The following is a 114,055-nucleotide window of genomic DNA, read 5'->3' as shown; positions in this document are numbered from 1 at the left end:
TGTGGCCTGCCCTGCGGCGGCTGGCAGACGACGGGGAAGAGCTCACCTCCCGGGTCGAACAGGAGCACCAGGAGATCAACAACCTGGTCGCCGACATCGAGCGCACCAGGCCGGCCGACCCCCGCCACGTCGAGCTGGTCGGCCGGGCCTTCGCCCTCATACGGCAGGACATCCAGGACGAGGAGGATCTGCTCCTGCCACGCCTGCAGGAAGCGCTCCATCATGACCCCGCGCGCTTGCGTCGGCTGGGCACCACGTGGGAGACCGTGCGACGTACCGCCCCCACGCATCCCCATCCGTCAGTGCCCCGGCGCCCGCCCCGCAACGCCGTGGCCGGAGTCCCGCTGAGTGCGTTCGACCGGGCCCGCGACCTGTTCAGGGCCGGTACCCCGACCGGAGGCGGCCGAAGGATCGCGGTGATGACGGCTGCGCTCATCACCGCTTGGTTCGCAGCCAGGCGGGCACGGGCGAATCGCCGCCACGTCGCTGCATTCGAGCAGCGGCGATCCAGCTCGCCCTCCCCGCACGCCGGCCGCTCAGCCGTGGCCCGGGCACTGGCCGGAAGTGCGTGCGGGGTGAGGAGTCTGCGGGGCGAGCGGCGTCGATGGCGCCCTGCGGCCCGCGGCCGCCTGATGCGGCTGCGGAGAACCGTAACCCTCCCCGGTTGACCGGCTGCTCCGACAGACGTTCCATGGACATAAAGGACACATAAGCTGCTGACAGGAGGCGGCCCACCGTGACCACACACGCAGACATCGGGCAACACCCGGACCTTGCCGAGATGCGTTCCCGCTTCGAGCGGGCGACCATCACGCCGCGTGCCCAGGCCGTCGAGACCTTGGCCGTTCTCACTGGCCTCTACCTGGCCGCCTCGCCATGGATCGTCGGGTTCAGCGGGCTGACCAACCTGGCCGTGTGCAATCTGATCACAGGAATCGCCTTTGTCCTGTGCATGGGCGGATTCGGATCCGCATACGAGCGCACCCACGCCATGGCCTGGGCGGCGTGCGCCATCGGCGCTTGGACGATCATTTCCCCATGGGTCGTGTCCGGCGACATGGCCACGACCCGTAGCGTCGTCAGCAACATCATCGTGGGCGTGGTCGCGCTGCTCTGCGGCCTGGCGATGGCCGCTGCGGCCGGCCCGCGAGCCGGAGGCGGCGGCTCCAGTCGGGCAACCAGGCGCGGACCGATCAGCTGACCACCCTTGATCGAAGAACCGGCCCCGGCGACAGGAGCGCGCCGGGGCCTTCTCCTTACGCGGGGCGCGAGGGGGCCGGGCCGCGCGCATGCGTCGTACGTCGCACCGGCCCCTCTTGCCTCCGACGGGACGGCACCCGTACGCTCCCCTCATACCGACTAGCCGGTATGCCGGGCGGGCGCGTCGGTACGCAACGACGCCGGCCCGCCGCCTGCACCGGCCGCCGATCCCACGCGACCGTCGAAGGAGCCGCACAGATGAGCAGAATCAACCACCAGGTGCGTCTGGCTGCACGCCCCGTGGGAGAGCCGCGGCCCACCGACTGGGAGCACGTCGAGGAGCCGGCCGGGGAGCCGGGCGACGGGGAATTCCTGGTGCAGGTGCTCTGTCTGTCGATCGACCCGGCGATGCGCGGCTGGATGAACGCGGGCAGGTCCTACATCCGCCCGGTGGAGATCGGCGAGGTGATGCGCGCCGGCGCGGTGGGAAGGGTGATCGCCTCCCGGCACTCCGGGTTTGCGGTCGGCGACCATGTGTCGGGCTCGTTCGGGGTGCAGGAGTACTGCGTGTCGGACGGGCGCGGCGTGACCAAGGTCGACCCGGCCGCCGCCCCCTTGCCCACGTATCTCGGCACTCTCGGCATGTCGGGCCTGACGGCCTACTTCGGCCTGATCGACATCGGACGTCCCGAGCCCGGCCAGACCGTCGTCGTCTCCGGAGCGGCGGGAGCGGTCGGCAGCGTCGTCGGGCAGATCGCCAAGATCCTGGGCTGCCGGGTCATCGGCATCGCCGGCGGCGAGGCCAAGTGCCGGCTGGTGGTCGACGAGTTCGGGTTCGACGCCGCGATCGACTACCAGAAGGAGGACGTGCGCAAGGCGCTGCGCGAGCACGCCCCCGACGGCGTCGACGTGTACTTCGACAACGTCGGCGGTGACATTCTGGACGCCGTGCTGCTGCGGCTGGCGCACGGTGCCCGCATCGTCGTCTGCGGCGCGATCTCCCAGTACAACAGCACCGAGCCGAAAGGCCCCGCCAACTACCTCTCGCTGCTGGTGAACCGCGCCTCCATGACGGGCATGGTCGTGTTCGACTACGCCGACCGCTACTCCGAGGGCATCGCCCAGATGGCCGCGTGGCGCGCGGAGGGCCGGCTGAAGTCTCTCGAGGACGTGGTGTCCGGCGGAGTGGCGGCGTTCCCCGAAACCCTGATGCGGCTCTTCCGTGGTGAGAACCACGGCAAGCTGGTGCTGAAGATCGCGGACTGACCGGCAGAGGGGAGGGAGAAATCCGGTGAAAGCACTGAGCTACCACGGCCGTCACGACATCCGCTACGGGGATGTCCCCGACCCGGCCGTCACCCGCCCGACCGACGCGGTCGTCCAGGTCACCACGGCGGGCATCTGCGGCAGCGACCTGCACATCTACGATGGCAACGGGTTCAGCCCGGAACTGGGCTACACACCGGGACACGAGTGCGTCGGCGTGGTTGCGGACACCGGCAGCCAGGTCACCCGCTTCAAGCCCGGCGACCGGGTTCTGGTGCCCGCCTCGGTCGGCTGTGCCCTGTGCCGGTCCTGCGCGGCCGGGTTCACGGCCCGATGCGAGCGCGCCAAGTCCAGTACCGAGCTCTGTTACGGAGTCAGCCCGCAGCTTCCGGGCAGCCAGGCCCAGGCCCTCGCGGTGCCGTACGCCGATGTCAATCTGGTACGCCTGCCCGAGGGCATCTCCGACGAGGCCGCCGTCGTCCTGACGGACAATGCCCCCACGGCCTGGTACGGCTGCCGCCGTGCCCGCATCCAGCCCGGTGAGACCGTCCTGGTCATCGGCCTCGGTCCGGTCGGCCTCATGGCCGCCCAGTCCGCCTTCGCGATGGGCGCCGCGCGGGTCCTGGGCGCGGACCTGGTCCCGGAGCGCCGCGCCTTCGCCGCCACCCTGGGTGTCGAGCCGGTCGAGGGCGAGGACACGCGGACGGCCGTACGGGACATGACCGCCGGACGCGGGCCGGACGCCGTGGTGGAGGCCGTGGGCTCGGACGCCACCATCGAACTCGCCCTGAAGGCAGTCCGGCAGGCCGGCCGGGTCAGCGTCATCGGAGTCAACCAGAGCAAGGCGTTCCCCTTCCACATGGGACTGGCACAGGTCAAGGAACTCGAGTTCGCCATCGGACTCTGCTCGGTGCACTACGAGCTCCCTCCCCTGATCGCCCTCGCGCGCGCCGGCCGGATCAAGCCGGAGGTCGTGGTCTCCCACCGCTTCCCCCTCTCCGAAGGCCCGGCGGCGTACGAACTGTTCGCCGGCCGCTCCGACGGCGTCCGCAAGATACTTCTCGACCCCACGCGCTGACCTTCATCGGCCCGCCTCGTCCGATCCTCAGCACCTGACCCGCCCTCAGACCCCGGACCGAGCCGGTCCGGGGTCGGCTGTTTCGGCGGCACTGTGCCCGGCGCATCGCGTCCGCGCGCCCTCACGGCTGCCCCGGCGACGGCGTCGCCGAATGCGCTCAGCGCGGCGGCGGGGGACGCGGCTGAGGCAGCTCAGCCGAGCAGTTCCGCGCTGCCGGCCGGCTCGCGCCGCGGTTGCCCATTGATGCGGTGCCGCTCAATGGAGGAGCGCCGGTACACCTCCTGTCGCACCCGCTGGATCTCCCCGATGGGCCGGTGCTCCTCGCGGGATCGCCACGGGGTGATCGATGTGGCGTCGGCGGCCGTCAGGTTGTCGTCCCCGCCGACGTCCTGGCGCGGAAGGTCCACACGGGCGACGGTCACCCAGGGGGACAGCTCCTCGGGCCACTTCACGGAGGTGTTGTCCACCGGCATGCGGACCGGATCGGTGTTGAGCTGCACCTGGAGCTCGAAGGAGTGGTCCCTCTCCACGGCCTCCGCCACCAGGGTGCGGCGGAACGCCTCGTGGTCCGCGCGCACGTCCACGATCTGGTGCGAGAGGGAGGCCAGGGACTCGGCCGTCGGCACGGTACGGATCTTGGCGATGTGGTCGCCGTACCGGAAGGCGCCCATGCTGTTGTAGGTGTACGACAGCAGGTTCCTGCGCGGGACGGTGGTGAACGACAGCATGGCGAACAGTTCGTCCCACAGCCAGCTGTCGGGGTCGGTGAGGGTGCCCCGGCGCGTCAGGAACTCCGCCATCCAGCTCTTGCGGCGGGCGGGGTTCACCAGGGCCTCGGGCAGTTCGGCGAACAGCTCCTCGATGACCATGTAGTCGTAGGCGGTGTTCGCGAAGAAGACCTCGTTGTTGATCAGGTTGAGGTCGAACGTACCGCTGTCCGGCTCGTCGTCCAGCAGCGAGGGGCCGGGGACGCCGAACATCTTGATGCCCATCCCGCACGCCGCGCCCAGCTGGTGGTCGGGGCGCTGGTGGCCGAGGCCGTTCGAGTAGCGGACGACGGCCTCGTACACGGCGGGCCTGGCGAAGACGCCCTGGCCGTAGAAGCCCGGGTTGTCACCGACCGTGACGGTTGCCTTGAGGAGGCCGTAGGTCTTTCCGTGGGCGGTGCGGACGGCGCGGCCGACGGCCTCGCGCTCGACCGAGGCGCGGGTGCGCTGCGCCACCTGGGCGACCACTGCGTCCAACTCCTCTTGGTAGGTGGGACGTTCGGCGGGGCGGTAGTCCTCGTAGCGGACGGGATCCATGATGGCGCCTCCCTGGCGTGGTGGTGTTCCCTCCAGACGCTAGCGAGCAATTAAATTGTGCACAACATAACTTGCTGTGATGAATCGCACGCCGGACGGTGTCAACCACGCCGGGCAATCGCGCCCGTGGGATCGACACGTGCGAGGCCACGGCCGTCCCGCGGAGCCGCTCCGCTTCCGGTCAATTCTCTGCAGCCATGTGGACACGCCTCCCTCTGAATGGAACGCTCGCTACAGACGCGGACCTGTTCTCCCGCTCAGCCGGTTCGACTTCTGCTCCTCGGTCGGCGTCACCGCTCCAGTGCAGCCCCGTCGCGCTCTCCGCACGAGCCGCGCCTCCCGCACCAGCGCGAAGTTCTCGCAGCAAACCCAGTCCTCGTACGCCCAGATTCCTCGCCGAGAGGAGTTCACCGCATGAGGGTCCACGTCACCCTTGCGGCACTCGCCGTCATCGTCCTGACCGTCACGGAGCCCCTTGCCGCCCCCACCGCCGCGGCCCGGGCCGCCGGCCCTGCGCAGTTCACCGTGGACACCACCGCTGACGCGGTGGACGCCGACCCGTCGGACGGCCGGTGCCGTACCGCGTCGGGCGCGTGCAGCCTGCGCGCCGCCGTGATGGCGGCCAACGCCCGGCCGGGCAGCACCATCACGCTGCCTCCCGGCCACTACCGGCTGACGATCCCGCCGGATCCGCGGCTGATCCTCGGTTCCCATCCCGATCCCACCACAGGCGACCTGAACGTCGACGCTCCCACCATCGTTCGAGGCGCCGGCGCACGCAGCACCGTCATCGACGCCAACCGCCTGGACCGGGTCTTCCGCCTGCGGGCGGACACCCACATGTCCGATGTGACGATCACCGGGGGAAGGGCCAGGCAGCGCGAACTGCCCTTCACCGACACCGGTGGCGGCGGCATCGCCAACGAACGGCACCTGACACTGCGACGGGTCGCCGTGACCGGGAACTCCGCCGGCTACGGCGGCGGCGTCTTCAACATCCCGGACTCCCACCTGGATCTCGTGGACAGCACGGTCAGCCGGAACGCCGCGGGAGAGGCCGGGGGCATCAGATTCGACGACAGCGGCACCGTGACGAACTCGACGGTCGCCGACAACCGGGTGACGGACCCCGGCGACCGTCCCGGCAGCCTCGGCGGGTACGGCGGAGGCATCGACATCCGCGGCCTGGGAACCGTGCGGATCCTCAACTCGACCATCACGAGGAACAGTTCCAGCGACGGCGGGGGCGGAATCAACATCGCGCCGGCCTACCTGGACAGCCTGCCCGCGCCCATCCCCGACATCGTCGATCTGCCGCTGGGGCGTATGACCCTGCGCAACTCCGTCGTCGCGGGCAACACCGTCGACGGCGCGGCCGGCGACTGCGAGAAGGCCTTCGCCACCATCACGTCGCTGGGCCACAACCTCGACGGCGACGGCAGCTGCCGGCTCACCGCCGTGGGTGATCTGCCCAGCCGGGACCCGCTCTTGGGACCGGTCGCGGACCACGGCGGCTCCACGGACACGGCCGCACTGCTGCCGGGCAGCCCCGCCCTGGACGCGGCCGACGGCTGCCCGGCCACCGACCAGCGCGGTGTCACCCGCCCGCAGGGCGCCGCCTGCGACATCGGCGCCTACGAGCACGCCACGACCCCTCGCACCCGCACCCGAACCCGGAGCGACGGATGAGAGCCCCGAGCCTGCGCCACGCCCTGGCCCGCGCCACAGTCGCCGCCGCGGCCCTGCTCCTGTCACTGACCGTTCCCCCGCCCGCTGCCCGCGCCGATTCCGGCACCGGTTCCCTGGTCGTACGCACCGACCGGGGCTGGGTGCGGGGCGCGGCCGACCGCGACGGCGGGCGGGTCTTCCAGGGAATCCCGTTCGCCGCCCCGCCGACCGGTGAACTGCGCTGGCGTCCGCCGCGCCCCGCAGCGGGGTGGTCCGGCGTACGGGACGCCACCCAACCGGCCGACCCCTGCCCCCAATTACCGCTGACGCTGCTCCCCGACGGGGGCCCTGTCCTGCCCGGCGAGTCCAACCGCACCGGCAGCACCACCGAGGACTGCCTGCACCTCAATGTGTGGACGCCCGCCCGCACCGGCGGCCGCCCCCTCCCGGTGCTGGTGTGGCTGCACGGCGGAGGCAACGTCTACGGCGCGGGCAGCGACTACGACGGCGCCGCGCTGGCCGCACGGGGCGTGGTCGTGGTGACGGTCAACTACCGCCTCGGAGCACTGGGGTTCCTCGCCCATCCCGCCCTGTCCGCCGAGAGCGCGGACCACGCCTCGGGCGACTACGGCCTCATGGACCAGCAGGCCGCGCTGCGCTGGGTGCGGCGCAACATCGGTGCCTTCGGCGGCGACCGGAACCGGGTGACGTTGGGCGGCCAGTCCGCCGGATCGGCGGACACCTGTTTCCACATCGCCTCGCCGACCGCGAAAGGGCTGTTCCACCGGGCGATCCAGCAGAGCGGAAGCTGCGCCGCGGTCGGTGGTCTGACGCCCCTCACGCTCGCCGCGGCCGAGCGGAAGGGAAGCGACTTCGCGGCCTCGGTCGGCTGCACCGACCCGACGACCGCGGAGGCCTGTCTGCGCGCCGTGCCCACCACCCGGCTCATCCGCGCCACCGGGACCGGAGCCTCGTCCCTGTGGGGTCCGAACACCGGGCCACGCGTCCTCCCGCGCCCTCCGCACGCGGCGTGGGCCGAGGGACGGGTGAACGCTGTGCCGACGCTGAGCGGCAACACGCATGACGAATACCGCTACTTCACCGCTCTGTACGTGGACCTGCTGGGCGGCGGCCCGCTGACCCCCGCCTCGTATGCCGCCCTGATCAGGCTGCAGCACGCAGACCGCGCGGCCGCGGTCCTCGACGCGTACCCTGCCTCGGCGTATCCGTCCCCCAACCTGGCGTACTCCGCCGTCGGCACCGACCAGCGGTTCGCCTGCCCGGCACGGGCCGACAGCCGGCTGTACAGCACCCGGGCGGCCGTCTACGCCTACGAGTTCCACGACACGCAGGCACCGCCGTTCATCCCGGCACCACACACGCCACAGGGTGCCTTCCACGCCTCCGAACTGGCCTATCTCTTCCCCACGCACGCGCTACCGCCCCTGGAGCCCGCCCAGCGCCGGTTGTCCGCCACCATGACCGCCTACTGGGCCCGCTTCACGGCCACCGGCGATCCCAACGCGCCCGGGACTCCGCGCTGGCCGCGCTACACCGCCGACGGGGACCGCGTCCAGGTGCTGGCGCCGGACCGGGTCGGCCCCACCACCGGGTTCGCGGCCGACCACCACTGCGCGTTCTGGCAGTCCTCCCCCGTTCACCGAGGAGCGGTGCGATGACCTCGACATTCGCCCTGGTCCGGGACGGGCGCCGGACACTGCGGCAGGGCCCGGACGCCCTGGCGCACCGGCAGCGGGAGCGGCTGGCCGCGATGGTCGACTTCGCCCGCGCCCGCTCGCCGTACTACCGCGAGCTGTACCGGACCCTGCCCGAACGCGTCGAGGACCCCGCCCTGCTGCCGGTGACGCGCAAGCAGACCCTGATGGCGCGCTTCGACGACTGGGTCACCGATCCCGAGGTGACCATCGACCGCGTACGGGCCTTCGTCGCGGATCCCGGACGGGTGGGCGAACGCTTCCTGGGCCGGTACCTGGCCACCACCACATCCGGAACCACCGGCCACCGCGGCCTCTTCCTGCTGGATGACCGCGCTGCGGCGGTGGTCAGAGCCCTGTCGCTGCGGGCGGCCCTGCGTACCCTCACCCCCTCGGTGACGGCCCGGTTGCTCGCCCGCCGCGTGCGGTCGGCGCACATCGTGGCCACCAGCGGCCATCTGGCCGCGTACGCCGTCATCGCCCGCTCCCGCGCGGCCGGCCGGCTGCCCGCCCGGGGCAGCCTGGTGCTGTCGGCGCACAGCCCGCTGCCGGAGCTGGTGGACCGGCTCAACCGGTACCGCCCGGTGTTCCTGACCGGCTACGCCACGATGATCGCGCTGCTCGCCGGCGAGCAGCTGGCCGGCCGGCTGCGCATCGCCCCGGCTGTGGTGTCGCTGCTGGCCGAGGGCGTCAGTGACCGCGACCACCAAAGGATCCGCTCCGCCTTCGGGGCGCACCTGGTCAACACCTACGGCTGCAACGAGAGTCTCGCCCTGGCCTACGGCTGCCCGTTCGGATGGCTCCACGCCCACAGCGACTGGCTGATCCTGGAGCCCGTCGACGCCGACCACCGCCCCACCCCGCCGGGCCGGGAGTCCTTCACGGTGCTCCTGACCAGCTTGTGCCGATGGGCGCAGCCGATCCTGCGCTACGACCTCGGCGACAGCGTCCTGCTGCGCCCGGATGCCTGCGAGTGCGGAGACCCGCTCCCCGCGATCAAGGTCCGCGGCCGCGCGGCCGAGTTGCTGTCCTTCCCGCGCCGGGACGGCGGCACCGTCCGTATCGTGCCCATGGCCTTCGAGACCCTCCTGGAGAGCATCCCGGGCATCGATCTGTTCCAGATCGTCCAGACGGCGCCCGCCTGTGTCCGGGTACGGATCCGGCCCGCCGCCGGAGCCGATCGGGAGCGGCTGTGGACGGCGGTGCGAAAGGAGATGGTCGCCCTGCTCACCGACCACGGGGCAGGCCAGGTGAGCGTCGAACGCGCCCATGAGCCGCCCGAGCAGTCTCCGGGCGGCAAGTACCGGGTCGTCATTCCACGGTCGTGACGCCGCGGTGCGGGGCGTCCTCGCCCGGGACGCCCCGCACCGGAACGCCGTGGTGGGCCGCCAGCGCCAGCAACGCCACGCGCAGCGGTCCGGTCTCCAGCAGGGTGTCCGGCTCGAACCAACGGGCCACGGCGGTTCCGCTCGCCATCCTCAGCGTGAAGCGCGCCAACTCGTCCGCAACCTCGGGGCGGTCACGCAAGGAGAAGACGGAGCCCACCGAATCCCGGGCCCAGGCCACCAGCGCGTCGCGGTACTGACGCACCTCGGCCACGGCCGCCGCACTGGCGTCCTGCCGCACCGTGCCCAGCCCCAACAGCAGCTTCACACCGTGCGGGTGACGCCGGAATGCGTCCTCGACCTCCACGAGAAAGGTGTCCAGACGCTGCGCCACGTCGGTGCCCGGGACCTCGGCCGGGGGCAGGGCCGCCAGCAGCGCGGTCCTGGCCCGCTCCAGCACCGCGACGTAGATCCCGTCCTTGCTGCCGAAGTGCCAGTAGATCGAACTGACCGGCAGACCGCAGGCGGCGGAGATCATCGAGATGGACGTGGCGGCGTAGCCGCAGCGCGCCATCAGTTCGCCGGCGGAGTCCAGTATCGCGTCACGGGACCGCGCGCCGCGGTCCTGGGCCGATGCCTCCGTCATAGGGCCGACTCTAGAGGAAACACAGGCCGACAGGGCCTCCGAGGCTTCCTGGGCCTCGGTTCGGGGGTGCCCGCCCGCCCTGCGGCTGCGCGGGGCGCGTCGTCGGCCGCCCGCGCAGAGGCGGGGCTGCTCCCACAGGTGTCATGAACACAAGCCCTGAGCACGACAAGTCCGGCCCCAAGTGGATCTCATGGCGGCTGTTCGGGGGAATCGCCGGTGTGGTCAACGGGATGCGAGGGGCACCGCTCCTACGGTCGGCTGATATGACGCATTTTCCGAAGGGCCCCGCCGACCCCACCCGGCGGACGGCACTGACTGGGCTCGTCGTCGGCGCCGGGGCGGTGCTGGCGGCCGGCTGTACGCCCCTGGGCACTACCTCCGCGCAAGGGACCACCCCGAGTCCCACAAGGCCGGCCACCGGTTCCGCGGACGGTGCCACGCCCGGGGTGATGACCCTCTTCAAGGACCCGGGGTTCAACTTCAACGCGCTTCTCGCCCTGGGTGGATCCGGTCAGGGTTCCGCCGAAGTCGGCGAGGTGCTCACCGCGGTGAACGCGATCAACGAGGCCGGGCTCTCCGCGCAGACGTATGTGGAGACCTTCGGGAAGCTGGCCGACCGGCTGTCGAAAGGGCCCGAGGGCGACAAGCCCGGCAGCGAGACCACGCGCTTCCGTGCGCTGCGGGCATCGCAGTACTACAGCCAGGCGCTGTTCTTCGTCCTCGGCTCCGACGACCCCGGCAACGAGGAGCAGCTGTACAAGTCCACGCGCGGCGCCTGGGACACGTTCTGCAAACTGTCCGACCCGGCCCCGGTGACGGCGAACGTTCCGTACGGGAACACGCCGCTTCCGGTCTGGTTCTTCCGACCGGACGACGCCGCCGGGCGACGCCCCACCGTGATCCTCACCAACGGCAGCGACGGACAGAACGTCGACATGTGGACCTACGGTGTGTCGGCCGCCCTGGAGCGCGGCTGGAACGCCCTCGTGTACGACGGACCGGGCCAGGGCCAGATGCTCTTCGTGGACCGCGTGGTCTTCACGCCGCGCTGGGAGACGGTGGTGACTCCCCTCGTCGACTGGCTGGCCGCCCGTTCCGACGTGGACACCGACCGGATCGCCCTGACCGGACTGAGCATGGGAGGCGAGCTGGCTCCCCGGGCCGCGGCCTACGAGCGCAGGATCGCCGCTCTGGTGGCGATGCCCGGGGTACTGAGGCCCTGGCTGGGTTTCCCGGCGGAGATCCGGGAGATCCTCACCCCGGACAAGGAGGAGACGAACAACATCTGGAACAAGGAGGTCGTCCCCGAGCTGTCGCCGGCCGAGGCCGCGACGCTGAGAAAGCGGTTCGAACCGTTCTCCGTGCCGGCGATGCTCGCCGCCCGCCAGGGGAAGATGTTCACCGACTTCCACACCCCGGCCAAGCTCGTCGAGTCGCTCGACATCACGAACGTCGTGGGGCGCATCAAGACGCCCACACTGGTCCTGGACTACGACGACGAGCAGTTCTATCCCGGGCAGCCGCGCGAGTTGTTCGACAAGCTGACGTCCCCCAAGGACTACATGAAGCTCAGCGCCGCCACCGGCGCGCAACTGCACTGCTCTCCGATGGCCCCGCAGGAGCACTGCGAGGTCGTCTTCGACTGGCTGCAGGAGACGTTGCCGGGACGCTGAGCAGCGGGACGAGGCCGGGGCAGGGGTGTCGTCAGCGCGCGGTCGCCGAGGAGACCGCCGCGCGGGCCGCGCGTTCCACCAGCGAGACGCCGTCCTTCATCGATGTGCTGCCGTCCGAGAGGACGGCGACGAGGTAGCGGTGTCCACTCGTCGTGACCTGTCCGACGCTGTTGACGTCCCACAGCCCGGTCCTGCTGCGCTGCAGCCAGCCGTTCTTCAAGGCCCATCCGGAGCCGGCGGCCGCCGACACGCCCCATGCCTGCTCGCCGACGACGTGGGCCATCAGGGTGCGGATGTAGGTTCGGGAGGACTCATTGAGCGCCGTGGGGGTCGCGCGGGGAGCCGGGGCAGTGTCGAACACCGCGCGCAGCAGCCGTATCTGGTCGCTCGCCGTCGTCCGCGTCAGCCCCCACCTGACGCCGGGGCCGCCCTTCGTCGAGGTCAGCCCCAGCTGCTTGTTCGCCGCCTCCAGGCCCGGCGCCAGGCCGATGCGCCGCCACAGCGCGTTCGCCGCCGCGTTGTCGCTGCGCTCGATCATCGCCGCCGCCCAGGCGCGCTCCCGCGCGGTCAGGTCGTGTCCGGCGTTCTGCGCCTGGAGCAGCGCGACGGCAAGAATGTCGACCTTGACGATGCTCGCGGTGTCGTACGGCGAGTCGTCGCCGTACACCACGGGCTCCCGGTCCATGCCGTCCAGGTCGAGCACCGCGGCCGTCACCCGCTCCTTCCCCTCCGGCCGCACCAGCGCCCGGAAGTGGGTCGTGGCGTCGTCGGGCCCCGTCGGCGCGGTGGCCGCCAGTGCCGGGGCGAGCGTGCCGGCCGAGAGGAGCATCGCCACAAAAGCCGCGAGAACGCCGACGCGGCCCGCGGCGCGCCTGGCGCGGGGCCTGCGCCTCCGTGCGCTCTGCGGGTGCGACAGGGGGGACGGTCGGTGCGGCATGGTGCAGGGCCTCGCGGTTCGTGTGGGAGGGCACGGAACTGCGAACGTAGACAGAACGCCCGTCCTGCGATGTGACCAATGCCACGAAAAGGTCCATTTAGCCTGAATTGTGGGGAGAACCACAGGCTCAGGCCGAGGAATCTCAGTAAGGCGCGCCAGTCCGCTCAAGAGCGTCCGCAGGACGGGTGAGCGCTGCGCACGCTCGGTCAGGCCGGCGGTCAGGGCGCCTCGGGCAGGAGCCGATGCGCGCACGTTCCGGCGGGGGGCGGGAGCGGTCCGCAGGTGTCGGGCACCGACTCGGACCGCCCCCGCCGGCTCAGTTCGCCGGGGAACCGAACTCCTTGCGGGTGTCCACCGGCTTGCCGAACAGCTGCCACCGCTCGCCCTTGAACCGCATCAGCTGCATCGTCTCGATCGGGAACGCGTCGTCGGGCCCGGTGGAGAGGGCGACACCGGGCAGCAGCATGTCCACCTCGACGTCCTTCAGGTTGCGCACCGCGTCGCGCAGTCCCTCCCTGGTCGGGCACTTCATCGTGTCCAGGGCCTTGTGCAGGCTGGAGGCGGCGGTCCAGCCGTAGGCGTTGAACTGGTTGGCCGGGTCGGAGCCTGGCGCGTACTTGCGCAGCGCGTCCCGGTACGTCTTCATCTCCGCGTCATCGGCCCACTGCGGGTCGGCGGGGTCCTTGAAGTAGGTCGCCGAGACCACGCCCTGGACGTTCTTGAACCCGACGGGCTTGAGCACAGTGGCGGACGAGGAGACGTTGTTCACGATGTGCAGCGGGTTCCACTTGGTGTTCCTGGCATCGGCGGCGAGGGCCTGGCTGCCGAACTTGGGCGTGGTGATGTTCAGCAGCACATCCGCCTCGGAGCGGGCGAGGCCGGACATCTGGGCCGAGACGGAGGGGTCGGTGACCTCGTAGCTCTCCTCGGCGACGACCTTGATGCCGCTGCCGGCGAGGGCCTCCTTGAACCCGCCGAGCAGATCCTTGCCGAAGTCGTCGTTCTGGTAGAGGACTGCGACCTCGGCCTTCGGCCTCTCCTCCTTGAGGTACTTGGCGTACACCCGTGACTCGGCAACGTAGTTGGGCTGCCAGCCGGTGGTCCACGGGTGCTTGTCGTCCGTGCCCCAGACGGAGGCGCCGGTGGCGACGAAGGGCTGCGGCACCTTCCGCTTGTTGAGGTAGTCCCACACGGCTGCCGTGGACGGGGTGCCCAGCGTCTGGAACACGGCGAAGACCTTCTCCTGCTCGACCAGTCTGCGGGCCTCCTCGACCGCCTTGGGCGGCTGGTAACCGTCGTCGCGGACGGTGAACTCCACCGTGCGGCCGTCGATGCCACCCTTGTCGTTGACGTGCTTGAAGTAGGCGCCCACGCCCTTGCTGATCGTGCCGTAGGCGGAAGCCGGTCCCGACAGCGGGTAGATGCCGCCCAGCTTGATGGTCTTGTCGGTGATGCCGGTGGTCTGCTGACCCTGGCACGCGCCGTCGGCGGCGGCGTTCTTGTCGTCCTGCGCTCGCTGGCTGTTGCAGGCGGTTGCGAGGAGCAGGGCGGCGGACGCGGCCGCGGCCGCCCGCAGAGAGGTCGTCTTGCGCATGTGAGTCATTCCTTTTCCGTGCGGGGCGCAGCGCCCACGGGTTCGGCGTCGGCAGGTGAGGGATCCGCCGGGGTGGGGTGCGCGGAGGGTTCGGGGTCGGGCGTCCTGTCGGTGGTGGGGGTACGGGTGAGGCGGCGGGCGGCGGCGCCACGGACGCGTGCCGCCAGGCCGGCCAGTCCCGTCGGCGCCACGAACATCACCGCGATGATCAGCAGGCCGAACACCACACCGGGCGCCGCCTCGCTGATGTCCTGGGCCACGCTCGGCACGTACATCACGAACGCCGCCCCGAGCAGCGGTCCGTACAGCGAGGCGAGCCCCCCGACCACCAGGCCGGCCAGCAGCGTGATGGACAGGACGAAGCTGAACGAATCGGGCGAGACGAAGCCGATCACCCAGGTGTACACACACCCCGAGACACCCGCGAACATCGCGCTCCACGCGAAGGCGAGGGTCTTGTGCAGCGACAGTCGCACGCCCATGACCTCCGCGGCGCTCTCGTTGTCCCGCACGGCGAGCAGTGCCCGGCCGACCCGGGACCGCAGCAGGTTGCGGGCGAGCAGCAGGGCCACCGCGGCGACGGCGAGGACGACGAAGTACGTCCACTGGTCCTCGGCCAGCCCGCTCCACGCGGGCGGCTGCACCTTGTCCACGGTCAGGCCCATCGAGCCGCCCGTGACCGGTTCGAGCCGCTTGAGCAGCGGCGGCAGGAACACCGCGAACGCGAGCGTGACCAGGGCCAGGTACAACCCGCGCAGCCGCAGAGCGGGCACCCCGAAACCGAGGCCCAGCAGGAAACATCCGGCGGCCGCGACCGGCAGCGTGGCCAGGTGGCCGGTGTCGTACCGGTCGAGCATGACCGCCGCCGTGTACGCCCCTGCCGCGAAGAACGCGCCGTGTCCGAGGGAGATCTGCCCGCCGAATCCGACCAGCAGGTTCAGTCCGGCCAGCGCCACGGCGTACAGCAGCACCATGGTCAACTGGAAGACCTGGAAGGGGGCGAAGTAGAACGGTGCGCCGACGGCGACTGCCGCTGCGAGCAGCGCGGTGACCGTGGCCCGCAGGCGCCGGGCGCGTTCGGTGCCGAGTGTTGCGACGATCGTGCTCATGCGCGTTCCACCGCCGCCCGTCCGAACAGGCCCTGGGGCCGCACCAGTAGCACCACCAGGATGATCAACAGGGGTACTCCCACCTTCAGATCGGCACCGATCGCGTCCACGTACGCCCCGGCCAGCGTCTCGGCGACACCCACGAACAGGCCTCCGACGACCGCGCCGACCGGGCTGTCGAAGCCTCCGAGGGTGGCCGCGGCGAACGCGTAGATGAGCACCCCGCCCATCATGTTGGGCTCCAGGAACAGCACCGGGGCGACGAGTACGCCCGACACGGCGCCGACCGTCGCGGCCAGCCCCCAGCCGAGCATCAGCACCCGTCCCACCCGGATGCCCGACAGCCGGGCGGAGGCGGGGTTGCAGGCGACCGCCCGCATCACCAGGCCGATGGAGGTGTGCTGGAACAGCAGGTACAGGAGCCCCATCACGGCGGCGACGACCGCGATGATCCCGAGGGTCGACCAGTCCACGCGCACTCCGGCCAGGTCGATCCCGCCGCCGGGGAACGGCTGCGGGAAGTCCTTCACGGTGAACGACCAGATCAGACCGGCCATCGCGTTGACGAAGATGAACAGGCCGACCGTGACGATGACCATCGTCAGCTCGGGCGCGTGCTGCACGGGCCGGATGACGATCCGCTCGACCAGCATGCCGCCGATGAAGGACACCGCCAGGGTGACCGGCAGCGCCAGCCAGAACGACATCCCGGACGCCACGAGCTGCCACGCCACATACGTGGAGATCATGGCGAGCTCACCCTGAGCGAAGTTGACGATGCCGGTGAACCGGTGGATCAGCACCAGAGCCAGCGCCAGACTGGCGTAGACCGCGCCGGAGCCGACCCCTTCCACCACTTGCTGGAGCAGTTCGGTCACGGCCCTCACCCGTCCTTTCCGGAGCGGACGGAGACACCCAGGTACACCTCGGCGACCTGCCCGTCCTCGCGGATCCGGTCGGCCGGTCCGGACAGCACCAGACGGCCGGCCTCCAGTACGTGGGCCCGGTGCGCGACATCCAGCGCGAGTTGGGCGTTCTGTTCGACGACCACCACGGTGGTGCGTTCCTCCTCGTTCACGGCACGGACGATCTCGAACAGCTCACGCGTGACCAGCGGCGCGAGCCCCAGCGACGGCTCGTCCAGGAGCAGCAGCGAAGGCCGCAGCATCAATGCCCTGCCGATGGCGAGCATCTGCTGCTCGCCGCCGCTGAGACTGCCGGCGGCCTGGCGGGACCGCTGGCGCAGCTTGGGGAAGTAGCCGTAGATCCGTTCCAGGTCGGCCACCACGGCCGCGCGCTCGGCGCGGCCCCGCCGCCACCGGCCGGTGCGCAGGTGGGCGCCGATGCGCAGGTTCTCCTCGACGGTCAGGTCGTTGAAGGTGCCCCGGCCCTCGGGCACGTGCGCCACACCGAGCCGGGCCGCCTGCTCCGGGGAACGGCCCAGCAGCTCCGCACCGTTCAGGGTCACCGAGCCTCGGCCGCGGACCATGCCGCACAGGGCGCGCAGGGTTGTCGTCTTGCCCGCGCCGTTGGGGCCGAGGATCGCGCACACCTCGCCGCGGGCGACGGAGAAGTCGAGACCCTGGAGCACGCGGGCCTGGCCGTATCCGGCGTGCAGGCCGGACACCTTCAGGAAGTCCGGCTCCGCACTCGGCCCGGCCTCGGTGCGGTCGGTGGTCGGCTCGCTCATGCCGCCACCCCCAGGTACGCCTCGATGACCGCCGGATCGCGCTGGATCTCCTCCGGCGAGCCCTCGGCGATCTTGCGCCCGAAGTCGAGACACACCACCTTGTCGCACAGGCCCATCACGAATCCCATGTGGTGTTCGACCACCACGAGCGTCAGGTCGAACGCCTGGCGCACCGTGCGGACCAGATCCCCGAATTCGTCGACCTCGCCGTGGCTGAGACCGTTGACGGGTTCGTCGAGCAGCAGCAACCGGGGTCGTACCGCGAGCGCCCGGGCGAGTTCGACGCGTTTGAGGGTGCCGAACGGCAACCCGGAGGCGGGGTGGTCGGCGACGTCCGCCAGGCCGAGCCTCCGTAGCAGGTCGTCCGCCTGGTCACGCAGTTCCGCCTCCTCGCGCCGGACGCGGGGCAGCCGGAGCGCCGCGGCGAGGTGTCCGGTGCGCCCCCGGCTGTGGGCGCCGATCATGACGTTCTCCCGGACCGTGAGCCGCGGGAACAGTCCCAGGTTCTGGAAGGTGCGGGCGATGCCGCGCCCGGCCACGGCGTGCGGCGGGAGGGCGAGCAGGTCCTCGTCCTCGAACCGCACCGTCCCCGCGTCAGGGGTGCAGCGCCTGGTGAGGCAGTTGAACAAGGTGGTCTTACCGGCTCCGTTCGGTCCGATGAGCCCCACGGCGGTGCCCGGCTCGACGGTGAACGCGACACCGTCAAGTGCCGTTATCCCGCCGAAACGCACGCTGATACCGTCGACCGCGAGCATGAATGACGCCCCTTCCGAGGTGCTTGGGGGTGGGCGAGCGTCACAGTAGGTGGGGGCCTTCCGGGCGCACATTGGGTGCGAGCACCCAACTTCGCGGTCGCCGACTTGTGCGCCGCGCCCAGTCGCCCCGGCATCTCGCCCGCCGAGCCTGTTGACGGGACACGAGTCGGGCAGCGACGATCGGCGCCATGTCTCGCGGACCCGCCCTGGGCGTCCCCGCACTCTCCGAACCCCTCAGCCGGGAGCGGCACCGCATCCTGCACGCCGTCCAGCACCGGCTCGAGGAGGTGGCGAAGACGGCCGTTGCGGTGATGCGTACGGAGATCCCGTCGTACGCGCTGCAGGACGAGCGGTTCTTCGACGACGTACGGAACCAGGTCCTCACGCACTACCGGATACAGCTGGCGGCGCTGGCCGGCGGCCAGGACATCGCCCCCGAGGACCTGCTCTTCAGCCGCGCGGCAGCCATGCGCCGAGCCCGCGCGGGGTTCGCCCTCGAGGACTGGATCAGCGCCTTCAGGGTCGGCCGGCAGGTGTTGTGGGACGCGCTGCTGGACTGCGCGGGCACGTCCGCCGAGGCACAACAGGCCGCGCTGTCCCTCGTCACACCGCTGATGCGGTACGTCGACTACGCCAGCACTCACGCCGCGCAGGCCTACGTCGAGTACCAGCAGCACGTCGTCGCGGACGCGGACCGGGAGCGCCGGGATCTCCTGGACCAGCTCCTGGCCGGCGCGGCGCCTGCGCGCGGTCCCTTGCTGGCCACGGCGCAGGCGTACGGCATCGGGCCGCACTCGCCGATGATGGCGGTCGTGGCCGTGTGCATCGGCGACACCCACACCGGCGACCTCACCTCGGCCGAGAGCGGCTACGCCACCAGCGCGTCCCTCAGCGTCGCCGGGCCCTGGGCCGGCCGGACCCTGGTCGTCGTACGCCACGGCGAAGTGGTGGCCGTGCCCGTGGTGCGCACCGGCATGGACGCGGAGGACATCTGTGCCCACTTCGAGGCGGTGCAGCGGCGGCTCGCGCGGGAGGGAACTCTGCTCTCCATGGGCATCAGCACCGTCGCACGGGGCGCCTGCGAACTGCCACGCGCCTACGAGGAGGCGCGGGCCGCCCTCGACCTGGTGCCGGGCGGGGGCGGGGTGGCGGCGCTGCCGCGCCTGTCCCCCTTCGACTACCTGGCGCTGCGCGCCGACGACCTCGCCCGCCAGCTGGTCGATCCCCGCGTGCGTGCGCTGCTGGAGGAGGACCGCGGACGTGGCGACATGCTGGCGGCGACCATACGGGCCTTCGCGGAGGCGGACCTGAACCTGCGGCTGGCCGCCGACCGGCTGCGGGTGCACCACAACACGGCGCACTACCGGTTGCGCCGGATCGAGGAACGCACCGGGCGCAATCCGCGCCGCATCGCCGACCTCCTGGAACTGCTGGTCGCCCTCGCCATCCGCGACGGGGCCGGGGAAGGTGGGAATGATCAGTGAGCGGCATCGTGGAGCCGACCGGGACGCAGGCGGCACGTCAGCGGCCGGACGGGCAGGCAGACGGACGCCTGCCGGAAGGGCACCCCGAGCGGTACGGCTCCGTTCGGCACGCCCTGCTGCACGCCGCGCTGGAGGTGTTCACCGAGCGCGGCTACGCCGAAGCCGGTCTCGCCGAGATCGCGGTACGCGCCGGCATCCCGGTGGGCAGCCTCTTCCAGCACTACGGCGGAAAACGAGGGCTCTACCTCGCCCTCTGGGAGGAGTTCCGGGAGGAGCAGGAGCGCCGGACCGCGGCGACGCTGGCCGGCGAGCGGAGCCGTGGCGTGGACGATCCCGTCGCCCTCTTCGTGGCGGGAGCCAGGGCGTACCTGGAGGGTGCCTGGGGCAACCGGCGCCTCGGCTTCCTCCTCTGGGAGGACGACGGCCCCGCGGGCTTCGACGCGCTGCGCCGCCGGTGGGACCGCGCGTGGGTACGGCGCAACGCCCGGCTCCTGGAGGTGGACGAGAGGCGACGCGCCGGCCGGGTTCGCGTGAGAGTGCTGACCACCGTCATCGGCGGGGCGGCACGCGAGCTGGGCGACTGCGCGGACCAGAGTGAGGCCCGGGAGATCGTGGACGAGGTGTGCGGCATCCTCGTCCACCTGACGGCTCGGCCCGGCTGACCGAGCGGGCGCCGGCCGCTGTCACGGGCTAGCGCTCCTGGGCCCCGGGGTGCCGGCAGCGTACGGCGAGGGCCGCGATGTCGTCGTCGAGCCTTCCGCCGCCGTAGCGGAGCAGGTCTCCGTGCAGCCGGTCCAGCAGCTCACGGGGCGGTGCCGCGCTGTGCCGCCGCATCCAGTCCGGCAGCGGGAAGAACTCGCCGGCGCGGTCCCGGGTCTCCGTTACGCCGTCGGTGTAGAGCAGCATCTGATCGCCCGGGACGAAGGCGACGGTGTCCACGTAGTAGTGGTCTCCGAGGAGCGCCGCGAGATTGAGGGGTGTTGAGGCGAGGGCGGGATCAAGAACGTGGACCTCCCCGCTCCGCACGAACACCGGTGGTGGATGCCCGCAGTTGAGAATTCTGACGTGCCCGCCGCCGCGCGGGATCTCGGCGATCAGGGCGGTGGCGAAGTGCTCCGACTGGTCATCAGCGGGGACCGCGGCGCCGTAACGACCGATGGTGATCTGCAGGCGATGGATGATGCCCCTCAGGTCGGGCTGGTCGTACGCGTTCTCCCTGAAGCAGTTGATCACCGCCGCGGCCGCCCCCACCGCCGACAGGCCCTTGCCGCGCACGTCTCCGATGAGCAGCCGGACTCCGTACGGCGTGTCGGCCACCTCGTAGAAGTCGCCTCCGATCCGGGCCTGCTCCTGGGCCGCCAGATACAGCGACTCGATCTCGACGTCCTGGATACGGTGCGGCAGCGGACGCAGCAGCACCTTCTGGGCTGCGTCGGCGACGAGCCGTACCTGGAAGAGCGTCTCCTCTCGCTGGAGTCGCAGATGGCTCGCATATGCGGCCGCCAAGGTGACCGCGACGATCGCGGCGGCCGTGTACGGCGTCCCCAGATCGGAGTAGACGAAGCTGAGGCCGATCATGAGCATCAGGCAGAACGCCCCCAGCAGGACCGTCGGGAGCATGGGCCACAACGCGGCGGCAAGGGCGGGCGCCGCGGGCAGCAGGCGGCTGAAGGCGATCTCCCTCGGGGTGGAGAACGCCAGACCGGCGATGACAACGGTGACGATCACCGGTGACAGCAGTACGGCGTCCCGCTGGCCACCGTAGGGACGGTGGCGGCGCCGGAACCGCGTTGACCTGATCACGAAATAGATCATATCGGGATGAATCGAGCATCGATCCGCGACAGCGCAGAACCCACGTCCGGCGGTCGGAGCGGTTCCGGGGGCTGGCTGCTTTGAGGCCCGGAGGCTGACGGAGTCGATTGCGCACCTACGTTCGACGAGCCGGCCTGCCGGTATCCGCCCCAGAGCTGGGCCGATGATGAGGCCGCCGGTGGCGACGGCGATGGCGGTATCCACCATGCCCTGGGCCTCGGCACGGGTGGCCGACGCCCTGCAGGCGCGACTCAAGGGCGCCGCAGCGACAATCCGCCGCGGTGTGCGTGGTGGAGGCCGTCAGGGAGTGCGGAGCCCCCAGAAGGTCACGTGCTTGCGGACCTTGAAGCCGAGCCGCTCGTAGAGTGCGATCGCGCCGGTGTTCGCCTCGGCCACGTGGAGGAACGGACGCTCGTTGCGAGCCACGATACGCGCGCCGAGCGCACTGACCAGGCGGGCGGCGTGGCCTCGCCCGCGTGCCTCGGGAGCGGTGCAGACGGCGCTGATCTCGGTCCAGCCCGGAGGCCGCAGCCGTTCACCCGCCATCGCCACCAACGTGCCCTTGTCACGGATGCCGAGATAGGTACCGAGTTCATGGGTACGCGGCCAGAACGGCCCTGGCCGGGTCCGCGCGACGAGGTCGAGCATCTCGGGCACGCTGTCCGCGCCCAGTTCGACGACACCCGTGTCGGTCGCGGCATGAGGGTGATCGGGGCGGCCACTGCCGGGCCAGATCATCTGGCGGCCCTCGAGGCTGAAGACCGGCTCCCAGCCCGACGGCGGAGCGGCCGGGCAGCTGAACATGTCGGCGAGTTCCCCTGGGCCGAGCAGCCGGGCCAGGTCCGCCCATTCCGCCGCGTCCGGGTCGGCGGACACCGCGGAGAAGGTCGCGACTCCCGGCAGGTAGGTGGCAGTCCGACCGAGTCGCCGGGCGAAATGTGCGTGGTGGCCGCGGAGTGACTGGCCCACCGGGTCGTCGAGTGCCAGGGCATCGCGGTTCACCATCGTGCTGTACCTCTCATGTCGTGCGCGGAAGCAAGGCGCCCAGGCCGCTCGACGCCGAAGGGCGTACCCGACTCCGCAAGCGCTGCGAGCTCAAGCCGACCCGACCATCTCTGTTGAGCCCGGTAAGGGTTGCGATCATAGACATGCGCCTCGAGGCATACGCGACGCGGGCGGAGCCTGTGGTGGCCCAGGAGGCGAGGATCCGCAGGCCGTTGTGGGAGCGTGCCGGGTTCCGCGGTCCAGACGACAAGCCGCTGGTCGGGATCGTGCGCGCAGGCGAGAGCGTCCCAGTCGAGTGCGAGGTCGCCGGTGACGGGGTGGCGCAGTACCTTGCTGCCCCGACTGCGGGTGGATACGTCGCGTTCGCCCCGCCGGCGGCGGAAGTCGTCATCTCGCATGGAGAGTTCGCCGACGAGAGCCGCCATGCGCTGGTCGTGGGGGTTGCGGCCCGCTTCCATGCGGAGCATCGCCACGCACGCACGTGCCGTTCCCTCCCAGTCCACACGGATCGCTTTCCGTGTCGTCATCGCCGCGACGCGATCTTCTGAATCCCCACGTGCGGCTGCGACAAGGACATGCCGGACGGCGGCCGACGGCTACTCCATGTCCGGTGATCGGCGTCGACCGTCCGCGAGGGGGCGGGGTGGGCCGGCGTCGGCGTCGGCCGCGTCGGCGAGGGCCTCGGCGGCGGCTTCCGCGGCCTGCGCCGCATCGTCGGCGGCCTGGGCGGCCGCCCTGTCCTCCGAGGACGTCTCACGGGTGGCCGGCGACTGAGGCAGCACCTCGCTGAAGGCGCGGGACACACCCTGCAGCGCGGCAGTTACCTCGCCGGGGATCACCCAGAAGGTGCTGCCCGCCCCCTGGGCGAGCTGAGGCAGCATCTGCATGTACTGGTAGGCGAGCAGCTTGGGGTCGGGATCGTTGCGGTGCACGGCCTGGAACACCTCGTCGATGGCCCGGGACTGGCCCTCGGCCTTGAGGATCTCAGCGGTACGGTTGCCCTCCGCCCGGAGGACAGCTGACTGCTTGTCGCCTTCGGCGGTGAGAATCTGCGACTGCCGTTGCCCCTCGGCCCCCAGAATCGCCGCCCGCTTGTCGCGCTCGGCACGCATCTGCTTCTCCATCGCGTCCTTGATGGACTGCGGAGGGTCGATGGCCTTGATCTCCACCCGGTTGACTCTCAGCCCCCACTTGCCGGTGGCCTCGTCCAACACGCCACGGAGCTGATTGTTGATGGTGTCGCGCGAGGTGAGGGTCTTCTCCAAGTCCATGGAACCTACGACGTTGCGCAACGTGGTGACGGTGAGCTGTTCGACACCCTGCAAGAAGTCGGCGATCTCGTAGGCGGCCGCTCGTGGATCCGTGACCTGGAAGTACAGGACGGTGTCGATCTCGACGACGAGATTGTCCTCGGTGATGACCGGTTGCGGCTTGAACGAGACGACCTGTTCCCGCAGGTCGATCACCGGATAGACCCGGTCGATATAAGGGATGACAAGGTTGAGGCCCGGCCTCAGTGTGCGGCGGTAGCGGCCGAGGCGTTCGACATTGCGAGCGCGCGCTTGAGGCACGATGCGTACCGCCCGCACCACCGTGAATACCGCGATGAGCGCGACGATCACGCCGGCTATGAGCAGCGCCGAGACTTCCATGGCTCACTCCCGGGGGTAGACCACGGCGGTGGCGCCACTGATCTCTATGACGTCGACGGTCGTTCCCGGAGGAATGACCAGCGTCTCGTCATAGGCACGAGCCGTCCATTCCTCGCCCCCGATGCGCACCCTGCCGCCCAGGCCCGACACCTCCGAGACGACATAGGCTGCCTTGCCGACCAGTGCGTCCACGCCGAACCGCTCGGCCTGAGGCTTGAGCAGGTGGCGCACCGCGATGGGGCGCACGAAGAACAAGCTGACCGCAGCGAGGACGGTGAACACCAAGAACTGCAAGGGCACCGGAAGTCCCACCGCGGCGAACCCTGCTGTGACCAGTGCAGCCGCACCCAGCATCCCGAGCGCAGCAGTGAGAGTGAAGATCTCCGCTACCGCCAGCACCCCTGCGGCGATCAACCAGATCAGCCATAGATCCATTGCGCCCTCCTGGCCGCTACGGCTTCCGGGCACCTCAGGCGACTGATTCACCCTTTACGCCAATTTACCCCTTTACTGAAACCCGGGCCTTTTCCACGTATGCACAGGTGAGGAGGCCGGGACAAGCTCGTCATCAGCACCCGGCCGCCTTCGCGACCGCAAGACATCTTCGGCCCCACTCGCCGCACGCCTTCGGCGGTCGGGGCTCCAGGCCCACGGTCGGCGAGCACGAACTGACGACGTCAGATGGGAGTTGAGCGGCACGGGCGCCGGGCGTCGAGATCGAGGCCGGCCGGCGCCCGGCCGCGATCAGGTGGTCTTGGTGGTCTCCTCGGGGTGCAGGCGCCCCAGTAGCTCGTAGAGACTGCGGCGCCCCTCCTCGTCCAGACGCGCAAAGGCTGCCGAGGTGGCCCGCATGTCGGCGCGGATGAGGCGGACTGCCTCCCGTCCCTCGTCGGTGGCGACCACGTTCTTGATCCGCCGGTCGGCCGCGTCGAGGTGTCTGGAGACCAGCCCTCGTGCCTCCAGCCGGTCGACAAGCCCGGTGATGTTGGAGGCGTCGCAGGAGAGCAGTCCCGCGAGCGCGCGCATGGGCAGCGGCTGCCGGAGCAGGATCAGCATCTTGGCCTGCGTCATGGTGAGCCCGTGCATGGCGGCCGCCGCTGTCAGATCCCGGTAGTAACCGGCAGCAGCGCGCGCCAAGCGCTCCACGAGTGCGTCGTGGGCAGGGTCGCCGCCCTGCGCAGCGAAGTGGTCGGCGGGCGGAGCGGGGGTGTGGGCCATGCCTCAAGTGTAGGCGAACATCAATGTTTGACTTCCTCAACCATTGAGGTTTACCGTCTCAGGCATTGCTTGGGTTCATCAAGCATCTAGTCGTTCGACCAGTCCCACCGTCGAGTGCCCGCCACGACGCCCCCGCACCGGAGAAACCACCCGTGTCACAACCCCTTGCTCAGGCGCATGGCCGACGCCGAGCCGAGACCACAGTCGTCCTTGCCCTGAGCCTCGCCGCGATGATCGTGTCGATGATGCAGACACTGGTGGTGCCGATCCTCGGCCTGATCCAGAGCAGCCTCGGCGCCAGCTCCGCCGAGGTCAGCTGGGTCACCACCGCGACCCTGCTCTCGGCAGCCGTCTTCACCCCGCTACTCGGCCGCTTCGGGGACCAGCACGGCAAGAAGCCGACCCTCATCGGCGTGCTGGCGGTGATGATCGTCGGATCCGTCCTGGCCGCCACCACCGACTCGCTGCTCTGGCTGATCGTCGGCCGCGTGTTGCAGGGCGCCGCCACCGCGATCTTCCCGCTCGCTCTGTCGGTGCTCCGCGAGGAGCTCCCTGCCCGCCGTCTGCCCGGAGCGATGGCGCTGGTCAGCGGCACCCTGGCGTTCGGCAGCGGTTTCGCACTGGTCACCACCGGCCTGCTGACCCGCGGCGAGGACGCCGATTACCACCGCGTCTTCTGGCTGGCCACCGGCCTCGCAGTGGTCACCCTGCTCGCCGTCGCCCTCCTGGTACCGGCGAGCCGCAGCAAGACCGGCGGACGCACCGACATACTCGGCGCCCTCACCCTCGGCATCTTCCTGGTTCTCCTGCTGCTGCCGATCTCCCAGGGTCACGAGTGGGGCTGGACCTCCGCACGTACGCTCGGCAGCTTCACCGGAGCGGTCCTCATGGCCGGCGTCTGGAGCTTCACCGAGAGCCGCGTCCGCGAACCCATGGTCGACATGAGGATGTTGCTCCACCGCCCGGTGCTCCTGAGCAACCTCGCGGGCCTCTTCGTGGGATTCGGGATGTTCGCCCAGTTCCTCGGCGTCTCCTACCTGGCGCAGGTGCCGAGGGACGTCGCAGGCTACGGCTTCGGCGCCTCCGTTCTCCGCGCCTCCGTCGAGTACCTGCTGCCCAGCACGATCGCGTCCCTCGTCGCCTCCCAGTTCGGTGGCCTGCTGATCCGCAGGATCGGACCACGCCTCACCCTCGCCCTCAGCGCGATGATCGGCATCGCCGGCTTCGCGTGGCTGGCCGCCGCACACTCCTCGACCCCCTCGGTCATCGGCGCCGGAATGGCCGTCGGAACAGCCATCAGCCTCGGCTACGCCGCGATGCCCGCCCTCATCGTCGCGGGGGTACCGCCCCACCAGACCGGCATCGCCAACGGCATCAATTCCATCTCCCGGTCCGTCGGCAGCTCGATCGGCAGCGCGCTGATCACCTCGCTGCTCGCCTCCAGAACCATCGAGAACCTTCCGGCCGGAGTGCCCCCGCTGCCCGCCGAGAGCCAGTTCACCCTGAGCTTCACCCTGGCCGGTGCCGCCTTCGCCTTCGTCCTGGCCCTCTCGCTGGTCGGCCTCAAGCGGGGACAGCAGGCACCCCGTACGGAACACCTGCCCGCCACGGAGCCGGCGGCTGTCACCACCGCTGCCTGACGATCCCCACCCGTATCCGCACCACTGCACCACTCCCCCACACCAAGGAGTCACCACCATGAAGGCCATCACCTACCGCACCTACGGCGGCCCGGAGGTCCTGGAGTACGGCGATGTGCCGAACCCGAAGCTCGGCGTGGACGCCGTACTGATCCGCGTCAAGGCCGCCTCCGTCAACCCGGTCGACTGGAAGATCCAGGCCGGGTACCTGGACGCCGTCATGGACGCCGTCTTCCCCGTCATCCCCGGCTGGGACGTGGCGGGCGTCGTCGAGGAGACCGGCGTCGGGGTCACCGAGTTCGCTCCGGGTGACGAAGTGATCGGCTACGTCCGTGAGGACTTCGTCTCCCGCGGGACCTTCGCCGAGTACGTCGCCGCCCCGGTCCGTACGCTCGCCCGCAAGCCTGCCAACCTCTCCTTCGAGGAGGCCGCCGGCCTCCCGCTGGCCGGCCTCACCGCATACCAGGCACTGACGCGATCCCTGCAGGTGCGGGCCGGCGACACCGTGCTGGTGCACGCCGCGGCGGGTGGCGTCGGCTCCCTGGCCGTACAGATCGCCGGATCTCTCGGCGCCCGGGTCATCGGCACCGCCGGTGACCACAACCACGCCTACCTGCGCGGGCTGGGAGCGGAGCCGGTCGCCTACGGCGAGGGCCTCGCCGACCGTGTGCGTGCCCTCGCGCCGCAGGGCGTGGACGCCGTCCTCGACCTCGTCGGCGCAGACGCCCTGAAGATCTCGCCAGGGCTGCTTGCCGAGGGCGGCCGCCTGGCCTCGGCTGTGGACGGCGCCGTGCTCGGCCTCGGTGGCGGGTACGTCTTCGTGCGACCCGACGCCCGGGACCTGGAGGCTCTCACCGAGCTCGCCGAGCGCGGGGAGCTGCGGGTGGACGTGGCCGCCACGTTCCCCCTCGCACAGGCCGCCGACGCCCAGCGCCTCAATCGCGAGGGCCACACCCGCGGCAAGATCATCATCACCGTCGCCTGAGCCACCGCTCGCCGCCGCTCCACTTCCTGAACCGCGGCTGATCCCCTGTCGACGCCGGCGCCCGGGCGGCCCCGCAGCGCGGCGACAACGCCCCCGTCCACGTACCGCACCTGTGAGGGAACCATGAACACTCCAGCGCCCGAGCAGCCCGCCGAGCTCGTCGCCCGGCTGCGCACCACCTTCCGCGCCGGCAGGACCAAGCCCGTGGCGTGGCGCACCGAGCAGCTGCGCCGGATGCGTACCCTGCTCACCGAGCAGGGGGAGACATTCGCCGCGGCGCTCCACGCCGACTTGGGAAAGAGCACCACCGAGGCCTACCGCACGGAGATCGACTTCGTCATACGCGAGATCGACCACACCCTGGAGCATCTCGACGGGTGGCTGCGCCCCGAACCGGCCCCCGTTCCCGCGTTCCTCGGCGAGGCGAGCGCCTGGACGCAGTACGACCCCCTGGGCGTCGTGCTGGTCATCGCCCCCTGGAACTACCCGGCGCAGCTCCTGCTGGCCCCGGTGGCCGGTGCCCTGGCCGCGGGCAACGCGGTGGTCGCCAAGCCCAGCGAACTGGCCCCGGCCACCTCCGCCGCCCTGGCCCGCCTGCTGCCGCAGTACCTCGACACCGACGCGGTCGCCGTGGTCGAGGGCGGCGTCCCGGAGACCACCGCCCTGCTCGAGCAGCGCTTCGACCACATCCTCTACACCGGCAACGGCACGGTCGGTCGCGTCGTGATGGCCGCGGCCGCCCGGCACCTCACGCCCGTCACCCTCGAACTCGGCGGCAAGTCCCCCGCATTCGTGGACCGGGGCACCGACCTGGACGCCGTCGCCGCCCGCCTCGTGGCCGGAAAGTTCCTCAACGCCGGTCAGACCTGCGTCGCCCCGGACTACGTGCTGACCGACCCCGAGACCGCACGCACTCTGGAGGGCGCGCTGGCCAAGGCTGTGGAGAGCCTGTACGGACCGGACGCCTCCGCCTCCCCGGAGTACGGCCGTATCGTCAACGAACGCCACTTCGACCGGCTGACCGCCCTCCTCGGTTCCGGCCGCCAGGTCACCGGCGGGGCGTACGACCGGGACTCCAAGTACATCGCGCCGACCGTCCTGGCCGAGGTGTCACCGGACGCGCCCGTCATGCAGGAGGAGATCTTCGGCCCGATCCTCCCGATCGTCGAGGTGGCCGGACTCGACGAGGCCATCGACTTCGTCAACGACCGCGACAAGCCGCTGGCTCTGTATGCGTTCACCGAATCGGACACCACCCGGGAACGGCTCGCCGCCGAAACCTCCTCGGGCGGCCTCGGGTTCGGCCTGCCGCTGGCCCACCTCACCGTCTCCGACCTGCCGTTCGGGGGCGTCGGGGAAAGCGGCATGGGCAGCTACCACGGCCGCTACTCCATCGAGACCTTCAGCCACCGCAAAGCCGTCCTCGCCAAGCCGCTCAGCTGATCCACGCCCAGTCGGCAAGCGCCTGACCTTGCGCGGTCCCTCAGCGCGTGGGCCCGGCGCTCCTGCTAGCCGGCCCTGGCCTGCGCGTGCCGGCTCCGCACGGCGCGGCGGCCCGGCTGTGACTCCTCCTGGAGGAGTCACAGCCGGGCCGCCGCATGATCGCCGGGCCCCGCACCTGCGGTGGTGGCGTCAGTTGAATGTGCCACCCTCGTCGGCCAGCCGCATCAGCAACGGCGAGGGCTCCCAGCCGTCATCTCCGTGGAACCGCCGGAGTCCGGAGAGGACCTGTGCGGCACCCATGGTGCCGGCGTGGAACATCGGTCCGCCGCGGTACCTCGGGAAGCCGTACCCCGCGATGTAGACGACGTCGATGTCCGAGGCGCGCAGGGCTATGCCTTCGTCGAGGATGCGTGCGCCCTCGTCGACGAGTGCGAAGACGAGGCGCTGCACGATCTCGTCCGCCTCGAAGGTGCGGAGCTCGGTGCCGTGCTCGGCGTGGAACGAAGCCAGCAGCTCTTCGACGACAGGGCTCGGGATCGCCTCCCGGCTGCCGGGCGCGTAGTCGTACCATCCGGCGCCGGTCTTCTGCCCGAACCGTCCCATTTCGCACAGGGCATCGGAGATCTCATCCCGGGGCGTGCCGGGGTCCTCCGCGTAGCGCCTTTTACGGATCGCCCATCCGATGTCGTTGCCGGCCAGGTCGGCCGTCCGGAACGGGCCCATGGCGAAGCCGAAGTGCTCTGCGGCGGAATCGATCTCGGCCGGTGTCGCGCCCGCGCGGAGGAGTGTCATCGCCGCATCCCGGTACTTGGCGAGCATCCGGTTGCCGATGAAGCCGTCGCACACCCCGGCCACCACGCCGGTCTTGCCGATCCGCTGTCCCACCGCCATGGCCGTGACCAGTACGTCGTCCGAGGTCTTGGCCCCGCGCACGATCTCCAGCAGTTTCATGACATTCGCGGGGCTGAAGAAGTGCATGCCGAGGACGTCCTCGGGGCGCCCGGTCATGGCGGCGATCGCATCGATGTCGAGGGTCGAGGTGTTCGACGCCAGAATCGCGCCGGGTTTCGCCACCTCATCGAGCCGGGTGAACACCGAACGCTTGACGTCCATGTCCTCGAATGCCGCCTCGACGACCAGGTCGCTGTCCGACACGTCCGCATAGTCCAGCGTCGGCGTCAGGAGCGCCATGCGCTGCTCCAGCCCGTCGGCCGTCAACTTCCCTCTCGCGACTTGACGTTGGTAGTTGCGGCGCATGACGTCCAGGCCGCGGTCGAGCGCCTCCTGGCTGCTCTCCACGATGGTGACCGGAATCCCCACGCCCAGAAACGTCATCGCGATGCCGCCGCCCATCGTTCCGGCACCGATGACGGCCACCTTGTCCACCGTCCGTGCCGGCGTCTCGGGCCGGACGTCGGGGACCTTGCGGGCGGCCCGCTCGGCGAAGAAGGCATGGCGCAGTGCGGCCGACTGCTCGCCGTTCATCAGCTCCAGGAATGTTCTGCGCTCCTCGGCCAGGCCTTCCTCGAACGGTGTGGTTGCCGCCTTCTCGACGAGTGCCAGAGCCTGCGCGGGTGCCACGAATCCGCGGCTGCGCCGGCGCAGGCGCTCGCGTATCGCGCGTGCCGCGGCCGCGTCGTCGCGACCGGCGCTCAGGTCCCGGACCCGAGGGAGCGGCCGTACCGCGGCGACCTCGACCGCGAGTTCCGTCGCCGCCGCCATCACGTCACCGTCCACGATCCGATCGAACAGCCGTTGGCCCGGGAGGTCTCCGAGCTCCCGCGCCGTACGAGGCGCCCCGCCACTGATCATGTCCGCCGCGACGCCGGCTCCCACGACACGGGGCAGCCGCTGCGTGCCGCCGGCGCCGGGGACCAGACCGAGGTGCACCTCGGGGAGGCCGATCCTGCTGCTCGATGTCGCGACCCGATAGTGGGCGCCCAGCGCGAGTTCCAGTCCGCCGCCCAGACAGGTGCCGTCGATCGCCGCCACGACCGGCTTGCCGGCGTCCTCCAGGGCCGCGATGACATCGCCGAGGCCCGGTGCGGCGGTGGTCCCGGGCGTCCCGAACTCCGAGATGTCGGCCCCGGCCGAGAAGGCTCCCTCGCGGCCGGTGAGCACGACCGCATCGACATCGGTGGAGTCCAGGGCACGCTGCAGACCCTGCACGATGCCCTTGCGCGTTGCGTGCCCGAGCCCGTTGACCGGAGGGTTGTCGATGCGGAGGATCGCTGTGCGTCCGGTGACGCTGTAGTGGGTGGACATGCCTGGCACCACTTCCTGAATTCTTTGACAGACGGATTTCGGCGAAGGTCGGGGACGGGGGGATCACGGAACGCTCGCCGAGGCGTGCGCACCACGCGTCCCTTCTTCTGTGTCGCGGCCCGCCATCGACCGGGGCCGTTCGAAGCGCATGAGTCCCTCCTGCGCGACGGCGGCCACCAGACGCCCGCCCGTGTCGAACAGCCTTCCGCGGGTGAGCGCCCGGCCGTGCTCGGCCGAAGGGGAGACCTGGTCGTACAGCAGCCACTCGTCCGCACGGAAGGGACGCAGGAACCACAGCGAGTGGTCCAACGAGGCACCCTGTACGGCGGTTCGGGGATGTGGCAGCCGCGCGGATCCCAGCAGCGCGATGTCGCTGAGATAGGTCAGTGCGCAGGCATGGACGGCACCGTCATCCGGCAGCGGACGCCCGTACCGGATCCACACCCGCTGGCAGGCCGGCGCCTCCGGAACGTGGACGACCTCCCCCGGGGGCACCCATCGCATCTCCCAGTGGCGCCACTCCGCGGGCCGCGGCATCCCCCAGCCGTTGATGCTGTCGGACTCCGGGATGTCGTCAGGTGCCGGCACCGCCGGCATGTCCACCTGGTGGGAGAACCCTTCGTCCCCGCGATGGAACGACGCCGTCATCGTGAAGATCGCCTCCCCCGCCTGGACCGCGGTCACCCGGCGGGCGCAGAAGCTGCCACCGTCGCGGATCCGCTCGACCGAAAAGTCCGTCGGCTCGTGCGGACGGCCGGGCAGCAGAAAGTAGCCGTGCAGCGAGTGAGCCGAGTACGACCGGTCGAGGGTGCGCGCCGCGGCCATCAGCGACTGGGCGGCGATCTGGCCACCGAACGTCCGCGCCCACTCGCTGGGGATCGGGCCGGACCGGAACCGGTCCGGCGCGATCTCGTCGAGGGCCAGGACCTCTCGCAGGCCGGCCATCCTCTCGCTCCTCTCGCTCGTCACGCGGACGTCGCCCCGCGCAGTTCGCGGCGCGCGATCTTGCCGCCGGTGGTCTTGGACAACCGTCCCGGACGCTGACGGCCCGAGGGGCCTTGCAGGCGGCCAGGTGCTCGCGGCAGCAGGCGGCCGGCTCGTCGGGCTCGGCAGATCCGCCGGTCCTCAGGTTGATGAGTGTGGGGGCTCCCGTGTGGGCGCGCTGACCTTCACATGCGGCCGGTCAGCGCGTCCCGGAGATCCCGCCGTCCACGGGGATCACCGTGCCGGTCAGGTATGCGCCCGCGCGGGAGGCGAGGAAGATCGCCGCACTCGCGATGTCCTCGGGGGTGCCGACGCGGCCGAGGGGCACCCGTTCGACCACGTCGTCCCGCAGCTCGGGGTCCTCCAGGACGTGCGCCATCATCCTGGTCGGGAACGGGCCGGGGGCGAGGGCGTTGACGGTGATGTGATCACTCGCGAGCGTGGCGGCCGTCTTGCGGGTCAGCATGTGCACCGCCGCCTTGCTCGCGACGTAGGAGAAGTTGTCGGAGGCGGAGACGACGAGCCCGTCGATCGACCCGATGTTGATCACTCGCGCGGGGTCCTCGGCGGTGGCTGCCGCCCGCAACTGCGGAAGCAGCCGTTGTGTCAGCGAGAAGACGGCCTTGACGTTGACGTTCATCACCTTGTCGAAGCCCGAGTCGGGGAACTCGCCGAACGGCGCACCCCACGCGGCTCCCGCATTGTTGACCAGGACGTTCAGCCGCGGCGCGACCTCCGCGACCCGCTCGGCCAGGCTCTCGAGGCCCTCGGCGGTGGACAGGTCCGCCGGGTGCGCCAGACAGGTTCCGGCGCCGGCGGACGTCAGGGCGGACAACTCCGCTGCCGCCTTCTCGCACGCCTCGGCCTTGCGGGAAGAGATGATCACCGTGGCCCCGGCCGCCACAAAACCGTGCGCGATCATCAGCCCGATTCCGCGTGAGCCGCCGGTCACCACCACGGTCTTTCCGCTGACGTCGAACAGTGCGGCGGGGTTCACGACACCACCTCGAACAGCCCCGCCGCGCCGGTCGCGTGCGCCGCCGGCTCCTGTCCCTCGGTGTTGTCGAACGCGCCCCGGTGGGCGTTCACGATCGGCGTACGCGCCGCCGATACGAGGACTGCTTGCCTCATCACCGCTCCTTTCGTGTATGCGTGAGTGTCAAAGTCCCGTGGGCATGCGATCGGGTCAGATGCCTGCCGTGTCCGCGACTTCGTGGGCCTTCGCCACCAGCGCGTCGATGCGCTCCGCGGTCGGGGTCCCGGACGCGGCCTTGTTCCGCGGTTCGTCCATCGCGCGGCGCATGACGCCTTCCGCGATGATCGCGACCTTCCACAGTCCCATCGCGTGCCAGTAGCCCAGCGCCGTCAGGTCGCGTCCCGACGCCGCCGAGTAGACGGCCACGAGTTCCTCTCGGGTCGGGAAGCCGTCGAGAGAGGCAGCGCCGAAGTCGCCCGAGGTGTTCTCACCCTTGGCAGGCCAGTAGGCCAGCAGGCTGCCCATGTCCGCCAACGGATCACCCAATGTCGACAACTCCCAGTCGAGCACCCCGGTCACCTCCCCGCTGTCGTAGGAGGTGATGACGTTGCGCAGATGGAAGTCGCCGTGCACAAGCGTCACTTCGCGCTGCTCCGGGACGGCCGCGACGAGGCGCCGGGTGAGATCCCCGAGGGCGGGCAGCTCGCGGGTCCTGGACCTCTCCCACTGGCCCGACCACCGCTTGAGCTGGCGCTGCGCGTACGGCTTGTGGCCGGCCAGACCGGTCAGCCCGGTCGCCTCGAGACCGACCGCGTGGATCTTCGCCAGCGTCCGCGGCAACGACATCCCGATCGCCCGGCGGTGCTCGGGCGTCAACGACTGTGCGATCGACATCGTGTCGACGACCTGGCCGTCCACGAACTCCATGAGCAGCAGTGGGGCATCGGTCACGGCAGGATCACCGGTCAGCCCGAGCACCCGCGGGGTGGGGACGGCGGTGCCCTCCAGCGCGGTCAGAATCCGTGCCTCGCGGGCCACGTCGTGCGCCGATGCCAGCAGGCGACCCAGTGGCGGGCGCCGCAGCACCCACCTGCGGCCGCCCTGGTCCCGTACGAGATAGGTCAGATTCGACTGGCCGAGGCCGATGCGTTCGAAGGCCAAGGGCCCGGCGAAGTCGACGCCGAGGGTCTGGAACCAGCGGCTCACCGCCCCGGCGTCGATTCCGACGACGTCCACGCTAGACACCGATGCCGGCTCCTTGCCTGAACGGGAGCGCGTCACCGAGCAGTTGCCCGCCGTCGATCACCATGGTCTCGCCGGTGATCCAACTGGCGGCGTCCGAGACGAGGTAGGCGACCGCCGAGGCGATGTCGGCAGGCTCTCCTATCCGCCCGAGCGCCGTCGACGCCGACACGGCCTGCTCGTGCTCCTTCCACAGAGCCTCGGCCAGCTTCGTGCGCACGACACCCGGCGCCACCGCGTTGACGCGAACCTTCGGCGAGAGTTCCAGGGCCAGTTGCTTCGTGAGATGGATGAGTGCGGCCTTCGACGCGTTGTACAACCCGATGTTCGCCTCGAAGGCCATGCCGCCGACCGACGCGGTGTTGACGACCGCCCCGCCGTGCTCGCCCATCCAGGCCCGCGTGGCCAGACCCGTCCACAGGACGGGAGCCCACAGGTTCACGTCGAAGGTCTTGGCGAACCGCCCGTGGTCCTGGTCGATAACGGGCCCGAAGGCCGGGTTGGTCCCCGCGTTGTTGACGAGGATGTCCAGGCTTCCGAAGCGCTCGAGCGTCAGGTCCACACAGCGCTGGGCCGCCTCTTCGTCGACCGCGTGCGCACCGACCCCCAGCGCTGACCGGCCCACCCGGGCCGCGGCGGCGTCCGCCGCCTCCTGGGACCGGGAGGTGAGGACGACGTTTCCGCCGGCCGCGGCGATGGCCTGGGCGATCGCCAGCCCGATACCGCGCGAGGCGCCGGTGACGACGGCGGTACGACCGGTGAGATCGAGTCCTGCCATCTCAACTCACCGCTGCCGTGGCCGCGTCGCGGTACTGCCGCAGTTCCTGCCTGGCGATGGCCCGCTTGTGGACCTCGTCGGGACCGTCCGCCAGCCGCAGCGTCCGCAGACCCGCGTACATCATCGCCAACGGGAAGTCCTCGGTCACTCCCGCTGCCCCGTGCACCTGGATGGCGCGGTCGACGATCTTCAGCGCGATGTTGGGGGCGGCCACCTTGATGGCCGCGATCTCGGTGCGCGCTTCCTTGTTCCCGACCGTGTCCATCAGATACGCGGCCTTGAGCGTGAGCAGGCGGATCATCTCGATGTCGATGCGCGCCTCCGCGATCCAGTCCTGGATGTTGGACCGCTCGGCAACCGGACGACCGAACGTCACCCGTGACTGCGCGCGCCGGCACATCAGCTCCAGCGCCCGCTCGGCCGCACCGATCGCCCGCATGCAGTGGTGGATACGACCGGGCCCGAGCCGGGCCTGGCTGATCGCGAAGCCCTCGCCCTCGCCCTTGAGCACGTCCTTGGCCGGCACCCGCACGTCGGTGAAGTCGATCTCGGCGTGCCCCTCACGGTCCTGGTAGCCGAACACCGGCAGCCCGCGCATCACCGTGATCCCGGGGGCGTCGATCGGGACGACCATCATCGACTGCTGCCGGTGCGGGGCAGCGGTGGGGTCCGTCTTCCCCATGACGATGAGCACCTGGCAATTGCGGTGCAGGGCATTGGAAGCGAACCACTTGCGGCCGTTGAGCACGTACTCGTCGCCGTCGCGCTCCATCCGCAACTCGATATTGGTGGCGTCGGAGCTGGCCACGCGCGGCTCGGTCATCGCGAAGGCCGAGGCCATCGTCCCGTCGAGCAAGGGCTTGAGGTACTTCTCCTTGTGCTCGTCGGTGCCGAAGAGCGTGAGCACCTCCATGTTGCCGGTGTCGGGGGCGTTGCAGTTGCACGCCTCGGAGGCGATGTGACTGCGCCCCATGATCTCGGCCAGCGGCGCGTATTCGAGATTCGTCAGCCCCGGGCCCCACTCGGGGTGCGGGTGAAAGAGGTTCCACAGGCCGCGCTTACGCGCCTCCGCCTTGAGATCCTCCAGGATCGGCGGGTGGAAATTCGGGTCGCCCGACGCGTGCATCTGCTCGTGGTAGACCTCCTCGGCGGGGTAGATGTGCGAGTCCATGAACTCGAGCAGATCCGCCTGGTACTTCTTGGCGCGGTCCGACATGTCAAACAGGGACATCTGAACTCCTGACGGGTAGGGAGGGAAAGCTCGGCGGGCGCTTGTCGAGGTGACTGGCCACGCCTTCGACGAAATCGGCTCCGCGGAAGGCCTGGAGCATGGCGCCTTCCGCCCGGGCCGAGGAATCGGCGTAGGTGCCGTCCGCGTCGCTGCGGAGTTGGTTCTTGATCGTGGCCATGGATGCCGGGGAGCAGCGCGTCGCCAGATCTGCGGCGTACGCGACAGCGGCATCGACCACACTGCCGGTGGGGACCAGGTGGTCGAGGAGTCCGATACGCAGTGCCTCCTCGGCGTCCACCATGCGACTCGACAGCAGCAGGTCCGCGGCCCGGCTGTGCCCCACCAGCCGCGGCAACAGCCAGGAGATCCCGTACTCGGCGATCAGCCCGCGCTGCGCGAATGCCGTGGTGAACCGGGCCGAGGGCGAGCCGAAACGGATGTCGCAGTAGAGCGCCTCCACCATGCCCAGGCCCGCGGCCACCCCGCCCACCGCACCGATCAGCGGTTTGCGCAGGGTCAGCGGCACGTCGCGCGGCCGGCGCCGGGCCCTGTCCGCGTCCAGGACCTCGCCCACCGCCTGCAGCCGCTGGAGGTCCGCGCCGGCGCAGAACCCGCGTCCCGCGCCGGTGACCACGACGGCGCGTACGTCCGGGTCGTCCTCGGCGGCGTCGAGCAGCGCGAAGTAGCGGTCTTCGAGTTCGTCGGTCCAGGCATTCAGCTTGGCCGGCCGGTTGAACGTGAGCACCAGCACCGGCCCGCGGTGTTCGGCGAGGACGAGCTCGTCGGGTTCGCCGGTCATGCCTGCGCCAGCAGAGAGTTCTGGTAGCGGCGCATGCCGCGCAGCCACCGGTCGTAGTCCGAGCCCTTCTGCCGGTACATGTCCAGAACGTCTTCGTGCGGCAGGATCAGGAAGCGCTCCTCCTCGATCGCGGCGAGGACGGCGTCGGCGACCTCGGCCGGCTCGAGGACGTCACCCGCGGAGGTGACGGCCTGCGTGGCCGCTCGTCCCAGCCCGTCCCCGGAGTCCTTCCCCAAGGACAGCATCCTGGTGTTCACCCCCATCGGGCACAGGCAGCTGACATGGACCCCGCGATCGCCATAGGTGACACTCAGCCATTCGGCGAAGCCGACGGCCGCGTGCTTGGTGACGGAGTACGTGGCGGAGCCGATCTGGGTGAGCAGCCCGGCCGCCGAGGCGGTGCTGACGAAGTAGCCCTCGCCGCGCTCGAGCCACCCCGGCACCAGCAGCTTCGCCGCACGGATGTGAGCTCGAAGGTTCACGTCGATCGAGACGTCCCAGTCCTGCTCGCTCACGTCGAGGCCCGGTGCCCCGGCGATGCCCGCGTTCGCGAAGTAGAGGTCGACCGGACCGAACGCGCTCTCCGCCAGGTCGATCAACTGCTGGATCTGGGCGGTGTCCGACGCGTCGGCGCCGGCGCTGACGGTGCTTCCGGGGTGGTCGGCGTTGACTCTCTCCGACACCGCCTGCGCGGTGTCCGCGTCGAGGTCTGCGACGACGACCCGCGCACCCTCGCGAGCGAGCCGTGCGACCAGCGCGCCGCCGATGCCTCCACCGCCCCCGGTGACGACGGCGACTCTTTGTTCAACGTTCACAGCGAACCCTCTCCGTGGCGGGGCGTGCGGTGCCGACCACGGCCCGAGATGCTGCGGCCGTGCTCCCGACCACCTGTATAATTGAATCCGACGTCAAGTTCAACAGTCGGGGGGCATCAGGCCCTGGAGAAGTCCGTCTCGTCTACTTGCGGCCGGAGGGTTCATGGTCGGCCTCGCGGCCCTTGCGTCCGTCGCCAGAGGGAAAAGCCGCTCACCGAGCGGATCGGCAAGGGGCTCGGGCCTACGGAAGCCCAGAAGCGGGTCAACGCCTTGGCAGAGGCAAGAGAGGCCACACTCGGCCAAGAGCGCCGGCTGCGAGCCCGCTGACGGGCACCATCGCGGACCGGCTGCACGCCTTGGACTCCGACCCGGCCCGGTTGCCGTGTCATCGCCGGGCTGCGTTCGACGGCTTCAGCTCGTGCCTCGACGACGGCTACGGCCAGGTGCCGTTCCCCGGCCGTTACCGGGCGGCTCGAGGAGAACGAGAGAGCCGTCGTACCAGGGGTGGTGAGCCAAGTGGTCGAGCACGCAGGCGCGGGCAAGCCGCTCTTCGTCGCTGCTGCGGGCGCCGGGGTCGTCGAACGGTCGTAGGCGGCGGGCTTCGCCCCAGCCGGCGCTACTGCCGGATTCAGCGGTGGCCGGGGAACCGCAGGGCGTTCGCCCAGAGCCGGGTGACCGTGGACACGAGTTCTTCGAAGTCCACCGGTGTGCCTTCTTCTCGCCCCTCGCCGAGCGCGAAGGCGTTGTAGGCCATGACGCTGACCATGCCCGACAGCGCACGGGAGGCCATCATCGGATCGACCTCACGGTCTGCGACACCTCGCGCCTGCAGGTCGACGATGCCGCGGGCGTTGCGGCGGATGAACGCATCCGTGCGCCGGCTTCGGAACTCCCAGAACACCGGCTCCACCTGTGCGACCTGCTCGAGCAGTCGCATCAGCTTCGCGTTCCGTTTGTACGCCTCGAGATACGCGCGATTGCTCGCCTCGAGTACCGCATACGGATCGTCGGTATCCTGCACCCGGCCCATGCCGGGGTGCAGCATGTCCTCCTGCGCCTCCAGGAGGACGGCGGCGAGCACCTCTTCCTTGTTGGCGAAGTAGGTGTAGAAGGATCCCGACGCGCATCGGGCCTCTTTGGTGATGTCGACCAGGCGGGTGTCGAGGTAGCCGTCCCGCTCGAACACCTTCCGCGCGGCCTTCACCAAAGCGGCGCGTGTCCGCGCTCCGCGTTGGGTCGTGGGCGGCTCGCGAAGTGGCGAGAGAGGCGCCATGGGCGGGGCCTTCTCGCTGTCCTCGGGCGCAGTGGTGTTCATCCCCGGAAGTATACTTGAATCCGACGCCAGACTCATAAGTGAGGTCCCGGGCTCGTGCGGCTGCGGCGTACACCGTCACATGCGCTGAAGTCGACGCTTCGCCTCGGCGTACTCACCGGCGAGGCGCTCGACGACCGCTGCGGCGGGAAGTACCGCCCCGACCGCACCGACGCCCTGACCGGCGCCCCAGACGTCCCGCCACGCCTTCGCCCCTTTGACGTCCCGGTTTCCGAAGTCCATGGCGGACGGATCGGAGCCGGGCAGTGCGGCTGGATCGAGCCCCGCGGCCTCGATGCTGCCCCGGAGGTAGTTGCCGTGCACGCCGGTGAACAAGTCGGAGTACACGATGTCCGCAGCGGTGGAGTCCACGATCATCTGCTTGTACTGGTCCTCCGCGTTCGCCTCGTCGGTGGCGATGAACGCCGAACCCACGTAGGCGAGGTCGGCGCCGGCGGCCTGCGCGGCGAGGACTGAGCGGCCGTGGGCGATGGAGCCCGACAGCAGAAGGGGGCCGTCGAACCAGTCGCGAATCTCCTGGACGAGCGCGAAGGGTGACTGCGTGCCGGCGTGACCGCCCGCGCCCGCGGCGACGGCGATCAGGCCGTCCGCCCCCTTCTCCACCGCCTTGCGCGCGAACCGGTTGCTGATGACGTCGTGCAGCACGATGCCGCCGTAGGAGTGGACCGCGTCGTTGACATCGGCCCGGGCGCCGAGAGAGGTGATGACGATCGGCACCTCGAACTCCACGACGGTCGAGAGGTCCTCCTCGAGGCGCGAGTTGGTCTTGTGCACGATGAGATTGACCGCGAACGGCGCGGACGGTGCCTCGGGACGGTCGGCGTCGTGCTTGGCCAACTCCTGCGTTATGTGCTGCAGCCATGCGCGCAGCGCCGACTGGGGCCGCGCGTTCAGCGTGGGGAAGGAACCCACGATCCCGGAGGTCGACTGGGCGATGACCAGCTCCGGACCGGACACGAGGAACATCGGCGATGCGACCACGGGCAGGCGAAGCCGGTCCCGCAGGACGGGAGGCAGGCTCATGAGCAACTCACCATGTGTCATGCGACTTTCTCCTGTGGCGGACACATCTCGTCCGTCGACGGATGTTCAGTGCCGGCGGGCGGGTACGTCGCCGGGCGCGGGGTCACGGGTCAGGTCCGTACGGTCGATGGAACGCTTGAGGATCTTCCCGGTCGGGCCCTTGGGCAGCGCGTCGACGAACCGGATGATGCGCGGCACCTTGTAGGCGGACAGCCGCTCGCGTGTCCAGTCCGACACCTCGGCGGCACCGAGCTGCGAACCGGGCCGGGCGGCGACGAGCGCGGCGACCTCCTCGCCGTAGTGGTCGTCGGGAACGCCGATCACGGCTGCCTCGACGATGTCCGGGTGCTCGTAGAGGACTTCCTCGACCTCACCGGGGTAGACGTTGTAGCCGCCGCGAATGATCAGGTCCTTGATCCGGTCGACGATGCGCAGGTCGCCGTCCGTGTCGGTCTCACCGAGGTCGCCGGTCCGGAACCAGCCGTCGGGCGAGATGGCCGCGGCGGTGTCCGCGGGGCGGTTCCAGTAACCGCGCATCACCGTGGGCCCCTTGATGTGGACCTCGCCGACGGTACCCGGCGGGCACTCGTTCCCGTCGGTGTCACGCACCTGCACCTGCAGCCGCGGGACCGCCCGCCCGGTGTACCCGGTCTTGCCGCCGCGGTCGACGTCGTTGAAGGTGCCGAACGCGGTCGTCTCGGTGAGCCCATACCCTTCGAGGATGGTGCAGCCGAACCGGGCCTCGAAGGCCCGGGCGATCTCCCCGGGCAGCGACGCGCCGCCGGAGACGGCGACGCGGAGCCCGGCGAAGTCCGCCGGATTCGCGTCACCCGCCGCGTGCAGCATCGCGTTCCACATGGTCGGTACGCCGGCCATGATGGTGAGCCGGTCGCGGCGCAGCATCTCCAGCATCGCCGCCGGGTCGAATCGGGCCAGCAACGACATCGAGCCGCCCACGGTCAAGGTCGCCATCATGACGGACGCCTGGCCGAACACGTGGAACAGCGGGAGTCCGGTGCCGGTACGGTCGGCGCTCGTTGCGCGGCTGCACTCGGCGCCGATCTCCCCGGCTGACAACAGGTTCCCGACGGTGAGCTGAGCACCCTTCGGCCGCCCTGTCGTACCCGAGGTGTACAGGATCGCCGCGGTCTCGTCCCGGTCCCGGTCGACCACGGGGGCAAGGTCGGCGCCGGTGACCGTCGCACCAGGAGACAGCGCCCAGGAGGGCACCTTGAGCGAAGAGGCCGCCTCCGCCACGGCGGGGCCGATGGCGTGCCAGGCGATCGCCAACGAGCACCCGGCGTCGCCGAGAACGTACTCGACCTCGGCCCGGGTGGACATCGTGTTGACCGGCACCACCACACAGCCCGCGGCCTGGATCCCGAGGTAGGCGACCACGAACTCGGGCACCGACGGCGCCGCCAGCAGCACCCGGTCCCCGGGAGACAGGCCCGCGGCCGCCAAGGCGCTCGCGTACCGTGCGCTCGCGTCGCGCAGTTGCCGGTAGGTCCACTGATCGGCGCCGCCGCGCAGCGCGATGTTGTCGGGAGTTGCGGCCGCGTGGCGGCAGACCGGGTCGAGAACACTGGCCATGGGCGGTGCCTTCCGGAGAGGTGAGCAGGTGATGCGGTGCGGGTCCAGGCCTGACCGGTCTCCCCCGACCGGTCGCCCGATCGGTCAGGCGACGATCCTGAAGCGTTCGGCGAGTTGGCTGCGGGTGTCGGAGGCACTGGTGTGCAGTACGCCCTCGATTCCGATCCGCGCCGCTCCGTCGAGGTTCTGCTGCAGATCGTCGATCATGACTGCTTCCTCGGGGGCGACGCCGAGGCGTTCACATGCGATCGCGTAAATCCGCCGGGAAGGCTTACGGATGCCGACCTCGGAGGAGATGACGACCGCGTCGGCCACTGCGGCGAGGTCGACGCCGTCATAGGTTCCGGTCCCGAACGAATTGGACACCAGCGCAACGGGATACCCGGCGGCGCGGAGATCGTCGAGCAGGGCGAGCACGTCCTGATCGATCGACATTCCCGCTTGCATCCGGGCCGTGAGCCCCTGCGCCTGTACGTCGGCGCCGTGGGCGCGGAGACGCTCGGCGAACCCTCGCTCGAAGGCTTCGGCGTCGATACGGCCGGACTCGTGATCGGCCAGGAGGGTGCGTGACGGCTGATCCCGGCTCAGGAGGTCGAGCGGCAGGCGCGGGTCGCCGCCGAGCGAGGCGCCGAAGTCGGTGAAAGCCCGCAACACACTGGAGGTGATCACCCCGCCGAAGTCCACGAGGACCGCGGTTCGCGCCTTCTTCGTCACGCTCGACACCTCAGGCCACCTCGAACAGTCCGGCCGCGCCCATTCCGCCGCCGACACACATCGAGATCACCACATACCTGACGCCCCGGCGCTTGCCCTCGATCAGGGCGTGCCCCACCAGGCGGGCGCCGGTCATTCCGTACGGATGACCGACCGATATGGCACCGCCGTTGACGTTGAACCGCTCCGGGTCGATGCCCAGTTCGTCACGGCAGTACAGCGCCTGGGAAGCGAACGCCTCGTTGAGTTCCCAGAGACCGATGTCGTCGACGGTGAGGTCGTGCTGCTTCAGCAGCTTCGGAATGGCGAAGACCGGACCGATCCCCATCTCGTCCGGCCCGCAACCGGCAACGGCCATGCCGCGGTACACCCCCAGCGGCTCCAGCCCGCGGCGCTCGGCTTCCTTCGACTCCATCAGCACCGACGCCGAGGCCCCGTCCGACAACTGCGAGGAGTTGCCCGCCGTCACGCTGGAATGCACGGTCACCCGACCGTCCGGCAGCACCGGCGCCAGCCCGGCCAGGCCCTCGAGTGTGGTCGACGCGCGGTTGCCCTCGTCCCGGGTCAGGGTCACAGCCTCGTCCCGCACCTCCCCGGACTGCTTGTCCAGGACCTTCTTGACACTGGCGAGCGCGACGATCTCCCGGTCGAACCGCCCGGCCTCCTGCGCCGCCGCGGTGCGCTGCTGTGACATCAGCGCGAACTCGTCTTGGCGTTCCCGGCTCACGCCGTAGCGTTCGGCGACGATCTCCGCCGTCTGCAACATCGGCATGTAGATGCTCGGCTTGTGCTCGACCAGCCAGGGATCCGCCATGCGGTGGGTGTTCATGTGGTCGTTCTGCACCAAGGAGATCGACTCGACACCGCCGCCGACAGCGACCTGCATCCCGTCGCTGACGATCTGCTTGGCGGCCGTCGCAATCGCCATCAGGCCCGACGAGCACTGCCGGTCGATCGTCATCCCCGACACGACGTCCGGAAGTCCGGCACGAAGAACGGCCTGGCGGGCGACGTTGCCACCGGAGGACCCCTGCTGCACGGCACAGCCGAATATCACGTCCTCGACCTCGCCTCCCTCGAGCCCGGCACGCTGCACCGCGTGCGAGAGGGCATGGGCGGCAAGTTCCTGCGCCTGGGTGTCGTTGAACGCGCCGCGGTATGCCTTCCCGATCGGCGTCCTGGCCGTCGAAACGATGACTGCTTCCCTCATGTCGCCTCACTGCTTTCTGTCGGTCCGGTTCGTCCGGGAGCTTCAGGGCCGGTGTCCCGAGCTCCGTGAGCCGGGCTCGATGCCGGTCGGCCTTTCCGCATGCCACCCGGGGCGCTCCGCCTCCCCTTTTTCCGAGGGCGTGGCGCCATGGCCGCAGGGTGGCGGGCCGGCCTCCGTTGGTTATAGTTGAATCCGGCGTCAGGTTCAACCATTCCTCTGGCGCAACACCGCCCAGAAGCGCCGCGTGCGCTCGCCGGCCGGAATGCTCACCCTCGACCTTGACAATCCATTTCCACGACTGGAGGCTAACCGACCAGTCGGTATGAAGGGGCGGACAGTGACCGAGCTGAGCATCTCCACTGCTGCGGGCGTGTTCGACGCGATCGCGGCGGGCCCGCCCGAGGGCCGCCCCGTGCTGCTGCTGCACGGCTTCCCGCAGACGGGGCTCGTGTGGCAGCGGCAGATCGAGGCGTTGGCCGCGCACGGCTACCGGGTGGTGGCACCCGACCAGCGTGGGTACTCCCCCGGGGCCCGCCCCGAGCGGCCCGAGGACTACCGCATCAGCGTTCTGGTCGAGGATGTCGTCGCGATCACCGAGGAGTTGGGCTGGGCGTCCTTCGACCTGGTCGGCCATGACTGGGGCGGCGCGGTGGCGTGGTGGACCGCCGATGCCCACCCCGGCCGCGTACGCACCCTGACGGTCGTCTCGACGCCGCACCCCGGCGCTCTGGCCACCACCCTGCGTACCGACCCGGACCAGCGAGAACGATCGCGCTACATGATCGACTGGCGCGAAGCGCCCGCGACCGAAGAACGCATGCTCGCGGACGATGCCGAGGCGCTTCGCGCCTCTTACGCCGGAAAGGTCCCGCAGGACAGTGCCGACGCCTATGTGCGGCACCTGTCCCGACCGGGCGCTCTCACCGCGGCGCTGAACTGGTACCGCGCCGGCCGCCCCGACGGCGCGATCGGCGTCATCGACGTGCCCACGCTGTACGTCTGGAGCACGCTGGACAGCGCTTTCGGCCCGGCGGCCGCGCAGGAGACCGGGCAGTGGGTGGGCGGGCCGTACCGGTTCGAGATCCTCCAGGGCGTCAGCCACTGGGTCCCCGAGGAGGCGCCCGAGACGCTGAGCCGCCTGCTGCTCGAGCATCTGCGAGCGCACGGCGAGCAAGGAAGCCAAGTTCCCGACCACCGACTCTCAGAAGAGGTGACCCCGTGAAGACAGCGCGATCAGCCTGGCGCCGGCTCGAGCCCGTACACGCCATGATCTACTTCGCCCCGGAGGCAAGGCGACGGTACGCGGACCTCGGACTGAGCGGACGCGCCGGGTACTTCGCCTCCCGGAGCGCCGCCTTCGGCCGGGCATCCGCTGAGCTGGTCGTCTCGACCTTCTACAACTTCAACCCCGATTTCGTACGGAAGGCGGTCGACGGGGCCTGGGACGCCGCGACGCCGCAGCAGGTGCTGGACGCGCGGCACGCCGCCGCGAGCGAGGCCCTGCGACGAGCCGGGATCCACGAACTCCCCGGTCTGGACGAGGCCCTGACACTGACCCGCCGGGCCGCCGAGGCGGCCTGCGAACACGGACAGGGCCGCCCGCTGTTCGCCGCGCATGCCGCACTGCCGTGGCCGGAGGAACCGGTACTGCAGCTGTGGCACGCCCAGACGCTGCTCCGGGAGTTCCGTGGAGACGGCCATGTCGCGTGCCTGCTGAGCGAGGGCGTCGGGGGCTTGGAGTCCCTGGTGCTGCACGCCGCGACCGGTGAGGTTCCCGTCGACTTCCTCAAGGCAAGCCGTGCGTGGCCGGAGGAGGAGTGGGCCGGCACCCAGGAGCGCCTACGCACGCGAGGTCTCCTCGACGGCGACTCCCTCAGCCCGGAAGGCGTACGCCTGCGCCGGCACATCGAGGACCGCACCGACCGCCTGGCCCTTCCCGCCTACGCCGCTCTGGGTGACGCCGACTGCGAACGCCTCGCCGAACTCGCGAGCCCCTTCGGCCGCGCCGTCGTCGAAGCCGGCCTCCTCAAGATCGGCTGACCGGGCCCTTCTTCCTCCGCCCCGTGCTCGATCTGCTCGAACCGACTCACCCACGTCGACGAGTGGATGCGACGTCAGCGGCACCCGCGCAGGCTCGCGGCCGCTGATCAACGACCACGGGGGCTGGATCAGTTGTCCGTGTCCTTGTTCGTGTCGTTGTCCGTACCGCGGAGTGAGTGGCGCTGGACGAGCCGGGCGATGTCACGTGCGGTGATGATGCCCACCAGGAGCCGGCCCTCGGTGACGAGGACCCGCATGGCGTTCCTGCCCGGGCCCGCCTTTTCGAGAACGTCCGCCAAGAGGTCGTCCGGCGCGCAGGTGGTGCACTGCGACAGCGGGGTCGCGATGTCACGCACATGCAGTTCCTCGCGCTGCGAAACGGGGACCTTCGCGAGCTGCGACAGGTCGACCAGGCCGCTGGTGCGGCCCTCGAAGTCGATCAGGGGCAGGGCGGAATGGCGGGCCCGCATCGCCACGTCGTCGACACAGCGTTCCACGGTGAGCCAGTCGGGGCAGGTCTCCACAGGGCTCGACATGGCGTCAGCCGCTCGTACCCCGTGCAGGGCTGAGGCCATTCCGGCCTGCCGTCGCTCCGCGTTGGCGACGATCAGGACGAAGAAACCGATGACCATCAGCCACAGACCGCCCAAGGCACCGCGCAGGACGGAGATCCAGCCGCCGGCGATCAGCAGGAAGCCGAGGACCTGCCCACTGCGTGCGGCTGCTCGTTCGGCCCGGTCCCGGTCTCCGGTACGCCACCAGATCACGGACTGCACCACACGCCCTCCGTCGAGCGGCGCGGCGGGCAGCAGATTGAACACTCCCAGCAGGAAGTTCACCCACGCCAGCCACGCCAGGACGGCCGCCGGCACCGCCCAGCCGAACAGCGCGTTGAGCCCGACGCCTGCGCCGAGCGCCGCTGCGCCGACGACGAGGCTGGTGAGCGGCCCGCCGACGGCTACCAGGAAGGCCGCGCCGGCCGTGCGCGGCTTGCCCATCTGGGTCATCCCGCCCAGCGCCCAGAGCGTGACGTCCTGGACAGGGATGTCCTTCCTCCGGGCGATGATCGCGTGCGCGGCCTCATGAGCCAGCAGGCTTCCGATGAGCAGCAGGGCCCCCACCAGGCCGGCGACCATGTATGTGGCGTTCGACCGGTCCGGAATCCAGGCGGGGAGCGTCTGGGTTGCCAGGCTGTATCCGAAGAGGACCACGAGCAGGGGCACGGTCCAGTGGATGCGCAGCGGCACGCCGAATACTTGTCCGATCCGTACCGAGCCGTTCATCTCCGTCTCCCATGACTGAAGCGGGCGGTCCTCCGCCCGAGCTGCGGCCCTCGGGGCGCTCCCGGGGATCGGATCAGTACGGTGTCCGCCCTACTCAAAGTGTTGCTCGGCGGTCCGGTGCCCGGGGCCGCCAACAGCAGCGCTGCCTGCTCGCTTTACGCCACGGTCCGCCGCTGCTCGGCGCCTGCCTGCCCACACCATCGATGCTGCCCCGGGCACGGACCGGGCACATGATGGAGACATGGCCGACGACACACAGGACGACGCACAAGGTGACAGGCGGGCGGGCAGGCAGGGGGCGAGCGGTCACCGGACGGTCCCGCACACGGCGGATGTGCGGATCGAGGCCTGGGGGGCGAGCCGGGAGCAGTGTCTGGCGGAGGCCGTGCTCGGGATGGTGGGGTGCTTCGCGGACGTCTCCGGAGTGCGGCCGACCGCGGTGCGGCAGGTGGAGCTCGCCGAGTCCGACGACGACGATCTGCTGATCGCCTCCCTGGACGAGGTCATCTTCCGGCTGGAGGTGCACGGCGAGGTGCCGGTGGATGTGGAGGCGGAGGCGACGGACGGGGGACTCGACGTACGGCTGGCCGTGACCGACGTGGCGGCGGTACGGATCATCGGCGCCATGCCCAAGGCCGTGTCGTGGAGCGATCTGCGCCTTGCCCCGGATCCGTACGGCTGGTCCTGCGCGGTGACGGTCGACGTATGACGGGCTGATCCAGGACCGTCTGAGCCCTGACGGTCCGACCTACCCCTTCACCACACCCAGCGGGACCAGCCGGACCACCTTGCGGCACAGCCCCGCGCCCTCGCTCGCCTCCACCACGGCGGAGACGTCCTTGTACGCCTCCGGGGCCTCCTCGGCCAGGCCCTGCAGGGACGCACCGCGTACCGCGATCCCCTGCGCCTCCAGGCGGGACCGCAGCTCCCGGCCGCGCACCGCCCGCACGGCCGCATGCCGGCTCAGGACCCGGCCGGCCCCGTGACAGGTGGAATGGAACGCGTCACCGCCGGGGACCCCGGTCAGGACATACGAGGCGGTGCCCATGGTGCCGGGAATGAGCACCGGCTGCCCGGCCCCGCGCAGGTCGTCCGGCAGATCGGAGTGGCCGGGCGGCAGCGCCCTGGTGGCCCCTTTGCGGTGGACGCACAAGGTACGCGGTTGCCCCCGCACGAGATGCGTCTCGATCTTGGCCAGGTTGTGGGACACGTCGTAGACCAGGGAAAGACGGGCCCCCAGCTCGCGGCGGAAGACGCGGCGCGCCGCCTCGGAAAGAAGCTGACGGTTGGCGCGCCCGTAATTGGCCGCGGCGCTCATCGCACCGAGATACGCGCGCCCTTCCGGCGAGTCGACCGGAGCGCAGGCGAGCTGCTTGTCGGGAACCGTGATGCCGTGCCGCGGCATGGCCAGGTTCATCGTCCGGACATGGTCCGTACAGACCTGGTGCCCCAGACCGCGCGAGCCGCAGTGGATCATCAGGCAGATCTGGCCGAGGGCGAGTCCGAAGGAGGCGGCGACGGGCTCGTCGTAGACCTCCGCGACCTCCTGCACCTCCAGGAAGTGGTTGCCCCCGCCCAGGCTGCCGACCTGCCCGAGCCCCCGCTCCGCCGCCCGCTCGCTCACCTGCGTCACGTCCGCGTCGGGTACCGCCCCGTTGTCCTCGCAGCGGCTCAGGTCGCGCGGCTCTCCGTGGCCCATCTCGACCGCGTACCGGGATCCCCCCTCCAGTACCCGTTCGAGCTGAGCAGTGCTGCCCAGCTGCCAGACCGCGCCGCGTCCGGCACCGCGTGGGGTGGCCCAGCCCAGTCCGTCCATCAAGGGGGACAGCACCGGCGCGAGGTCCTGCCGGTCGCAGTCGGCGGCCAGCAGCCGCACGCCGCAGGAGATGTCGAACCCGACACCGCCGGGTGAGACCACTCCGCCCTCCTCGACGTCGGTCGCGGCCACCCCGCCGATGGGGAAGCCGTAGCCCCAGTGGACGTCCGGCATCGCGTACGAGGCCGTCACGATGCCCGGCAGCGTCGCCACGTTGGCGACCTGCTCCAACGACTTCTCGGCGTCCCGCAGCAGCCTGCGCGAGGCGAACACGATCCCGGGCACCCTCATGTCGCGCCGCGGATCGATGCGGTAGCGGTACGGGCGCTCCTCCACGATCTCCATGGCAGCCTCCAGGGTTCTTTCTTCCAGGGTCCGCCGTTTCCCGGTGGCCGCCGAACCGGGCCCGGGCGCGAGTGCCGGCGTACGCGCGCGCCTTCCGCCCCAGCCACAGCCGCTCTTGCATGTTCTATGGCATACCCCATAAGTTACTGACTGGTAGATCGCTTGGTGGGCCGCATGGTCATGGGGAAGGTGGTGAGCAGTGAGCCCGCGCAGGAGTGAAAACCGTGACCGGATGATTCTCAGTGCTGCTGCTCTGCTGCGCGAGTACGGGGCGAGCGCGACCAGCATCGACCGGGTGCTCGCACACAGCGGAGCCCCTCGGGGCTCGGTGTATCACCACTTCCCCGGCGGGCGGGCGCAGCTCATCGACGAGGCGGTGGCACTGGCGGGGGACTTCATCGCGGGCCTGATCGACGCCGCCATGCAGGCGGATGATCCGGTGCAGGCCGTCGACGCGTTCTTCGTGCTGTGGCGCGACCGGCTCGTGGAGAGCGGCTTCCGGGCCGGCTGCCCGATCGTGGCGGTGGCCGTCGAGACCAACGACGACGCACCCCAGCTGGCCCGTTCCGCCGCCGCCGTCTTCGCCCGCTGGCAGGAGGCCCTCGCGGGCCTCTTCCTGCGGCACGGCCTGGCCGAGGAACGCAGCCGCAGACTTGGTGCCTTCATCATCGCCGCGGTCGAAGGCGCGGTGATCATGTGCCGGGCAGAGCAGAGCACCGCCCCGATCGAGGCGGCCGCCGCCGAGATCCACGACCTGCTCCTCCACGCCCTGCGCGACCGCCCCGGTGCCGAACCCGGGCCCCGGCCGTAGTCCGCAGCCACTTCACCTCATCAGCTCAGTTCGAAGGAGTCGCCATGCCCTCGCTCGACCGCCACGACAACGTCTTCGTCCTCGACCTCGGAGACGGAGAGAACCGCTTCCACCCCGACTGGCTCACCGCCGTCAGCGCCGCGCTCGACGAGGTGGAGAAGGCGGAAGGCCCGCGCGCCCTGGTCACCGCCGCCACCGGCAAGTTCTACTCCAACGGGCTCGACCTGGACTGGCTGTTCGCCCATGCCGACCAGCACCAGGACTACGTCGTCTGCGTCCATGAGCTGTTCGCGCGGATGCTGTCGCTGCCGGTCGTCACGGTGGCCGCGCTGCAGGGGCACACCTTCGCCGCCGGCGCGATGTTCTCCCTCGCCCACGACTTCCGCGTGATGCGGGCAGACCGCGGCTACTGGTGCCTGCCCGAAGCGGACATCAACATCCCCTTCACCCCCGGCATGGCCGCCCTGATCCAGTCCCGTCTGGCGCCGCAGACCGCGCACGAGGCCATGCTCACCGCCCGCCGCTACGGCGGCACCGACGCCGCGGCCGCCGGCATCGTCGACCAGGCGGTCAGTGAGGACGCCGTGCGCTCCACTGCCATCGAGATCGCCCAGGCGCAGGTGAACAAGGCCGGCGACACCCTCGGCACCATCAAGGCCCGGATGTACGCCCCCGCCCTCGCAACCCTGCGCGACACCTCCAACCCGCTCGGCTGACGAGCACTTCACCGACCGCCACCCGCGCCCCGGGCTCACCCCGGGGCGCGGGCTGCCAGCTGCCCACCGCATGAGGAGACAGGGCCGATCCGGGCATCGGCCCACGCCGGACCAGGCCCTGGCAGCCGCAGACCAACGGCAGGGTCGAACGCTTCCACCGCACCCTGCTCGAGGAAGACACGCGAATGCTCTGCCACGGACGGGGTCGGGCACTGAGATGTCCACCAGTCCGCGGACCGTCACGTCACTCCGCGTCAGGCAGACATGATCACGCCGGAAGAGGCGTCGGCTCGATCGGGGGTCACGATGCCCGAGGCGGCGCCCTGGCCTTGCCGACGGTCCCTCAGCTGTCGAAGTCGACCGTCAGGGCGTCCGAGACCGGAAAACTCTGACAGGTCAGTAGGTACCCGGCGTCGACCTCGGCCGGTTCGAGCGCGTAGTTCCGACGCATGTCGGCCTCGCCGTCCGTGACCCGGGCTCGACAGGTGCCGCACACTCCGCCCTTGCATGCGAAGGGCAGGTCCGGGCGGACCCGCGCAGCCGAGTCGAGGATCGTCGCACCGCGGGCGAGTCGGAAGGTGGTGGAGCGGCCGTCGAGCGTGATGGTGACCTGGCTGACCGGCCCGTCCGCCAACGCTTCCTCATGACGGACCGGCCGCACCGGCTCGTCGTCGGCGAAGAACAGCTCCTGGTGGATCCGGTCAGCGGGCACACCGAGACCGGACAGCACCTGCTGGGCGTCGCGGACCATGCCATGGGGTCCGCACAGCCACCAGTGATCAGCCCCCTGCACATCGACCAGGCCGTCGACGAGTGCGCCGAGACGGTCGGCGTCCAGGCGGCCGGAGAGCAGGTCGGCCTCGCGGGGCTCGCGGGACAGGACGTGGGCGAGCTGGAAGCGCGCGCGGTACAGGTCCTTCAGATCCGCGAGTTCGTCGGCGAACATCACGGTGTCGGTACGCCGGTTGCCGTAGAAGAGCGTGACCCGTGAGCGGTCGTCCGCGGCGAGCACCGACTCGGCGATGGAGAGCATCGGTGTGATACCGGAGCCGGCCGCGATCAGCACATGGTGGGCGGGGACGGTCAGGTCGGGCGTGAAGGCACCGGTCGGGACCATGACCTCGACGGTGTCGCCCGGGCGCACCTCGTGGACCAGCCAGGAGGAGAACAGCCCGCCGGGCACGACGCGCACGCCGATCCGGGGGCGCGAGCCGGCCGGGGAGCAGATGGAGTACGAGCGCCGCTCGTCCCGACCGTCGACCTCCCGGCGCAGGGTGAGCGACTGGCCGGGGGCGAAGGCGAACTCCTCGGCCAGCTCCGCCGGGATCTCGAAGCCGACCGCCGCCGCGTCCTCGCACAGCCGCTGGACCTCGACGACGCGCAGGGAGTGGAAGGCCGGGCGGCGGCGGGCACGCCTCGCCACGGCAGGAGCAGCGGCAGGAGCAGCGGCAGGAGCAGCGGCAGCGGCCATCAGGTCTTCCATCAGATCTCCTTGACGTACTCGTACGGCTCGCGGCAGGCGCGGCAGCGCCACAGGGCCTTGCAGGATGTGGCGGAGAAGCGGGACGTCTCCTCGGTGTCGGCCGAACCACAGCGCGGGCACGGCACCACGCGTCGCGTCGGCGACAGCACCAGCGGCATGGGCCCGCAGGACGCGTGCCGCGGCGCGGGGCCCGGGGGTGCGATGCCGTGTTCGGCGAGCTTGCGGCGGCCGGCCGCGGTGATCCAGTCGCTGGTCCACGGCGGGTCGAGGACGGTACGGATCTCCACGCGCGCGTATCCGGCGGCCCTGAGCCGCGCGGCCACGCCGGCACGCATCTCGGCCATGGCGGGGCAGCCCGAGTAGGTCGGGGTCAGGCTCGCGACGACCGTCCCGTCCGGACTGGTCGTCACGTCCCGCAGGACGCCCAGATCGGCGAGCGTGAGCATGGGCAGCTCGGGGTCGGGCACCTGCTCGGCGATGCGCCGGGCGCGCCGCGCGTCCAGCAAGGTGGTCACCATGTCGCCTCCGGGTGAGCACGAGCCACGCTCTGCAGCTCGGCCAGCAGCGGCGCGAGGTGCTCGGTGCGGTCGCCGCAACGGCCCGATCCGGACAGCGGCCGGTACACCGGCATGGGCAGTCCGGCCGCCTCGGTGACCTGGCGCAGGACCGCGACGACCTCCTCCCGGACGTCGTGCGCGGCGAACAGCTCCCCCAGATACGGTTCGACTTGTTGCAGGGCTGCCCGCATCCGCCGGTGGGACTCCTCGGTGCCGTCACCCAGGCGCACGGCCCACTCCGCGGCGTACTGCCGGTGGTACGTCAGCTCCTTGACGCCCTTCGCGGCGATGGCGGCGAGCACCGGGTCGGGTGACTCGCTCAGCTTGTCGAAGTGCGCGAGGCGCCAGCTCGACAGCACCAGGAGCCGTACGACGGAGAACGCGAAGTCGCCGTTGGGCAGCTCGGCCAGGCGTACGTTGCGGAAGTCATCGGCGTCGCGGAAGTAGGCGTACGCGTCCTCGTGGCGGCCCGTGCCGTCGACCTGGCCGGCACGCGCGTACAGCAGACGGGCCTGGCCGAGCAGGTCGAGGCCGATGTTGGCCAGCGCCACCTCCTCCTCCAGCTCCGGGGCGCGGGTGGTCCACTCGGCCAGCCGCTGGGCCGACACCAGGGCGTCGTCGCCGAGCGCCACGCAGTCCGCGGCCAGCAGACCGGCGTCGACCCCCTCCGGCACGGCGGTGCTCACGCCGTACAGCGGGTCCTCGAAGCCGGTGCCGAACGCCCAGCGCGCGTCGTCCTCGTGTCCCTCGGCAAGGGTCATGTAGACGTGGTCGTCACTCATGCCCTGCTCCTCAGATGTGCGGGACGTCATCGGGGATGTCGTAGAAGGTCGGATGGCGGTAGACCTTGTCGGCGCTGGGGTCGAAGAACGGGTCCTTCTCGTCACGCGTGGACGCGCCGATGTGCTCCGAGCGCACGACCCAGATGCTCACGCCCTCGTTGCGCCGCGTGTACAGGTCGCGCGCGTGGGTGAGGGCCATCCGTTGGTCGGCCGCATGCAGGGAACCGACGTGCACGTGGTTCAGCCCGCGCTTGCCGCGGACGAATACCTCGTACAGCGGCCAGCCGCCCTGCGATCCCTCGGTGTTGCTCATGCTGATGCTCCTTCCTGTGCCCGGGCCGCCTGCCTGGCCGCGTGGGCGCTCGCCGCCTCGCGCACCCAGGTGCCCTCCTCATGAGCGGTGCGTCGCCGCTCCATTCGCTCCGCGTTGCAGGGCCCGTCACCACTGATGACCCGCTGCAGCTCGGACCAGTCCGGGGTGCCGAAGTCGTGGCGACCACGCTCCTCGTTCCAGCGCAGATCGGGGTCGGGCAGCGTGACGCCGAGCCTCTCGGCCTGCGGGACGGTCATGTCGACGAAGCGTTGGCGCAGCTCGTCGTTGCTGTGCCGCTTGATCTTCCAGGCCATCGACCGCGCGGAATTCGGCGATTCGTCGTCGGGCGGGCCGAACATCATCAGCGACGGCCACCACCAGCGGTCCACCGCGTCCTGGACCATCGCCCGCTGGGCGTCGGTGCCGCGCATCATCGTCATCAGCAGCTCGTAGCCCTGCCGCTGGTGGAACGACTCCTCCTTGCAGATCCGCACCATCGCCCGCGCGTAGGGCCCGTACGAGCTGCGGCACAGCGGCACCTGGTTGCAGATCGCGGCACCGTCCACGAACCAGCCGATCACACCGACGTCGGCGAAGGACGGCGTCGGGTAGTTGAAGATCGATGAGTACTTCTGCCGGCCTTCGATCAGCCGGTCGGTCAGCTCCGCTCGGTCCGCGCCCAGCGTCTCCGCCGCCGAGTACAGGTACAGACCGTGCCCGGCCTCGTCCTGGACCTTGGCGAACAGGATGGCCTTGCGGCGCAGGGACGGCGCCTTGGTGATCCACTCGCCCTCCGGCTGCATGCCGATGATCTCCGAGTGGGCGTGCTGTGCGATCTGCCGGATCAGCGTCTTGCGGTAGCCCTCGGGCATCCAGTCCCGCGGCTCGATCCGCTGGTCCTTCGCGATCGTCGCGTCGAAGTGTCGCTGGAGCTCCGGCTCGGCGCAGCCGGCGGAGGAGGAGGCGGGCGACGCGTCGGGCTGTGGTGCAGTCATCGAAACCAACTTCCCTACCGACCATTCGTTCGGTCGATGATACGACGAGTTCCTTGTGCTCGGGCAAGTCCCGAGCCTCGTTGCGCCGGAGCGCCTTGACCTCCGCGCAGCGGGTTGTACTCGGCTCGCACGATGGCGAAGGCGGTGGCCGGCCTGGTCTCCAGGGCGTCATCGCGCTCCTCGACCAGGAGCGTCTCGTATGCGGTGGTCAGACGCGCTCCACGAGCATCGCGACGCCCTGGCCGACGCCCACGCACAGGGTGGCCAGGCCGCGCCGGGCGTCCTCGCGCTCCAGCCGTCCCAGCAGGGTCAGGAGGATGCGGGCGCCCGAACAGCCCAGCGGGTGGCCCAGGGCGATCGCGCCGCCGTCGGCGTTGACCTTCTCCTCGTCCAGCTTCAGACGGCGGATCACGGCCAATGCCTGCGCGGCGAACGCCTCGTTCAGCTCGACGGCGTCCAGGTCGCCGGTCCCCCAGCCCGCGCGGGCGAGGGCCTTCTCGGTGGCGGGAACCGGGCCGAGACCCATCAGGTTGGGCTGTACGCCGGCCGAGGCGGAGGTGACGATCCGGGCCCGCGGGGTGAGCCCGTAACGCTCGACGGCCGCTGCGCTCGCCACCACCAGCGCGGCAGCGCCGTCGGAGAGCGGCGAGGCGGAACCGGCGGTGACGATGCCGTCCTTGCGGAAGATCGTGCGCAGGCCGCCCAGCTTCTCCAGGGTCGTGGTCGGCCGCGGCCCCTCGTCGCGGGTCACCTGACCGTCCTTGACCGGCACCGGGACGATCTCGCGGTCGAAGCGCCCGGCCTCCTGCGCGGTGACGGCCCGCTGGTGGCTGCGCAACGCGAAGGCGTCCGAGTCGGCACGGGTGATGCCGTCGAGCGCGGCGACCTCCTCGGCCGTCTCCCCCATCGACAGGGTGACCTTCACCGTCTCGGGACCGTTGCCGGCGGGCACCTGGCGGTCGGCGGCGGCGAAGCGCGGGTTGGTGAAGCGCCAGCCCAGCGACGTGTCGTGCACTTCGCCCGGCTTGGCCCACGGAGTCCCGGGCTTCGCCATCACCCACGGTGCCCGGGTCATGGACTCCACCCCGCCGGCGACCACCAGCTCGGCCTCGCCGGACCGGATCGCCTGCGCGGCATTCGCGACCGCCGTCAGCCCGGAGGCGCACAGCCGGTTCACGGTGTAGCCGGGCACGCTGTCCGGGAGCCCGGCGAGCAGCACGGCCATGCGAGCCACGTCCCGGTTGTCCTCGCCGGCCTGGTTGGCCGCGCCGAGGATCACCTCGTCCACGGCTCCCCCCGGAATCCCGGCGCGCCGGACGGCCTCGCCGATCACCAGGGCGGCCAGGTCGTCGGGACGCACGGAGGCGAGCACGCCGCCGTAGCGTCCCTGCGGGGTACGCGCCCCGTCGATCAGGAAGACGTCGTCAGGCACGGGCGGACTCCTCAAGGGGAAGGGGCCGGCGCGACTGCAGTGTCGCGAAGCGGCCGGTGACGAACGCGGGGTCGGACAGGGTGGCGCCGGCCGCCGGGTCGGCGGCGCTGCCGTGGAAGTCGCTGAAGGCGGCGGACTGGTTGACGAAGACCCCGCCGGTGAGGTTCTCCGACAGATGGACTCCGGCGTCCAGCGCCGCCGACTCGGCGGCGGCCGGCACCTCTTCGCTGATGGAGTGGACGGCCGCGGTCAGCGCACCCTGCTCGGTGGCGAAGCCGTAGACCTTCGTGCTGGGCGATTCCGGGTACGGCGTCCAGTGGTCCCGGCTCGCCGTGGCGGCCACCGCCTGGTCCAGCAGCGGACGATGGCGCGCGAGGAAGTCGGGGCGCTGGAGGGTCTCGTGGGGCATACGGTCCACCTCTTGACACGCAGTGGTGATGCTGGATTACTTGGCCGTGCCGCACGCTAACCGAATGTTCGGTCGGTTCACAAGGTGGTGAAATGGTGCCGCAGGCCACTGACGCGGGGGCCGGCCCCCCGGAGACGACGTCCAGAAGTCTCGGCATCGAGCTGCTGGAGCACGGCGAAGGGACCGCCGAGCTCCGCATGACCGTGACCCCGGCGATGGTCAACGGACACAAGATCGCCCACGGCGGCTGTCTGTTCCGGTTCGCCGACACGGCCTTCGCCTGCGCCTGCAACAGTCGCGGCCCCGTGACCGTCGCGGCCGCGGCCGACATCGACTTCATCGCTCCCGCGTACGAGGGCGACGTCCTGGTGGCCGTCGCGAGGGAGCGCACCCGGTTCGGCCGCAGCGGCATCTACGACGTGAGCGTCCGGCGCGGCGACGAGGCGATCGCAGAGTTCCGCGGCCGCAGTCGCAGTGTCAGGAGCACGAAGACGAAGGAGTCGCGATGAGCAGTGAACTGACACCCCCGGCGGTCGCGGGAGCCCACCTCGGAGAGCCGCTCCCCCAGGAGCTGCTGGACGACGGCGAGCGGATGACGCGCGAGCAGCTGACAGAGCTCCAACTCGACCGTCTGCGAAGGAGCTTGAAGCACGCTTACGAGAACGTCGAGCGGTACCGGAAGAAGTTCGACGAGGCCGGGGTCAGGCCCGACGACTGCCGGTCACTGGACGACCTGGCCCGGTTCCCCTTCACCACCAAGGCCGATCTGCGGGACACCTACCCCTTCGGCATGTTTGCCGTCCCCATGGCCGATGTCCGCCGTATCCACGCCTCCAGCGGGACCACGGGCCGCCCCACCGTGGTGGGCTACACGGAGAACGACCTGTCGATGTGGGCCGACGTGATCGCCCGCTCGATCCGCGCCGCCGGTGGCCGCCCCGGGCACAAGGTGCACATCTCGTACGGCTATGGGCTGTTCACGGGTGGTCTCGGCGCGCACTACGGGGCGGAGCGGGCCGGTTGCACCGTCATCCCCGCCTCGGGCGGCATGACCGCACGCCAGGTGCAGATCATCCAGGATTTCCAGCCGGAGATCATCATGGTCACCCCCTCCTACATGCTCACGCTCCTCGACGAGTTCGAGCGTCAGGGCGTCGACCCTCGCTCCACATCGCTGAAGGTCGGCATTTTCGGCGCCGAGCCGTGGACCGAGGAAATGCGCCGCGAGATCGAGGAGCGCATGAACATCCATGCCGTCGACATCTACGGCCTGTCCGAGGTGATCGGCCCCGGTGTGGCGCAGGAATGCGTGGAGACCAAGGACGGGCTGCAGGTGTGGGAGGACCACTTCTACCCCGAGGTCGTCGACCCGATCACCGGTGAGGTGCTGCCCGACGGCGAGGAGGGCGAGCTCGTCTTCACCTCTCTCACCAAGGAGGCGCTGCCCGTCATCCGTTACCGTACGCGCGACCTGACCCGGCTGCTGCCCGGCACCGCCCGGCCCGCGTTCCGCCGTATCGAGAAGATCACCGGCCGCTGCGACGACATGATCATCCTGCGCGGGGTGAACATCTTCCCCAGCCAGATCGAGGAGATCGTGCTGCGCACCCCCGACGTCTCCCCCCACTTCCAGATCCGGCTGAGCCGGCGCGAGCGGATGGACCACATGACCGTCCGCGTCGAAGCACGCCCCGGCACCGGCCCCGGCCAGCGCGATGCCGCCGCCCGGGCGATCGCGCAGGGGGTCAAGGACGGCATCGGCGTGACAGTCGAGGTGGCGATCGTCGACCCGGAGACCCTGGAGCGCTCGGTCGGCAAGCTCCGCCGGGTCCAGGATCTGCGGCAGGCGTGATCTGCAGGGTTGTCACAATGGCCCCGTGAGCAGAACACCTGTGCAGAGCCGCGCCCACCGTCAGGGCCGCCCCAGCTACGACCGCGACTCCCTGCTGGAGGTCGCGGTCACGGTCTTCAACGAGCGCGGCTACGACGGCACAGGCATGGAAGAGCTGGCCAGGCGCCTGGGGTTGAGCAAATCGAGCATCTATCACCACGTGTCCGGCAAGGAGGAGCTCCTCGGCCTCGCCGTCGGTCGCGCGCTGAAGGCGCTCTTCGCCGTGCTCGACGAGGTGTCGGACCCGGCCGCCACGGCGACCGCCCGACTGGAGCACGTGGTGCACCGCAGCGTCGAGGTGCTCGCCGCCGAGCTGCCGTACGTCACCCTGCTGCTCCGCGTCCGCGGCAACAGCGATGTCGAACAGCAGGCCCTGGAACAGCGCCGCGAGTTCGACCACCGGGTCGCCGAGCTGGTGTCCCGTGCGGCGGCCGAGGGCGGCGTACGCGATGACCTCGATCCGCATCTGATCAGCCGGCTGTTGTTCGGCACGGTCAACTCCCTCATCGAGTGGTACCGGCCGGAGGGCGGGCTGCCGGTGGCCGCGCTGGCGGACGCCCTGACGGCAGTCCTCTTCGACGGCCTTCGCGGCAGGCCCGGGAGCTGACCCGGAGGGCCCTGGACGCGCGGGCAGGCCGGGACCAGATCTTTCGTCGCCTCTGTACCCGCAGGAACGAAGCTGAGCGGACCGTCGACGCGCTCAAGAGCTTCCGAGCTGTGGCGACCCGGTACGACAAGAGAGCGTTCGTCTTCCGAAGCCGGCCTGCTCCCACGGCTCCGCCATGCGGTGGATCTCCATGGCGGCGCCTCCGCCGCATGGGGGAAGCGGATCATGCGCCGGCCCGATCCCTGCGCGCTGCGGATCCACAACAGTGATCCCATGCCGATCAGCGAGACGAGTCCGACGACGGTGGTCGAGGGGCCGAGCGGCCTGTGCCGCTCTGGGCAGAGCGCATGGCCCGCGAGATGGGAAGCCACCACCTATCGGGTGACATACGACGCTGCCGGGCCGGCTGCCGGAGTGTCTGTGCGAGCGGTCCACGCCCGGACCGATGTCCGGCGTCCCGTGTTCTCCCAGTCCGTACGTCCGATGAGAACCACGCCGGCCCTTTCCCCGTTTCACGGCTGTCGACTGTGTCGAGGACGATGAGGGACCATCAGTGACGATTTGGCTCACGTCGTTCCCGGCGTTCGCATGTCTACTGGTCTTGTTCGCCCTGGTGGAGAGCGCGTGGCGATGGTTCACGGGGCTGGGCTTGATCCCGTGGCTACGCAGGCGCACGGGGCGGTCGTTGTCGAACACGGCCTTCGACGAATTCACAGCGGTCGTGAACGGAAACAAGACGGTTGAGCTGAAGCAGCGGCGGGTGGAGCTGCTGCTGCGGGACGACGAGAGCGACGGTGCGCCGCCTCGCTCCAGCATCGACCTGACCAAGGGCACCGCGTTCATCGTGTTGCCACAGGAAGCGGACAGCCCGTGCGCGGACAGGCGCGATGCCCGTGAGGGCCGGCGGTGAGACGACAGCGGCATGCTGCTGGTCGACTGGGCGCTCTGCATATTCCGTATCCCGGCTTCTCGGACGCCCTGTCCATCAATGCGGCGTGGCAGATGCCGGCTTCCACGTGCCGGGCGGTCGGCACCTACGCTCGCTGAGCGTGCGCGGCGTCAAGGGCAAGTTCTTCTTCTGTGCCGGCGATGGTGGTGCCCCGGCTCTCGGCCGGTCAGGAGACGGGCTGCCTGGGCCGCCCGCCGCCTTGTGGTCACGGACAGCGACACCAACGCATTCACTGCGGGGTTTCGCGGCTCGATCGCCGACCGCGCTGCCGCATTCCGGTGATCAGGACTCCGAAGGCGAAGACCAAGACGACGACGAAGAAGGCGAGACCCAGGGCATCCTGAAGCCCACTTGCCAGACCGCTGTAGCCGACGTCAACCCCGATGACCACCGAGAAGACGCCCGCGAGAACTGCCGCCCAGCCCAGCACGCCCGGGACCAGACGGGCAGCGATCAACGCAGCCCCGAAAAGCGCGAAGGCCGACCCCAGCAGAATGCGGAAATAGCTCTGAAACCCCCACTCGAGCCAGCGCACCGTCTCGGCATCGGCGAATCGGATCTGCTTGTCCAACCCCGATGCGCCGGCCCAGGCATCGACGGCCTGCTTCAGCCCCACGCCGTCCAGACCCTGCAGAACAGCCCAGGCCGCAGCAGTTGCCACAGTCGCCGCAGCCGCGAAATACGCGAGCAGACGGGACCGGCCGACGCCGCGCAGGGCGCGGTGGAGAACAAGCAGACCACCGAGCGCGACGAGGACGCCGATGAACTGGCCGAGATGGACCGCGACCCATGCGTCGCTGTCGGCGTACTCAGTGAAGATCGCCTGATGATTGTCTTCCTCTCCCGACGGGTGCAGCGACGTCGCAATGACGTTGATGAGGAAGCCCGCGACCATGAGCCCGCCGGCGATGGTCAAATCGCTGTCTGCCGAGTCGGCCGTCTCCACCCCTCGTGCAGATGCTGCAGCTGGCATCCACCCTCCTTCTGCGTGGGAGCAGCCACCGTAAGGCGAACCGGGTGACGCCGACGGTTTTCACCGTCGCGCCACTCACTCGAACGAGGTCTGGTCACCGCCGATTGCGCCGACTTCGTCGCCGGGAGCAAGCCCGCCCTGGTCGCGGCATCACCTGATGCGGACGGTGCGTACCTCGTCGGAGCACTGACCAGCGGAGCATGGGCACAGGAGACTGCCCGGCGCACGGCGGAACGGGTTCAGTCGCCTGAGCGGGACCAGCAGCCGTGCACAGCGAGCGCAGAGCGGGCCCGCTCAGACCGTGCTCAGCCGCCGTGGGGCGTGGCTCACGTTCTCCTGAGACGGTGGTGCCGGGTGCGGCTGGTCGGCAAGGATTCGACGGATGAGTCCGAGTCGAAAATGCGAGGAGTGCGGGAGAGAGCTGCCCGGCAAGGACCGGCGTACGGGACGTGCGCCGGCGCAGGGCGGCCGACCCGCCCGCTACTGTTCCGCCGCCTGCCGACAGCGAGCCTTCCGCCGCCGCTCGGCCGAGGACGGCACGGGCCGCACGCAGCCGCGCGCCGCGGCCGGGACCCCGATACCGGCGACGCCCGTGCGGGGCCGGGAACTGCCGCGCGCACTCGACTCCTTCGTCGGCCGCAGCCGCGAACTGTCCCGGCTGCGCATCCTGATGAGGTCGGCGCGGCTGCTGACCCTCACCGGCCCCGGCGGAGTCGGCAAGACCCGCCTCGCGCTGGAATTCGCCGGGAGCATGCGCGGCGGCGCCGACGGCCGGGCCCAGTTCGTCGAGCTGGACTCGTTGCACGACGGCAACCAGCTGCCCCAGGCCGTCGGCGCCGCACTCGGCCTGGGCGAACGCGGCGGCCGCAGCGGCGTGGAGATGCTCGCCCACACCCTGGGCGAACGCTCGATGCTTCTGATCCTGGACAACTGCGAGCACCTGGCCGAGCCGTGCGCGCAGCTGGCCGCGGCTCTGCTGAGCCGGTGCCCCCGCCTGCGGATCCTCGCCACCAGCCGCGAGGTGCTGCGGGTCCCGGGCGAAGTGGTGTTCCGGGTCGGCGAACTCTCCCTGTCACCGCTCGCCTCCGAGAACGACCCGGCAGCCGTGCTGCAGGCCGACGCCGTACGGCTCTTCGTGGAGCGCGCCGCCGGCCGCGTACCCGGATTCGCGCTGGACGCCGGCAACGCCCGTACGGTGGCGGAGATCTGCCGGCGTCTCGACGGTATGCCGCTGGCCATCGAGCTGGCGGCCCGCCGCACCGGAGCCCTTCCGCTGAGCGACATCCTGACCGGTCTGGACGACCAGCTCGCGCTCCTGACGGACGGCAGCAGGACCGGGCCCCGCCGGCATCGCGAACTGGCCGCGGCAATCGACTGGAGCCATCGATTACTGGACCCGGAGGAGAAGACCCTCTTCCGCCGTCTCGCCGTCCTCGTCGGCGGATTCGACGCCGTGGGCGCGGCCGCGGTCTGCGCCGACGGCGAGGTGCCGCCGCGTGACGTGCTGCGCGTGCTGTGCGCCCTGGAGGCCAAGTCCTTGATCGTACGGCTGCCGGGGACCGAAGAGACCGCGAGATTCAGGCAGTTGAGCGCCATCCGCGCCTATGCGCTCGACCGGCTCGCCGACTCCGGCGAACTGCAAGGGACCTGGCAGCGGGCCCTGGACTGGCTGACCGGTCTGCTGGAGCCCACCGCCGGCCGGCTCTTCGCCGACCAGATCGGCGGAGCACCGGCGAGGGAACGGGAGAACCTCGCGGCGGCAGTCGCCTACGCCACCGACCGCGACGGCAGGCCACCCCTCGGACTGGCCCTCGCGCTGGCGCGGGTGCGCTTCCAGCAGGAGCAGCTGACGGCCGCCCGCGCCCTGCTGACCCAGGTACTCGCGCAGGGCGACGGCTCCGCGCACGGCGGTGCGGCACTGGCGCTCGCCGCACGAGCGGCCTGCCAGCAGCAGGACCCCGCGGCCGCACTGCACTTCGCGGAGCAGGCGGTGGAGATCGAGCGGCGGCGCGACACCCCCACCGCACTGGCCAACGCCCTGGACGCCCGGGCCGCCGCCCTGGTATGCGGCGGTCAGTTCGTCCGTGCCGTCGCCGACTTCGCGGAGTGCCTGGACATCGTCGCCACACTCGGCAGCCCCCGCGACACCGCGTCGTGCCGCCACCATCTGGCCTGGGCGCTGCTGCACATCGGCGAGGCGGCCGAGGCCGACGAGCTGATGGCGTCCTGCCTGCCGGTGCTGCGGGGACAGTCCTCCTGGGCCCAGTCGGCGGCCGCCCTGCACACCGCCGGTGCGATCCGGCTCGCCCTGGGCGACGCCGAGGCGGCCCAGGGCCTGTTCGCCGAGTGCCTGCGCACGGTGCCCGACGAGAGCTTCCACGCGCTGTATCCACTGGAGGGGCTTGCCGTCGTGGCGGCCGAGCGTGGCCAGATGAAGCGGTCACTGCGGCTGTTCGCGGCCGCCGCGCAGGCGCGCAGGCGGCTGGACACGGAGCCGGAGGCCGAGTGGCGACGGCAGGTCGAGTCGGCGAGGGCCGGAGCGGCGGCGGCGCTGACCCCGGCGGGACGGGACACCGCGGTGGCCCAGGGACGCGGGATGGGCTGGGAGCGGCTGATCGCGTACGCCCTGCGCGGCAACGGCGAAGATGTGACGCCGGCCGTCCGTGTGGACAACGGGCAGTCCCCGCTCACAGGGCGGGAGATGACGGTGGCGGCGCTGGTCGCCGAGGGACTGACCAACCGCGAGATCGCCGCTCGTCTGGATCTGTCGGCGAGTACGGTCTCAACCCACCTCGACAACGTACGGGACAAGCTGGGCATGCGCTCCCGCACGCGGATCGCGCTGTGGGTGGCCGGAAGGGCGAAGCGCCGGGCCGCCCCCGCGCAGGATCCGCGCGGCGGCGAGGTTTCGTAACGCCGTCAAGCCGCCGGTCATCCGATCGATCCGCACGCCCACCGCAGCGACCACGCTGACGTGTAACAGGGCATTCCAAGGGCCCGAGGGTGTGGAGCTGCTACCCGACGGCCTTCCCCCACGGAATGCCCTGCCTGGACAGTGATCCGGCAAGGAGACGCGATGCGGCACGACCACGATGCGGACGGCGAACACACGAGTTCGAGGCGGGCGTTCATCAGAACGACCTCGGTGGGCATGACCGCCGCCCTTGTGGCGACGAGTGCGGCCGGTGCCTCCCTGGCGGCACCGGTGAGCCCGGTGCAGGAGGCACGCGCGGCGGGGCGCCCGCTCGCCGTCACGCCGGCCTGTGACGGTCACGAGACCCCGGCGGCGACGGAGGGCCCGCTGTTCAAGCCGCAGTCCCCCGAGCGGACGGACTTCATCACCCCCGCTGTCAGCGGAGTGCGGCTCGATCTGAGCGGCATCGTCTACGACACCGCCTGCAAGCCCCTGCCCGGGTCGCTCATCGAGTTCTGGCAGTGCGACCAGAACGGCGACTACGACACCGCCGGCTTCTCGCTGCGCGGACACCAGTACACCAACAGCAGGGGGGCGTTCCGGCTGCGCACGATCATCCCCCGGGACTACTGGGGCCGTTGGGGCAAGCGGGCGCCCCACATCCACACCCAGGTCCAGGCCCCCGGCGGACCGGTGCTCGTCACCCAGCTGTACTTCCCCGACGACACCCAGGCGTACGGAAGGGACTTCGCCGAGCTCAACGCCTCGGACCGACTCCTCAACCGGGCCTGCACGATCACGTTGGCGGGCCCGCAGGGCGGCGGTTACACCGGCGCCTTCGACTTCGTCATCCAGACCACGGCCACGTAGCCGACCGCCGATCACCCAAGGATTTCCGTGATGAATACGAGCAAGTCATCCCGGCGCCTGCACCTCGGTCGGCGGCCGCTGGTGGCGGCGCTGGCCGCAGGCGCCATCGCGGCCGGGGGCCTGATCGCCGCCGGCTCGGGCTGGGCCGGACCCGCGCCCGCCGCCGAGGACGCGGCGGCCGCACCGGCGCGGGTCGCCGGGCAGTGGCAGTCGACCAAGGTCCCGGTCACCAAGGGCGACATCACCGCCGTGGCCGCGCTCAGCGACAAGCAGGCCTGGTCCGTCGGCTACCGGCTGAAGAGCGACAACGAGCTGGAGGCCCTGGCCCTGCACTGGGACGGCACCTCCTGGACGCAGCAGTCGACGCTGCCGGACGGCAGTTTCCCGCAGGCACTGGCCGTACGGTCGGCCAGTGACATCTGGGCGGTCGGCGCGACGGCGGCCCACTGGGACGGCACCTCCTGGACCACGCGCCGTCTCGACCGTGACCCCGCGGGCCGGTTGACACCCGACGCGGTGGTGACCACGTCCGACGGGAAGGCCTGGACGGCCGGCCGCGCCGTGCCGCAGGGCATCAAGAACGGGGTCCCGGCCATCCAGGCGTGGGACGGCACGGCCTGGCGCCGACAGACCCTGCCCGACGTCGGCAAGGGCGAACTCACCAGCCTCACCGCCGTCGCACCGGACGACATCTGGGCGGCGGGCACGTCCTTCGCCACCGACGACACAGCGGAGACGGCCCTGCTGCTGCACTGGGACGGCACCACCTGGACGTGGGCCGCCGCACCCACCGCTGCCAAGGACGAGCACCGATGGCTCAGCGGCATCACCGCACTGGGGCCGGACGACATATGGGCGGTGGGCGGTTCGACGTCCAAGGACGGCGATCACCCCTACGCGGTGCACTGGGACGGCGAGAAGTGGACCGACGTTGCCACACCCGAGATCGCCGACGGCCGGCTTCGAGCCGTCGGCAGGGCCGGGGACGGCGAACTGTGGGCGGTCGGCGGCAAGGGCGCCGTCTCACTCGCCCTGCGCTTCGACACGCAGCAGCGCCGCTGGGAGAAGGCAGCCGATCCCGGTGTGGTGGTGCGAGGGTTCACCACTGTGCCGAGCACCGCAGACCTGTGGACGGTGGGCATCGCCAAACAGGGCGACCTCGTCCCGGCGGTGACACGCTTCACCGGCTGACCGGCACCATGAACCGGGCCCGGACCGCACGCCACGGTCCGGGCCCGTACCCATGCGGACCGTCATGCGCGCTTGCGCTCTTGGAGCGAGGCCGGCTCGAAGCACGGTCGAGGACTCCGAGTGCCTCGGGCGTCCTGGGCATCGCCGTATGGGGCTCGCTGCTCAGCCGCTGCCACGAGCGTTGTTCATTTGTCAGACAGGACCCTGGCTCGGAACCCGGCGATACCCCGGGAGGTTCAACGAGGCCGGGCGAAGGCTGAGCAGACTAGGAGAGCCATGCGCTGGTCAGGGCCTGCACGGCCGAGCCGTCGCCGTCCGTGAGCTTCACGGCGGTGAACGCGCGCGCGGCGTCCGAGGTCTGTACCCGGAAGGCCGGCTGCTCGGCCTCCAGCAGCTCGACGATCGGCGCCGCCGCGCCCTGCGGCGTCTGCGCGGCGGCGAAGGCGTCGCGGGTGCGGGCCAAATAGGCGGCCAACGCGGGCGCATACGGGCCTGCCTGCTCCACCACGGTGTCGCGGCCGGCCACGTTGCTGACGAACTCGCTGGCCACCGCGCCCGGCTCGACCACGCTGACGGCCACTCCGACTGTCGCCGCGACCGGGGCGAGCGACTCCATGAAGCCCTCGACCGCGAACTTGGCCGCGCAGTACGCCTCGTTGAACGGCTGGCCGACCACGCCGCCGACGCTGGTCACGGTCACCACGCGGCCCTTGCTCGCACGCAGCATGGGCAGTGCCGCCTTGGTGACGTGCAGGACGCCGAAGAAGTTCACCTCCATGACGGCGCGCACGTCCTCGACACCCTCCTGCTCGAGCGTGCCGAGGTGGCCGGCGCCGGCGTTGTTGACCAGCGCGTCCAGACGGGCGAGGCCGGCTAGGCAGGCTGCGACAGAGGCCGGGTCCGTCACGTCCAGCGCGCGGACCTCGACGCTCACCCCGGCCGCCTCCGCCGCCGCCAGCAGCGGGCCGGCCTTGGTGGTGTCGCGCATGGTGGCGACGACGTGCCAGCCGCTCTGCGCAGCGGCGACTGCGGTGGCCAGGCCGATGCCCGAGGAGGTGCCGGTGATCAGGACGGTCTTCACGCTCATCTTCAGCCTCTACTTATGCTTCGTAACTACTCTGGTTCATGACTATGGAACCGAGGCGTCGCGATCCGTCGGCACGGCCGCGGCGTGCCGCCCGGCCAAGTTCTGCATTCTGGCGGTCAACGCCCGGTTCCGGGACGGCCTTCGTCGTTTCCGCCCCATGTTGCGTGTACCTCGGCATGATGGGCGCTCTTATCCGCAATGTCCTTGGGGGACCCATGCGCACCCGCATCACCACAGCCGCTGTGCTGCTCCTTGCTGCCCTCACCGCCTGCGGGCCCACCGACTCCGGCGCCGAAACAGCACCGAGCGGCAACGACAAGGCGTCGGCCGGCACGGAGAAGAAGCCTTCCACCGAGTCGGCCGCCCTCCCCGACATGGTGGGCAAGGGGCTGCAGAGCGCGCAGGACGAGGCGCAGGCAGCCGGCTTCTACACGCTCACGTCGCACGACGCACTCGGCCGGGGCCGGAATCAGGTCCTCGACCGAGGCTGGAAGGTCTGTTCTCAGACCCCGGCGCCCGGCCGGCACCCGACCGACGCGAAGGTCGACTTCAGCACGGTCAAGCTGGACGAGGACTGCCCGTCGGGCGGGGATCAGGCAGAGCCCGGGGAGGCCGGCGGAGCCATGCCGAACTTCGTGGGCAAGTCGGTCAAGGTCGCCCGCCAGTCTCTCGACAGCTCGACAAGCATCACGGTGAACGACGCATCGGGGCAGGACCGCATGGTGCTCGTCGAGTCGAACTGGCAGGTCTGCTCCACGGATCCAGCTGCCGGCACGAAGCTCGACGGGCAGCCCGTGACGTTCGGCGCAGTGAAGTTCGGCGAGAACTGCTGACCTGTCGGGCGCACGCTGTACCGCTCGTGCCTGCGGTGTGCTGTCACCACAGCGTCGGCGTCGGTGGTGCCATGTAGTTTGCCGGGCGTGAGTATGTGGATCTACTCTCAAGGGCTCGAATCCTCCGGGCTGCCCGAGGACGCGGCGGGCTTTGAGGCCCTATTCGATGTCGAGTTCGACGAGCTGCGCCGACGGGTCCGAGCCGGAGGCGCAGTATGGCTGGAGAGCGGCTTCTTCCAGCTGAACGAACTTTACTGGCCCCGGTCGGAGCCGGGTGGCGACCGGGAGCTCCCCGTCTTCGGTGGCCGACACATACCGGACCCCGGCGGCGGCCCGGGCCATGCGGTGCTCGAGCCACCGGAGGTGGCGCGCGCGGCGGCGTACCTGGAGGGGGTGTCGTTTCCGGACCGATGGCAGAAGTGGCGGCAACTGCCCTCGTCCCACTCGGATGAAGAGCTGCGGGAGCGCCTGGCTGAGTACCACGAGGACCTACGAGCCTTCTACGCCAGGTCGGCGGAGCGGGGCTGGTCGGTGGTCAAGCACTTCTCGTTCTGACCCGCCCGGGATTCCCAGATCGGGCCGCTCAGCCGGCCGGCTGAAGCACCCCGTCACACACCTCCACAGCCAGGCGGCCGGCCGCATCGGTCAGAGCGCGCAGCTGCGCTGCTGCCTGTGGGGTGGCTTTGTTCACCGACTTTCGGTTCCGGCTCATGTCCTGTGTGGCGAAGCAACGCCAAGTCCGGTGGCGCCTGACCATGCCCGACCACGCCCGCCACCCGGTGCGCCTGGAAAATGAGGTCCGCTATCACGCAATCACCAGCGGGAGGTCTACGCGGCGCCGCCCGGCGCCAGGAGGCGCTCGACGAACCAGGCCAGGCCCACGACGCCGACGACGCCGGTGGCGCCGATGTGGGCGACGGTCGACCAGGAGTACCGGCGTGCCAGGAGGAGCAGCGGGAACACCAGCAGAACGATCGCGAGCTGTCCCAGCTCGATGCCGAGGTTGAAGCTCAACAGTGAGACGAGCAACCGGCCGGTGAAGTCGTCGGTGAAGCTCAGCGCCCCGGCGAAGCCCAGCCCGTGGAGCAGGCCGAAGCCGAATACGACGAGGACGCGGTGCCGCGACTCGCCGCGCGCGATGTTCTCCACCGCGACGTACACAATGGACAGAGCGATCAGCGGTTCGACGATCTCGGCCGGAACCTCGACCCACCCCAGCACGGCGAGGGCGAGCGTGACGCTGTGCGCCACGGTGAAGCTGGTCGCGAGCCGGACAACGCTGCGCCATCCCTGCGCGCCAAGGAGCAGGAGCACCAGGAAGAGCACGTGGTCGATGCCGAGCAGAATGTGTTCCAGCCCCATGGCCACGAACCGGCCCGTCGACGACAAGAAGCCCGTCTCTCCGGCCCGCGATTCACGTTGGCCGGCGTCGCTCCGGCCGACCCGCAGTTCACGATTCCCGGCGTCGAAGACGTCGCTCCCGCCGGAACCGCCGAGTTCGTAGTCGACCATGTTGGTGTGCTCGGCCCCGATGGCGTCCGCCTCGGAGAACACCCCGTAGCGCACGGTGAACTCGCCGCTCCCCGAGCCCGGACAACGATGAATCAGAAGCAGGCGGGCATAGAGGAACTTCTGGCGCTTCGTGATCCCCGTGTCGTCGAGTTCGGCGGCACAGGGGGCGCCGTCGAGGGAGACCGTCAGACGGTCGGCCAGGTATGACGTCAACCGTGCGCGGTGGGACTCGAGAAACGCTTCGCGTTCGGCGTCCTGCGCTCCCCGGGGGAGCCTGCCGAGGCCGGCGGCCTTCGTGAACGTGTCGTAGTCCAGCTCCAGTTCGTAGCGCACCAGTGACCCGTCCTGGCGGATCGTGGAGGTGCCGTCCGTCGTCGGGACATGCGCCGCGGCAACCGGACCCGTCAGTGACACCAGGATCCCCGCGAGAACCATGGCACCCAGCGCGACCCGAAGAACGCTGAACATTCGGCGGCGGACACCTCGAAGGCCTGGCGGCGCAGTCCATATCGTCACGCCGAGGAGCACAGTGGCCGGAAGAGGGGAGCGCCCATCCTGCTCGTGTCCCGACCGCGACGCCCGGTTGAATTCTTGGCGGTCTGCTCCGGGACCGGCACCGGCGCCGGCCGGCCTGGTGGCCCGATCACCTCGTCCGCATCCCGCAGTTCGATCACAGCCAGGAACCGACCAACGGACCATCAGCACACCTGTACGACATGCCGGGAAACCCTCACCTGCCGCACGTCCAGCGTTCACTCGATCGCTGTAGTCGTGGCTCACAGCGGATCCCTAGGTTCCTCATCGCCTCTTGTACGGGGCGACAGCCTTCACCTCAGAAGGGATCACGTGATGGGCACCCGCCACATCCGAAGAGCATCGATGGCAGCCACCGCAGTCACCGTGACGACCGCCGCCGTCGCGGCTCTGCTCACGACCGCTCCCACGGCCACCGCGGCCACCACGACCCTCAACCCGGTCGCGGACACCTACGTTCAGGACACCACCCCGTCGACGAACTACGGCACCTCGTCGCAGTTCACTGTGGACAACTCTCCGGTGCGCCACTCGTTCCTCAAGTTCACCGTCAGCGGCCTCACCGAGGCCGTCTCCAGCGCCACATTGCGGATCCGCGTCACCAGCAGCGGCAACAGCAGCAACGGCGGCACCTGGAAGTCGATGACCGACACCACCTGGTCGGAGACGGGCGTCACCTGGAACAACAAGCCGATCATCGACGGCGCCACTGTCGCATCGCTCGGCTCGGTGGCCAACGACCAGTGGGTCGAGATCGACGTGACCTCGGTGGTGACCGGCAACGGCACCTTCAGCTTCGGCGGCACCTCCACGAGCACCAACGGCGCGTACTACGACTCCCGCGAGTCCGGCGCCGACGCTCCGCAGCTGGTGATCAACACCGGCACCGCCCCGTCACCCACGCCCACGACGTCGTCGCCGCCGTCGTCGGGTGACCCGGTGCTGGTCGGCGCCGGTGACATCGCCAACTGCGGCGTCGGGGGAGACGAGAAGACCGCCAACCTGCTGGACGGCATCACCGGTACCGTCATGGCCGTCGGTGACAACGCCTACCCGGACGGCACGGCCTCCGACTTCACCAACTGCTACAACCCCTCGTGGGGCAGGCACAAGGCCCGCACCCGGCCGGTCACCGGCAACCACGAGTACCACACCTCAGGCGCGTCGGGGCACTTCAACTACTTCGGTGCTTCGGCGGGCGCACCCGGCAAGGGCTACTACTCCTTCGACCTGGGCAACTGGCACGTCGTGGCGCTCAACTCCAACTGCTCGCAGGTGTCCTGTGCGGCCGGCTCGGCGCAGGAGCAGTGGCTGCGCAGCGATCTGGCGGCCAGCACCAAGCCGTGCACCGTGGCCTACTGGCACCACCCGCGCTACACCTCCGGCTCCAGCCACGGCCCGAACACCTCGGTGACGCCGCTGTACCAGGCGCTGTACGACAACAACGCCGAAGTCATCGTGACCGGGCACAACCACCAGTACGAGCGCTTCGCCCCGATGAACGCCACGGGCGGCCTGGACAACACCCGCGGTATCCGGCAGTTCGTTGCCGGCATGGGCGGCGCCGGCATGTACGGCTTCGGCACCATCCAGACCGGCAGCCAGGTCCGCAACAACAACACCTGGGGCGTGCTGAAGCTGACCCTGCACGCGGGCAGCTACGACTGGCAGTTCGTCCCCGAGGCGGGCAAGACCTTCACCGACAGCGGCACCACCGCCTGTCACTGACCGGCACTTGAGTGATGGGTGGCCTCCCAGCCAGGGAGGACACCCCCGCTGCCGACTGAGTTCCCCAGTCCGGTCTCGCCCCGAAAGGTCCGCCCGCATGTATCTGTCCTCGATCGACAGGCCCGGGTCCGATGACACGCACGCCGAAGACCGCTCCCGCCTGCGCGGGCTCACGCTCGTCGGCGGCAACGTGTTCGCGCTCGGCACGGTCAGCCTGCTGACCGACATCTCCGCCGAAATGGTCACCGCGATCCTTCCGGTGTATCTGGTGTTCGGGCTGTCCATGAGCCCGCTGGCCTACGGCATGATCGACGGGATCTACACCGGAGCCACCGCGCTGCTGCGGCTCGTCGGCGGGTATGTCGCGGACCGCGTCCGCAAACCCAAAGCAGTGGCGGGCATCGGATACGCGATGTCGGCGCTGGCCAAGCTCGGGCTGCTCGCGGCAGGGCGCTCGGCCGGCGCGATCGGTTTGGTGATCGCTGCCGACCGTGCCGGAAAGGGACTCCGTACCGCACCCCGCGACGCTCTGATCACCCTGTCGGCCCCGCCGCAGGCACTGGGGCGCGCATTCGGCGTGCACCGGACCATGGACAGTTTCGGCGCATTTCTCGGCCCGCTGGTCGCGCTGGCCGTGCTCGCCGCCGCGGGCCAGGCCGTCGACGCCGTCCTGGTCACCAGCTTCTGCATCGCCGCGCTCGGCGTGCTCATTCTCGTGCTCTTCGTCCGGGACCGGCACGACGAACGCCCACCCGCCGCCGTGGTCTCCCCCCGGGAGGCCCTGACACTGCTGCGGGCCGCGCCGGTGCGCCGGCTGCTCACAGCGGCGTGCCTGCTCGGCTTCGCCGTCATCGGCGACGGCTTCGTCTACCTGCTCCTGCAACGCCGGGAGGAGATGTCCATCGGCACCTTCCCCCTGCTCGCTGTCGGCACCAGCCTGGCCTATCTGCTGCTGGCGATCCCCGTCGGGGCGCTGGCCGACCGGATCGGCCGGGTGCCCATCGTGCTCGGCGGCTACACGGCCCTGGTCGTCGTCTACCTGCTCCTGTTCGGCCCACTGCACGGCTGGCCACTCCTGGCACTGGTGCTGCTCCTCTACGGCTTCTTCTACGCAGCGACCGACGGCGTACTGATGGCGCTGGCCGGTCCGGTGCTGCCCGAACATCTGCGCACCACCGGCATCGCACTGATCCAGACCGGACAGGCCCTCGCCTACCTCGCCTCCTCAATCCTGTTCGGACTCGCCTGGCAGATGTGGGGCCCGGTCACCGCCGGCCGGCTGGCCGCCGCCACTGCCGTCGTGGCCGTTGTGGCCACGGCATTCCTGCTGATCAACCGATCCACCACCACGACCGACACCGAGGTGACCGTATGAGCGAGCAGTCCACGATCGACGCCGAGCCGCAGCTGAGCCCACCACCCGCGCCGCGCCGGTTCGGGCGCACCGCTCGCATCGCCACCACGGTGGCGGCCACCATCGCACTCGCCGCAGTCGCGATCGGCTACGGCCGGCTCAGCTCATCGGTCAAGGCCCCCGACGCACCCGCCACAGCCCAGACGGTGTCGCTGGCGCCGGGCCCACGGCTGCTCACCCTGATGAGCACCGGGCAGGTGACCACGGTCGACAAGCACGACCCACGCGGCTCCCGCGCGGTGTCGAAGACCAAGTGCGATCGCATCTACGCCGCCGAGGGAACCGTCGCCTGCCTCTACGCCGACGGGGTGCTCGGCACCGTCACGATGCGCATCCTCGACACGAACCTGTCGGAACGCAAAGCCATCCCGGTCAGTGGCATCCCCAACCGGGTCCGCGTCTCGACCAGCGGCCGCATGGTCTCCTGGACCGCCTTCGTCGGCGGCGACAGCTACGCCACCCTCGACTTCTCCACCCGCACCGGGATCTACGACACCAAGACCGGCACCCTGTTCAAGACGCTGGAAACCTTCGCCGTCATCAAGGACGGCAAGCCGTATCAGTCGGTCGACGTCAACTACTGGGGCGTGACGTTCACCGACGACGACAACACCTTCTACGCAACCATGTACACCAAGGGCCACCGCTACCTGGTCCAGGGCGACTTCGCCGCACGAACCGTCCGCACCCTGCGCGACCACGTCGAATGCCCCTCGCTCTCGCCCGACGGGACCAGGATCGCGTTCAAAGCGCCCATCGACGGCGACTCCACCCGCGGCTGGCGGCTCTCCGTACTCGACCTGGCCACCAGCCGAGTCACCCGCACGGCCGAAACGCGCAGCGTGGACGACCAAGCGGCCTGGCTGGACAACTCCACCCTCACCTACGCCCAGCAACACGACGACGGCACCAAGGACATCTGGACCGCACCCGCCGACGGCTCCGGCAAACCGAAGCTGCTGCTGCGCAACGCCCACTCCCCCGCCGCGCTCGGCTGAGCACACCAGGAACTACAAGCCCGGCTGGAGTACTAGGGTCTTTCGTTTGGATGAGGCCGGATCAGTGAGCGGGGTCTGGTGCGTGCGATCGCAAGGCGGAGGAGGGAGACAATGGCGGAGCCATGGCGACCGACGACAACGCGGCGAGCGTGCGTGCCAGGGCCCGCGAGCCCGGCATGATCCAAACGAGAGACCCTAGCGCTTGGCGAAATCCGCGACGAGGCGTTCCATGCCTTCCTGGATGGCTGTCGTGGCCCGCCACCCGAGGACGCGCGCCGCGCGTGCCGGGTCGCCGACGAACCGTCCTACGTCGTAGTGCCGTGGCGCGGCCGTCCTGATCGTGCCACCTGAAGCGCAGCGGACGGCCAGGTCCGCCAGTCCGGACAGTGAGGTCGCGCGGCCCGAGACCAGGTGGAGCGGGGGCAGTCGGCTGCCCGACGACAGTCGCTCGACCATCCGGCTGAGGGCCTCGGCGACATCGCTCACGTGTGTGAAGTCGAGTGTGGTGTCGCCGCCGTCGACACGCAGCGCACCGCCTTCCGCCGCGAGCCGGGCGAAGGCGGGCGCCACCCGGTCGGGGTGGTCGGCCACGGAACCGTACACGCTGGAGAACCGCACGACGGCCGTGTTGAGTCCGCCGGCCCGGGCCTGCTCGACGAGGAGTTCCGCGTCCAGTTTGGACCGTGCGTAGCGGTTCAGCGGCGCGAGTTCCGCCGACTCGCTGACCGGAAGGTACCGAGCCTGTCCGTACACCTCGCGACTGCTGCCGAACAGGAACCAGGGGCGGACCTCGCGGAGCGAGGACGCGGCGGCGAGGACGTTGCGGGTTCCGATGACGTTGACCAAGTGGCACGCACCGGGATCGTGCTCGCCCCAGACGACCCGGGAGACCGCGGCGAGGTGCACGACGCCGGAGCAGCCCGCCATGGCGGATGCCAGGGCGTCCGGATCGACGATGTCGTGACGTTTGTCGGCAGCGATGTCGTAGCCGATGACCTCGTGGCCGTCCGCACGCAGCCTTCCGGACAGGGCGGAACCGATGAGCCCGTGACTGCCCGTGACGAATACGCGAGTCATCCGTCGCCTCCCGTCAGAGCTGGTCCCGGGTGACGACAGGAAGGACCAGCCGCTCCCCGGTGCCCCGGCGGACCGCGGGACGGGTCGGTGCCAGGAAATCGGGAACCCGCTTCACCACGTCCGCGTAGTAGGGCGGGTTCTTCGTGGTCGCCACCGAGACCGAGCAGTGCCGTTTGATGGGGCAGTGCTCGCAGTAGGGGATCCGGCCGTCCCGGAATCCCCTCATGCTCTCCCCGGACCACACCTCGCGCAGGCTCTGCCGCAACACGTTGCCGATGATGGGCTCGTGCGCGTACTCGATGCCGTTGCAGGGCAGGACGGATCCGTTCGGGTAGACGAGGAGAAAGGTGTCGGGCTTGTCGCACCGCTCGTGTGCTTCCTCGACGGACGCCCAGTACTTGCCGAGCGCGTAGTCCGCCCCGACGAGGTCGTCGGGGAACATGACCGGAAACTCCTCGCCGAACCGGCCCAGTTCCCGGTACCTCTCGGTGGCTTCCGGAAGAACCTTCGCCCGGAACTCGGATATGTCGTCACGCGTCATCAGCAGCGACCGGTCAATATGATCGTTCTCCGGATACACGAAGGCCAGCGAGTTCGCCCCGTTCTCGAAGGCGAAAGAGATCACTTCCGGTAACTCGCGGAAATTCTGCCTGCTCAGGATGAAGTGCAGTACCAGCCGCAGCGAGCTTTCCGCGACCGCTCTCATTCCGGCGAACATCCGCTGCCATCCGTCCCGGGATGTGCGGAGCCTGTTGTGTGTTTCCGGATCGAGGCTCATGATCGATATGCACGCCTGGTCGAGTCCGGCCGAAACCAGTTCGTCGGTCTGCTGCTCCAATTGGAAACCGGTGGTATTGATCGAGACGAACCAGCCCAGACGCTTCGCCTCCCAGACGACGGCGGGCAGGCCCGCGTAGATGGTGGGTTCACCGCCGCTGATGTCGAGATAGCTCGCTCCCAGCTCGTCCGCTTCTCGGATCACCCTCGCCCAGTCGTCCACGCCGAGCCGGACGTCCTTCGACGCCTGGAAGAGCATCTGCCGGGAAGAGCAGTAGGGACAGTCGCTCGTGCAGTGGATGTTGGGCTTGATCGTGAGGTACTTCAGCGCGGGTACGGGCCTGTTCATCAGATCACCTGCTCAGTCGGTCCGGAGCACACCCGTGCTCGCGTGGAAGAAGATCGCGGCGGCGTTCCTCGACCGCTCACCGGGGCCCACCCGGTGGGTCAGCGGTCGTACGGTGGACACCCGGCCGAGGGCCCGGCCCGCACCGAGGAGCGGCGCCGACCGCAGATCCGCCGCGCGCCAGCTGCCGCCTTCGCTCACATCCAGGCCCGGCGGGTCCTCGTAGATGTGCAGGGTGGCCACCCCGCTGTCCTGGTGCTCGGGGAAACGGTCCCCGGGTCCGGAGCCCGTGTAGTGCAGCAGCCGGACGGTGATGCTGCCGCGAGCGAGGCCGATGCCGCGTTCCCTTCCCCCGGTGAGCGACAGGTGCGCGGCGACCGCGTCCAGGAACGGCACCACCGTGGTGCACGCGAGGGTGATGAGTTCGGTCATTTCGGCGAGTTCGTTCCCCAGCGAGCGCGGCCAGTTCAGTCCGGGCTCAGCGGCGCTGACGTGCCACCGCTGGGTGTGGGGCGCCCCGGGTGTGACGCTCCACCCGGGGTCGTGATTGCGGACGAGACCCGACCAGCACTCCTTCTTCTCGGCGGCGGGAAGCGCGAACAGGCGCCGGCAGGCCAGTGCGGCGAGCTCGGCGAGCCGCGCACCTGCGGGTGTCGCCGACCAGCGCAGCAGCCCCTCCGCCACGAATCGCTCCACCTCGTCCTGGTCCGGCTGCCGGTACGGCCGACCGGTCAGGTGGCGAGGCACCGCCGTCGCCGACAGGTCGTCCGGCAGACGTGCTCCGCGCAGGTCGGCGGCGGCGAGGACCGCGCCGGTCAGGACCGCGTCCCGGACGTCCGCCTCCCGCAGATCCGCGTGGCGCAGGTCCGCGTCCCGCAGGTCGGCGTGGCGCAGGTCCGCCCGGCGCAGATCGGTGCGCCGCAGGTCGGCGCCGGCCAGCCTCGCTCCGTCGAGCCTCGCCCCGCGCAGGTTGGCACCGACCAGCCGGGCACCGGAGAAGTCAGTCCCGCGCAGGTCGGCCGTGCCCTCCCCGTCGCGGAGGTTCCCGCCGCTCAGATTGGCGTAGGACAGATCCAGGCCCGCGGCGTTCGCCCCGCGGAGCACGCCCGGAGCCGCCTCGGGGCCGTCGACGGCCCACTGCAGGCGTGGTTCTCGCGGTGGTTCCGGCACGGCTGCTCCCTTTGCTACCAGTAGCACTGCCAGACGTCGTCGATCTTCAGGGCGTGACCTTGCAGCGTGATCCGGGGCCTGTCGGGGTCGAGGAGCGAGGACGGATGCAGCGGAGCGATCTGGTGGAGCTCGTGCCCCGAGTGCAGCAGCATCGCCCCCGGCGTGTAGGGGATCGCCTCCCTGCGCAGCGCGTGGAGCCGGTGGTCGCCCGCCGGGCCGGTGGAGTGCAGCCAGAAGACGATGCCCGCGCCCCCGGTGGGGACGAGGAGCGGGACGGTGAACGACGCCTGCTCGCAGGAGCGGTCCACCGTCCCGTGCCACCAGCGCAGCTTGCGGTACTGCAGGTCGTAATGCATGGCCGCCACGGGACGTGTGAAGTCGGCATGCGGCTCCATGATCTGGAAGCCCGGGAGTGCCAGGCCCTCGGCGGGTACGGTGGGGGACCCCAGGAGTTCGGCGAGACGGGAGAACAGCAGCTCGTACAGGCTCGCGAACCGTCGCATCAGGAACGCGTTTCCTGCCGGGAGTTCATGGCGGTAGGGCGTCCCGTCGGCGCCGGCACTGTCGAGGAAGACCGCCGAGCCGAGTGAGTAATAGGGCAGCCGTGGATGGCGCCGCCGCCAGAGTCCGCGTGCGACAAGCACTTCGGACGCCCAGAGTTCGGCTGTTGCGCTGTCCGTCAACGGCGCGAGCCCGGGTGCGTTCGTCGTCATCCGCCTCGTTCCCGTGCGCCCTGGCGGTGCTGGTTCACCTCTGCGACCAGCAGGTCCTGGCCGGGGTGGTCCCGCCGTGAGCGTCCTCGAGGGCGGATCCGGGGATCCGCGGCGTAGCTCCTCACCAGACGGAGTCCGGCGCGGCCCATCTCCTGTTCGATCCATGGCCGGCTGACGAAGGTGTCGCACGCGTTCGTGCCCGGCAGCCGCTCATTGCGTACGGCGATCCCGTCCGACCTCAGCCGGCGCAGTTCCTCCGGCGTCAGCTGTCCCGTGTACGCCTCTCCTCTCTCCGTCATCACGATGCGGCCGTCCGGTCCGAGGATCCTGGACAGTTCGCAGAGCCAGCGGGTGTGCAGCGGTGCGGGGAGGTGGGTGAAGACGCTGATGGCGTAGATCAGGTCGAAGGTGTCGTCCTCGTAGGGCAGGGGCGGTTCGACGCGGTTGTTCACGTACCGCACGGGTTGCAGGTTTCCACGGCACCAGGTCAGAAGGTCGGGCTGGATCTCCGCGGCGTGCAGTTCCAGACGGGGGGACGTGGCGAGATGGCGCAGGACCCGACCGCATCCGCACCCGAGGTCGAGGACGCGAGCGGGACGGTGATGTCGCGGGACTTCATTCTGCACGATCGCCGCGATATTCCTCCCGGACCTGTCGAACCACGTTTTTCGTGAGGTCCCGGATACGCGTGAGCGCAATTCCGCGGGAGCCATGGGGATGTTCGGCGATCGCAGATCGAAGATCCGGTCGGACATCAAGAACGTCCACTGTCTGCATCGTTGTAACGTGACAGGCCGCAACATACCGCGGACAGTATCCGCTGCCACGGGGGTTGGGAAGGGCGCGATGAACGGGAGCGGGCGCCGGGACGCGGTGTAGACACGACTCCGGAAAGCCGGTGAGAATGACTGCCGAGCCACATGACCTTCCGGCCCTGTCACCGCCTGCCGTCACGGACCGACGAGGAGTGGACGGGTGGACGAAAATTCCAGCTCTCCCGCCGAAAGCACGATTCACTCGACGATCGAAGTCGTCGTTCCGGTGCGTCTCAGCCGTACCGGTCCGCCCGGACTGCGGCTCGACAGGCTGACCGAACTCGAAGCCTGCATAGAGTCCGTCCTGCACACCATTCGCCACAACCAGGACGAGGCGGAGAGCGCCAATCGCTGGCACAAGGCCTCCTTGACGGTGGTGGACGACCATTCCGAGCCACCGCTCGAGGAGCAGTTGCCACGAGCCCTGCGGGACCAGCTGGCGATCTTGCCGAACCGCGGTACGGCCGGTCAGGCGGGCGCCTTGAACTACGCACTCAGCCGCACGTCGGCGAGCCACGTGGCCTTCACCGACTCCGACTGCACGGTGGCGCCGGACTGGCTCTCCTCGATCGCGCACCACTACTCCCGGCATCCGGATCACATCGGAGTCGCCGGCCCGAGTTGGCTGTTCGGGCGGTCCGAGAAGCTGTGGAGCAGGTACGTCACCCTGTGTGAATCGGAGTTGATGCGGTACAGCTTCACCCGGTACGTCGACCGGCGGGCGGGCTCCTCGTCCCGCCTGGACTGCCGGAACCTGTCGCTGGAGGTGTCGGGCGCGGCGTCCCTCCTCGGCGACCGGTTCTTCACCGAAGGGCGCGGTCCGAGCGTCAGCGGCCAGACCTCCCACCGGATGAGGGCGGCTCTGTCCCGTGCGGGCCGGACCTTGGGATACTCCGACGCCATGACCGCCAGGCACAAGCCGGTCAGTTCCGTGAAGGAGACGGTCGCGACCTACTACCTGAGGGGCCGGGAGGGGACCTACCGCTCCCTCTACGCGCCACACGGCAGCCTCGGTTCCGCACTGGGACGCCGCTACCTCATGGGTCACTTCGTGCGGCCCGCCCTCGCCTCCCCGGGCACGGCCTGGTACGCGCTCGTCGCGCACACCGCCTACTGGATCGGAATAGCCAAGTCGGCATGAGCACCGGATCCGGCACCCGCGTGTACGTCCTGGGCGACAACTGGCTTCCCGGTGTGGGGGGTCTGGAGAACCACACGGCGGCGCTGACCGACCGGTTGTCCGCCACCGTGCCCGTCGAGATCCTGACCTCCGAGTCCAACACCGAGGACCACGGCAACCCGGCGGTGCCCGTCAGACGGTTCCCGGTCGTCGGGGACGCCGGCTACTACGAGGGCGTCAGGGAGCACCTGTTGGCAGCCCGCGAGCAAGGCCCCTTCGTCCTCCACGTGATGGGTTTCTCGTACTTCTGGCCCGAGGCACAGGCGCGGCTGGTCCAGGAGGTGGCGCACCGCACGGGGTGCCCGGTCGTTCTGAAGGTGCCGACCAGCGGCCATGCGCTGCGGTACCTGACCGCGGAGTTCCGTGCCGCGCGGGCGAGCGTCTCGGCCTTCGTCTGCCTGAACTCGGGCGTGTACCGGGAGATCAGGGACGGGGGAGTTCCCGCGCACCGGATCGTCGCCCTCCCCAACGGCGTGGACACGCGACGTTTCCGTGTCACGGACCGGGCGGCCCGCGCGGCCGCACGGGCGCGCCACGGCGTGGGCCCCGACGAGACGGTGGCCCTGTTCGTCGGGCGGCTGACCTCGCAGAAGCGTGTCGACCTCCTGGTCGACGCCGTTTCCGCGGCGAACGCCGAAGGGCTGAGGCTGCTGCTGGTCGGCCCGAGCGACGCGACGTACGGCCCGGCGTTCGACACCCGGGGGCTGCCCGCCGGGGTCACCTGGCTGGGTGCCACCAAGTCTCCCGAGCGTCACTACGCCCTGGCCGACGTCTACGTCTCCACCTCGCTCGCCGAAGGGATGCCCAACTCCGGGCTCGAAGCCATGGCGAGCGGACTACCCCTGCTCGTGTCGGACATCCCCGGGCACCGGGAACTCGTCCACGCCGGTCGGAACGGGTGGCTCGTCCCGCCCGCCGTCGCGGACTTCGCCACAGCTCTCGCGCAACTGCCCGCCCGGGAGCGACTGGAAGTCATGGGCGAGGAGTCCCGGCGGCGCGCCGAGACAGAGTTCTCACTCGTCTCCGTGACGGATCGTTACCTTCAGCTGTACCGGCACGTGTTGGCCGCAGCGAGCGACGGTGCAGGCCCGGCCGGCATCCGCACCGGCCGCCGGGACGGGGAGGCTTGACGTGACGGTGCCACCAGGACCGCCCATGCGCATCTGTGTCTTCTGCGGGTCCCGGGCGGGCAGCTCCGCCGCGCAGGCGCGTGCGGCGAGACAGGTCGGACGTACCGTGGCGGAGCGCGGACACACGCTCGTCTACGGCGGGGCGGGTTCCGGACTCATGGGCGAGGTCGCCTGGGCGGCTTCGCACGCGGGCGCCCGTATCGAGGGGGTCATGCCCCGCTTCCTCTTCGGGCGGGAGGCGCCCGGCGAGGCGCCGCCCCAGGACTTCACCGTGACCGACACGATGCACGACCGCAAGCGCGAGATGCTCGAACGCTCGGATGCCTTCGTCGCGCTGGCCGGTGGCTACGGCACCCTGGACGAGGTCCTCGAGGTCATGTCCCTGACGCATCTGGGGCGCATGAACAAGCCGCTGGTCCTGGTCGATGTCGACGGGGCCTGGCGGCAGTTCGCCCGGCTGGTGCGCGACGTGCGGGACCGCGGGTTCACCGACGGGCAGGAGCGCGACCTGTTCTCGATCGCCGATGACGCGCCGGCGGCGGTGGAGACGGCGGAGCGGGAATGGGCGCGGCGGTCCCGCCCCCGCGGAGACAGGGTCTGATGCGGGCCGTCGTCACCGGCGCTGCCGGTTTCATCGGCTCCCACCTCTGCGCGCATCTGCTCGCGGCCGGGGACGAGGTGGTGGGCATCGACGCGGTCACGGACACCTACGATCCGAAACTGAAGGAACACAACCTGGATGTGCTGCGACGCTCGGACGGCTTCGACTTCCGGTTGGCCGACCTCCTGGAAACGGACCTGGCCCGGGCTCTCGACGGCGCCGAGGTGGTCTACCACCTGGCCGGGGAGCCCGGCGTACGCCCCTCATGGGGACGGGAGTTCCCGCGCTACACCAGCCGCAACGTGCTGACCACGCAGGCTCTCCTGGAGGCCACGCGCGGGATGCCGCTGCGCAAGCTCGTCTACGCCTCCAGCTCGTCCGTGTACGGACACGCGGCGGACCTCCCCACCGCCGAAACCCTGTGCCCCCGGCCGGTCTCCCCCTACGGGGTGACCAAGCTGGCGGCCGAGCACCTGTGCGAGCTGTACCGCACCGCCTTCGGCGTGCCCACCGTGTCGCTGCGCCTCTTCACCGTCTACGGGCCCCGGCAGCGGCCCGACATGGCGTTCGCCCGGCTCGTGGCCGCCGCGGTGCGCGACGAGCCCTTCGCGCTGTACGGGGACGGCGAGCAGACCAGGGACTTCACGTACGTGGCGGACACGGTGACCGCGATGCGGGGCGCCGCCCAGGCGGAGTTCACCGGAGTCGCCAACATCGGTGGAGGTAGCCGCGCTTCCATGAACGAGGCCATCGCCATCGTGGAATGCATGACCGGCCGGATCGACCTCCGGCGGACGGCTGCGCAGCCGGGCGACATCCGGCACACGGGCGCCGACATCTCGGTGGCCGCCGACGCGTTCGGCTTCGCCCCCGAAGTGACCCTGCCCGAAGGGTTGGCCGAGATGGTGGCACAGGAACGCTTCTTCGGCGGTCCGCGCCATGGACCCGGACCGCGCTGAGGCCTCAGAGGTCCGGACCGCGCGTTCAGCCGCGTTCACTCACGTGCGGAACACCGCGCGAGCCTTGTCCCGGGCGACGGTGATGATCAAGTCGGCGGAGGCCCGGCTCCAGCAATCCGAGTCATCCGTAAATCGCTGGCGCGGCATCCAACCGCGGTGGAGGATCCGCAGGGTTGGGGCCCGCGAGCCCTCTCCTCCTGTCTGAAAGGCAGTTGTGATGACCGTCGGCGAGTCCAAGCCATCCGGAACCCAGCCCGGAGTCCGCGCGGCGGCCGGAAGGCTGCGCGGCAGCCGGGAGGCGGGTGTGGCGGTCTTTCGTGGCATTCCGTTCGCCGAGCCCCCGGTCGGCGAGTTGCGCTTCGCTGCTCCGCGACCCGCGCGGGGCTGGAGCGGGGTGCGGGAGGCCCTCTCGTACGGCCCGCCGCCCCCGCAGGGCGGGCATTTCGGCATGGACGCGTTGTCGCAGGACGCGGCGAGCGACGACTGGCTGACGGTCAACGTCTGGTCGCCCGAACCCGGCCCGGGCGCGGGGCTGCCGGTGATGGTGTGGATCCAGGGCGGCGCCTACGTGATCGGCATGTCCGGCCTCCCCGAGTACGACGGTGGTCGGCTCGCGCGGGACGGTGGCGTGGTCGTGGTGACGTTCAACTACCGCGTGGGTATCGAGGGCTTCGCGCAGATCGAGGGGGCTCCTCCCAACCGGGGTCTGCTCGACCAGGTCGCCGCTCTCGAGTGGGTGCGCGACAACATCCGGGCCTTCGGCGGCGACCCCGACCGGGTCACGGTTTTCGGGCAGTCGGCGGGCGGGGGATCGGTCGCCGCGCTGCTGGCGATGGGCCGTGCGGCCGGGCTCTTCCGCCGGGCTGTCGCGCAGAGCGTGCCGGGCACGTTCTTCTCGCCGGATCTCGCCGCGGACATCACTGCCGCCTGCGCCGCCGAGCTGGGGCTGCGGCCCACGGTGGCCGACCTGTCCGGCGTTGCCCCACGCCGGCTGTCCGCCGCCGGTGACACGGTCGGCGCCAAGATGGACCAGTGGGCGCAACGCTGGGGCCGGCCCGCGCACAGAACGATCCCCTTCTCGCCCGTGGTCGACGGCGAGGTCCTGACCGCCACACCGTGGCAGGCCCTGACCGACGGCGCCGGCCGCGACATCGAACTCCTCGTCGGCCACACCCGCGACGAGCAGCGCCTGTTCACCGCCATCAACGGTCTGCTCGGTGAGGTGAGCGAGGAGCAGGCGGCGAACGCCCTCCATGTTTTCGCACCCGGCCCGGACGGCGCACGCCGCTACCGCGACGCCTTCCCGGCGGCGAGCCCGGACGAGCTGTACGAACTGGTCCATTCCGACTGGCTGTTCCGCATGCCGTCGCTCCACCTGGCCGAGGCCCAGACGGCTGCCGGCGGCCGCGCGCATGTCTACGAGCTGGCCTGGCCGGCCCCGGGCATGGGCGGCGCCCTCGGCGCCTGCCACGGCCTGGACGTACCACTCGTCTTCGGCAACCTGAACCGCGGCCAGCCTGCCATGCTGGTCGGTGAAACGCCCTCCCCGGAGGCAGAGGCCCTGTCCGTCCGGATGCGCGCCGCATGGGCATCGTTCGCCGCCCACGGCGACCCCGGCTGGCCCGCGTACGACATCGGTCAACGCCTCGTTCAGCTCTTCGACATTCCGTCGACTGTCACCGCCTACCCGGAAGAGCGCTCCCGCCTGATCTGGCAGAGCCACACCTTCCCCGTGCTGCCGCTGATCAGCCGGTAGCGCCGGCCAACCCGGCCGGCCGGGGCTACTGGTTCTGTTCGAGCGTGACGCCGCACCGCCCCCATGGTGGGCGCACGCACTCCCACGCCCAGAACTATGGTGTCCCACCACATGTGCCCGTGACCTGCGTGTTTCTACGGTGTGGCGACACGTCAACGTCCCCGCACACGCCAGGAAGTGGTGCCGATGTCCTCCCCCGCGACCGCTCCACCAGCGCCGAACTCGCTCAAGCGCATCGTCGCCGCGAGCCTCATCGGCACCACCATCGAGTGGTACGACTTCTTCCTGTACGGCTCGGCCGCCGCGCTGGTGTTCAACAAGCTCTTCTTCCCCGAGTCCGACCCGCTCGTAGGCACCCTGCTGTCCTTCCTCACCTACGCGGTCGGCTTCGCCGCCCGGCCGCTCGGGGCGCTCGTCTTCGGGCACTACGGTGACCGGCTCGGACGCAAGAAGCTGCTGGTGCTCAGCCTGCTGATGATGGGCGGGGCCACGTTCGCGATCGGGCTGCTGCCCACGCACGCGACCATCGGGAGCGCGGCCCCCGTGCTGCTCACCGTCCTCCGCCTCGTGCAGGGCTTCGCCCTCGGCGGTGAATGGGGCGGGGCCGTCCTGCTCGTGTCCGAGCACGGGGACGCCGAACGGCGCGGTTTCTGGGCGTCGTGGCCGCAGACCGGCGCGCCGGCCGGGCAACTGCTCGCGACGGGCGTGCTCTCCGCGCTCACCGCCCTGCTCTCGGACGCCGCGTTCACCTCGTGGGGATGGCGGATCCCGTTCCTGCTCTCCGGAGTCCTCGTGATCGTCGGCCTGTGGATTCGTCTCTCTGTCGATGAATCGCCTGTCTTCAAGGCCGCCCTGGCCCAGGCCGAGCAGCGCAAGGCAGCCGCCGGTCAGGTGGAGAAGATGCCGCTCGTCGCCGTGCTGCGCCACCACTGGCGCGATGTGCTGGTCGCCATGGGCGCGCGCATGGCGGAGAACATCAGCTACTACGTGATCACCGCGTTCATCCTCGTGTACGCGACGACCGCGGTGGAGATGAGCAAGCAGACCGCCCTCAACGCCGTACTCATCGCCTCGGCTGTCCACTTCGCGGCGATCCCGCTCTGGGGCGCGCTCTCGGACCGGATCGGCCGCCGGCCTGTCTACCTCATCGGCGCCATCGGCGTCGGCGCGTGGATGTTCCCCTTCTTCGCGCTGATCGACCAGGGCAGCTTCGGTTCGCTGCTGCTGGCCGTGACCGTCGGTCTGGTGCTGCACGGGGCGATGTACGCGCCGCAGGCGGCGTTCTTCTCCGAGATGTTCGCGACACGGATGCGCTACTCCGGGGCGTCCATCGGCGCGCAGTTCTCGTCCGTCGCCGCCGGGGCCCCCGCGCCGCTCATCGCGACCGCCCTGCTCGCCGACTACCACTCGTCGACGCCGATCGCCCTGTACGTCATCGCCGCCGCCCTGCTCACCGTGGTGGCGATCGCATGCGCCAAGGAGACCAGGCACCGGAACCTCAACGACGTGGAGCCCGGCTCCGACGGCGCCGCGGACTCCGTGTCCTCCCCGTCGGCGGATGCCGCCCGTACCGCCTGAGCGGCGCCCCCTCCCCCACCGCACCCGAAGCCGCGCGGGACCACATCGGTCCCGCGCGGCTTCATGTGTGGCGCAGGCTCCAGGCAGACGGGCTTCGTGTGCGGGGCCGCAAGGAGGGACTCCATGTGCAGGGCGCGCTCCGGCCTGAAGAACGGCGGCGGGAGCCGCGGGGGTCATTCCCGGTGCGCCACCGCCGAGGACATCCCGTACAGCCGCAGGGCCAGCTGGATCTCCAGGGCGCGGGCGGGCGTCTGCCAGTCGGGGCCCAGGAGCCGGCCGATGCGCTCGAGCCGCTGGGCGACGGTGTTCACGTGGACGTGCAGGTCGTCCTTCGTACGGGCCGGGCTCATGCCGCTGGCGAAGTACGCGTCGAGGGTGCCGACCAGGTCCGTGCCGCGGCGTCTATCGTACGCGACGACCTCGCCGATCGTGCGGTGCACGAAGCCGTCGATGTCGCCGGGGTCGGCCAGCAGCAGCCCGAGGAAGCCCAGGTCCTCGGCGGCCGCGCCCTGTCCGGAGCGGCCGAGCAGGCGCAGCGCGTCCAGGCAGCGTCGCGCCTGCTCGTAGGCGCCGGATATCGGAGCGGGGTCGCCGGCCGGGGAGGCCACCGGGGACGAGGCCCCGACGGTCACCGACTCGCGCAGTGTGCCCGCCAGTTGGCGGGCGGTCTGGCGGGCGAGGGAGGCCGGGGTGTCGTCGGGGCCGAGCGGGAGGAGCAGGACCGTGCCGCCGTCCCGGGCCGCGGCGAGGCCGGAACGGGTCGCGGCCAGGTGCGAGGCGGCCGACCACAGCCGCTGCCGGTCCGCACTCTCCCGCGCGGCCGACTCGGGGCCGGCCGCGGAGCCGGTGTCCGGGTGGCCGTCGATCCGCCCCGCCAGCACGACGTGGGGCAGGTCCAGGTCGGCGCGGAGCCGCGCCGCACGCTCCCGCAGCAGGCGGGGGTCGCGGTCCGGCGCGTCCAGCAGGTCGTCCAGCAGCTCGCCCCGGACCCGCTGTTCGGCGTCGTGCGCCGATCGCCGGGCGAGCAGGAGCAGCGAGGTGACCATGGCTGCCCGCTCCAGGGTGCGCTGGTCGACGGGGTCGAGGTCGGGGTGACCGCGCAGCACGAGGGCACCGAACACCTCGCCGCCCGCGGAGACTTCGGCGACCCAGTCGTCGCCGTGGCGGCCCGCGCGGCCGTCCGCCGCGGTGAGCTGTGGACCGTGCTCGGTGAACTCGACCGTGCCGTCCAGGACTTCGGAGAGCGCCGCGGCCACGTCGTCGACACCGCCGCCGCGCAGCACCAGTTCGGTGAGCCGGTCGTGCACCTCCGACGCGCGCTCGATGACGCCGCTGTGCTCCTGGATGATCGCGTGGGCCCGCTCCAGCTCGGACAGGGCGGAGCGCGTCTCGGCGAGCAGGTTCGCCGTGTCGATGGCCACGGCGGCGTGTGCGGCGAACGAGGCGAGCAGCGCGACCTGTTCCCGTTCGAAGACGCGGGCGCGGCGGTCCGCGGCGAACAGCACGCCGATGACCTGGCTCCCGAGCGTCAGCGGCACGCCGAGGATGGCGACCAGCCCCTCGTCCCTGACGGCCGCGTCGATCGGCCCGGTGTGCTCGAACCGGGCGTCGCCGAAGTAGCTGTCGGTCACATACGGGCGGGCCGTCTGCGCGACGAGGCCGCCGAGGCCCTCCCCCATGCCGAGCCGGAGCTGCTGGAAACGCGCCGAGACCGACCCCTCGGTGACCCGCATGTAGGTGTCGCCGGCGACGGGGTCGTTGAGGCTGAGGTAGGCGACCTCGGTGCCCAGGAGGGAACGGGCGCGCTGCACGATCGCGCGCAGCACGGCGTCGAGGTCGCGCAGACCGGCCAGGTCGTGCGCCGTCTCGAACAGCGCGGACAGCTCCGCCTCCCGCCGCCTGCGGCCCTCCAGCTCGGCACGGACCCGCAGCGCGAGCTGCTTGGCGTGCTCGACGGCGGCGAGCGACTCGGCGTCGGCGCCGTGGGCCCGCGCGAGGAGCACGGGCCTGTCGTAGGCCTCGGCTGCGGCGCCGCGGGCGAGGAGCTCCAGGTAGGCGGCTTGATCCAGGGACATGGACACAGGATTACCCGGCGCGGGCGGGGTCGCGCCAGCCCTGTGGACAACCGGGCGGCCGCCCTCGGCGGCCGCGCCCGCCGTCAGTGGGCGGTCCATCCGCCGTCGAGGGCCAGGGAGGTGCCGGTGATGAACGCGGCCTGCGGGGAGCACAGGTACAGCACGGCCTCGGCGACCTCGTCCGGTTCGACGAGGCGCTTGATCGCCGAGTCCTTGAGGAGGACGTCGGTCAGGACGCGTTCCTCGGGCAGGGAGTGTGCGGCCGCCTGGTCGGCGATCTGCTTCTCGACCAGGGGCGTGCGCACATAGCCCGGATTGACGCACACCGACGTCACTCCGTGGGGTGCGCCTTCGAGGGCCGCGGTCTTGGACAGGCCCTCCAGGCCGTGTTTGGCGGCCACATAGGCGGACTTGAAGGCGGAGGCCCGCAGCCCGTGTACGGAGGAGATGTTGACGATCCGCCCCCAACCCTGCGCGTACATGTGCGGCAGCGCGCCCCTGATCAGGCGGAACGGCGCTTCCAGCATGACGGTGAGCACGGTGTGGAAGACGTCCGGCGGGAACTCCTCGATGGGGCGGACGAGTTGCAGTCCAGCGTTGTTGACGAGGATGTCCGCGCCCGCGGCGACGGCCTCGGCGGCGTCGAGGTCGGTGAGGTCGAGCACCCGCGCCTCGACGGCGCCGGCGAGTCCACCGGCCCGCTCCACCAGCGCGGCCAGCCCCTCGGCGTCGCGGTCGACGGCTCTGACCTTCGCGCCCGCGGCCGCGAGCCGCAGCGCGCAGGCGTGGCCGATGCCGCCCGCGGCACCGGTGACCAGGGCGGTGCGGCCGCCGAGGTCGAGAAGGACGGAGGGCTCTGCGGGACCTGAGGTGATGGGCGCGGTCATGTGTGCACCCTAGGCAGCGATCACTACCCCACCGATGTGGTCAGCGCCCATACTTCACAGCTCAGTGGTGGGGTGGAACCATGCTGGTCCTTCGGTCAGCGCCTGCTTGATCCGGAACAGGGCGAACTCCTGGAGTTGCGGCAGCGAGTCGATCGGGAACCAGCCCACCTCGAGCGATTCGTCGTCGTTGACCCGGGCGTCGCCGCCGACCGCCCGGCAGCGCATGGTGATGTCCATGTACTGGCAGCGGTCCCCGTTGGGGTAGGTGACCGGCTCGGGCAGCGCCTGTACGAGGACGACCCGCTCGGCGACGCATCGTACGGCCGTCTCCTCGAACACCTCGCGCTCCGCGGTCCTGGCCGGCTCCTCGCCCGGCTCCGGGATACCGCCGATGACCGACCACTTGCCGGTGTCCGCGCGTCTGCCGAGCAGCACGCGCCCCTCGTCGTCGAGGACGACGGCGCTGACCCCCGGCAGGAACAGCAGCTGGTGGCCTGCGGTGGCCCGGATCTCGCGGATGAAGTCAGGCGTGCCCATGCCCGCGACCCTAACGGGCGGCCCCGGCGTCGACCGCGGAGGTCAGGCGCCGGCGCCCTGTTCCACTGCGGCGGCCGCGCGCTCGCGCCGTTCGCGTACGGCATCGGTGACGGCCTTGCCCACTGCGGCGGCCGCGAGGAGCAGCAGGGCCACCTCGGGCCAGACGCCGAGCCGGGTGGCGGGCGTGAGGGAGGAGCGCAGCGGCACCTCGGCGACAAGCGCGTCGGGCGTGAACATGCGCGTCTCCTGGACGATCTCGCCGTCCGGCATGATCACGGCGCTGACGCCGCTGGTGACGGGGACGACGACGGACCGGCTGTGCTCCACGGCCCGCACGCGCGACATGGCCAGCTGCTGGTAGGTCATCTCGCTGCGGCCGAAGGTGGCGTTGTTGCTGGGCACGGAGATGAGCTGCGCGCCATGGGTGACCGTGTCGCGGGCCGCGTCGTCGAACGCCGCCTCGAAGCAGGTGACGAGCCCGACCCGCGTCCCCGCCAGGTCGAAGACGCCGACCTCGTGCCCCGGACCGAAGTCGCGGCTGACGCGGTCCACGTCGGAGTTGAGGATCCGTACGATCGGACGCAGCGGGATGTACTCGCCGAACGGCTGGACGTGGCGCTTGTCGTAGGTGTCGACGGGGCCCCGGCGCGGGTCCCACTCGATCAGCGTGTTGCGGAGCGGGCCCGTCTCGGGGGTGAGCACGGCGCCGACGACGGTCGGGACGCCGATGGCCATGACGGCGTCGTCGATGACGAGGCGGGCGTCGGCGTTGCGGTAGGGGTCGAGGTCGGAGGAGTTCTCCGGCCAGAGCACGAAGTCGGGCTTCGGCGCCCTGCCCGCCGCCACGTCGTCGGCCAGCTGCTCGGTGCGCTGCGCATGGTTGTCGAGGACCGCCCGGCGCTGGGCGTTGAAGTCGAGACCGAGGCGGGGCACGTTGCCCTGGACGGCGGCGACGGTCGCGGTGCCGTCCTCGGCGGCGTCGTCGACGAGCGGCCGGGCGCACAGGGCCCCCACGAGCGGCAGCGCGAGAGCCAGCAGCGCGGCGGCCGCCGCCCCGCGCCGCACGCTGCCGGTGCGGCGGCGCGCCGCCATCTGCCGCGCGGTTTCGTACAGCCCCAGTCCGCACAGGACGACGGCGAAGCTCAGCACGGGCGTGCCGCCGACGGCGGCCAGCGGCAGGAAGAGGCCGTCCGCCTGTCCGAACGCGATCTTCCCCCAGGGGAAGCCGCCGAACGGCACCCTGGCGCGGGCCGCCTCTCCGGCGATCCACACCGCCGCGCCCCACACCGGCCACGCGGGCAGGCGCGAGACGACGGCCATGCCCCCACAGGTCATCGCGACGAACAGCGCCTCGACGGCGGCGAGCGCCAGCCACGGGACCGCGCCGACCTCCTCGCCGGTCCAGACGAGCAGGGGGAGCAGGAAACCCAGGCCGGTCAGGTAGCCGAGGCCCAGCGCCACCCGCGGCCGCCGTCCGCGCAGGGCCCAGCCGAGCAGCGCGAACGCGGGGACAGCCAGCCACCACAGGGGCCTCGGCGGGAAGCTCAGGTAGAGCAGCACCCCTGACAGGGCCGCGGCTCCGGGCCGTACGAACCGCCGGATCAGCGGGCGGCCGGCCGCGCGGGCGGGCTGCGGGGTGTCGACTGGGGTGATGGTGACGCTCACCTGCCGGAGTCTACGGCGGTGCCCTGTGTGCCCGGCAGTGCGGTCACCGTGCGCGACCGGGACCGGCACGACCGTGCTCGGCGGGGGCGGACCGGGCTCAGGCGTGCGGCACGGGGTCGCTGTTCGACCGGCTGAGGCGGTCCCGGATGACGCGCACGGCCGTCGCGGCGTTGTCGACGGTCACCGTGAACGTGTCGCCGCCCGCCAGCGTGACGACCACTCCCTCGCCGCGCCGCACGACCCACGCCGTCCCCTTCTCCGGGCGCCAGCGGCAGCCCCAGCCTCCCCATTGATGCGGGGTGACCTTCGGGTCGTAGTCCGCCTTGACGACCTCGCTGAGGAGAATGCGCTTGCGCGGCAGGCCCACATGGCCGCAGCGCACTTCGAGGGCCTCCCGGTCGATGGTGACTTCCAGGTGGACGAAGGCCAGCGTCCCGTAGAGCACCAGGAGGCCGGCCGCGACACAGCCGATCACCGCCATCAGCAGGGCTGTGATGCCCGTCTCCCAGTCGGCCGAGACGGCGAGCTTGATACCGAGCGCGATGCAGGCCGCACCCGCGGCCGCGAGCACCCACTGCAGGCGATTGGTCGCTCGGCCGGTCCAGACTTCGGGAAGGGGCTCGACAGCGGGCCCCATGTGGCGGAGATGGTGCCTCATGTCTGGAGCGTACCCAGCATCGGCGGACACAGCACGGTCCTGGCGTGACGGAGGGTAATGATCACCGGCAGGCCGGTCGGCCGGGGGCGGGCGGCGTCAGACCGCGGGCGTGACCGCCTGGAGCAGGCGCCCCTCGGCGTAGGCGAGGGCGGCGGGGGGCAGCTCGGACTCCCGGCCGCTGAGCAGGACCGTGATCCGGCCACTCGGCGCGGCATCGGCCGCGGGGGCGGCACCGCTGCGGCGCAGGGCCTGGGCTGCGACCGCTTCCGCGGAGCCGTGGAGGGCGAGGGCGCCCCCGTCACCGTCGGCCGCTACGGCCGCGCGGATGCGTTCGGCGACGAGTTCGTAGTGGGTGCAGCCGAGGACGACGGCGCCGACGTGAGGCGGCGTGATGGCCGCCGCTGCGGCGATCGCCCGGTCGATCGCCGCCTCGTCGGCGCTCTCGACGGCGTCGGCGAGACCGGGGCAGGGGACCTCGGTGACGTCGACGGCGTGGGCGAAGTCCGCGATGAGTCCGCGCTGGTACGGGCTGCCCGTGGTCGCCGGGGTGGCCCAGATGGCCACGGGGCCGCCGCCTGCCGCGGCGGGCTTGATCGCGGGCACGGTGCCCACGACGGGGAGCTGCGGCTCCAGCTCCGCACGGATCGCGGGCAGAGCGTGCACCGAGGCGGTGTTGCAGGCGATGATCAGGGCGTCCGGACGGTGGGCTGCCGCCGCGCGGGCCACGGCGAGCGCGCGCTCGGTGATCTCGTCGGGTGTATGGGGCCCCCAGGGCATGCTGTCGGGAGCCGAGGAGAGGACCAGATCCGCGTCGGGCCGCAGTCGGCGTACGGCGGCGGCCGCCGCGAGGAGGCCGAGTCCGGAGTCCATGAGCGCGATCTTCACCCGGTCACCATAGTCGACCGCCACCGCGTGCCCGCCGGCGTGGGGCAGACTGCGGCGCATGAGCGCCCTTGCGTGGACCGCCCTCGGATCGCTGGCCGCGTGGTGCTGGCTGCTGCTCGGTCAGGGCTTCTTCTGGCGCACCGATCAGCGCCTGCCCGGGCGGCAGACCCCCGCCGTGTGGCCGGACGTCGCCGTCGTGGTGCCCGCGCGGGACGAGGCCGCGGTCCTGCCGGACAGCCTGCCGTCCCTGCTCGGCCAGCGGTATCCGGGCCGCGCGGAGATCGTGCTCGTGGACGACAACAGCGGCGACGGCACCGGCGAGGTCGCGCGCTCGCTCGCCGAGCGGCACGGCGGGCTGCCGCTGCGGGTCGTGACGCCGGGCGAGCCGGAGCCGGGCTGGACGGGGAAGCTGTGGGCGCTGCGGCACGGGATCGCCCTGGCCCGGGCGAACGATCCGGAGTTCCTGCTGCTGACGGACGCGGACATCGCCCACGAGCGGGACAGCCTGCGCGAGCTGGTGGCCGCGGCCCACGGGAGCGGCGACGCGGGCACGGGCGGGTACGACCTGGTGTCGCAGATGGCGCGGCTGCGCGTCGAGAGCGTCTGGGAGCGCCTGGTGGTCCCGGCGTTCGTCTACTTCTTCGCTCAGCTCTATCCCTTCCGCCGGATCAACTCGGCCGGCGCGCGGACGGCCGCCGCGGCCGGCGGGTGCGTCCTGCTGCGCACCGCCACCGCGGTGCGGGCGAACGTCCCGGCGTCGATCCGGCACGCGGTGATCGACGACGTCGCGCTGGCGCGCGCGGTGCGGCGCGCGGGCGGCCGGGTCTGGCTGGGGCTCGCGGAGCGGGTGCACAGCGTGCGCCCGTATCCGCGGCTCGCGGACCTGTGGCGGATGGTGTCCCGCAGCGCGTACACGCAGCTGCGGCACAACCCGCTGGTGCTGGCGGCCACGGTGGCGGGGCTCGTCCTGGTGTATCTCGCGCCGCCCGTCGTGCTGGCGGCCGCGACGGCGGCGGGCGACCCGGTGGCCGCGTGGGCGGCCGGGCTCGCCTGGGCGGTGATGGCGGGGACGTACGCGCCGATGCTTCGCTACTACCGCCGGCCGCTGCTGCTCGCGCCCACGCTGCCGTTCACCGCGCTGCTCTACCTGCTGATGACCGTCGACTCGGCGGTGCGGCACCACCGGGGCCGGGGTGCGGCCTGGAAGGGGCGTACCTACGCCCGGCCCGAGGCCGCGCCCGACCGCTGAGCACCCGTCGGGCGGGCGTCACTTCCTGCCCGGCGTCCAGTTCATGCCCCAGCCGTAGGCGTGATCCATGGTGCGCTGGGGGCTGACGCCCCGGTCGGGCACGAGGAAGCGGGCCTCGCGCTGGACGACGAGGTCCGATCCGGTGTTCGTGATGAGGGCGAGGGCGCAGACCGTGGAGGGCACGGTGCACTCGCCGAGGGAGAAGTCGATGGCGGCGCCGTGCTGGGGTTGCAGCGTCACCGTCGCGTCGAGGTCGGCGAAGCTCCGCGCGCCCTCGTAGATGGTCACGAAGATCACGACCCGGCGCAGGGCGCTCTTGTGGTCGAGGTTGATGGTGAGGTTCTCGCCGGATGTGCCGCCGGTGCGGTCGTCGCCGTCGAGGTGGATGTACGGCGGCTGGTGCAGTGCGCCGAAGGCGTTGCCCAGGGCCTGGACAACGCCCTTGCGCCCGTCGGTGAGTTCGTACAGGGCGCACAGGTCGAGGTCGAGGTCGCCGTGCATGGCGACGGCGCGGCCGAGCTTGGCGCCCCAGCCCTGGAACTGCTTGCGCACCTGCCAGCTCAGGTTGACGCGCATCGCGCCCGAGGTGCCGCCCTGCTTCGTCAGCGAGACGGACGGGGCCTCCTTGGTCAGGGTGATCTTGGTGAGCCGTACCGGGGCGGGCGGGGCTGCGGGCGGGGCGGGAGGCGGCGGAGCCGCGACGGGCGATGCGGCGACGGGCACCGCTGCGGGCGGCGCCGGGCGCTGGGGCTCGTCCACAGTGATGCCGAAGTCCGTGGCGAGGCCCTCGAGTCCGGTGCCGTACCCCTGGCCGACCGCGCGGAACTTCCACGCCCCCTGCCGCCGGTAGAGCTCGCCGAGCACGAACGCCGTCTCGACGGTGGCGTCCTTGCTGTCGTAACGGGCCAGCTCGGCGCCGGAGGCCGCGTCCAGGACGCGGATGTGCAGCCCGGGCACCTGGCCGAAGGCGCCGCCGTCGGCCGACGCGGCCAGCACGACCCGGTCGATTCCGGCCTCGACGCGGTCGAGATCGACGGCGACCACGTCGGTGGCTACGCCCTGACCGGTCCGCTTCCCCTCGTGCCGCACGGCCCCCGAGGCGTGCGCGGGCTGGTTGTAGAAGACGAAGTCGGCGTCGGAGCGGACCCTTCCGTCGGCCAGGAGAAGCGCCGAGGCGTCGATGTCCGGAACGCCCGGCCCCGGCCGCCACCCCAGTTCGACGCGGACGCGCTGCGCCTGCACCGCAGTGTTGGCTCCCTTGAGCATCGACATGACCGCCCCCCTCACCGGTTCGGTTCCCGCGCCCGGAAGTTCATTCATCGTCAACCTATTCCGCATACATCCACCCGATCGAGCCTGACCCGCCGGTAACCCTCTCTACGCTTGCCCTTTACATGAAAGCGAGACGTTGGAGCGACCGTTTTTGCCTGATTCGCTCGAATTGGGGATCAGTGGTCACTCAGAGCTGTCGAAACAACCCGCTTATCGGACTCCCCAACCAGCACATCGTGGGCTTAACTTATGTGCCATGACCTCCCCCCGCGCCACCTACGGCGGCGGTTACTACTCCGCGCCGTCGTTCCCCGACACCCCGATCTACGACTCTCTGGTCGCGGAGCGGGGCACGCCTCAGATCGCGCCGATCCGAGTGCCCGCCGCGTACGACACCGGCAGCAGCTACCTGCCGGCGCTCCCCGCGGCCCTGCCCGCCCTCCCGGCGGCACCGTCACCGGCCCCCGCCTACGGCTACCCGCAGCACGCGCCGCAGCCCGTACCGCTGCAGCACGCGCCCGCGCCGTACATCCCGCAGCAGGCGGCGGCACCCCGCGGGTACCCCGGCACGCAGTACCAGGGCCAGCCGCAGCCGCCGCGGCCGGTCGCCACCGGGTACGAGGCGATGCGCCCGGCCGCGGCGCGGCCCGCGCCTTCGCCCGCGCCGTACGACGATCCGTACAACCGCCCGTACCAGGGACGGGGGTACTGACGGCACAGTGACGGCGGCCGGTGACGGCGCGCCCCTCCGGCCGGCCGCCACGCGGCACGCCACGGCGGGGAACGCACCGCATCCGGCGCACGGTGGCGGAGCCGCGGGGGAATGCGGGGAGACCACCGGTGGAACCCCGGCCGACTCGTCGGCCGGGGTTCCCGTGCAACGGGGCGCTTCACGACCGGTGTTGGCCGTGTGCCGAGGCGCCGCCGGGGCACTTTGCCGGAGCGGCCCCGCGCCCGGGTGCGCCCGCGCGCCGGGGGCGCACGTCGCCGTACTGCCCTCGGTCCGCCCCCCTTGGGCACCCTGCTGAGCCCTCCGGCACCCGTTCCGTGGAAATCGCCGCCCGGCGGGAACCCTTCGCGGAGCACCCTGCGTTGGACCCGTCGCGAGGACATCCTCGCGACGGACACGGGGGCCGACAGGAGGGGGTGACGTTGCTCTCCCTTCGCGCGACCCGCGCTTGTTCCGTGCCGTATCGGGCTATCACGGACGCAGAAGGGGGTGGCGAGCAGTGCGAGCAGCCGCGGGAATCTTTCGCTGGCGGCACAATCCCCTGCGCCGTGCGACGGACCTCGCCGAGGCCTGGGTGGCCCTCGTCGCGGCGCTTCTCCTCGTCACGGCCGCCCCGGTCGTCGGCTGGATCACCGGCACGCTGACGGACGAGTCGCTGCGCCAGTCCGTGCGGATCCAGCGCCAGCAGCGCCACGCCACGACGGCCACGGTCCTGGGCCCGGCCACCGTGGCGGGCCCCGCGGCCCTCGACCCCGAGTCCGCCGCGGCGAGCGAGCAGCGCCGAGTGGTGGCGGCCGAGTGGACGGCTCCCGACGGCACCCGGCGCACGGGGAGCCTGACGACCGGTCTGCGGTCCTCGCGCACGGGTGCCACGTTCACGGTCTGGACCGACGGTTTTGGCCGCATGGTTCCCCGCCCCATGGAGCCCGGCACGGTCCGCGTGCACGCGACGCTCGCCGGGATCGGTGCCGCCCTGGCCTTCGGCCTGCTCGTCGAATGTGCCAGACGGATCGTGCTCTGGCGGCTGGTGCGGCGCAGATTCGCCGACCTGGACCGGGCCTGGGCCGCGGTGGGTCCGGACTGGGGACGGGCCGGTGCCGGCAGCTGACTCCCGGTCCCGTCAACTCCCGTCCGCCGCGCGCGCTACGGTGGTGCGACCCCCACGCGGGGTGCGGGACGCGTCCCCGTCAGCGGCGCGGCGATGCACGAAAACACGAGGTGGGGGCTAGGCAGCGCCATGGCACAGGGCTCGGTCCAGGTGACGCACACCGGCACATCGCGGTGGCGGCGCCGCACAGGTGAGTACGCGTCCCTCGCCGCTGCTCTGGAGGCGGCCGGCGACGGCGACGTCCTCACCGTGGCCCCGGGGACGTACCGCGAGAATCTCGTGGTCCAGCGGGCGGTGACGCTGCGCGGGCCGGAGGGTGCGGTGGGCTCGGTGCGGATCGCGCCGGTGGACGGAGTGCCGCTGACCGTGCGCGCGTCCGCCACCGTCCAGGACCTTCATGTGGAGGGCCAGGACTCGGCGGCTCCCGCGCTGCTCGTCGAGGACGGCGCACCGGAGCTCACGGACCTGCGGATCGTGACCCGCTCGGCGGCGGGTCTCGAGGTGCGCGGTGCCGCACGGCCCACGGTGCGCCGCTGCACCGTGGACAACCCGGCCGGTGTCGGCATCGCCGTACTCGACGGCGCGAGCGGCGTGTTCGAGGAGTGCGAGGTGGTCGCCGCCGGTCAGTCGGGGGTGTCGGTGCGCGGCGGGGCCCACCCCCGTCTGGACCGGTGCCGGATCCACCACGCCTCCGGCGCGGGCGTGACCGTGACCGGTGACGGCACCGGCCTGGAGGCCGTCGGCTGCGAGATCTACGAGGTCAAGGGCAGCGGGGTGCAGATCGCGTCGCGAGCCACCGCGCATCTGACCGACTCCTCCGTGCACCGCACCACCTCGGACGGTGTCACGCTCGACACGGATGCGGTGCTCACCCTCTCCGACTGCGACATCCACGACATCCCGGAGAACGCGATCGACCTGCGGTCCCGTTCCGTGCTCACGCTCACCCGCTCGACGGTGCGCCGCTTCGGGCGCAACGGGCTGTCCGTGTGGGACCCGGGCACGCGAGTGGACGCCAACCAGTGCGAGATCCACGACAGTACGGGCGACTACCCGGCGGTCTGGGTCAGTGACGGCGCGACCGCCGTGCTCGACTCCTGCCGTGTGCACGACGTCCCGGACGCCCTGTTCGTCCTGGACCGCGGCTCGCGCGCCGACGTCGTCGACAGCGATCTCTCCCAGGTGCGCAACACGGCGGTCTCCGTGAGCGACGGCGCCACCGCCCAGCTCGACGACTGCCGGATCCGCGAGGTGTCCACCGGCGCCTGGTTCCGGGACCACGGCAGCGGCGGCACGCTGAACGGATGCACGATCGACGCGGCGCAGACCGGCGTGATCGTGACCAAGGGAGCGGACCCGCTGATCGAGCGCTGCACGGTCACCTCGCCCGCCGAGGCCGGTTTCTACGTGTCGGCAGAGGGCCGGGGCACCTTCCGCGGCTGCCGGGTGACGGGCAGCGGCGGTTACGGCTTCCACATCATGGACGGCTGCCGCACGATGCTGAGCCACTGCCGCACAGAGCGCTGTGCGCGCGGCGGTTACGAGTTCGGCGAGGACGACGGACCGATCGTGGAGGACTGCACGAGCGACGAGAGCGGCACGGTACGGCCCGGCGCCGAGCGCGCCATGGCCGTGCTGCCCGCCACCCCGCAGTCCCCCGGCCTGCTCTCGGCGCTCCCCGCCGCCCGGAGCGCCGCTCCCCCGGCCATCGGCGAGGGAGCGGGGCCGGCCGCACCCGCCGCCGAGCCGACGCGCAGCTCGGAAGCCGTCCTCGGTGAACTGGACGCCCTGGTGGGCCTGGACAGCGTCAAGCGCGAGGTGCGCACGCTGACGAACATGATCGAGGTGGGCAGGCGGCGCCAGGAGGCGGGGCTCAAGGCCGCCTCCGTGCGCCGCCATCTGGTCTTCACCGGTTCCCCCGGCACCGGCAAGACGACGGTCGCCCGGTTGTACGGCGAGATCCTGGCCTCGCTCGGTGTCCTCGAGCGCGGCCATCTCGTCGAGGTGTCCCGGGTGGACCTGGTGGGCGAGCACATCGGCTCGACGGCGATCCGCACCCAGGAGGCGTTCGAACGGGCACGCGGCGGTGTGCTGTTCATCGACGAGGCGTACGCGCTGTCGCCCGAGGACTCCGGCCGCGACTTCGGCAAGGAGGCGATCGACACCCTGGTGAAGCTGATGGAGGACCACCGGGACGCGGTCGTGGTGATCGTCGCGGGCTACACCGCCGAGATGGAGCGGTTCCTGAACGTCAACCCCGGGGTGGCATCGCGGTTCTCACGGACCATCAGGTTCCCGGACTACGCGCCGGAGGAGCTGCTGCGCATCGTCGAGCAGCAGGCCGAGGAGCACGAGTACCGGCTGGGCGAGGGAGCGGCGGAGGCCCTGCTGAAGTACTTCACGGCGCTGCCGAAGGGACCGGCCTTCGGCAACGGCCGTACCGCGCGGCAGACGTTCGAGTCCATGGTGGAGCGGCACGCGGTGCGGGTGGCGGAGCTCGTCGAGATGAGCACCGACGATCTGAGCCTGCTCTACTCCGATGATCTGCCGGACCTGCCCTGAGGGACTGTCCGGCGGATCAGGCCGGACAGCCCTCGCAGCCCGGTCAGGGCCCGACCCTGGCCTGAGCGGGCACGGCGGGGGTTAGCCGGTCGAGCAGATGCGCGCGTTCCTTGGCGAACGAGGGGTCGGCCTGGTAGTCGGAGTGCCCGAGGATCGGCTCGGGCAGCGGGTAGCGGCCCGAACGGCCGTGGACCAGCGGGTCCTTGAGCGCGTCGCGGTCGACGTCGGGATGGCCGCCCGCGGCGGGCACCAGCACCGGCCCGCCGATGGGGTCGGTGGTCCGCCACAGGTTGCGCCAGCAGTCCATCTGGCTGTTGAGCTCCCGCAGTGCCTCCGGTCCGAAGTAGGCAGGGAACCAGCGGCCGTAGAGGCGTTCCAGCGGTGATCCGTACGTCAGCAGGGCGACGCGGCGGCGGGTGGCCTCCGGCAGCTGCCACACGGCCGCCGCGGCGAGCACACTGCCCTGGGAGTGTCCGGAGATCACGAGCCGCCCGCCGGTGCGCTCCGTCCAGGTGCACATGCGCCAGGTGAGGTCGGGCACGGCCCGCTCGGCGTAGCAGGGCGGCGCGAACGGATGGGCGGCGCGCGGCCAGAACGTGCCGACGTCCCACAGGATGCCGATGGTGCGCCGGGCGGACGCGTCGCGGTACGCGCGCCGCCCCATGGTGACGAACAGGATGAAACCGAACCCGACGAGCCAGGAGCCGAGCGCCTGGGCCGCCTCGGCCGTGGATTCGGTCAGGCCGTCGCTGTCGCCGAACGCGCGGCCCGGCACCTCACCGCTCACCCACGCGCCGACGACCGCACCGATGCCGAGCAGGAGCGTGGCCCCGGCCAGGAGGCCGACCAACAGGGGTGCGTCGTCGGTCAGTCGGGCCCGGGCGCGGGTGCCGGCGATGCGCCGGGTGCGGACGGGATCCGGCCGGTCCTCGCGGTACTCGGCCTCGACGGCGGGCCCGAGGCGGCGCCCGAGGACCCAGGTCCGCACGGCGAGGGCGAGCGTGGGCAGCAGCAGCACGATCAGCAGTACTGGTATCACGGCGGCCTGCCAGCTGAGCAGGACGGGCGGGCCGGGAATGGCGCCGTGGTCGTCCATGCCGGGCGTGCCGGGCCCGTCGAGCCAGTCGGCGACGCGCTGGGCCACCCCGCCGGTCATCACGCCGCCGAGCGCGCAGGCGAGCATGGCGACGGCCGGCCCGCCGAAGCCGTGGAGTACGGCGCGGGGGTGGCGTGCCCGGCGGTGCAGCCGCAGGGCGACCACGGCGAGGGCGACGACGAGCGCGCCCTGGGCGAGGGCGATCACACGGAAAGTAACGTCGCCGGGGAGCGTCGCCGCCGACTCCCAGGAGGGCCGGGACCAGGCGGCGTAGAGGAGCGCGAGGGCGAGCAACGCCAGGGCGGCGCCCGGGAGATACCGTACGGCGGTCCGGTCGAGCCGCGCGTCGACCCGCCTCTCGCTGCGCCCCCTGCGCAGCACCACCCACAGCACCGCGGCGCCGGCGAGGGCCAGTGCGGTTTCCAGCAGTACGCCGCAGACCTTCAGCAGGGTGCCGTCCGCCGAGCGGTCGTGGCGGGCCGCGGCGCCGGCCACCGCGGCGGCGACGGTCAGGAATCCGGCCGCGGTGTGCGCGGCGCGCAGCCGGGCGACGAGCCTGCGGCCGTACCAGAACCCGGGCCTGCCGAGAGCGGGCCGCACGAAGGGCCTGCGCGGCACGAGGGCCTGCCCAACGCCCCCTTCTTCGTGAAGGGACACCTCCTCGGACTCGTCGCCGTCGTCGGAGTCGTCACCGTCGCTGTGATCGGAGTCGACGCCGGCGACGCACCCGTCGCCGGCGGTCGGCGGCCGCTGGGACTCGTACGCGCTCCAGGTGCGGTTGGACAGATACCACAGCAGCACCACCAGCGCGGCGGGCACCACGGCCGCGAGCGCCAGCCGCCGACCGGGTTGGGACCACCAGCCGCCCCGCTCGGCCGACAGGAATCCGAGCCAGGCCCGTTCCCCGCTGCACGCGGCCGAGCCCGCGCACTGCCACGCCAGCAGGTCCAGCGCGACCTCGCAGGCCGCGGCCGTCAGAAGGATCGTGAGACTCAGCGCGACGAGCCGCACCAGGGCGCCGTACAGACGGGTCGTGCGCCGGCTGCCCTTCGCCTTGGGACGCATCCAGTGGGCGAGGTTGGCGACCATGAAAGGGAGCAACAGCAGCCACAGGGCCCGCGCACCGTTGCCTGAGGTGAGGTTGGACCAGCAGTACGCCTCGGGGACGGGCCGGTCGAGGTACTCCTCGGGGTGCTGCTCGGCCTCGGCGTCGTCGGCGCGCCGGTGCACAGCGGCCTTGTCGTCGCCGGTGATCCGGACGGTGCGCGGGTCCTTGAGCATGTCCTGCGGAGTGGCTCCGCCGACGCCGTGGACCAGCAGCTCCAGCGCGGGCCCTTCGCCGTGCGATGGCGGGGTGGCAGGGGACACTGAGGTGACTCGCTCTCTCGTCGCAGGGTGGGTGCAAGGAACGGCGGGTGCGCGGCCGTCCGCGTCTCGTGACCAGAATCCCGGATCATGACGGTGCGCCGCACGGCACTTACGGAATCTCCCCGAGCCGGGCCCGAGAGACGCGTGCGAGGATGAGGAACCCTGGCCGACAGGCGCTGCGACCGGATGCGGCGACGACACGGAAGGACCGGTCCCCCGGCGGTGAGCGACAACCAGAACCTGCTCGCGGAGCAGCGGCGTGCCCTGATCCTCGACGAGGTCCGACGGCGCGGCGGCGTGCGGGTCAACGAACTCACCCGCAGGCTGAACGTCTCCGACATGACGGTGCGCCGCGACCTGGACGCCCTGGCCCGCCAGGGCGTCGTCGAGAAGGTGCACGGCGGAGCGGTGCCGGTCGTCGAGGCGAGCACGCACGAGCCGGGGTTCGAGGCCAAGTCGGCGCTGGAGCTGAGCGCCAAGGAGGACATCGCGCGGGCGGCGGCGCGGCTCGCGGCCCCGGGCAGTGCGATCGCCATGTCGGGCGGCACCACGACGTACGCGCTCGCGCACCATCTGCTGGACGTGCCCGACCTGACAGTGGTGACCAACTCCGTGCGCGTCGCGGACGTCTTCCACTCGGCCCGCGGCACGGGCCCGGCGGGCGGCCCGCGGCCGGGGGCCGCGACGGTGGTGCTCACCGGCGGCGTGCGCACGCCGTCGGACTCGCTGGTCGGGCCGGTCGCGGATCAGGCGATCCGGTCGCTCCACTTCGACGTGCTGTTCATCGGCGTGCACGGCATCTCGGTGGAGGCGGGTCTGTCGACGCCCAATCTCGCGGAGGCGGAGACGAACCGCCGGCTCGTGGAGGCAGCGCGGCGCGTCGTGGTGATCGCGGACCACACCAAGTGGGGCACGGTGGGCCTGAGTTCGTTCGCCCGGCTGTCGGACGTGGACACGCTGGTGACGGACGCGGGGCTCACGGCCGAGGCGCGCGAGGAGATGGCCGAGTACCTGCCCGGACTGGTCGTGGCCGGTGAGGACGAGGTGGCTCACGGGCAGGGCGGCTGAGCGTCACATCCAGCCGGCAGCACCGACCCGGTGCTCACCGAACTGCTGAAGGACCGCCCTCGAGCCGACGCTGTGTTCCGGACCAACCAATATCTGTGCCCGCGAAATGAGAAATCGACGCAGCACCTGATGAGGTTTTCTACACAACAGGCGGAACCAAATTGTTCGCCGCGCACAGCTGCTCGCGGGCGTGCTACTGTCGAGATCAGTTGCAGTTGTGGTTCCCAGAGCTTCAAGCGCCCTCACCGGCTTCACAAGCCAACGAGAGTTCTTTTGTATTTCCCGTCATTTCACGGGCAGGGCAATCATCGCGGCGACACGGATTCCGCACAGTGCGGAATCCGATGCACTGCCCCGAAGGAGATTCAAAAAATGGCTACTGGCACCGTGAAGTGGTTCAACGCGGAAAAGGGTTTCGGCTTCATCGAGCAGGACGGTGGCGGCGCTGACGTGTTCGCCCACTACTCGAACATCGCCGCCCAGGGCTTCCGCGAGCTGCTCGAAGGCCAGAAGGTGAGCTTCGACATCGCGCAGGGCCAGAAGGGCCCGACGGCGGAGAACATCGTTCCCGCCTGACGCCGACGCGCACAGTTTCGTAGCTGGGGCCCGCACCTTGGGTGCGGGCCCCAGCTCGTTCCACTTCAGGGCACAGCCCCTTTGTCACGCCGTGGCGATTTCACCGGCGGCATGATTGTGTGAGCTCCGCAGCCCCTCAATACGGCGGATGCTCCACGCGAGGCTCCGGGCCCCAGTCCGTCCAGAGCTCCCTGTACTCGGCGCCCGGTCTCTCCGCACCGGATGGCGCCACCCATTTTCAGCGCCTCGACCCCGAGAATTCCCTCGCCGGTCGGTCCGCTTTCGCATGTTGGCCCGTTCTTGCGATTCTCTGCGCCGTTCATTTGGCAGAAATTCCTTGGTACGTGCCGCTTCGAGGAAGGTTCTGCATGAACCGCACACGTACGAACGACCGTTCCACCCGCAGTCGCACCCGTATCGCCGGTTCCTACTCCGGAAAGGGCGGCAGCCGCTCGGGCGCCCCGGCCTCCAACCGCTCCCGTACTCCGGGCCGTTCCGGTGGCTACGGGCGCCGTCCCGCCGCGCCCCAGGGCGAGTTCGCCCTGCCGGTGACGGTCACCCCGGCGCTGCCCGCTGTCGAGGCGTTCGCCGATCTCGACATGCCCCGGCCGTTGCTGGCCGCGCTCGTCACCGAAGGCGTGACCGTCCCCTTCCCGATCCAGGCGGCGACCCTGCCGAACTCCCTCGCGGTCCGTGACGTGCTCGGCCGCGGGCGCACCGGATCCGGCAAGACCCTCGCCTTCGGCCTGGCGCTGCTGGCCCGTACGGCCGGCCGGCGGGCCGAGCCCCGGCAGCCGCTGGCCCTGGTGCTGGTACCTACCCGGGAGCTGGCGCAGCAGGTCACCGACGCGCTCACTCCCTACGCCCGCTCCGTGCGATTGCGGCTGGCCACGGTGGTCGGCGGGATGTCGATCGGCAAGCAGGCCGGTGCGCTGCGTGGTGGTGCAGAGGTCGTCATCGCGACGCCGGGCAGGCTGAAGGATCTCATCGAACGGGGCGACTGCCGCCTGGACCAGGTCGACATCACGGTCCTGGACGAGGCCGACCAGATGGCGGACATGGGCTTCATGCCGCAGGTCACGGCACTGCTGGACCAGGTGCGTCCCGGGGGGCAGCGGATGCTGTTCTCGGCCACCCTGGACCGCAACGTCGACCTTCTGGTCCGCCGGTACCTGACCGACCCGGTGGTCCACTCCGTCGACCCGTCCGCCGGTGCGGTCACCACGATGGAGCACCACGTGCTCCATGTGCACGGTGCGGACAAGCACCGGACGACGACCGAGATCGCGGCCCGAGAGGGCCGGGTGATCATGTTCCTGGACACGAAGCATGCCGTCGACCAGCTCACCGGCCACCTGCTGAACAGCGGTGTACGGGCCGCCGCCCTCCACGGCGGAAAGTCGCAGCCGCAGCGCAACCGGACCCTGGCCCAGTTCAAGACGGGGCATGTGACGGTCCTGGTGGCGACGAATGTCGCGGCACGCGGGATCCACGTCGACAACCTCGACCTCGTGGTCAACGTGGACCCGCCCAGCGACCACAAGGACTACATCCACCGCGGGGGCCGCACGGCGCGCGCCGGCGAGTCCGGTCTCGTCGTCACCCTGGTGACGCCCGATCAGCGCCGCGGCATGACCCGACTCATGTCCGACGCCGGGATCCGCCCGCACACCACGCAGGTCCGCTCAGGTGAGGCCGAACTGAGCCGCATCACCGGCGCGCGGACTCCGTCGGGCGTCCCCGTCGTCATCACGGCACCGGTGGCCGAGCGCCCCCGGCGCAGCGCCTCCGCCTTCCGTGGTCGCCGCGGCCGTACCGCCAGGAACGGCCGGACCGGTCAGGCGGCGCGCGGCACGGCTCAGCGCCAGTCCGTCTTCGACGCGGCGGCCTAGAGCTTCCGCGACCAGACCCCTGACCCACTTCCGCAGGAGGCACTTTTGACGCTGGTCCAGACGAAGCCGCGCCCGGCGGGTCCCGCCACCAGGACTGTGGTCGCCGCCATGGACGCGCCCGGACCGCAGGTCTGGGACGACATGACGGTCGAGGTGGCCCTGTCCGTCATGGCCGGTGCCCATGCGCAGCACCTGCTCGTCAGCGACGAGGACGGCCGGTGCACGGGCCTGATCACTCGGGCCCAGCTCACCGGCGTCCGCGACAGCTCCGCCGCCACGGACCGGGTCCGTCTGCGGGACATCCTCGGCGATGCAGGACCGTTCCCCTCGCCCCTGACCACGATGGTCGAAGCGGAGCACGCGATGCGGTACCGGCGGCTCGGATCCGTGCCCGTCGTCGACGAGCACGGTTGCGCCGTGGGCGTTCTCACCCTTCCGCGCTGATCTGCCGGCGCTCCCCTGGCCGGACCCTTCTCCCCCAACTGTGAGGCACCATGCGCTGCGTCATCGCCCGTTTCCCGTTCGACCTGTCCAAGAGCGGGGTGCTGGCGTCGATGAAGGGCGTCAGGCCCGAGCCGATCAAGGGTGACTCCGTGATCATCGGCGGCCGTCACTACCCCGTGATGCAAGTGGGCGAGGTCATCACCCGGCAGGACCGTCGCGACTTCACGGCCGGCGAGGTCACCAGGGCCGTGACCCGCCTCGGCTTCACGTGCCGGGCCCAGCCCGTCGCCCCGCCGGCGCGTGACCTCACTCCGTTCGAGGAAGCGGCGGCCCTGCTCGGCAGCTCCTCCGCCGTGTAGCAGGCGCAAGAGGCGATAGGCGGGACACACGACGCGACAAGGGCTCGACCGGCACCGCCGGTCGAGCCCTTGTCGCGTGCGGCGTCCGGTCGGATGACAGCCGTCCGGCCGGTCGAGCAGGCCCGTCGGGCGGGGCCGACTGGCCATCGCACGTTGCGGCGCTTCCCACCGCGTGCGATGGCCCGGACCGGACCAGCGGGGCAGTCTGCCGCTGCTGCACACGGATTACCTCGGCCATGAGCACTCAAAATCTATGCTCGCCACAGTAGACATTGGGCTGCCACCCGGCTAACGTTTCTTTCGCAGACGAAGTCGAATGAGACCCGGCAGAGACGAACTGGCGGGTAGCGGTACAAGAAGTTCGCAGGACGGTGCGACTGCGGAGTTCCGAAGCCACGTAGTTCGCAGGACGGCGACGGGACTGGCAGGCGCACCGGGCGGCCCGCAGGACGAGGGGCTGCCGACAGCAACACCAGCAGTTCGCACCACCAGTCAGTTGCCAGTGATCGGCTCGACGGAGGAATGGAGGAAGCAGACGCCATCAGGATCGCCCGGGCAAGGAGGATTCCGCCCGGGTACCGCAAGACCCCGGAATGGAAGGTGGTCCCCGGTCACGCATCCGCGATCCCCGTACTCTCGCCCTCTCCCGGGCGAGGTGACGGACACAGCAGGTCGGCACAGCAAGTAGAGCCGACAGATGGTGTTGAATTTCCTTCGGGGCCCTGGTGCCGTACAGCACCAGGGCCCCTCGACGCGTTGTACTACGAGGTGAGAATGACAGCAGACACTCCGCTCAGTGGTCGCCTGGACGACGACGACTACCCCGCATACACCATGGGACGTGCCGCCGAGATGCTCGGCACGACGCCCGGCTTTCTCCGCGCCATCGGTGAGGCCCGGCTCATCACCCCGCTCCGCTCGGAGGGCGGACACCGCCGCTACTCCCGCTACCAGCTTCGGATCGCCGCCCGCGCCCGTGAGCTCGTCGACGAAGGCATGCCGGTCGAGGCCGCCTGCCGCATCGTCATCCTCGAGGACCAACTCGAGGAGGCCCAGCGCATCAACGCGGAGTTCCGCCGCGCGGCGGCCGCAGAACGCGACGAGTCCCAGTGAGCCCGTCCGGGCCCGGAAGCCCGGCTGAAGCGCACGAGGTCCTCGCCCCCAGCGACGAGCAGGCCCGGTACGGAGCCTGACAGCACTGTCGCATCGCGCCTTGTCCGTGCTCCCGGTGCCACCGGCCTCGCCGATGGCAGCCGGTGGCTCCGGACCCCGCGCCCGAGTCGGGTCGGCCGCGCACGCCTTGGGCGGAATGTGCGACTGCCACGGGAATGCCGATCGCGTCCCCGAGCTCCTGGAGCCAGGCCCATGCCCCCCGAGGCGGGGCGGTGACACTGCCACCGCCCACCGCCGCCGTCAAGGGCTGTCCCGGACGGTGGTGGGGCTCGAGACCCTAGCCCCGCAGTTCCTCGAGACGCTCGAGGTCGTCGTGCACCGACTCCCGCTCCTGCGCGGTGAGGTGGACTGCGGCGGCCTTGGTGAGCGCGGACGTCGCGTTCTCTTCGTCACCTAGGCGCCCGGCGACATCCGCACGCAGCACGAGGAGGCGAAGCAACTGCACGGGCGTGGGCCGCTCGTCCTCGATGCGCAACACCCGGTCGAGGATTTTCACGGCGCCCGCCGGGTCGTCCCTCGAATCCGCGAGGAGGGACGCGTGATGCAGGGCTCGGGAAAAGATCTCCTCGGGTGCGGGCCGGTGGTGGTGATCCTGACTTGTCTGCTGCCCGATGCGCAGGCAGTTGCCGCCCGGATCGGTCACGAGGAACTGCCGTACGCCGTGCGACGTGTCCTTCAGGGGCCCTATGCGCGGCAGCCCGCGGGTCGGGATTCTTCCGTACGCCGCCTTGAGCCTGGTCCTGAAGACCTCGTGCAGCCCATCGACGTCGTCGGTTCCGATGTAGCACGTGCTGTACGACTCGGCCGGTTCGTACCGCTTCATTCCGAAGAAGTGGAGCTGAATGCCGCCGCGCTCCACGACCGCGTACGGATTAGGGCTCTTCTGCTGGAAGGTCACGTCGAATCCGAGGACGGTGTAGAAGTCGAGAACGGGCTGGATGGTCCGGCACGGCAGCATCGGAATGGTCTTCTCACTCATGCCGACCAGTCTAGTCAAACTTGAGTAGCGGGGGACGGGTTTCGTTGTTCCGGCGCCGACCGCGGGACGGCACCTGGGCCCGGATCGTTTAGTCCTCCCCGGCGGCAAGGTGGGCGTCCACGGTGACGACACCGTCGACGCCCTGGCAGAGGCCCACGACCACCGGGACGAGACGCGGTTCCGGGACGCGACCCCGAAGGGTGACGGCCCCGTCCCGTACCTCGACCGCTACGGTGCCCTCGTCCAGGCCGAGGATGCGCCCCAGGACGTCCTGCTCGACCTCGCCGCGGATCTCGGCGTCGGAGCGGATGAAGGCGTCGAGCAGGTCGCTGCGGCTGACGATGCCGGTGAGGAGCCCGTCGTCGCCGACCACCGGGAGTTGCTTGACGTGCCGCCTGCGGAGTTCCCTCGCGGCCCGGGTGATCGTCCAGTCGGCGCGGGCGGTGAAGACGGGGCTGCTCATGAGCGCGCCCGCGGTCCGGGCCCGCGCCTTGCCCCAGGCATGCTCGTCGTTCCCGTCCTTCCCCTGCGGATCGGGCATGCCGGTCTCGTGCCGCAGCACGTCGGATGCGGACACGACGCCGACGGGAGCGCCGTCGGCGTCGACGACGGGCGCCGCGACGATGTCGTTCGCGTCCAGCACGGCGGCGACCTCGTGGAACGGTGTGTCGGGACGGAGGGTGACGACCTCCTCGGTCATCACGTCACCGACCGTGCGGCGGTACAGCATGGCATCGGCCTCCTCCGCTGTGCGACGGGGTGGTCGCGGTCGGACCGCCTGAGCGGACCAGGCGCGGCGCGCCGACCTCCGCGGCCCTGCCGGCTCGTCCACGTCGTCTTCCCTACCCATGACAACACCGCGCCGCTCCGGCGACCAGTGACGTTTGACCCGGCGGGGAGAGCCGGCGGCCCCGCGGCCGGGAGTGCCGACGAGTGGTTGGCCTGGGTGAGCGCTACAGGTGGCCAGCACGGCGGGGGCTGGGCCCGGTGCCGGCATCGGCCCCGACACGAAGCGAGTTCCCCAGCCCTCATACGCCCAGAGGACTACCAGACCCAATGTGACAAGGCAGCTGACACAGCACTACTAGGAGTGTGTCTCAGTTACGGGCAACTGGTGGGCGGCGTGCAGCATTGGGTCCGGCCAACCGGCCCGGCGCCCGACATGTCGGGCGCCGGGCCGGCTACGCGGGCGTGGCGTCAGCGCACCGGGCACTTCTTCCAGGCGAAGTGGTACTTGGTCGTGAAGCTGCCGTCTGTCGAGTCCATCGCCATGAAGCTGGTGGTGTTGGTCGTGTCGGAGCGTCCTCCGTCCACGAGCAGCTCGGTGTTGATGTTGAAGTTCCGCTCCTCACCGCAGGGCTTGTGGACGAGGGCCTGGATGGCCGTTGTGTCGGAGACCTGCCAGTTGTTCTGGAGCGGGCCGTGGAACCGGTGGCTGCGGTACGACGTCCGGGACATGCCCTGGAAGTAGTAGCTCGCCCGCTGCGTGGCGCTCGCACCGTTCTGCAGGCTGGCGAAGCCGCGATAGTCGGCCTTGGCGATGGCATAGGTGAAGCCCTGCGGGGCGTACACGTTCAAACCGAGCTGGCAGTTCTTGCGGAAGTCGGTCGGCTTGGCGCCCTTGCCGACCTGAGCGAGGTACTCGCTGTAGGTGACGGTGAAGGCCGTGTTGTCCGGCGCGACGGCCACGGTTGCGCTGCCGGGTCGGCAGCCCGAGCCGTTGACGGAGACGAGGTCGATCGTGACCTTGTGGGGCGGGGCGGGGGATTTCACGACCGCCGTGGCACCCGACGGCGGGGTGAAGGCGGCGACAAGTGCCGCCGTGGCGCCACCGATGAACACTGTTCTGAACATGGGGTCCCTTCTGATCGCTCAGTGCGCCCGCTCGAACCACTTCGATGGGGCCGTCACCCATAGCGACACAAAGTCGACCATGGTGTGACTCCGAGCCGCGGGACCCACGCCGAAGACTTGCCATGGCAGCCCTACGACGCCACCTCACGCCACCCAACGCCACCCGACAAGCACTGCTGGGCGAGCACAGCGGGAGACGTCCAGCGCTGGGACCCCGCTGTCGCCCGGCTTCAACTCGGCCAAGCGAAAGCCCTTCTTGGGCTACAGCGAGAGAAGGAAAGGCGGCGCCACCGGCTTCTCAGAACGCCTTGCGCAGCCGCAGCCGAAGCGGGCGGCCGTCCGGATCGATGATCACGCGGTACAGCGGCATCGCGAGAAGCCGCTGCACCCGCGACAGCTCCGGTGGCCGGTAGGTGCGCAGACGTCCGGGCGGCCTCGGACCGGACCGGCCCCTTTCGTGCCAGGAGTCCAGCGCGGCCGCCGCCGACGCGAAGGCGTCGAAGGCACCCACCGGATCGCACAGGACGTCGGGGGCCTGCGGGTCTCCTGGCGCCTCCTGGTCCAGGTGCTCGCGCGCGAGCGTCAGCCGGAGGTTCCTGGCGAAGGGGCGCGCGCCGTCGCCGAGGCCGCCGGGGTCCTGCGGTTCCCGGGGGTCCGTCGTCTCGTCCAGAACGGCGCAGCTGAGTTCGGAATCGTGCGTCCAAGAGCGCAGGTTGATGTTGTCGGAGCCCACCGCGGCCCACACGTCGTCGACCACGCACACCTTGGCGTGCACGTACACAGGTGTCCCGGCATGGTTCTCCAGCCCGTATACCGCGACCCGCCCCTCGCCCGCCCGTCGCAGTGTCTCCAGGGCGGTGATGCGGCCGATCAGGTTCATCGGCAGAGTGAGCGGGCCGTCCTGTTCGGGGACGGAGGGGATGACGGCGATGAGGCGCAGTCCTGGATTCGCTCGGAGCGCCCGGGCGAAGTGCTCCACCACCTGCGGGGACCACAGGTACTGGTCCTCCAGGTAGATGAGTGCCCTGGCCCGCCGCAGTGCCTTCAGATAGGCACGCGCGACGCTGCGCTCGCCGTCGGGGGCGAAGTCGTAGCCTCGCAGCAGCCGGTTGGGGTACGTGCGCAGCACCTGCACCGAGTGTGTGCCGCGGGGCGCGGGATCGGGCAGCTGAGGGGGCAGCGGGTTCGCGTGGATGTCCTCCCGGTGCAGCAATTCGCGCAGCCGGGACAGCGGGCTGCGGGTGAGGGGTGCCGGATCCGTCCAGCGTTCCCGGAAGACGGTCTCGATGTCGCCGACCGCGGGGCCCCGGATCGCGAGCTGGATGTCGTGCCAGGGCGGATGCGGTCCGTACGCTGCGGCGATGGGCTGGGAGCGGTCGTCGCCGCCGTGGTCGATGTCGTCGTTGCGGTTGTGCGACAGGTCGATGCCACCGACGTAGGCGACGTCCAGTTCGGGGCGCCCGGGATGGCGCAGGACGACGCACTTCTGGTGGTGTGTGCCGCCGGGACGGACTCGCATGTCCAGCAGATACTCGCCGCCTCCCGCCCGTACCTCCTCGCCGAGGTGGCGGTTCTCCTCCTCGCTGAACTGGAGACTGTCCAGGTGGGAGTGCCAGACCAGACCCTTGACGACTACTTTGCGCTCGGCCGCCTCGCGCAGCACGGCGCCGATCTCGGTTCCGGGGCCCGCCAGCCGCTCGTCGGGATCGCCGCGCCAGTCGGTGAACAGCAGCAGGTCTCCGGCCCGCAGAGCGCGGACGGCGGCGAGCAGCTCGGCGAAGTACGTCGCACCGTGGACCAAGGGGCGAACTTCGTTGCCGGCCGACCATGCCGTCCCGTCGGGGCGCCTACGATCCAAGCGCGTTGCGGGATTGCCGCGCTCCCTGGCCGTGAGCAGCCAGTCGATGGGTTCCACGGACGGCACCTCCGACCTCGACCGCAGGGCACCACGTGCGCTTCCGACGGTCTCTTTCGTACCACTCCCGGGCCGATCCGGCAGCCGCTGCCTGTTCCGGTGAGCGGTCCGACGCCGCTGCGGGGTGGCGGCCCTCAGCGGTGGTGTCGATACGCCCTGGTCACGTTGGAGCAGCGCAGACGGTCCGCTGTGACGGGGGCGCCGTCCGCGACGTTGCGGTCGTAGGTGACGGTTCTGACGGCGACGGGCTCGGAACCGACGGCGACGTCGAAGACGGCATCGGTCCGCGAGGTCGCCCGCAGGTGCGCCCCGGGCAGGGCCGCGGCCAGTGTGGCCGCGTCCGCTTCACGCCGGGCGGGGTAGGTGATGACGGCGGGGCCTGCGGGTCGTACCGCCGGAGCCGACGCCGAGGTGTCCGTCACGACGAACTTGTTGCGCCGAAGAGCCTTGGCCACGGTGGCGTCGTCGACGCGTACCGCGATTCGGGCGGGATCGGTCTCGGCGCGTGTTTCCGGCACGGGCAGAATGCGGGTGTCGCCGGTGACGGGGCGGTCGGCGCGCAGGGCGTCCCACAGGGCCTCGGAGCGGTCGTCGTGCCAGAGGAGCGTGGAGCCGACGCCGGGCACCCGGTGGTCGAAGTGGGAGATCGGCACGGTGACGAACTCCGTCCGGTCCGCCGACAGCCGCCCCAGGGACCAGCCGATGCGGACAAGATCGTCCAAACGCGTGCGCTCGTCCGTGTGCACGGACTTGAGCAGCTTGTGAGCCGTGCGCGCGGCGCTCACGGGGCCGGTCAGCGCCCCTTTGGCCGTCAGGTCCGCCAGCATGTCGGCGATCAGTCGCTGCTGGCGGCGGACCCGGCCGAGGTCTCCTGCTCGGTCGATGTGCCGGGCCCGGGCGTAGCGCAGGGCTCCGTTGCCGTCGATGAGATGGCTTCCCGCGGTGATGTCGAG

At 70.8% G+C, this 114,055-nt stretch carries 103 protein-coding genes and 1 pseudogene (2 of these 104 cut by a window edge); 46 read left to right on the top strand and 58 right to left on the bottom strand.

Going from position 1 to position 114,055, the window contains the following annotated elements:
* From HW130_RS05965 to HW130_RS36670, 4 genes are all read left to right on the top strand, one after another.
* Positions 1 to 668 carry the 3' portion of a hemerythrin domain-containing protein gene (locus tag HW130_RS05965; RefSeq protein WP_177148350.1) on the top strand. The gene continues 205 nt to the left of window position 1, outside the view, so the window shows 668 of its 873 coding nt (coding positions 206–873); the start codon falls outside the window, past its left edge; its stop codon occupies positions 666 to 668.
* A gap of 68 nt (positions 669 to 736) precedes the next feature.
* Positions 737 to 1,201 carry an SPW repeat protein gene (locus HW130_RS05960; RefSeq protein ID WP_177148349.1) on the top strand — a complete coding sequence of 155 codons (465 nt, stop codon included), beginning with the start codon at positions 737 to 739 and terminating at the stop codon, positions 1,199 to 1,201.
* Positions 1,202 to 1,458: 257 nt separating this feature from the next.
* The gene (locus HW130_RS05955) at positions 1,459 to 2,466 is read left to right on the top strand and encodes an NADP-dependent oxidoreductase (protein WP_177148348.1); all 1,008 of its coding nucleotides are present in this window, start codon (positions 1,459 to 1,461) and stop codon (positions 2,464 to 2,466) included.
* 25 nt (positions 2,467 to 2,491) lie between these two features.
* A complete protein-coding gene (locus tag HW130_RS36670; RefSeq protein WP_177148347.1) occupies positions 2,492 to 3,544 on the top strand; it encodes an alcohol dehydrogenase catalytic domain-containing protein in 1,053 nt (350 codons plus the stop codon).
* Positions 3,545 to 3,735: 191 nt separating this feature from the next.
* Here the strand turns inward: HW130_RS36670 and HW130_RS05945 are convergent, their stop codons facing one another.
* A complete protein-coding gene (locus tag HW130_RS05945) occupies positions 3,736 to 4,848 on the bottom strand; it encodes a catalase family protein (protein ID WP_177148346.1) in 1,113 nt (370 codons plus the stop codon).
* Between the two features lie 414 nt (positions 4,849 to 5,262).
* Here HW130_RS05945 and HW130_RS05940 point away from each other — a divergent pair, with 414 nt between their 5' ends.
* Genes HW130_RS05940 through HW130_RS05930 form a run of 3 tightly spaced genes read left to right on the top strand, consistent with a single transcriptional unit; the run spans position 5,263 to position 9,559 of the window.
* Entirely contained in the window at positions 5,263 to 6,537 is a 1,275-nt protein-coding gene (locus HW130_RS05940) for a CSLREA domain-containing protein (RefSeq protein WP_177148345.1), read from the top strand.
* Positions 6,534 to 8,195, top strand: a complete 1,662-nt coding sequence (locus HW130_RS05935) for a carboxylesterase/lipase family protein (protein WP_177148344.1) — start codon at positions 6,534 to 6,536, stop codon at positions 8,193 to 8,195. The genes HW130_RS05940 and HW130_RS05935 overlap by 4 nt, the downstream gene beginning before the upstream one ends.
* On the top strand, positions 8,192 to 9,559 hold the full coding sequence (locus HW130_RS05930) for a phenylacetate--CoA ligase family protein (protein WP_177148343.1): 1,368 nt from the start codon (positions 8,192 to 8,194) through the stop codon (positions 9,557 to 9,559). Before HW130_RS05935 ends, HW130_RS05930 begins: the two co-directional genes overlap by 4 nt.
* Here the strand turns inward: HW130_RS05930 and HW130_RS05925 are convergent.
* A complete protein-coding gene (locus HW130_RS05925) occupies positions 9,543 to 10,202 on the bottom strand; it encodes a TetR/AcrR family transcriptional regulator (RefSeq protein ID WP_177148342.1) in 660 nt (219 codons plus the stop codon). The genes HW130_RS05930 and HW130_RS05925 overlap by 17 nt on opposite strands.
* Positions 10,203 to 10,651: 449 nt before the next feature.
* Here HW130_RS05925 and HW130_RS05920 point away from each other — a divergent pair, with 449 nt between their 5' ends.
* A complete protein-coding gene (locus tag HW130_RS05920; RefSeq protein ID WP_256355885.1) occupies positions 10,652 to 11,875 on the top strand; it encodes a S9 family peptidase in 1,224 nt (407 codons plus the stop codon).
* Positions 11,876 to 11,906: 31 nt separating this feature from the next.
* On the opposite strand, the gene HW130_RS05915 is transcribed toward HW130_RS05920, so the two are convergent.
* The 6 genes from HW130_RS05915 to HW130_RS05890 form a co-directional block, all read right to left on the bottom strand.
* On the bottom strand, positions 11,907 to 12,812 hold the full coding sequence (locus HW130_RS05915; RefSeq protein ID WP_177148340.1) for a serine hydrolase: 906 nt from the start codon (positions 12,810 to 12,812) through the stop codon (positions 11,907 to 11,909).
* Positions 12,813 to 13,128: 316 nt separating this feature from the next.
* A complete protein-coding gene (locus HW130_RS05910) occupies positions 13,129 to 14,406 on the bottom strand; it encodes an ABC transporter substrate-binding protein (RefSeq protein WP_177148339.1) in 1,278 nt (425 codons plus the stop codon).
* Between the two features lie 5 nt (positions 14,407 to 14,411).
* Complete coding sequence (locus HW130_RS05905) at positions 14,412 to 15,515, bottom strand: branched-chain amino acid ABC transporter permease (protein WP_177148338.1); 1,104 nt, start codon at positions 15,513 to 15,515, stop codon at positions 14,412 to 14,414.
* The gene (locus tag HW130_RS05900) at positions 15,512 to 16,393 is read right to left on the bottom strand and encodes a branched-chain amino acid ABC transporter permease (protein ID WP_177148337.1); all 882 of its coding nucleotides are present in this window, start codon (positions 16,391 to 16,393) and stop codon (positions 15,512 to 15,514) included. Before HW130_RS05900 ends, HW130_RS05905 begins: the two co-directional genes overlap by 4 nt.
* A gap of 5 nt (positions 16,394 to 16,398) precedes the next feature.
* A complete protein-coding gene (locus tag HW130_RS05895; protein ID WP_177148336.1) occupies positions 16,399 to 17,205 on the bottom strand; it encodes an ABC transporter ATP-binding protein in 807 nt (268 codons plus the stop codon).
* Positions 17,202 to 17,960 (bottom strand): ABC transporter ATP-binding protein, encoded by a 759-nt coding sequence (locus HW130_RS05890; protein WP_177148335.1) that lies wholly within the window; start codon positions 17,958 to 17,960, stop codon positions 17,202 to 17,204. Before HW130_RS05890 ends, HW130_RS05895 begins: the two co-directional genes overlap by 4 nt.
* A gap of 188 nt (positions 17,961 to 18,148) precedes the next feature.
* Here HW130_RS05890 and HW130_RS05885 point away from each other — a divergent pair, with 188 nt between their 5' ends.
* Together HW130_RS05885 and HW130_RS05880 are read left to right on the top strand one after the other, a co-directional pair.
* Positions 18,149 to 19,444 (top strand): CdaR family transcriptional regulator, encoded by a 1,296-nt coding sequence (locus tag HW130_RS05885; protein ID WP_177148334.1) that lies wholly within the window; start codon positions 18,149 to 18,151, stop codon positions 19,442 to 19,444.
* Entirely contained in the window at positions 19,441 to 20,106 is a 666-nt protein-coding gene (locus HW130_RS05880) for a TetR/AcrR family transcriptional regulator (RefSeq protein WP_218183153.1), read from the top strand. The genes HW130_RS05885 and HW130_RS05880 overlap by 4 nt, the downstream gene beginning before the upstream one ends.
* A 28-nt stretch (positions 20,107 to 20,134) precedes the next feature.
* On the opposite strand, the gene HW130_RS05875 is transcribed toward HW130_RS05880, so the two are convergent.
* The 6 genes from HW130_RS05875 to HW130_RS36570 all read right to left on the bottom strand — a co-directional run bounded on the left by HW130_RS05875 (position 20,135) and on the right by HW130_RS36570 (position 25,134).
* Positions 20,135 to 21,259: a PP2C family protein-serine/threonine phosphatase gene (locus tag HW130_RS05875; protein ID WP_177148333.1), complete on the bottom strand. Its 1,125-nt coding sequence runs from the start codon at positions 21,257 to 21,259 to the stop codon at positions 20,135 to 20,137.
* A gap of 300 nt (positions 21,260 to 21,559) precedes the next feature.
* Positions 21,560 to 22,264, bottom strand: coding sequence for a GNAT family N-acetyltransferase (locus HW130_RS05870; protein ID WP_177148332.1), 705 nt, complete (start codon positions 22,262 to 22,264; stop codon positions 21,560 to 21,562).
* Positions 22,258 to 22,722, bottom strand: coding sequence for a hypothetical protein (locus tag HW130_RS36665; protein ID WP_309140343.1), 465 nt, complete (start codon positions 22,720 to 22,722; stop codon positions 22,258 to 22,260). The genes HW130_RS05870 and HW130_RS36665 overlap by 7 nt, the downstream gene beginning before the upstream one ends.
* A gap of 138 nt (positions 22,723 to 22,860) precedes the next feature.
* Positions 22,861 to 23,916, bottom strand: a complete 1,056-nt coding sequence (locus tag HW130_RS05860) for an SPFH domain-containing protein (protein WP_177148331.1) — start codon at positions 23,914 to 23,916, stop codon at positions 22,861 to 22,863.
* 3 nt (positions 23,917 to 23,919) lie between these two features.
* Complete coding sequence (locus tag HW130_RS05855) at positions 23,920 to 24,351, bottom strand: NfeD family protein (RefSeq protein WP_177148330.1); 432 nt, start codon at positions 24,349 to 24,351, stop codon at positions 23,920 to 23,922.
* Between the two features lie 309 nt (positions 24,352 to 24,660).
* Complete coding sequence (locus HW130_RS36570) at positions 24,661 to 25,134, bottom strand: MarR family winged helix-turn-helix transcriptional regulator (protein WP_305737794.1); 474 nt, start codon at positions 25,132 to 25,134, stop codon at positions 24,661 to 24,663.
* A 152-nt stretch (positions 25,135 to 25,286) separates the two neighbouring features.
* Here HW130_RS36570 and HW130_RS05845 point away from each other — a divergent pair, with 152 nt between their 5' ends.
* From HW130_RS05845 to HW130_RS05835, 3 genes are all read left to right on the top strand, one after another.
* On the top strand, positions 25,287 to 26,774 hold the full coding sequence (locus HW130_RS05845; RefSeq protein ID WP_309140338.1) for an MFS transporter: 1,488 nt from the start codon (positions 25,287 to 25,289) through the stop codon (positions 26,772 to 26,774).
* Positions 26,775 to 26,832: 58 nt separating this feature from the next.
* Positions 26,833 to 27,759 (top strand): NADP-dependent oxidoreductase, encoded by a 927-nt coding sequence (locus tag HW130_RS05840; RefSeq protein WP_177148328.1) that lies wholly within the window; start codon positions 26,833 to 26,835, stop codon positions 27,757 to 27,759.
* Positions 27,760 to 27,882: 123 nt separating this feature from the next.
* Positions 27,883 to 29,202: an aldehyde dehydrogenase family protein gene (locus tag HW130_RS05835; RefSeq protein WP_177148327.1), complete on the top strand. Its 1,320-nt coding sequence runs from the start codon at positions 27,883 to 27,885 to the stop codon at positions 29,200 to 29,202.
* 189 nt (positions 29,203 to 29,391) lie between these two features.
* Here the strand turns inward: HW130_RS05835 and HW130_RS05830 are convergent, their stop codons facing one another.
* The 14 genes from HW130_RS05830 to HW130_RS05765 all read right to left on the bottom strand — a co-directional run bounded on the left by HW130_RS05830 (position 29,392) and on the right by HW130_RS05765 (position 44,165).
* A complete protein-coding gene (locus HW130_RS05830; RefSeq protein ID WP_177148326.1) occupies positions 29,392 to 31,467 on the bottom strand; it encodes a 3-hydroxyacyl-CoA dehydrogenase NAD-binding domain-containing protein in 2,076 nt (691 codons plus the stop codon).
* A 63-nt stretch (positions 31,468 to 31,530) separates the two neighbouring features.
* Entirely contained in the window at positions 31,531 to 32,412 is an 882-nt protein-coding gene (locus tag HW130_RS05825; protein WP_177148325.1) for an acyl-CoA thioesterase II, read from the bottom strand.
* 238 nt (positions 32,413 to 32,650) lie between these two features.
* A complete protein-coding gene (locus HW130_RS05820) occupies positions 32,651 to 33,448 on the bottom strand; it encodes an SDR family oxidoreductase (RefSeq protein ID WP_177148324.1) in 798 nt (265 codons plus the stop codon).
* On the bottom strand, positions 33,445 to 33,582 hold the full coding sequence (locus tag HW130_RS05815; RefSeq protein WP_177148156.1) for a hypothetical protein: 138 nt from the start codon (positions 33,580 to 33,582) through the stop codon (positions 33,445 to 33,447). The genes HW130_RS05820 and HW130_RS05815 overlap by 4 nt, the downstream gene beginning before the upstream one ends.
* Before the next feature lie 55 nt (positions 33,583 to 33,637).
* On the bottom strand, positions 33,638 to 34,672 hold the full coding sequence (locus HW130_RS05810; RefSeq protein WP_177148323.1) for a phosphotransferase family protein: 1,035 nt from the start codon (positions 34,670 to 34,672) through the stop codon (positions 33,638 to 33,640).
* Positions 34,665 to 35,447, bottom strand: a complete 783-nt coding sequence (locus tag HW130_RS05805) for an SDR family oxidoreductase (protein ID WP_177148322.1) — start codon at positions 35,445 to 35,447, stop codon at positions 34,665 to 34,667. The genes HW130_RS05810 and HW130_RS05805 overlap by 8 nt, the downstream gene beginning before the upstream one ends.
* 1 nt (position 35,448) lies before the next feature.
* Entirely contained in the window at positions 35,449 to 36,678 is a 1,230-nt protein-coding gene (locus HW130_RS05800; protein WP_177148321.1) for an acyl-CoA dehydrogenase family protein, read from the bottom strand.
* Positions 36,665 to 37,477 carry an enoyl-CoA hydratase-related protein gene (locus tag HW130_RS05795; RefSeq protein ID WP_177148320.1) on the bottom strand — a complete coding sequence of 271 codons (813 nt, stop codon included), beginning with the start codon at positions 37,475 to 37,477 and terminating at the stop codon, positions 36,665 to 36,667. Before HW130_RS05795 ends, HW130_RS05800 begins: the two co-directional genes overlap by 14 nt.
* Positions 37,474 to 38,292 carry an SDR family oxidoreductase gene (locus tag HW130_RS05790; protein ID WP_177148319.1) on the bottom strand — a complete coding sequence of 273 codons (819 nt, stop codon included), beginning with the start codon at positions 38,290 to 38,292 and terminating at the stop codon, positions 37,474 to 37,476. Before HW130_RS05790 ends, HW130_RS05795 begins: the two co-directional genes overlap by 4 nt.
* A gap of 628 nt (positions 38,293 to 38,920) precedes the next feature.
* Positions 38,921 to 39,607 carry a TetR/AcrR family transcriptional regulator gene (locus HW130_RS05785; protein WP_177148318.1) on the bottom strand — a complete coding sequence of 229 codons (687 nt, stop codon included), beginning with the start codon at positions 39,605 to 39,607 and terminating at the stop codon, positions 38,921 to 38,923.
* 75 nt (positions 39,608 to 39,682) lie between these two features.
* Complete coding sequence (locus HW130_RS05780; protein ID WP_177148317.1) at positions 39,683 to 40,648, bottom strand: nitronate monooxygenase family protein; 966 nt, start codon at positions 40,646 to 40,648, stop codon at positions 39,683 to 39,685.
* 66 nt (positions 40,649 to 40,714) lie between these two features.
* The gene (locus HW130_RS05775; RefSeq protein WP_177148316.1) at positions 40,715 to 42,241 is read right to left on the bottom strand and encodes an AMP-binding protein; all 1,527 of its coding nucleotides are present in this window, start codon (positions 42,239 to 42,241) and stop codon (positions 40,715 to 40,717) included.
* A gap of 84 nt (positions 42,242 to 42,325) precedes the next feature.
* Entirely contained in the window at positions 42,326 to 42,925 is a 600-nt protein-coding gene (locus tag HW130_RS05770) for an HAD family phosphatase (RefSeq protein ID WP_309140337.1), read from the bottom strand.
* 40 nt (positions 42,926 to 42,965) lie between these two features.
* Entirely contained in the window at positions 42,966 to 44,165 is a 1,200-nt protein-coding gene (locus tag HW130_RS05765; RefSeq protein ID WP_177148314.1) for an acetyl-CoA C-acyltransferase, read from the bottom strand.
* A gap of 346 nt (positions 44,166 to 44,511) precedes the next feature.
* Between HW130_RS05765 and HW130_RS05760 the strand changes: the two genes are divergently transcribed.
* Together HW130_RS05760 and HW130_RS05755 are read left to right on the top strand one after the other, a co-directional pair.
* Positions 44,512 to 45,387, top strand: coding sequence for an alpha/beta fold hydrolase (locus HW130_RS05760; RefSeq protein ID WP_256355905.1), 876 nt, complete (start codon positions 44,512 to 44,514; stop codon positions 45,385 to 45,387).
* Positions 45,384 to 46,205 (top strand): hypothetical protein, encoded by an 822-nt coding sequence (locus HW130_RS05755; RefSeq protein ID WP_177148312.1) that lies wholly within the window; start codon positions 45,384 to 45,386, stop codon positions 46,203 to 46,205. Before HW130_RS05760 ends, HW130_RS05755 begins: the two co-directional genes overlap by 4 nt.
* 128 nt (positions 46,206 to 46,333) lie before the next feature.
* On the opposite strand, the gene HW130_RS05750 is transcribed toward HW130_RS05755, so the two are convergent.
* Complete coding sequence (locus HW130_RS05750) at positions 46,334 to 47,488, bottom strand: site-2 protease family protein (RefSeq protein WP_177148311.1); 1,155 nt, start codon at positions 47,486 to 47,488, stop codon at positions 46,334 to 46,336.
* Between the two features lie 241 nt (positions 47,489 to 47,729).
* Here HW130_RS05750 and HW130_RS05745 point away from each other — a divergent pair, with 241 nt between their 5' ends.
* Entirely contained in the window at positions 47,730 to 48,197 is a 468-nt protein-coding gene (locus HW130_RS05745; protein ID WP_177148310.1) for an archease, read from the top strand.
* A gap of 39 nt (positions 48,198 to 48,236) precedes the next feature.
* Here the strand turns inward: HW130_RS05745 and HW130_RS05740 are convergent, their stop codons facing one another.
* Positions 48,237 to 49,649 (bottom strand): RtcB family protein, encoded by a 1,413-nt coding sequence (locus HW130_RS05740; protein WP_177148309.1) that lies wholly within the window; start codon positions 49,647 to 49,649, stop codon positions 48,237 to 48,239.
* Between the two features lie 232 nt (positions 49,650 to 49,881).
* Here HW130_RS05740 and HW130_RS05735 point away from each other — a divergent pair, with 232 nt between their 5' ends.
* A complete protein-coding gene (locus HW130_RS05735) occupies positions 49,882 to 50,460 on the top strand; it encodes a TetR/AcrR family transcriptional regulator (protein WP_177148308.1) in 579 nt (192 codons plus the stop codon).
* A 44-nt stretch (positions 50,461 to 50,504) separates the two neighbouring features.
* The gene (locus tag HW130_RS05730) at positions 50,505 to 51,176 is read left to right on the top strand and encodes an enoyl-CoA hydratase-related protein (protein WP_177148307.1); all 672 of its coding nucleotides are present in this window, start codon (positions 50,505 to 50,507) and stop codon (positions 51,174 to 51,176) included.
* Between the two features lie 343 nt (positions 51,177 to 51,519).
* Here HW130_RS05730 and paaE read toward each other — a convergent pair whose 3' ends face one another.
* The 7 genes and pseudogenes from paaE to HW130_RS05690 all read right to left on the bottom strand — a co-directional run.
* Positions 51,520 to 52,659 carry a 1,2-phenylacetyl-CoA epoxidase subunit PaaE gene (gene paaE, locus HW130_RS05720; RefSeq protein WP_177148306.1) on the bottom strand — a complete coding sequence of 380 codons (1,140 nt, stop codon included), beginning with the start codon at positions 52,657 to 52,659 and terminating at the stop codon, positions 51,520 to 51,522.
* A complete protein-coding gene (gene paaD, locus HW130_RS05715; RefSeq protein WP_177148305.1) occupies positions 52,659 to 53,177 on the bottom strand; it encodes a 1,2-phenylacetyl-CoA epoxidase subunit PaaD in 519 nt (172 codons plus the stop codon). Before paaD ends, paaE begins: the two co-directional genes overlap by 1 nt.
* Positions 53,171 to 53,998: a 1,2-phenylacetyl-CoA epoxidase subunit PaaC gene (gene paaC / locus HW130_RS05710; protein WP_177148304.1), complete on the bottom strand. Its 828-nt coding sequence runs from the start codon at positions 53,996 to 53,998 to the stop codon at positions 53,171 to 53,173. Before paaC ends, paaD begins: the two co-directional genes overlap by 7 nt.
* Before the next feature lie 10 nt (positions 53,999 to 54,008).
* A complete protein-coding gene (gene paaB / locus HW130_RS05705) occupies positions 54,009 to 54,311 on the bottom strand; it encodes a 1,2-phenylacetyl-CoA epoxidase subunit PaaB (protein ID WP_177148303.1) in 303 nt (100 codons plus the stop codon).
* Positions 54,308 to 55,306 carry a 1,2-phenylacetyl-CoA epoxidase subunit PaaA gene (gene paaA, locus HW130_RS05700; RefSeq protein WP_177148302.1) on the bottom strand — a complete coding sequence of 333 codons (999 nt, stop codon included), beginning with the start codon at positions 55,304 to 55,306 and terminating at the stop codon, positions 54,308 to 54,310. The genes paaB and paaA overlap by 4 nt, the downstream gene beginning before the upstream one ends.
* 208 nt (positions 55,307 to 55,514) lie before the next feature.
* Positions 55,515 to 56,738, bottom strand: a complete 1,224-nt coding sequence (locus HW130_RS05695; protein ID WP_177148301.1) for a thiolase family protein — start codon at positions 56,736 to 56,738, stop codon at positions 55,515 to 55,517.
* Positions 56,731 to 57,003 (bottom strand): annotated as a pseudogene (locus HW130_RS05690) (phenylacetic acid degradation protein PaaN); the annotation flags it as partial. The pseudogene HW130_RS05690 and the gene HW130_RS05695, both read right to left, overlap by 8 nt.
* A 236-nt stretch (positions 57,004 to 57,239) precedes the next feature.
* On the opposite strand from HW130_RS05690, the gene paaI reads away from it, so the two are divergent.
* The 4 genes from paaI (at position 57,240) to HW130_RS05665 (ending at position 60,555) form a co-directional block, all read left to right on the top strand.
* A complete protein-coding gene (paaI, locus tag HW130_RS05685) occupies positions 57,240 to 57,656 on the top strand; it encodes a hydroxyphenylacetyl-CoA thioesterase PaaI (protein ID WP_177148300.1) in 417 nt (138 codons plus the stop codon).
* Complete coding sequence (gene paaK, locus HW130_RS05680) at positions 57,653 to 58,999, top strand: phenylacetate--CoA ligase PaaK (RefSeq protein WP_177148299.1); 1,347 nt, start codon at positions 57,653 to 57,655, stop codon at positions 58,997 to 58,999. The genes paaI and paaK overlap by 4 nt, the downstream gene beginning before the upstream one ends.
* A 25-nt stretch (positions 59,000 to 59,024) precedes the next feature.
* Complete coding sequence (locus HW130_RS05675) at positions 59,025 to 59,645, top strand: TetR/AcrR family transcriptional regulator (protein WP_309140335.1); 621 nt, start codon at positions 59,025 to 59,027, stop codon at positions 59,643 to 59,645.
* A 553-nt stretch (positions 59,646 to 60,198) separates the two neighbouring features.
* The gene (locus tag HW130_RS05665) at positions 60,199 to 60,555 is read left to right on the top strand and encodes a DUF6191 domain-containing protein (protein ID WP_177148298.1); all 357 of its coding nucleotides are present in this window, start codon (positions 60,199 to 60,201) and stop codon (positions 60,553 to 60,555) included.
* Positions 60,556 to 60,823: 268 nt separating this feature from the next.
* Here the strand turns inward: HW130_RS05665 and HW130_RS05660 are convergent, their stop codons facing one another.
* Positions 60,824 to 61,567 carry a hypothetical protein gene (locus tag HW130_RS05660; RefSeq protein ID WP_177148297.1) on the bottom strand — a complete coding sequence of 248 codons (744 nt, stop codon included), beginning with the start codon at positions 61,565 to 61,567 and terminating at the stop codon, positions 60,824 to 60,826.
* A gap of 382 nt (positions 61,568 to 61,949) precedes the next feature.
* Between HW130_RS05660 and HW130_RS05655 the strand changes: the two genes are divergently transcribed.
* The 3 genes from HW130_RS05655 (at position 61,950) to HW130_RS05645 (ending at position 66,542) form a co-directional block, all read left to right on the top strand.
* Positions 61,950 to 64,481, top strand: coding sequence for a LuxR C-terminal-related transcriptional regulator (locus HW130_RS05655; protein ID WP_177148296.1), 2,532 nt, complete (start codon positions 61,950 to 61,952; stop codon positions 64,479 to 64,481).
* Positions 64,482 to 64,643: 162 nt separating this feature from the next.
* Positions 64,644 to 65,351, top strand: a complete 708-nt coding sequence (locus HW130_RS05650; protein WP_177148295.1) for a dioxygenase — start codon at positions 64,644 to 64,646, stop codon at positions 65,349 to 65,351.
* A 30-nt stretch (positions 65,352 to 65,381) separates the two neighbouring features.
* On the top strand, positions 65,382 to 66,542 hold the full coding sequence (locus HW130_RS05645) for a hypothetical protein (RefSeq protein ID WP_177148294.1): 1,161 nt from the start codon (positions 65,382 to 65,384) through the stop codon (positions 66,540 to 66,542).
* A gap of 265 nt (positions 66,543 to 66,807) precedes the next feature.
* Here the strand turns inward: HW130_RS05645 and HW130_RS05640 are convergent, their stop codons facing one another.
* Complete coding sequence (locus HW130_RS05640; RefSeq protein WP_177148293.1) at positions 66,808 to 67,629, bottom strand: SDR family NAD(P)-dependent oxidoreductase; 822 nt, start codon at positions 67,627 to 67,629, stop codon at positions 66,808 to 66,810.
* 215 nt (positions 67,630 to 67,844) lie between these two features.
* Here HW130_RS05640 and HW130_RS05635 point away from each other — a divergent pair, with 215 nt between their 5' ends.
* Positions 67,845 to 68,462: a PASTA domain-containing protein gene (locus tag HW130_RS05635; RefSeq protein WP_177148292.1), complete on the top strand. Its 618-nt coding sequence runs from the start codon at positions 67,845 to 67,847 to the stop codon at positions 68,460 to 68,462.
* 93 nt (positions 68,463 to 68,555) lie between these two features.
* The gene (locus HW130_RS05630; RefSeq protein WP_256355902.1) at positions 68,556 to 69,017 is read left to right on the top strand and encodes a DUF1877 family protein; all 462 of its coding nucleotides are present in this window, start codon (positions 68,556 to 68,558) and stop codon (positions 69,015 to 69,017) included.
* A 273-nt stretch (positions 69,018 to 69,290) separates the two neighbouring features.
* On the opposite strand, the gene HW130_RS05625 is transcribed toward HW130_RS05630, so the two are convergent.
* A complete protein-coding gene (locus tag HW130_RS05625) occupies positions 69,291 to 70,442 on the bottom strand; it encodes a HupE/UreJ family protein (RefSeq protein WP_177148290.1) in 1,152 nt (383 codons plus the stop codon).
* A 411-nt stretch (positions 70,443 to 70,853) separates the two neighbouring features.
* On the opposite strand from HW130_RS05625, the gene HW130_RS05620 reads away from it, so the two are divergent.
* The 3 genes from HW130_RS05620 to HW130_RS05610 all read left to right on the top strand — a co-directional run bounded on the left by HW130_RS05620 (position 70,854) and on the right by HW130_RS05610 (position 74,648).
* A complete protein-coding gene (locus HW130_RS05620) occupies positions 70,854 to 72,236 on the top strand; it encodes a DNRLRE domain-containing protein (RefSeq protein ID WP_177148289.1) in 1,383 nt (460 codons plus the stop codon).
* 97 nt (positions 72,237 to 72,333) lie between these two features.
* Entirely contained in the window at positions 72,334 to 73,611 is a 1,278-nt protein-coding gene (locus HW130_RS05615; RefSeq protein WP_177148288.1) for an MFS transporter, read from the top strand.
* The gene (locus HW130_RS05610) at positions 73,608 to 74,648 is read left to right on the top strand and encodes a hypothetical protein (RefSeq protein ID WP_256355884.1); all 1,041 of its coding nucleotides are present in this window, start codon (positions 73,608 to 73,610) and stop codon (positions 74,646 to 74,648) included. Before HW130_RS05615 ends, HW130_RS05610 begins: the two co-directional genes overlap by 4 nt.
* Positions 74,649 to 74,843: 195 nt before the next feature.
* On the opposite strand, the gene HW130_RS05605 is transcribed toward HW130_RS05610, so the two are convergent.
* From HW130_RS05605 to HW130_RS05585, 5 genes are read right to left on the bottom strand one after another with little or no spacing between them, the layout of a single operon-like run.
* Positions 74,844 to 75,725: an NAD(P)-dependent oxidoreductase gene (locus tag HW130_RS05605; protein ID WP_177148287.1), complete on the bottom strand. Its 882-nt coding sequence runs from the start codon at positions 75,723 to 75,725 to the stop codon at positions 74,844 to 74,846.
* Positions 75,726 to 75,738: 13 nt separating this feature from the next.
* On the bottom strand, positions 75,739 to 76,851 hold the full coding sequence (locus HW130_RS05600; RefSeq protein ID WP_177148286.1) for a radical SAM protein: 1,113 nt from the start codon (positions 76,849 to 76,851) through the stop codon (positions 75,739 to 75,741).
* A gap of 12 nt (positions 76,852 to 76,863) precedes the next feature.
* Positions 76,864 to 78,018, bottom strand: coding sequence for a pentapeptide repeat-containing protein (locus HW130_RS36565; protein ID WP_309140334.1), 1,155 nt, complete (start codon positions 78,016 to 78,018; stop codon positions 76,864 to 76,866).
* Between the two features lie 14 nt (positions 78,019 to 78,032).
* Positions 78,033 to 78,731, bottom strand: a complete 699-nt coding sequence (locus HW130_RS35685) for a hypothetical protein (RefSeq protein WP_177148285.1) — start codon at positions 78,729 to 78,731, stop codon at positions 78,033 to 78,035.
* A complete protein-coding gene (locus HW130_RS05585) occupies positions 78,728 to 79,444 on the bottom strand; it encodes a class I SAM-dependent methyltransferase (protein WP_256355901.1) in 717 nt (238 codons plus the stop codon). Before HW130_RS05585 ends, HW130_RS35685 begins: the two co-directional genes overlap by 4 nt.
* Positions 79,445 to 79,706: 262 nt before the next feature.
* Between HW130_RS05585 and HW130_RS05580 the strand changes: the two genes are divergently transcribed.
* From HW130_RS05580 to HW130_RS05555, 6 genes are all read left to right on the top strand, one after another.
* Positions 79,707 to 80,687: a glycosyltransferase gene (locus tag HW130_RS05580; protein ID WP_177148283.1), complete on the top strand. Its 981-nt coding sequence runs from the start codon at positions 79,707 to 79,709 to the stop codon at positions 80,685 to 80,687.
* Entirely contained in the window at positions 80,684 to 81,856 is a 1,173-nt protein-coding gene (locus tag HW130_RS05575; protein ID WP_177148282.1) for a glycosyltransferase family 4 protein, read from the top strand. Before HW130_RS05580 ends, HW130_RS05575 begins: the two co-directional genes overlap by 4 nt.
* 25 nt (positions 81,857 to 81,881) lie before the next feature.
* Positions 81,882 to 82,457, top strand: coding sequence for a TIGR00730 family Rossman fold protein (locus HW130_RS05570; RefSeq protein WP_177148281.1), 576 nt, complete (start codon positions 81,882 to 81,884; stop codon positions 82,455 to 82,457).
* The gene (locus HW130_RS05565) at positions 82,457 to 83,416 is read left to right on the top strand and encodes an NAD-dependent epimerase/dehydratase family protein (RefSeq protein WP_177148280.1); all 960 of its coding nucleotides are present in this window, start codon (positions 82,457 to 82,459) and stop codon (positions 83,414 to 83,416) included. Before HW130_RS05570 ends, HW130_RS05565 begins: the two co-directional genes overlap by 1 nt.
* A 217-nt stretch (positions 83,417 to 83,633) precedes the next feature.
* Positions 83,634 to 85,172, top strand: a complete 1,539-nt coding sequence (locus HW130_RS05560) for a carboxylesterase/lipase family protein (RefSeq protein WP_177148279.1) — start codon at positions 83,634 to 83,636, stop codon at positions 85,170 to 85,172.
* Between the two features lie 186 nt (positions 85,173 to 85,358).
* A complete protein-coding gene (locus HW130_RS05555) occupies positions 85,359 to 86,750 on the top strand; it encodes an MFS transporter (protein WP_177148278.1) in 1,392 nt (463 codons plus the stop codon).
* 173 nt (positions 86,751 to 86,923) lie between these two features.
* Here the strand turns inward: HW130_RS05555 and HW130_RS05550 are convergent, their stop codons facing one another.
* The 6 genes from HW130_RS05550 to HW130_RS05525 form a co-directional block, all read right to left on the bottom strand.
* The gene (locus HW130_RS05550) at positions 86,924 to 88,825 is read right to left on the bottom strand and encodes a GAF domain-containing protein (RefSeq protein WP_177148277.1); all 1,902 of its coding nucleotides are present in this window, start codon (positions 88,823 to 88,825) and stop codon (positions 86,924 to 86,926) included.
* Between the two features lie 83 nt (positions 88,826 to 88,908).
* Positions 88,909 to 89,712, bottom strand: coding sequence for a 3-hydroxybutyrate dehydrogenase (locus HW130_RS05545; RefSeq protein WP_177148276.1), 804 nt, complete (start codon positions 89,710 to 89,712; stop codon positions 88,909 to 88,911).
* A gap of 54 nt (positions 89,713 to 89,766) precedes the next feature.
* Complete coding sequence (locus HW130_RS05540) at positions 89,767 to 90,249, bottom strand: NUDIX domain-containing protein (protein ID WP_177148275.1); 483 nt, start codon at positions 90,247 to 90,249, stop codon at positions 89,767 to 89,769.
* 42 nt (positions 90,250 to 90,291) lie between these two features.
* Positions 90,292 to 91,914: an apolipoprotein N-acyltransferase gene (lnt, locus tag HW130_RS05535; protein ID WP_177148274.1), complete on the bottom strand. Its 1,623-nt coding sequence runs from the start codon at positions 91,912 to 91,914 to the stop codon at positions 90,292 to 90,294.
* Between the two features lie 97 nt (positions 91,915 to 92,011).
* Complete coding sequence (locus HW130_RS05530; protein ID WP_177148273.1) at positions 92,012 to 92,572, bottom strand: hypothetical protein; 561 nt, start codon at positions 92,570 to 92,572, stop codon at positions 92,012 to 92,014.
* Positions 92,573 to 92,668: 96 nt separating this feature from the next.
* Complete coding sequence (locus tag HW130_RS05525; RefSeq protein WP_177148272.1) at positions 92,669 to 93,517, bottom strand: glutamate racemase; 849 nt, start codon at positions 93,515 to 93,517, stop codon at positions 92,669 to 92,671.
* Between HW130_RS05525 and HW130_RS05520 the strand changes: the two genes are divergently transcribed.
* Positions 93,516 to 94,706 (top strand): glycosyltransferase, encoded by a 1,191-nt coding sequence (locus tag HW130_RS05520; RefSeq protein WP_177148271.1) that lies wholly within the window; start codon positions 93,516 to 93,518, stop codon positions 94,704 to 94,706. The genes HW130_RS05525 and HW130_RS05520 overlap by 2 nt on opposite strands.
* Positions 94,707 to 94,724: 18 nt before the next feature.
* Here the strand turns inward: HW130_RS05520 and HW130_RS05515 are convergent, their stop codons facing one another.
* Complete coding sequence (locus HW130_RS05515; protein ID WP_177148270.1) at positions 94,725 to 95,978, bottom strand: TerD family protein; 1,254 nt, start codon at positions 95,976 to 95,978, stop codon at positions 94,725 to 94,727.
* Between the two features lie 256 nt (positions 95,979 to 96,234).
* On the opposite strand from HW130_RS05515, the gene HW130_RS05510 reads away from it, so the two are divergent.
* The 3 genes from HW130_RS05510 (at position 96,235) to HW130_RS05500 (ending at position 100,378) form a co-directional block, all read left to right on the top strand.
* Complete coding sequence (locus tag HW130_RS05510) at positions 96,235 to 96,690, top strand: DUF6643 family protein (protein ID WP_177148269.1); 456 nt, start codon at positions 96,235 to 96,237, stop codon at positions 96,688 to 96,690.
* A 517-nt stretch (positions 96,691 to 97,207) separates the two neighbouring features.
* Positions 97,208 to 97,816: a hypothetical protein gene (locus tag HW130_RS05505; RefSeq protein ID WP_177148268.1), complete on the top strand. Its 609-nt coding sequence runs from the start codon at positions 97,208 to 97,210 to the stop codon at positions 97,814 to 97,816.
* Between the two features lie 129 nt (positions 97,817 to 97,945).
* Positions 97,946 to 100,378 (top strand): right-handed parallel beta-helix repeat-containing protein, encoded by a 2,433-nt coding sequence (locus HW130_RS05500; RefSeq protein WP_177148267.1) that lies wholly within the window; start codon positions 97,946 to 97,948, stop codon positions 100,376 to 100,378.
* Between the two features lie 43 nt (positions 100,379 to 100,421).
* On the opposite strand, the gene HW130_RS05495 is transcribed toward HW130_RS05500, so the two are convergent.
* Positions 100,422 to 102,842, bottom strand: coding sequence for a hypothetical protein (locus HW130_RS05495; RefSeq protein ID WP_177148266.1), 2,421 nt, complete (start codon positions 102,840 to 102,842; stop codon positions 100,422 to 100,424).
* A 222-nt stretch (positions 102,843 to 103,064) separates the two neighbouring features.
* Between HW130_RS05495 and HW130_RS05490 the strand changes: the two genes are divergently transcribed.
* From HW130_RS05490 to HW130_RS05465, 6 genes are all read left to right on the top strand, one after another.
* Positions 103,065 to 103,910 (top strand): DeoR/GlpR family DNA-binding transcription regulator, encoded by an 846-nt coding sequence (locus tag HW130_RS05490; protein ID WP_177148265.1) that lies wholly within the window; start codon positions 103,065 to 103,067, stop codon positions 103,908 to 103,910.
* A 372-nt stretch (positions 103,911 to 104,282) separates the two neighbouring features.
* Positions 104,283 to 104,486 (top strand): cold-shock protein, encoded by a 204-nt coding sequence (locus tag HW130_RS05485; RefSeq protein WP_004986771.1) that lies wholly within the window; start codon positions 104,283 to 104,285, stop codon positions 104,484 to 104,486.
* Positions 104,487 to 104,854: 368 nt separating this feature from the next.
* On the top strand, positions 104,855 to 106,378 hold the full coding sequence (locus HW130_RS05480) for a DEAD/DEAH box helicase (RefSeq protein WP_177148264.1): 1,524 nt from the start codon (positions 104,855 to 104,857) through the stop codon (positions 106,376 to 106,378).
* A 45-nt stretch (positions 106,379 to 106,423) separates the two neighbouring features.
* On the top strand, positions 106,424 to 106,822 hold the full coding sequence (locus tag HW130_RS05475) for a CBS domain-containing protein (RefSeq protein ID WP_256355883.1): 399 nt from the start codon (positions 106,424 to 106,426) through the stop codon (positions 106,820 to 106,822).
* Positions 106,823 to 106,872: 50 nt separating this feature from the next.
* Entirely contained in the window at positions 106,873 to 107,181 is a 309-nt protein-coding gene (locus HW130_RS05470; RefSeq protein ID WP_177148263.1) for an SCO5918 family protein, read from the top strand.
* A gap of 774 nt (positions 107,182 to 107,955) precedes the next feature.
* Positions 107,956 to 108,294 carry a MerR family transcriptional regulator gene (locus HW130_RS05465; RefSeq protein WP_177148262.1) on the top strand — a complete coding sequence of 113 codons (339 nt, stop codon included), beginning with the start codon at positions 107,956 to 107,958 and terminating at the stop codon, positions 108,292 to 108,294.
* A gap of 337 nt (positions 108,295 to 108,631) precedes the next feature.
* On the opposite strand, the gene HW130_RS05460 is transcribed toward HW130_RS05465, so the two are convergent.
* From HW130_RS05460 to HW130_RS05440, 5 genes are all read right to left on the bottom strand, one after another.
* Complete coding sequence (locus HW130_RS05460; protein WP_177148261.1) at positions 108,632 to 109,333, bottom strand: VOC family protein; 702 nt, start codon at positions 109,331 to 109,333, stop codon at positions 108,632 to 108,634.
* A gap of 88 nt (positions 109,334 to 109,421) precedes the next feature.
* The gene (locus tag HW130_RS05455) at positions 109,422 to 110,063 is read right to left on the bottom strand and encodes a CBS domain-containing protein (RefSeq protein WP_177148260.1); all 642 of its coding nucleotides are present in this window, start codon (positions 110,061 to 110,063) and stop codon (positions 109,422 to 109,424) included.
* 467 nt (positions 110,064 to 110,530) lie between these two features.
* Positions 110,531 to 111,187, bottom strand: coding sequence for a DUF4360 domain-containing protein (locus HW130_RS05450; RefSeq protein ID WP_177148259.1), 657 nt, complete (start codon positions 111,185 to 111,187; stop codon positions 110,531 to 110,533).
* 298 nt (positions 111,188 to 111,485) lie between these two features.
* Positions 111,486 to 112,988, bottom strand: coding sequence for a phospholipase D family protein (locus HW130_RS05445; protein ID WP_256355882.1), 1,503 nt, complete (start codon positions 112,986 to 112,988; stop codon positions 111,486 to 111,488).
* Between the two features lie 248 nt (positions 112,989 to 113,236).
* Positions 113,237 to 114,055: the 3' portion of an LCP family protein gene (locus HW130_RS05440; RefSeq protein WP_177148257.1), read on the bottom strand. 519 nt of this gene lie beyond the right edge of the window; 819 of the gene's 1,338 nt are visible here — the last part of the coding sequence; its start codon lies beyond the right edge, outside the window — the gene reads right to left on this strand; the stop codon is at positions 113,237 to 113,239.

It is taken from the genome of Streptomyces sp. PKU-EA00015 (assembly GCF_013387495.1).
In the GTDB taxonomy this organism is placed as follows: domain Bacteria; phylum Actinomycetota; class Actinomycetes; order Streptomycetales; family Streptomycetaceae; genus Streptomyces.
The sequence above is the reverse complement of the archived record's forward strand: the minus strand, read 5'-3'. Positions and strand labels throughout refer to the sequence as shown.

Coding starts and splice junctions, on each gene's coding strand:
- HW130_RS05540 (WP_177148275.1), bottom strand. CDS start 90,249: ATGGGCACGCCTGACTTCATCCGCGAGATCCGGGCCACCGCAGGCCAC.
- HW130_RS05660 (WP_177148297.1), bottom strand. CDS start 61,567: ATGCCAGCTGCAGCATCTGCACGAGGGGTGGAGACGGCCGACTCGGCA.
- HW130_RS05500 (WP_177148267.1), top strand. CDS start 97,946: ATGGCACAGGGCTCGGTCCAGGTGACGCACACCGGCACATCGCGGTGG.
- HW130_RS05935 (WP_177148344.1), top strand. CDS start 6,534: ATGAGAGCCCCGAGCCTGCGCCACGCCCTGGCCCGCGCCACAGTCGCC.
- HW130_RS05805 (WP_177148322.1), bottom strand. CDS start 35,447: ATGGCAGGACTCGATCTCACCGGTCGTACCGCCGTCGTCACCGGCGCC.
- HW130_RS05610 (WP_256355884.1), top strand. CDS start 73,608: ATGAGCGAGCAGTCCACGATCGACGCCGAGCCGCAGCTGAGCCCACCA.
- HW130_RS05450 (WP_177148259.1), bottom strand. CDS start 111,187: ATGTTCAGAACAGTGTTCATCGGTGGCGCCACGGCGGCACTTGTCGCC.
- HW130_RS05735 (WP_177148308.1), top strand. CDS start 49,882: ATGATTCTCAGTGCTGCTGCTCTGCTGCGCGAGTACGGGGCGAGCGCG.
- HW130_RS05915 (WP_177148340.1), bottom strand. CDS start 12,812: ATGCCGCACCGACCGTCCCCCCTGTCGCACCCGCAGAGCGCACGGAGG.
- HW130_RS05925 (WP_177148342.1), bottom strand. CDS start 10,202: ATGACGGAGGCATCGGCCCAGGACCGCGGCGCGCGGTCCCGTGACGCG.
- HW130_RS05530 (WP_177148273.1), bottom strand. CDS start 92,572: ATGAGGCACCATCTCCGCCACATGGGGCCCGCTGTCGAGCCCCTTCCC.
- HW130_RS05520 (WP_177148271.1), top strand. CDS start 93,516: ATGAGCGCCCTTGCGTGGACCGCCCTCGGATCGCTGGCCGCGTGGTGC.
- HW130_RS05800 (WP_177148321.1), bottom strand. CDS start 36,678: ATGTCCCTGTTTGACATGTCGGACCGCGCCAAGAAGTACCAGGCGGAT.
- HW130_RS05565 (WP_177148280.1), top strand. CDS start 82,457: ATGCGGGCCGTCGTCACCGGCGCTGCCGGTTTCATCGGCTCCCACCTC.
- HW130_RS05480 (WP_177148264.1), top strand. CDS start 104,855: ATGAACCGCACACGTACGAACGACCGTTCCACCCGCAGTCGCACCCGT.
- HW130_RS05525 (WP_177148272.1), bottom strand. CDS start 93,517: ATGCGCCGCAGTCTGCCCCACGCCGGCGGGCACGCGGTGGCGGTCGAC.
- HW130_RS35685 (WP_177148285.1), bottom strand. CDS start 78,731: ATGACGACGAACGCACCCGGGCTCGCGCCGTTGACGGACAGCGCAACA.
- HW130_RS05620 (WP_177148289.1), top strand. CDS start 70,854: ATGGCAGCCACCGCAGTCACCGTGACGACCGCCGCCGTCGCGGCTCTG.
- HW130_RS05645 (WP_177148294.1), top strand. CDS start 65,382: ATGAATACGAGCAAGTCATCCCGGCGCCTGCACCTCGGTCGGCGGCCG.
- HW130_RS05600 (WP_177148286.1), bottom strand. CDS start 76,851: ATGAACAGGCCCGTACCCGCGCTGAAGTACCTCACGATCAAGCCCAAC.
- paaA (WP_177148302.1), bottom strand. CDS start 55,306: ATGACTGCACCACAGCCCGACGCGTCGCCCGCCTCCTCCTCCGCCGGC.
- HW130_RS36665 (WP_309140343.1), bottom strand. CDS start 22,722: ATGGAAGCGGGCCGCAACCCCCACGACCAGCGCATGGCGGCTCTCGTC.
- HW130_RS05920 (WP_256355885.1), top strand. CDS start 10,652: ATGACCCTCTTCAAGGACCCGGGGTTCAACTTCAACGCGCTTCTCGCC.
- HW130_RS05890 (WP_177148335.1), bottom strand. CDS start 17,960: ATGCTCGCGGTCGACGGTATCAGCGTGCGTTTCGGCGGGATAACGGCA.
- HW130_RS05575 (WP_177148282.1), top strand. CDS start 80,684: ATGAGCACCGGATCCGGCACCCGCGTGTACGTCCTGGGCGACAACTGG.
- HW130_RS05585 (WP_256355901.1), bottom strand. CDS start 79,444: ATGGCTCCCGCGGAATTGCGCTCACGCGTATCCGGGACCTCACGAAAA.
- HW130_RS05780 (WP_177148317.1), bottom strand. CDS start 40,648: ATGAGCCTGCCTCCCGTCCTGCGGGACCGGCTTCGCCTGCCCGTGGTC.
- HW130_RS05775 (WP_177148316.1), bottom strand. CDS start 42,241: ATGGCCAGTGTTCTCGACCCGGTCTGCCGCCACGCGGCCGCAACTCCC.
- HW130_RS05870 (WP_177148332.1), bottom strand. CDS start 22,264: ATGGTGAACCGCGATGCCCTGGCACTCGACGACCCGGTGGGCCAGTCA.
- HW130_RS05955 (WP_177148348.1), top strand. CDS start 1,459: ATGAGCAGAATCAACCACCAGGTGCGTCTGGCTGCACGCCCCGTGGGA.
- HW130_RS05875 (WP_177148333.1), bottom strand. CDS start 21,259: ATGATCTATTTCGTGATCAGGTCAACGCGGTTCCGGCGCCGCCACCGT.
- HW130_RS05560 (WP_177148279.1), top strand. CDS start 83,634: ATGACCGTCGGCGAGTCCAAGCCATCCGGAACCCAGCCCGGAGTCCGC.
- paaD (WP_177148305.1), bottom strand. CDS start 53,177: ATGGTGACCACCTTGCTGGACGCGCGGCGCGCCCGGCGCATCGCCGAG.
- HW130_RS05940 (WP_177148345.1), top strand. CDS start 5,263: ATGAGGGTCCACGTCACCCTTGCGGCACTCGCCGTCATCGTCCTGACC.
- HW130_RS05555 (WP_177148278.1), top strand. CDS start 85,359: ATGTCCTCCCCCGCGACCGCTCCACCAGCGCCGAACTCGCTCAAGCGC.
- HW130_RS05455 (WP_177148260.1), bottom strand. CDS start 110,063: ATGCTGTACCGCCGCACGGTCGGTGACGTGATGACCGAGGAGGTCGTC.
- HW130_RS05465 (WP_177148262.1), top strand. CDS start 107,956: ATGACAGCAGACACTCCGCTCAGTGGTCGCCTGGACGACGACGACTAC.
- HW130_RS05550 (WP_177148277.1), bottom strand. CDS start 88,825: ATGTCCCTGGATCAAGCCGCCTACCTGGAGCTCCTCGCCCGCGGCGCC.
- HW130_RS05830 (WP_177148326.1), bottom strand. CDS start 31,467: ATGTCCACCCACTACAGCGTCACCGGACGCACAGCGATCCTCCGCATC.
- HW130_RS05655 (WP_177148296.1), top strand. CDS start 61,950: ATGAGTCCGAGTCGAAAATGCGAGGAGTGCGGGAGAGAGCTGCCCGGC.
- HW130_RS05855 (WP_177148330.1), bottom strand. CDS start 24,351: ATGGATCTATGGCTGATCTGGTTGATCGCCGCAGGGGTGCTGGCGGTA.
- paaI (WP_177148300.1), top strand. CDS start 57,240: ATGGTGCCGCAGGCCACTGACGCGGGGGCCGGCCCCCCGGAGACGACG.
- paaK (WP_177148299.1), top strand. CDS start 57,653: ATGAGCAGTGAACTGACACCCCCGGCGGTCGCGGGAGCCCACCTCGGA.
- HW130_RS05650 (WP_177148295.1), top strand. CDS start 64,644: ATGCGGCACGACCACGATGCGGACGGCGAACACACGAGTTCGAGGCGG.
- HW130_RS05485 (WP_004986771.1), top strand. CDS start 104,283: ATGGCTACTGGCACCGTGAAGTGGTTCAACGCGGAAAAGGGTTTCGGC.
- HW130_RS05745 (WP_177148310.1), top strand. CDS start 47,730: ATGGCCGACGACACACAGGACGACGCACAAGGTGACAGGCGGGCGGGC.
- HW130_RS05630 (WP_256355902.1), top strand. CDS start 68,556: ATGTGGATCTACTCTCAAGGGCTCGAATCCTCCGGGCTGCCCGAGGAC.
- HW130_RS05470 (WP_177148263.1), top strand. CDS start 106,873: ATGCGCTGCGTCATCGCCCGTTTCCCGTTCGACCTGTCCAAGAGCGGG.
- HW130_RS05545 (WP_177148276.1), bottom strand. CDS start 89,712: ATGACCGCGCCCATCACCTCAGGTCCCGCAGAGCCCTCCGTCCTTCTC.
- HW130_RS05460 (WP_177148261.1), bottom strand. CDS start 109,333: ATGAGTGAGAAGACCATTCCGATGCTGCCGTGCCGGACCATCCAGCCC.
- HW130_RS05815 (WP_177148156.1), bottom strand. CDS start 33,582: ATGAGGCAAGCAGTCCTCGTATCGGCGGCGCGTACGCCGATCGTGAAC.
- paaE (WP_177148306.1), bottom strand. CDS start 52,659: ATGGAAGACCTGATGGCCGCTGCCGCTGCTCCTGCCGCTGCTCCTGCC.
- HW130_RS05730 (WP_177148307.1), top strand. CDS start 50,505: ATGCCCTCGCTCGACCGCCACGACAACGTCTTCGTCCTCGACCTCGGA.
- HW130_RS05635 (WP_177148292.1), top strand. CDS start 67,845: ATGCGCACCCGCATCACCACAGCCGCTGTGCTGCTCCTTGCTGCCCTC.
- HW130_RS05835 (WP_177148327.1), top strand. CDS start 27,883: ATGAACACTCCAGCGCCCGAGCAGCCCGCCGAGCTCGTCGCCCGGCTG.
- HW130_RS05750 (WP_177148311.1), bottom strand. CDS start 47,488: ATGAACGGCTCGGTACGGATCGGACAAGTATTCGGCGTGCCGCTGCGC.
- paaB (WP_177148303.1), bottom strand. CDS start 54,311: ATGAGCAACACCGAGGGATCGCAGGGCGGCTGGCCGCTGTACGAGGTA.
- HW130_RS05515 (WP_177148270.1), bottom strand. CDS start 95,978: ATGTCGATGCTCAAGGGAGCCAACACTGCGGTGCAGGCGCAGCGCGTC.
- HW130_RS05740 (WP_177148309.1), bottom strand. CDS start 49,649: ATGGAGATCGTGGAGGAGCGCCCGTACCGCTACCGCATCGATCCGCGG.
- HW130_RS05765 (WP_177148314.1), bottom strand. CDS start 44,165: ATGAGGGAAGCAGTCATCGTTTCGACGGCCAGGACGCCGATCGGGAAG.
- HW130_RS05840 (WP_177148328.1), top strand. CDS start 26,833: ATGAAGGCCATCACCTACCGCACCTACGGCGGCCCGGAGGTCCTGGAG.
- HW130_RS05795 (WP_177148320.1), bottom strand. CDS start 37,477: ATGACCGGCGAACCCGACGAGCTCGTCCTCGCCGAACACCGCGGGCCG.
- HW130_RS05570 (WP_177148281.1), top strand. CDS start 81,882: ATGCGCATCTGTGTCTTCTGCGGGTCCCGGGCGGGCAGCTCCGCCGCG.
- HW130_RS05885 (WP_177148334.1), top strand. CDS start 18,149: ATGTCTCGCGGACCCGCCCTGGGCGTCCCCGCACTCTCCGAACCCCTC.
- HW130_RS05605 (WP_177148287.1), bottom strand. CDS start 75,725: ATGACTCGCGTATTCGTCACGGGCAGTCACGGGCTCATCGGTTCCGCC.
- HW130_RS05625 (WP_177148290.1), bottom strand. CDS start 70,442: ATGTTCAGCGTTCTTCGGGTCGCGCTGGGTGCCATGGTTCTCGCGGGG.
- HW130_RS36570 (WP_305737794.1), bottom strand. CDS start 25,134: ATGGCCCACACCCCCGCTCCGCCCGCCGACCACTTCGCTGCGCAGGGC.
- HW130_RS05945 (WP_177148346.1), bottom strand. CDS start 4,848: ATGGATCCCGTCCGCTACGAGGACTACCGCCCCGCCGAACGTCCCACC.
- HW130_RS05640 (WP_177148293.1), bottom strand. CDS start 67,629: ATGAGCGTGAAGACCGTCCTGATCACCGGCACCTCCTCGGGCATCGGC.
- HW130_RS05905 (WP_177148338.1), bottom strand. CDS start 15,515: ATGAGCACGATCGTCGCAACACTCGGCACCGAACGCGCCCGGCGCCTG.
- paaC (WP_177148304.1), bottom strand. CDS start 53,998: ATGAGTGACGACCACGTCTACATGACCCTTGCCGAGGGACACGAGGAC.
- HW130_RS05860 (WP_177148331.1), bottom strand. CDS start 23,916: ATGGAAGTCTCGGCGCTGCTCATAGCCGGCGTGATCGTCGCGCTCATC.
- HW130_RS05910 (WP_177148339.1), bottom strand. CDS start 14,406: ATGCGCAAGACGACCTCTCTGCGGGCGGCCGCGGCCGCGTCCGCCGCC.
- HW130_RS05615 (WP_177148288.1), top strand. CDS start 72,334: ATGTATCTGTCCTCGATCGACAGGCCCGGGTCCGATGACACGCACGCC.
- HW130_RS05930 (WP_177148343.1), top strand. CDS start 8,192: ATGACCTCGACATTCGCCCTGGTCCGGGACGGGCGCCGGACACTGCGG.
- HW130_RS05825 (WP_177148325.1), bottom strand. CDS start 32,412: ATGGCCGGCCTGCGAGAGGTCCTGGCCCTCGACGAGATCGCGCCGGAC.
- HW130_RS05895 (WP_177148336.1), bottom strand. CDS start 17,205: ATGAGCGAGCCGACCACCGACCGCACCGAGGCCGGGCCGAGTGCGGAG.
- HW130_RS05785 (WP_177148318.1), bottom strand. CDS start 39,607: ATGAACACCACTGCGCCCGAGGACAGCGAGAAGGCCCCGCCCATGGCG.
- HW130_RS05510 (WP_177148269.1), top strand. CDS start 96,235: ATGACCTCCCCCCGCGCCACCTACGGCGGCGGTTACTACTCCGCGCCG.